This is a genomic window from Nitrospirota bacterium (genome assembly GCA_016180645.1).
Taxonomy (GTDB): domain Bacteria; phylum JACPQY01; class JACPQY01; order JACPQY01; family JACPQY01; genus JACPAV01.
This window is the reverse complement of sequence record JACPAV010000019.1, coordinates 57672-173014: the sequence shown is the minus strand read 5'-3', so window position 1 is coordinate 173014 and position 115343 is coordinate 57672. Positions and strand designations below refer to the sequence as shown.

Genomic DNA, 115343 nt, shown 5'->3' with positions numbered 1-115343 from the left:
CTCGACGAGTTTCGGCGATGGGCCGAGATGAAGGATCTCTCCGTCATCGGTCTCATGCGAATGGAAGAGGGCGGGACGGAGTTGTTCGAACCCCTCCTGGCGGGGGCGAAAGATCCCGAAATCGATCTGTATGCCCCCTTCCTCAAGGCATTCCTCCCGGCCCGATTCGCCGAGGTCCCCGATCCGACGGTGCTTGACACCAGCCCGGATTTGCAGAAGGCGCGGGCCATGGCCATGTGCGGAGAAGCCTTCCGTCTCCTCGTGCGCGACCGTCCCGTGGTCGTGGTGGCGGACGATGTCGACCGGAAGCCCGAACTGGCCGAGTTGCTCGCCTCGGCCGCGGCCGCCGTTCGCGCCGAGGAGCCCGGGGGTGAATCCCATCACGCCGACATGAAGGTGCTCATCCTGCTCGGCGCGTCCGACCTTCCACCCTCGTCGATGACGCCCGATCGGACGTTGGAGCTGCGGAGCTGGTCCAAGGAAGAAGTCTCCCGCGCTGTGGGAAGCCTACTGGGAATCGAAGAGGTGCCTCATGGCTTTCTCCAGAAACTCATGGCCCAAACGGAGGGCATGCCCGGTCTCGTCGTCGAGGTCGTTCGCTTCCTGGTGGATCGCCTCCTCCGCCCCGGAGAAGACATTGCCGCGCAGATGGAGATGTTGGATTGGAGAAGGCTCGACGAGAGGCCGGACCTCTCCTCCTGGTACGCCGAAGACCTTCGAGGCTTGGAGACGGACGAGCGTACCCTGCTCGAGTGGACCTGCCTGTTTCCTCTAGAATTGGATGCTTCGGACCTGGCGGCCCTCGATGTTGCGCCGGCATCCGAAGCGGCTCGGGCGCTGCGCCGGCTGGTGGATCGGGGCTGGCTGGCCGAGGGTGCGGGTGGTTTCCAGTTTGCCAGCCGTCTTCGGCGGGACACGGTGCTCAAGGCCCTCGATTCTGAACGACGAACACAGATGCACCGCGCCCTCGGCGAGGCCTGGGATTCTCTTTCCGCTTCGCGGCGCGAAACCGGATCGGCCCTGCTCCAAGCGGAGCAGTTCTTCCTTGGAGGGGAGGCCGCGCGGGCCTTTGCTCTGGCGAGATCGGAACTCCAGATGATGCTGCGGCTGAATCAACCGGCGCCCGTGGCGGATTTTCTCACGACCCATCGGGATCGCGCGTTGGAGTTGGCCTCCCCTGCCGCCCGCGCCTACGATCTCCTGCTCGCTCAATCCCTCCTCGCGACGGCCGATTTCACCGGCGCCATCGAAGCGTATCGGGTGCTCCTCACCGGCGCATCGGGACCGGATGAGCAGGCGGAACTGGTGGTCCATCTCTCCCGCGCGCTCCGATTCGGCGGGAAGCTGGAGGAGGCGGCTCGAACCATCCGCGAATTCAAGGAGCGCTCGCCCGAAGGCGAAAGGATGCTCCCGCGGCTCGATTCGCTCTACGCCGATGTTGTCCTGGAGCAGGCCCGCTACGGTGAGGCGGCGGCGATCAGCCGCGCCTATTTGGAGGGGAAACGGCTCTGCGACCCTGACGAATTGATGGCGTTCCGACACGTCCTGGCAAAAGTTCACTTCTATCAGAAGGAAACGGACCGGGCGATCGAGCTGTTCAAGCAAAACTGCGCGGAAGGGCGGCGTTCAGGACGCATGGCGCGATACGCTCTCTCCCTGAATGCGCTCGGTGCGGCCTACCTGGCGAAAGACGCCACGCCGGAGGCCATCGAATCGCTCCATTCGTGCGCCACGCTCAGTCAGGAGATCGGAGACCTGCGTGGCACGGCCCTCGCGAACCTCAATCTGGGCGTGTCCTACCAGAAAAGCGGGAACGCCCCGGCCTCCGAAACCCACTACGAAAAAGCATTGGTGGTCTTCCGCCAGATCGGCGCTGAAGCGGATCGCGCGAGGGCCCTGTTCAATCTCGGCCTTCTCCGCATGTCGTCGGGCAATCTGGAGGGCGCGGAGGAAAGCTTTTCGGAAGCCTTGAAGCTGTCGTCCCTCCACGGGATGACGCATCTCCAGGCCCGGGTGCGCCTCGAGAGGGCGGTGTGTTTCCTCACGCGGGGGCGTCTCCAGGAAGCGAAGGATGAGAGCGAGGGCTCGCAGGCGCTCTTCGAAGGATTGGGGATGGAGCCCAACGTGCTTGAAGCCAAACTGGTGAATTTGGAGATCCGTCTGAGGGTCGGTGAAGTCGGAGGGGTGGAAACGGCGCTCGGCGAATACGAGGAGGCCGTGATGCGCCAGGGGAGTCGGGAATTGGAGGTCCGGTTTCACTCGCTCCGGTCGCAGGTCCTCACCCACCGCAAGGAGGGACAAATCCCGGCGCTGCCCCCATTTCAGAAAGGGGGGGATGGGAGGATGGCGGCTGCTTCCAATCAGGATGAGCCCACCCTCGCCGCCTCCGGAGTGGATGCACCCCGAAAGGGCATTTCAGCCGGTCCGGCTCCGACCCTTGGCCCACCGCGGCGCCGTCGCACGGATGCCGAAACGCTCTCGCTCCTCGATCTCCTGCGGAAGATCAACTCCCCCATCGACTTCCAGGAAACGCTGGTGGAGATTGTCGATTCTCTTGTTGCCTTCAACAAGGCGGAGCGTGGCTTCCTCCTTCTTCTGGAGGAGGGACAGCTCAAAGTACGTGTGGCTCGATCGCGGGAACGCCGGGAAATCCGGGATCCGGAGGAAAGTTTCAGCTTGTCGGTGGCTCAAGAAACTCTCGCCCAGGGTCAACCCCTCTTTGTGATCGACGCAACGGCGGACCCCCGCTTCAACCGGTCCGCCAGCGTCACGCAACTGGGCATCCGGTCGGTCCTGGGCATCCCGCTTTTCCTGATGAAGGGGAAGCCCATCGGGGCGTTGTACCTCGATACCCAGCTCGATCAGGGCCATTTCATGGAGGAGGATGGTCCCCTCCTTTCCGGCCTCAGCGAGCTGACTGCGCTTGCGATCTACAAGGCCCAACTCATCGCGCAGAACATTCGAGACCAGCGTGAGCTGAGGAAAACCGTTCGCGAATTGAACGAGTCGAAGGGCCGGATCGAGGAGTTGGCCGCGGATCTCGAGGAGGCCAACGGGAAATTGCGGGAAAAAGTCACCCAGCAGGAAAAGGAGTTGGACGGCGCCCGCGAGCGCCTGAGTGTGCTCATTCAGGATGAGCAGCCGAAGTACCGGTACGATCGAATCGTCGGAACGAGTCCGGCCATCCGCCGTGTCTTGAGTCTCCTCGACCGGGCGGTCGACAGCCGTGTGCCGGTTCTCATCGAGGGCGAGAGCGGCACGGGCAAGGAGCTGCTCGCGCGGGCGATCCACTTCAACTCCGCGCGCAAGGACAAGCCGTTTGTGCCGCTGAACTGCGCGGCTGTGCCGTATGATCTTTTCGAGTCTGAATTGTTCGGTCACGTCAAAGGAGCGTTCACGGGAGCCGATCGCAACAAGCCCGGCCTATTCGAGGTGGCACACGGGGGCACGCTCTTTCTGGATGAAATCGGGGAGATGCCCCTGGGCCTTCAAGTGAAGCTGCTCCGGGCGCTGGAGGAACGGGCCGTCCGGCCCGTGGGAGGGACGGGCGAAATCCAACTGGATGTCCGAATCGTCGCCGCCACGAACAAGGACCTCCGGGAATTGATCGAGCGCGGGCAGTTCCGGGAGGATTTGTACTACCGATTGTGTGTTTTCCATGTGCCGGTCCCGCCGCTCCGGGAACGCGGAGGGGACATCCCGCTTCTGGTCGATGCCTTTCTAAAGGAAATCGCCCGGGAGGAGGGTGGGGCGCCGAAATCGATCGCGGGCGATGCGCTTGCGCTTCTCTCGGCTTACCGCTGGCCGGGAAACGTGCGCGAACTGGAGAATACATTGCGGAATGCCTATGTCGTGTGCGCCACCGCCCGGTTGGAGGTTCAGGATTTCCGTCACAAGCTGGATCTCGTGGGAGGAAGCCCCGTGAAGAAGGGATCGGGCGCCTATAAATTGAAGGACGTTCTGGAGGAGGTGCAGGTGCGGTCGATCCGAGACGCTCTCCTGCGGACGGGAGGGAACATCTCCCTGGCGGCAGTGGACTTGGGCGTGAACCGCTCGCTTCTGTCCGGATGGGTCAAGAAGTGGAGGCTCAAGGGGGGCGGCGCCAGGAGGGCAAAGCCGTCCCGCGAATGGCCGGATGCCACCGAGCGGGGCGGCGCCAGGAAGGCAAAGCCGTCCCGCGAATGGCCGGATGCCACCGAGCGGGGCGGCGCCAGGAAGGCAAAGCCGTCCCGCGAATGGCCGGATGCCACCGAGCGGGGCGTCGGCAAGCACCGGCCCCGGGGCGATCAATCCTCGGAAGCTTGACAAAAGCGGTGATTCCTGTAAAAGGGGGATATAATTTATGTGGAGGAGGAAAGAAGACCCCGGATCATGAAGGAGAAAAAGTTCTACAGCACGTCGGAAATCGCGGATCTCTTTCATGTGTATCCCTCGACGGTGGCCGACTGGATCGATGGCGGCCATCTGATCGCCTTTCGCACCGTCGGTGGGCACCGGCGGGTCCGGCCGGCCGACCTTCGATCGTTTCTCGACGCCCACAAGATGGAAGCACCCGAAGGGTTGGATCTTCATCGACCGACGGTGTTGGTGGTCGATGACGACGAAGAAATGACGAAGAACCTGAGACGCCGATTGACCGCGCGTAAGCTGCTTGTGGAAACCGCATCGAGCGGGTTCGAGGGAGTTTACAAGATTGCGCAACTGAGGCCGGATGTCGTCATTCTGGACATCCTGATGCCGGGGATGGACGGGATCGAAGTCTGTGAACAAATCCGCTCCAGGTCCGAACTCAAGGATACCGTGGTCATCGCCATCACGGGATACGAAGGCAAAGGTCTTCAGGACAAGGTCATGGCGGCCGGGGCCACCACGTTCGTCAAGAAACCCGTGGATGCCGATCATTTGGTGTCCATAATTCTTCAATACACGCACGTGGAGGTTGGAACACGATCGGCCGGCGTGTCATTGCCGGCTCCGCCTTAAGGTCCCGGTAGTCAGCGTACAAAGGGGAGGTATCATGAAAGACAGAGAAGAAGGGGTTCCTGAGGACCGATTGGTGACCGGGGAGGTCCCTCATCACGTCGCCTGGTCGGTCAAGCCCCCCTCACCCGGTCGCGCGGAAACGGATAAGCCCGAAGTCTTGATTAAGGAAGTGCTCCGCGTCGTGCGCGAATTGAGCAAAGGAAACTTCAAAGCGCGGATGAGGGTGCACGGGAACGGCACCGGTGGGGAGCTGGCCTCCCTGCTGAACGGCGTGATCGGATTGAACGCCGGGATGGCCCGCGAGTTCGAACGAATCCGTAGGGTCGTAGGCCGCGAAGGAAAACTGACCCAGCGCGCGGCTCTTCCGGAAGCCAAAGGATCCTGGCAGGACAGCGTCGACTCGCTGAACGCCATCATCGGCGACCTCATTCAGCCCACGGCCGAAGTCATCCGCGTCATCGGCGCCGTGGCGCAGGGCGACCTCTCGCAAACCATGAAAGTCAAAATCGAGGATCGTCCGCTGAAAGGCGAATACCTTCGCGCCGCCACCACGATCAATACGATGGTGCAGCAGCTCAGCGCGTTCGCATCGGAAGTGTCCCGCGTGGCCCGCGAAGTGGGCACGGAAGGAAAACTGGGCGGACAGGCCGACGTGAGAGGCGTGTCCGGCACGTGGAAGGACCTCACGGACAACGTGAACCGCATGGCGGCGAACCTGACGGGACAAGTTCGAAACATCGCCGAAGTGACGACCGCCGTGGCCAAGGGCGACCTCTCCCGCAAGATCACGGTGGACGTGAAGGGGGAAATTCTCGCCCTCAAGAACACCATCAACACGATGGTGGACCAGCTCGGCGCGTTCGCTTCGGAAGTCACGCGTGTGGCCCGCGAGGTGGGCACCGAAGGAAAACTCGGCGGACAAGCGGACGTGAAAGGCGTATCCGGCACGTGGAAGGACTTGACCGACAACGTGAACCGCATGGCGGCGAACCTCACGGGACAAGTCCGAAACATCGCCGAGGTGACGACCGCCGTGGCGAAGGGCGACCTCTCCCGCAAGATCACGGTGGACGTGAAGGGAGAAATTCTCGCCCTCAAGAACACGATCAACGTCATGGTGGACCAGCTCGGCGCGTTCGCTTCCGAAGTTACGCGTGTAGCCCGCGAAGTGGGCACGGAAGGGAAACTCGGCGGGCAGGCGCGTGTGAAGGGCGTGTCCGGCACGTGGAAGGACCTCACGGACAACGTGAACCGCATGGCGGCAAACCTCACGGGACAAGTTCGAAACATCGCCGAAGTGACGACCGCCGTGGCGAAAGGCGACCTCTCCCGGAAGATCACGGTGGACGTAAAGGGCGAAATTCTTGCCCTCAAGAACACGATCAACGTCATGGTGGACCAGCTCAGCGGGTTCGCCTCGGAAGTGACCCGTGTCGCCCGTGAGGTGGGCACGGAAGGGAAGCTCGGCGGACAGGCGCGGGTGAAGGGCGTGTCCGGCACCTGGAAAGATCTCACGGACAACGTGAACCGCATGGCCGCGAACCTCACGGGCCAAGTTCGAAACATCGCCGAAGTCACCGTGGCCGTGGCCAAAGGCGACCTCTCCCGCAAGATCACGGTGGACGTGAAGGGGGAAATTCTCGCCCTCAAGAGCACCATCAATACCATGGTGGACCAGCTCGGCGCGTTCGCTTCGGAAGTGACCCGCGTGGCCCGCGAGGTGGGCACGGAAGGAAAGCTGGGTGGCCAGGCCGACGTGAAAGGCGTGTCCGGCACGTGGAAAGACCTCACGGACAACGTGAACCGTATGGCGGCCAACCTCACCGGCCAGGTGCGAAACATCGCCGAAGTGACCACCGCCGTGGCCAAAGGCGATCTCTCCCGTAAAATCACGGTCGACGTCAAAGGCGAAATCCTCACCCTCAAGAACACGATCAATACGATGGTGGACCAGCTCAGCGCCTTCGCTTCGGAAGTCACACGCGTGGCCCGCGATGTCGGTACGGAAGGAAAACTCGGCGGTCAGGCCGATGTGAAGGGTGTGTCCGGCACGTGGAAAGACCTCACGGACAACGTGAACCAGATGGCGGCGAACCTCACGGACCAGGTGCGCGGCATCGCGAAAGTCGTGACCGCCGTGGCCACGGGCGACCTCAAGAAGAAGGTGGCCTTCGAAGTCAAAGGAGAAATCGCCTCGCTGGCCGACACGATCAACGAAATGATCGACACGCTCGCGATCTTCGCCGACCAGGTGACCACCGTGGCGCGCGAAGTGGGCGTGGAGGGCCGGCTCGGCGGTCAGGCCCGCGTTCCCGGCGCCGCGGGCATCTGGAAAGATCTCACGGAAAACGTGAACCAACTGGCCGCCAACCTGACCACTCAGGTGCGCGCCATCGGCGACGTGGCCACCGCCGTGACGAAGGGCGATCTGACCCGCTCGATCGCCGTCGAAACCCGCGGCGAGGTGGAGGCGCTGAAGAACAACATCAACGAAATGATCCGGAACCTCAAGGAGACGACGGAGAAGAACACGCAGCAGGATTGGCTCAAGACCAACCTCGCGCGGTTCGCCGCCATGATCCAGGGCCAACGCGACCTCGTCACGGTCTCCCGGCTCATCATGTCGGAGTTGGCCGCGCTCCTGAACGCGCAGCAGGGGGTGTTCTACATCCACGCGCGAACGGACAACGGTTCATACCTCAGTCCCCTGGCCAGCTACGCGCACCGTCCGGAGTCCGGCTCGCTGGAACGTTTCCAACTGGGCGAGGGACTCATCGGACAGTGCGCCCTGGAGAAAAAGCGCATTCTGCTGGCCAACGTGCCGGCGGGGTTCGTGCAGATCGCCTCCGCCTTGGGCAAGGCGCAACCCCGCAGCGTCGTGGTTCTCCCCATCCTGTTCGAGGGCGAAACCCGGGCGGTCATTGAACTGGCCTCGTTCGACCCCTTCAGCGAAATCCACCTCACCTTCATCGATCAGCTCGCGGAAAGCATCGGGATCATGATCAACACCATCGCGGCCACCATGCGCACGGAGGAGCTGCTCCAGAAATCCCAGGCGTTGGCGCAGGAGCTTCAGGGACAACAGCTCGAACTCAAGAAGACCAACGAAGAACTGGCCGAAAAGGCCCATCAACTCGCGGAACAGAAGACGGAAGTGGAACGGAAAAACCGCGAGGTGGAGCTGGCCCGAAAAGCCCTCGAAGAAAAGGCGGAACAACTTTCCCTCACTTCCAAGTACAAATCGGAATTCCTGGCCAACATGTCCCATGAACTCCGGACACCCCTCAACAGCCTCCTCATTCTCGCCAAGATGCTTTCGGAGAATTCGGACCGGAACCTCACGGACAAACAGGTGGAGTTCTCCCGCACCATCCACGGTTCGGGCACGGACCTCCTGAACCTCATCAACGACATATTGGACCTCTCCAAGATCGAGGCAGGCAAGATGACGGTGGACGTGGCGGACGTCTACTTCGACGATCTCAAGGACTACGTCGAACGCGGTTTCCGGCAGGTCGCCGTCCAGAAATCCCTGGAGTTTTCCATCGAGCTGGGCGAATCGCTTCCGAAGTTCGTCCAGACGGACGCGAAGCGGCTCCAGCAGGTTCTGAAGAACCTCCTGTCCAACGCGTTCAAATTCACGGCGCGCGGCAAGGTTCTCCTGCGCATCGATGCGGCGCGCGAGGGATGGACGGGTGACCAGTCCTTCCTCACGGGCGCGGAAAGCGTGCTGGCGTTCTCGGTGATCGACACGGGCATCGGTATCCCGCTGGACAAGCAGAAAATCATCTTCGAAGCGTTCCAACAGGCCGAGGGGGGCACGAGCCGGAAATACGGCGGAACGGGTCTGGGCCTCTCGATCAGCCGCGAACTCAGCCGGCTCCTGTGCGGCGAAATCGGGGTGGTCAGCACACCGGGAGCGGGGAGCGTGTTCACGCTCTACCTCCCGGCCCGCTTCCCTAAAACGATTGGCGTGGCAGCCGAAATCCGCGCGGCGGAAGCGGCCGCGTCCGTGCAGGAGCGAGGCGCGGACGTTTCGGAAATCCAAATCGCTTCGTTTGCGAGGCGGGAGCTGGTCGATGACCGGGAGTTGGTGGAGCCTGGCGATCGCCTGGTGCTGATCGTGGACGACGACCCCAGCTTCGGTCACATCCTTTGGGACCTGGCCCATGAAAAAGGCTTCAAGGGCGTGGTGGCGGAGCGAGGGGAGGAAGGGATGGCCCTGGCGAGGCGCTTCAAGCCGGACGCCGTGACCTTGGACATCCGGTTGCCGGACATGGACGGGTGGTCCATTCTGGACCGGCTCAAGCACGATGCGGAAACGCGCCACATCCCGGTGTACATCATCACCGCCACCGAGGATCGGGACCGGGGTTACCGGCTGGGGGCCGCCGGATGCATGGAGAAAGTGCCCAACCGATCGGCCCTGGCAGCGGTCTTCGATCAAATCCGGGGCTCGGTTGAGAAGCGCAAAAAACGCGTCCTGGTCATCGAGGACAATGCGACGGAGCGGCAGAGTCTGACGGAGCTCCTGAGCGATCCGAACGTGGACGTCGTGGCCGTCGCCTCGGCCGAAGAGGCGCTCCCCGCGCTCTCATCGGGGGCCATCGACTGCGCCATTCTGGATCTGCGGCTTCCCGGCCTGAGCGGCATCGAATTCCTTGAGAAAGCGGAAAAGGAGGCCGGCCTCCGGCACATTCCCGTGATCGTCTACACCGGGAAGGACCTGAGCCCGAAGGAAGAGCGGAAACTGCGCCGCTTCGCGCAATCCATCATCGTGAAGGATGCGGAGTCGCCCGAACGGCTCCTGGCCGAAACCGCACTCTACCTGCACCAGCGCATGGCGGATCTTCCGCTGTCCAAGCGCCAGATGATCCGCCAGGTGCAGCAGGTGGACCGGGTTCTCCAGGGAAAGAAGGTGCTCGTGGTGGACGACGACATCCGGAACATCTACGCCGTCACGAGCATCCTTGAGACGCAGAAGATGAACGTGCTCCACGCCGGGGACGGCCGCGAGGGCATCCGGCTGTTGAAGGACACCCCGGATGTGGACGTGGTGCTGATGGACATCATGATGCCCGAAATGGACGGGTACGAAACGATGCGCGAGATCCGGAAGGACAGGCAATTCAAGAGCCTGCCGATCCTCGCGCTGACCGCGAAGGCCATGAAAGGAGACCGTGAGAAATGTATCGAGGCGGGGGCGTCCGACTACATCGCCAAGCCGGTGGACCCGGACCAGCTCCTGTCGCTCCTGCGCGTGTCGCTGGATCGATAACGGGCGCGGGAGCCACGGTGTCGGGCGGCGAAACGGAGTCGGTGGAGATGCAGCTTCTGCTGCAGGGCATCTTCGCCCGCTACGGCTTCGATCTGCGCTCCTACGATCCGGCCTGGTTGGGTCCACGCATCCGGAAACGGGTGCGAGAGGAAAAGGTTCGCAGCATTTCAGGTCTCCAGGAAAAGCTGCTCCGGGAGGGTCCCTGCTTCAACCGGCTCATGCAGGATGTGTCCGGCAACGGACGCCGGCTGTTCGAACCTCCGGAATTCTTCCGAACCGTCCGGAAGTCCATCGCGCCCTATCTGCGCACCTTTCCCTTCATCCGGATCTGGCAGTTGGTGGAGGGCGGGTTCGAAGCGGAGTCCCTGGCCATCGTTCTGAGGGAGGCGGGTCTGGCGGATCGATCCACGATCTATGTCTCCCGCCGAACAGGCGTGGCGGGCGCGCCGGAAGACTCGCGTACCGTCCCCGTCGGGGTGATGAAAGCCTCGGACTCCGCCTATGCGGCCTCCGGAGGTCGAGCGAAACTACCGGACTATTTCAAGATCGTTCGGCAGAGAGCGGTTCTCGACTCGGATCTGAAAGACCGAATCGTGCGCGTATCGCACCATCTCGCCACCGACAGCTCGTTCAACGAATTCGTGCTCATCGTGGCCCGGGGCGTGCTGGAGCCCTTCAGCGAGTCCTACAAGCGGAGAATCTTCGGGGTGTTTCATGCAAGCCTGTGCCTGTCCGGGGTGATCGCGTTGGGGAACGCCGAGGCCCCGCCGCCCGAGTTCGGAAAGTACTCCTACCAGCCGATGGAGGGCGCCCCGCACACATACCGAAGGGTAGCGTGACGAACGATGTTTGAACTTCAACCCGGGCCGCTGGTCAAGCCGAACGGCCCGCAAACCTACATGGAGGCCGGGGAGCGGCGGCCGACCGTTCTCCTGGTGGATGATCGCGCGGAAAACCTCCTCGCCCTGGAAGCCGTGCTGGGTGACATGGACCTGAACATGCTGCGGGCGGCATCCGGTGAGGCGGCGCTCAAGCATCTGTTGGAGAGGGAAATCGCCCTCATCCTCCTGGATGTGAGAATGCCGCGGATGGACGGCTTCGAGACGGCGGCCCTGATCCGGTCCAGGGACAAATGCAGGCACATCCCGATCATCTTCGTCACTGCCGTCAATACGGAGATGGAGCACGTTTCCCGTGGGTATTCGCTGGGGGCGGTCGACTACATCCTGAAGCCCTTTCCGCCGGAAATTCTGCGCTCGAAGGTATCGGTATTTGTCGAACTCTTCAGGAAATCGGAGCAGGTGCGGAGGCAGGCCCGGGAGATCCAGGAGATGCAGTTTCAGGAAATCATCCGGAGGGAGCAGGAGAAGCGACTGGTCGAGGTGCAACGGTACGCCCGTGAACTCGAGATGAATGCGAAGGAATTGGCCCGATCGAATGAAGAGCTCGAGCAGTTCGCCTACGTCGCCTCTCACGATCTCCAGGAGCCGCTCCGGAAAGTGGGCAACTACGCGCAGCTCTTGGAGCGTGCAGGGCGGCGAAAACTCGATCCCAAGGGCCGGAAGTATCTGGAAAAAATCCTCGAAGGCGCGGATCGGATGCACAGCCTGATCCGGGACCTCCTCAACTACTCGCGGGTGTCGACCGGGGAGAGCCCGTTTGAAACCATCGAGATGGAAAGCGTGCTGGAATCCGCGGTGTCGAACCTGGATGCCATGATCAAGAGCACGGGGGCGGTGGTCACGCACGATCCGTTGCCCTCCGTGTGGGCCAATTCGATGCGGATGCAGGAGTTGCTTCAGAATCTCATTCAGAATGGCGTGAAGTTCCAGGAAAAGGCGGCCCCGCAGATCCATGTCTCCGCCGACCGGCGGGACTCGGAGTGGATCTTTTCCGTGCGGGACAACGGGATCGGGATCGATCCGCGCTACTTCGATCGGATCTTCGTCATTTTTCAGAGGCTGCATCCTTCTTCGGACTATCCGGGAAACGGCATGGGCCTGACGATCTGCAAGCGAATCGTCGAAAGACATGGAGGTAAATTATGGGTGGAATCAGAGCCGGGCCGTGGGGCGACCTTCCGGTTCAGCGTTCCGATGAAGGGGGGCATGTGACCGTTCCGGCGCTGGACCTCCTTTACGTGGAAGACAACGAGGACGATGCGTTCCTCTTTCGTGAAGTTCTTGAAAAAACCCGGTACGCGCGACTCCTGGGCGTTGCCCGCGACGGGGAGGAGGCCATCCAATTCCTGCGGCGTGAAGGCCCCCACGCCAAGGCCGGCACTCCGAATCTAATCGTGCTGGACATCCGGATGCCGAAGGCGGATGGATTCGAAGTGCTCCGGCAGCTCAAGGGGGACCCAAGGTACCGCCACATCCCCGTGGCGATCCTGACCACAAGTTCCCGCGAGGAAGACATGGTGCGTTCCTACGAACAGGGAGTCGTGTCGTATCTCGTCAAGCCGACACGGCTGACGGATTTGGAGTGGATGGTCAAGAAATTCCTGGAATACTGGAGCCGGGTAAGCCGCGTACCCGGGAATGGCCATCGTGGCGGAAAAATGGGGCGGAAACTTTCGTCCTGATTCGGAAAAGGGGGAGCAGGAAGTGACCTCAGCAGCCGCGGCAAGCTTGGGAGCCATCGTCCCGTCCCTTCGCGCGCGGAAGCCGCTTCGCGTACTCCTCTTGGAGGATTCCGAGGACGACGCGCACTTCTGCGTCGAGTGGCTCCGGCGGGCGGGCTTCGCTCCGGAGGCGATTCGCGCCGAGACGGAAAAAGATTATCTGGCGAAGTTGTCCCCGGACCTCGATGTGATATTGGCGGACTACCGCCTGCCGGGATTCGACGGCCTCCGGGCACTCGATCTGTTGAAGGAGAAGGGACTGCGCGTGCCGCTGATCCTCGTGTCGGGGGCGGTTGGGGAGGACTTGGCGGCGTCGGCCATCCGGCACGGCGCCTACGACTACGTTTTGAAGGACCGACTGGAGAAACTGGGGCAGTCCGTCCGGATGGCCATCGAGCACCGGCATCTGACGGAGGAGAAGGAACGAGTTACGGATGCCTTGGGGAAAAGCGAGAATCACTACAAGCGCGCTTTTCGGAAGGCCAGCACGGCGGAACGGGCCCTCCGAAGGGTTTCACGGGAACTCATCCACGTGCAGGAGGAGGAGCGGAAAAGAATTAGTCGGGAATTGCACGACGGTCTCGGTCAGGTGCTGACGGGCGTGGACCTGGGGTTGGAGCGGCTGAAGAAAGCGGCGGGGCGCTTGGACGGGAACATGGGGAAAATCGTCGTTCTGCAGAATGCCGTTCGCGAGGGGTTGGAATCGATCCACCGGATCGCCCACGGCCTGCGCCCGGAGCTGCTCGACCACATGTCTCTGGCCCCGGCTTTGAGGGCGGTGGCGCGCCAGGTATCGGCGATGTCGGGAGTGCGTGTGCGGGTCAGATCCTCGGGAGCGGCGCGTCGGCTGAGCCGGGAGACCGAGACGACGCTCCTTCGGGTGGTGCAGGAGGCGCTGACGAACGTAATGAAGCACGCCAAAGCGCATGAGGCCCGATTGACTTTGGACGTCTGGCCTCGGGAGGCGATTTTGACCGTCGCGGACGATGGCCGGAACGGCAGGTATTCAAAGGGGGGCAAACGTGTCCGCTTAGGCGGTGGATTGGGGATTGTGGGAATTGAGGAGCGGGTGACTCTGGCCGGGGGAAAAGCCCTCTGGATACGACGACCCGGCGGGGGACGTTCGCTGAGGGTGACGGTGCCCGTCCGATCGCCCCAACCGGCGGAAACGAAGAGAAGGAGGAAACCATGACTTCAAGAAAGATTACGGTCCTGGTGGCGGATGATCACACCATCGTGAGGGAAGGCCTGAAATCCCTCATCAGCGGCGAGAAAGACATGGAGGTGGTGGCGGATGTCGACACGGGCCGGGCGGCGGTAGGCGCGGCGAGCAAGATCCATCCGGATGTGGCCGTGCTGGACATCGCGATGCCGCTCCTGAACGGGATCGATGCCGTGGCGCAGATCCGGAGGACGTGCCCCGGTACCGCCACGGTCCTGTTGTCCATGCATGCCGAGATGGAATACGTCCACCGCGCCGTGGAAGCGGGCGCTTCGGCGTATCTCATCAAGCACCGGGCGGTATCGGAGCTTCTCACGGCGATCCGGGAAGTGGCGAAGGGAAACGCCTACTTCAGCCCCGCCGTGAACAAGTTCCTCGTGGGGGATTTCCGATCGCAGGCGCGGGGAGGCGGCCCCGGAAACGGGCAGCCGCACGCGCTGACCCAACGGGAGCGGGAGGTGTTGCAGCTCGTGGCCGAGGGATACAGCAACAAAGAAATGGCCACGGAATTGTCGATCAGCGTGAAGACGATTGAGAAGCACCGGCAGAGCGTGATGAACAAGCTGGAGATTCACACCATCGCCGGACTGACACGCTACGCCATGGAGCGCGGCCTGACTGCACGACCGAACTGAAGGGGGGGGTAGTCGCTCCCTCCCCATTTGGGGTGGGATGCCCATTGGCGGGCCCCTGCGCCGAGAGTAGGGTGAGCGAATGGACGCTGCGTCTAAAAACGAAAAGCTGGGAAAATGGCTCGTGCCGGGGTGGGATGAGTTAGAGGCTGAGCCCCGTACCCTCCATGGCACGGGGTTTAGCCTCGGGAAGCCGGAGCAAGAGGATGAAGACTATCTTGGTGAGCATGGCGCTTGTTCTTACCTGGGCAGGCTGCCGGGGATCGTGGGCGTTTGACGTCGATTCCAGGCCCGCAGGACTGGGGATCATGGTGGGGGAGCCCACCGGAATAAGCGCGAAATACTGGATCCACTCCAACCAGGCGATTCAGGGGGGAGCGGCCTACTCACTTCGACGGGAGTTTTTCCAGGTTCAGGCGGACTATCTGTGGACCGTCGCCGATCTCTTGGATCGTCGGAAGCGGCGTGAAGCGGGACCGGGGGCGGAGGCGATGGGGATGTTTCCGGTCTATGCAGGAGCAGGCGGACGGCTCAGTGTTCGAGAGGAGGACATCGAGGCCGGCGTGCGGGTGCCCATCGGGCTTACCTATCTGTTCCACCGGGCGCCGGTGGACGTTTTCCTCGAGATCGTGCCCGGCATGAGGCTTGTCCCCGAGACGTCGTTCGATCTCCAGGGTGGGCTCGGCGCCCGGTACTATTTCTGACGGATGATTCGAGGCCGAAACACGATAGCCGCTATCGAGCTTCGGCCTCAATAGAGCCGGCTCTTACTGCATCAACTGCTTGGCCTTCTGCTCCGTCTCCTCGATGGAACCCACCATGTAGAAGGCCGGCTCGGGCAGTTCGTCGTATCCCCGGCATTTGACTGTGGGATGCGCATAAGCGCCAAGCGGAATTGGGCTTTGATTGTAGACAGGGGCGGTCTATAATGCACGTTGCGATGAAGGCGGAGAAAGCGAGTTGAATGGTGGCCATTGGACCTGGGGAGGTTGTCCGTGGAGCGTCATGTTCCGCACGGTAGCTCCGGCATTCTGAGTCGCACGGCCCGCGTGGCGGCGGCGTTCGGCTTGATGGCCGCGGTGGATCTCGGCCGGAGCGCAGCGGCCGGGAGCGATGAAACACGCATTCGCGCCGGCCTACGGCTCTTTCGGGCGCTTGTGGCGGCGGACGTCGGACTGGAGCACAAGGTTGCGGACGACGGCCGGCTCCTGATCGTCTTCTTCTATCAACGTGAAAAGAGCCGGGCGCGCGAGTTGGCGGATGGCCTGAACGTTGGCGGCCCATCCGGCGGCGAAGCGATCCGAGGGTTGCCGGTCCTGGCGGAAATCCATTCCGATTCCGCGTTCAATGCCTACGAAGGGAGGGCCCCAGTGGGGATCTTCATCGCGGAGGCATTGGATCCCGCAAGGCTGAGGTCCGTCATCCAATATGGGATCCGGAACGGCCTCATCGTCTACTCCCCGTTCGAGGGTGACGTGGAGAGCGGCGTGCTCGGCGGGGTGTCCGTGGAGGCGCAGGTCCGGCCCTACATCAACACGCGGACTCTCGAAGCCTCACGTATCTCGCTCAAGCCGTTTTTCATGAAAGTCACGAAGGCCTATCCATGACTTCTCCCGCCGGACGCGAATGGGCCACGAACGAGCGCGGGGCGTACGTGCTTCTTTCGGGAGCGTTCGTCGTGCTGGCGCTCCTTCTACTCGGGGTCATGCTCATTTCCTGGAAGGGGATCCTGCAACCGAGGCTGAAGCGGGAGGCCGCGATGCAGGCCGAGGTCCTCGCCCGCTCCCAGGCGAACGCGATCGCCTCCTCGCTTCTCAGCGGCGAGGGCGAGGCGCGCGTGCGCAATCTCGTGGGGATGCTGGACGAGCTCCTCCTCCTTCGCGACTCGAAGACCGATACGCCCTTTTTTCTGAGCGTCGAACTCCAGGTGGATTATGAGGTGGTCAAGGCCGTGGAGGGCACCCTGGACCTGCGCCGAGGGGCGCTCGGCGGCTCGGGATTTCGAGTCGAGGTCGCGCTCTACAACCCCGGCAGCAGCGAGCTCCTGGGAGTGGCGTACGTCCAGGTTGACGATCGGCCGTACCGGAGACTTTCCCAGGACGTCCGCCGAAGCATGTGGGGCGTTTCGATAGGCGGCTTGGCGCTGCTCCTCCTGGTCTCGACCCTCTCCCTCCTTTCCTTCCGCCGGCTGGACCGGCAGCGCGCACAGCGGGAACGGGCCGAACGCGAACTGTGGCAGCAGGAGAAGCGGTACAACCGCCTTGTCAACAGCCTGAGCAATACGTTTGTCTACACCAAAGACGAAAAGGGCCGCCTCACGTCCGCGAGCGAGTCGGTCCGCGGTGTCCTTGGATTTTCGCCCGATGACTTCATCGCGCGCCATCGGGAGCTGCTGAGCAAGCCGGTCGCTCCGGCGGACGGCTCCTCCTCACCGGAGCGCACCTTCGAGGTCGACCTTGCCGACGAAGGGGGTCATCCGCATCACATCGAATTCTCCGAAGTGACCCTCCGGAACGAGCTCAAGAGAGTGACGGGATACGACGGCATCGCCCGCGACGTCACCGCGCAGCGCCACGTGCAGGAGGAGCTGCGCCACGCGAAGGATGAGGCGGAATCGGCCAACCGCGCCAAGAGCCTTTTCCTGGCCAACATGAGCCACGAGCTCCGCACGCCGTTGAACGGGGTGGTCGGTTTCACGTCGCTTGCCCTGCGCGCCGGCGAGGCGCAGCCGAAGGTGCGCGGCTACCTGGCCAAGGCCCAGGCGTCGGCCCACCTGCTGATCGAATTGGTCGAAGACATCCTCGACCTGTCCCGGATCGAGGCCTCGCGCCTGGAAATCCAGCGGATCGATTTCGATTTCGACGACCTGCTTTCCGAGTTGGCGGATGTCATCGGATTGAAGGCGGCAGACAAGAATCTCGAGATCTTGTTTTCCACCGCCCCCGACGTCCCGCGCCGCCTCCGGGGCGATTCCGTGCGGCTCAAACAGGTTCTCCTCAATCTGATGGGCAATGCCCTGAAGTTCACCGAGCAGGGGGAGATCGTGGTCAAGGTCGATTGCGGTGAACTGCGCCGTGATCATGCCATCCTGAAATTCTCCGTCCGCGATACGGGACCCGGCATCGCCCCCGAGCTCCTGAAGGCCATGTTCGAGCCGTTCACGCAGGCCGATACGTCCATGACGCGCCGGTTCGGCGGCCTCGGCCTCGGGCTGGCCATCAGTCGCCGCCTCGTCTCCATGATGGGAGGCGAGATGCACGTCGAGAGCGAGCCGGGGAAGGGGAGCACCTTCAGTTTCACGGCGACGTTCGACCTCCCCCGCGGCCCCGTGGGTCCCCGCCGTCTGGCGGATGAGTTCCGGAACCTGCCCGTTCTGGTGGCCGACGACAATGCGAACGCGCGCGCGGTCATGGGCGAAATGCTTCGCTCCCTCTTGTGCCGGGCCACCATCGTGTCGTCGGGTCCCGAGGCTGTGGAAGAGACGAAACGCGCCCTCCAGCAGGGAGCGCCCTTCCGCGTGGCGGTTCTCGATTGGCGAATGCCGGACTTGGACGGAACCGAGACCGCGCGCGAATTGGCCCGATTGACGGCGCCGACCCGGCTGCCCGTGATCCTGGTCACCGCCTACGATCGGGACGAAGCGGAACGCCTCGCGCGGCAGGCGGGCATCGAGGTGGTGCTCCACAAACCGATCAGTCCGTCCTCCATGCACGACGCCATCATGAAAGTTCTCCATCCGACGGACGAGGCCATGCCGGCGGCGCCCGCCCCTTCCACGATTCAGTTCGTACCCGGCCAATCGGTTCTCCTCGTGGAGGACAATGCCATCAATCGTGAAGTCGCTCGGGAGATGCTGGGCGGGCTTGGCCTGGAGGTGGCCGAGGCGCGCAACGGTTTCGAGGCGCTGGACGCTCTCGAAAAAGGACGGTTCGACGCCGTGATGATGGATGTTCAAATGCCGGAGATGGACGGCTTGGAAACCGTGCGTCGGATGCGCCTCCAGCCGCGGCTGGAGGCTCTCCCGGTGATCGCCCTTACGGCCCACGCGATGATGGGCGACCGCGAGCGGTTCCTCAAGGCGGGGATGAGCGACTATCTCCCAAAACCGATCGATGAAAAGAACCTTGTGGGAGTCATGGCCCGCTGGCTGAAAGTGCGCGCGGGCGGGACGTCCACGCCGGCGCCCCTCTCCACGGGGCCGCTCCCACCGGAGCTCCCCGGCCTCAAAATGGAGGACGGCTTGCGAAGGGTGAGCGGTAACGTCTCGCTTTACCGGCGGCTGATTCCGGAATTCGTTCTCGAGAACCGGAAGGCGGTGGATCGACTTCTGGGCCTGCTGGGGTCGGGCGATCGTGCGGGTGCCATGGCCCTCCTGCACACGCTCAAAGGCTCGGCGGCGACGCTCGGAGCCCACCGCGTGGCGGCGGCCGCCGCCGAAGCGGAACGGCACTTGCGAGACCCCGCCTCGGGGGAGGTCTCGTTGGACGGCTTGGAATCGGCCCTGGCCGAGGTCGAATCGTCCGCGGCCGTCATCAAGCGGATTCCCGAGGCGCCGTCCCGCCCGCCCGGTCCCAACGGCTCGAACGGCGGAACCGTCCGGATCCTTCCCCTGATCGACCTCATGAAGGAGCATCTCCGGAGAAACCATCTCGGCGCTTTGGAACAGTTTGCGGAGATTCAGCGGGAGCTCGGAGGGACCACGAGCGAAAGTCTGGTCCGGCTGGGAGCGGCCATCGACAGGCTTGACTTTCAGTCCGCCTCCGCCCATCTGGAAGCGCTCATAAGCGAGCTGGGCCTCACGCCGGAGGGCGCGACGTGAGCCTCGATTGTCTGGCCAGGCGCCGGGTCCTCATCGTGGACGACCAACCCTCCAACATCCAGATTCTGGCCGAGTCCCTCGGGCACGAATACGAACTCTATTTCGCCACGTCGGGCGAAACGGCGATGAGCCTGGCGGCAGCCAATCGCGTGGATCTGATCCTGCTCGATGTGGTGATGCCCGATCTCGGTGGATTCGAGGTGTGCCGCCGGCTCAAATCCGACGATCGGACCCGGCACATCCCGGTCATCTTCGTGACGGCCATCGACGGCGATGAGGATGAAACCCTGGGTTTCGACCTCGGCGGGGTGGACTACATCACCAAACCCATCCGGCCCTCCGTCGTCCGCGCCCGCGTTCGCACCCACCTCGAACTGAAGGGGACGCGGGACCTTCTGGAGCGGATGGCGTCGATCGATCCCCTCACGGGGGTTGCCAATCGCGGGCGTTTCGACGAGGCTCTTCAATCCGAATGGTCGAGGGCCGTTCGCCAGAGTTCCGTCTTTTCCGTGGGCATCCTCGATGTGGACTACTTCAAGAAATACAACGACACGTACGGCCATGCCCGCGGCGATGAGTGCCTGCGATCCGTGGTCAGGGCCGTGGCCGGCTTCGCGCGGCGGCCGGGGGACCTCCTGGCCCGATACGGCGGCGAGGAGTTCGCCCTCGTTCTGCCGGCGGCGGATGCGAGGTCCACGCGAATCCTCCTGGCCCACGTTCTCGATGCCATCGCGGCGCTCGATCTCCGACATGCGGCATCCGAGTGCGCCGACCGCGTGACGGTCAGCGGCGGGGCGGTCACCCTGATGCCCGGGTCGGGAGAATCGGCCCTCGCCGCCCTCGAGGCGGCCGACCGGCTTCTCTACGAGGCGAAGACCGGAGGGCGGAACCGGTTTGTTCATATGGATGGAGTGACGAGGCGGAAGGAAAACATCGTGCAGGGCGTACAGAAGGAGGCCGCATGATCGGAAGATGGGCATGGGGAATCGTTGTGATGCTGTTGGTGGCCGTGGAGCAGGCGCATGCCGCCGGAGAGCCGGCGCGGGACCGGGGTGCCGAGAGGATGGACGGCGGGGAGATGGATTCGGGCCCGGCGGCAAGCCCCGCCTCCGCGGGCGAAGATCAGCCGGAGATGGAGGAGCTGCTGAGCCTCATCGAAGAGGAGACGGAGATTGCCACACGAACCCGCATGAACGCGGACTTCGTGCCGGGCGTGGTGACGGTGCTGGACGCGGGCGAGCTCAAGGGATTGGGTGCGCGCAATGTTTGGGAGGCGTTGTCGCGGGTGCCCGGGGTTCAGCCGGTGCGGGATTCGCTCGCCCGGCCGTCGGTGATCGTGCGCGGGCTCTATTTTCCGTTCAACGCCGGGAACATCAAGATCCTGGTGGATTCCGTGCCGCTCAGCCGCGAGAGCGCGGGGATCAATCCGTTCATTCTGGGCATGCCGATCGAGCAGGTCGATCGCATCGAATTCATTCGAGGGCCGGGCTCGGTGGTCCATGGCGATTTCGCCTTCATGGGCCTGATCAACATTGTCACGAAAAAAGACGACTTCGGACTGTTCACTCGCGGGGAGACCGAGCGGCGGGCCGTGGGCGGGGGGCGGGCGGCGTGGTCCTCCGGCGGTGAGGAGCCGATCAGGATGTTTGCCAATGTGTCGGGCACCGGCGGTCGGTCGGCATCGTTCCTGGACGGCGTCAAGGGGGACGAGCAGGCGGCCACGGGGGTGTTCGGGCTCGGTTGGCGCGGAGGGTCACTCACCGGACAGCTTTTCCGCGAGGCCATCACCCCGGAAGCCCGGGGCGAAGGGCAGTCGCTTCCCGATGAGGTGGCGGAGACGGACGGCTCCATTGAACTGTCCTATGCGCGGGAGGTGTCGTCCGATTTTCACGTCAACGTCCGCGGAGGATTCCTCCGCAACACGATGGCCGGCGGCGGCGACGATTTCGCCGGAAATCTCCTCCGCGCGGGGATCGACGCGCGGTGGGAACCGTCCCACCGACACGCCCTCGTCGCAGGATTCGAACACACCACGGCGCTCATTGGGGAAGCGAACCACCGCCGGCCGCCGCTGCCGGCCGCGGCCGGAGCCGCCGGCGGGGCCACGGCTCAGCCGGCGGGAGGACCGGAGACCGGCCCCGGCGGATCCGGGCCGCCCGCGCCGAGGAGGCAAGGTGGGGGGGCCGAGGGCGGGGCGGGTGGAGAAGCGGGACCGCCGGGGAGCGGCGGCGACCCGGCGGCCAATCAGGTTCCCACGCCCCCGCCGGACGTGCTCGTCAAAGATGAAAGGCGGTTTGTCGAATCGCTCTTCGTTCAGGATTCCATCACTCTCGGTGAACGATGGGCGCTGACCCCCGGCCTCCGCTTCGATCATTTCTCCGATGTGGACTGGCGGCTCACTCCCCGTTTGAGCCTCGTCTGGAGGCTGACTGAACATCATATCCTGAAAAGCCAGTACAGCGAGGGCTATCGGGCGCCGACCTTCTTCGAGTTGGCGGAACAGAACCCCGCCGATCCGCTCGATTTCGAAGTCGTGGGCACGGGGGAGTTGGCGTACGTCTTCCGGCGGCCCAACATGGTGGGCCGCGCCACCGGTTTCTACTCCCGCATCCGGGACATGGTCTACCGAGTGCCGTCGCCCACATCTCCCGGATTCGAAAACAGCGCCTGGGCGCGGTCCCTGGGCGCCGAGGTGGAATGGAGCCAGCAGATCCTGTGGTGGCTCAAAGCGACGGTGAACGGTGCTTGGGCCGGTGTGAAGGACTCCCGGCTCGCAAGCGAGGGCGAGATCGCTCCGCCCTGGATGTACGATGTTGCAGCGTGGCTGACCCCCATCCGGAAGACGACGCTGGGCCTTCGCTTCAATCAGATTGCGAAGCGGGGGCTGGGAGACGGATACAGCACATTCGACGTGAGCCTCGCTCGCGCTTTTCTGGCGGACCGGCTAAGCCTCCGCGTGGGAGCCAAGAATCTCTTCAATGACGGAATTCAGTACATCGCCACGCGTCCGGGGAGAGTGGATACGACCTCACTTCCCGGCCGCCTCATCTGGGCCGGACTCGAATGGTCTGATCGCCCCGGCAAGTAGCCGCGGGGTTGCTCGCGCTGAATTCGCCGGGAACGGGCCGGGGTTGGTGCCCGTGGCGAGCAGGTTCCGGTACCGGGATAAACGTGAATCGTGTCGGGCTACTGCATCAACTGCTTGGCTTTCTGCTCCGCTTCCTCGATGGAGCCCACCATGTAGAAAGCCGGCTCGGGCAGTTCGTCGTACTTGCCGTCCACGATTCCCTTGAAGCCCTTGATCGTGTCTTCGCGCTTCACGTAGGCGCCTTTCTTGCCCGTGAACGCCTCGGCCACGCTGAAAGGCTGTGAGAGGAAACGCTGGATCTTCCGCGCGCGGCCGACGACGACTTTATCGTCTTCGGACAGCTCGTCCATTCCAAGAATGGCGATGATGTCCTGAAGATCCTTGTACCGCTGCAGAATCTTCTGAACCTGACGGGTCACCATGTAGTGCTCTTCACCAATGATGTTGGGATCGAGGATGCGCGACGTGGAATCCAGCGGATCGACGGCGGGATAGATCCCCATCTCGACGATCTGCCGCGAGAGGACCGTCGTCGCGTCGAGGTGCGCGAAGGTTGTGGCCGGCGCGGGGTCCGTGAGGTCGTCCGCCGGCACGTAGATCGCCTGCACGGAAGTGATGGAACCTTTCTTGGTGGACGTGATCCGCTCCTGTAGCTCGCCGATATCCGTTGAAAGCGTGGGCTGGTAGCCGACGGCGGAGGGCATGCGGCCCAGAAGGGCGGAGACCTCGGAGTTGGCCTGGGCGAACCGGAAGATGTTGTCGATGAACAGGAGTGTGTCGAGACCTTCCTCGTCGCGGAAGTATTCGGCCACCGTGAGAGCGGAGAGACCCACGCGGGCGCGGGCGCCGGGGGGCTCGTTCATCTGCCCGTAGATCAGCGCGGTTTTGCCCATAACGCCGGACTCCTTCATTTCGGTCCAGAGATCGTTGCCTTCGCGTGTGCGCTCTCCCACGCCGCCGAAGACGGAGACGCCGCCGTGCTGCATCGCCACGTTGTGGATCAGTTCCATGATGATCACCGTCTTCCCGACGCCGGCGCCTCCGAAGAGGCCGATCTTGCCGCCCTTCATGTACGGTTCGAGAAGATCCACCACCTTGATGCCGGTTTCGAACATCTCGATCTTGGTGGATTGGTCCTGAAACTCGGGCGCCGCGCGGTGGATCGGGTACAGGGTCTTGGCCTTGATCGGGGCGCCTTCATCGACCGGCCGGCCCACCACGTTCAGGATGCGGCCAAGGACTTCCCGGCCCACGGGAACCTTGATGACGTCTCCGGAGTCCTCGACGGCCGTCCCGCGGGTCAGGCCGTCGGTGGAATCCATGGCGATGCAGCGCACCTTGTTCTCCCCGATATGCTGGGCGGCTTCCAAGACGAGATCACCGATCGTGAGGGCATTGAGAATATTCGGCAACTGGCCGGGTGGAAACTCCACGTCGATGACGGGTCCGATGATTTGTACGATGTGTCCTTGAGCCATGGTGGCCTCCTTTAGAGTCGTGAAGTGTGATGAGTGAAGCGTGAAGGGAAAGGCACGGTTCTCATCCCCGGAGCGCCTCGGCGCCGTTGACGATATCCATAAGTTCCTTCGTGATGGCGGCCTGACGGGCTTTGTTCATTTCCAGTGTCAGTTTATCGATCATTTCCCTGGCGCTCTTGGTCGCATTTTCCATCGCGGACATCCGGGCGGAGTGTTCGCCCGCTTCCGACTCGTAAAGGGTCTTGCGGATCTGGCTCTCCAAATACAGGGGAAGCACCTGCTCCGCGAGTGAAAACAGGTCCGGCTCGGAGATCCACGAAAGCGACGGCTCCAGAGAAAATCCTTCCGGCACGGCCACCGGCAGGAGAGGCCGGATCAACGGCTTTTGGGAGGTGAGCGTGATGAGACTGTTGTAGGCGAGGAAGACGGTCGCGCCGTCTCTCGAAAGCGCCGTGAGGGCTTCCGATCGGATTTCCGGGATCCATTCCTCGAAGGCCGGGATTACGCTGCTGAAGGAGCGAGTGACGGAGAATTTCCGGCGGGTGAGATAGTCTCTGGATTTTCGTCCGACGGTCACGAAGGAGGTGGCCGCCGTTCGTGCCCTGGCCCATCGCTCGACCTGGCGCAGGAGATTTGTGTTGAAACTTCCGCACAACCCGCGCTCGCTCGCCACGGTGATGAGAACCGCCGGCTGACTCCCGGGTACGGCTTCCGTCGCCCAAACGGGAAGGGTGGGAGCTTGACCGCTCCGGAGAGAGGCCGCTTCACGGCGCATGCGAATCACCAGACGCAAGAACAAAGACTCGATATCCCCGGCGTAGGGCCGGTACTTGAGGATCCGTTCCTGCGCCCGGCGCAACTTGGCCGCCGCCACCATTTTCATGGCCTTGGTGATCTGCTGGGTTTTCCGGACGCTCGTGATGCGCCGCCGGATGAATTTGGGAGATTTGGGCATGTTCCTCCGCTACGCCAGGAAGGATTTCGTGAATTCGCCGAGCGCGGCGTCGAGTTTCTTGCTCAGGCTTTCGTCCAGATCCCTCTTCTGCTTGATCTCGGGCAGCACATCGGGATGCTTCGTTTCCACGTAGCTGTAGAGCTCTCTTTCGTATCTCGCGACCTGGTCCACGGGAACGTTGTCGGAAAAGCCCTTGGTTCCGGCATAGAGGATCAGGATCTGGCGCTCGACCGAGAGGGGTTCGTATTGGCCTTGCTTCAGGATTTCCACCAGCCGACGCCCCCGATTCAGCGTCGCCATCGTGGCCTTGTCGAGGTCCGAGCCGAATTGAGCGAAGGCTTCGAGCGAGCGGTACTGGGCGAGTTCGAGCCGGAGACCGCCGGCCACTTTTCGCATGGCCTTGTTCTGGGCGCTACCGCCGACGCGGGAGACGGAGATGCCGACGTTTACGGCGGGGCGGACGCCCGCATAGAAGAGGTCCGGCTCCAGATAGATCTGACCGTCGGTGATCGAAATGACGTTTGTGGGAATGTAGGCGGCGACGTCGCCGGCCTGCGTCTCGATGACGGGGAGGGCGGTCAAGGATCCTCCGCCTTTCGCCTGGCTGAGCTTTGCGGCACGCTCGAGGAGCCGTGAATGGAGATAGAACACATCGCCGGGGAAGGCCTCGCGTCCGGGCGGCCGGCGGACGAGAAGCGACAACTGGCGATATGCCACGGCGTGCTTCGACAGGTCGTCGTAGATGCACAGGGCGTGGCGACCGGAATCGCGGTAATACTCTCCCATCGCGCAGCCGGAGTAAGGCGACAGGAACTGGAGCGGCGCCGGATCACTGGCGGTCGCGGAGACAATCGTGGTGTAGGACATGGCGCCGAACTTTTTCAGCTTGTCCACCAGTTGGGCGACGGTGGACCGTTTCTGACCGATGGCCACGTAGATGCACTTTACGTCCTCGTTTTTCTGGTTGACGATCGTGTCGACGAGAAGCGCGGTCTTCCCCGTCTGCCGATCGCCGATGACCAGTTCGCGCTGGCCGCGACCAATGGGGATCATGGCGTCGATGGCTTTGATCCCCGTCTGGAGCGGCTCCTTGACCCCCTGGCGCTGAACAATGCCCGGCGCCTTCAGCTCGATGCGCCGAATTTCCTTAGTGGAGATGGCCGGGCCTCCGTCCAGCGGCTGCCCGAGCGGATCCACCACGCGCCCCAATAATTGATCGCCCACGGGTACGGAGGCGATTTGACCGGTCCGGCGGACGAGATCGTTCTCCTTCAGATGGGTCACTTCACCGAAGACGGCGGCGCTAACGGTGTCTTCTTCCAGGTTGAGCACGAGTCCCATGAGCCCGTGAGGGAACTGGAGGAGTTCGCCCGCCATCGCTTTCTGGAGGCCGTAGATCTTGGCGATGCCGTCACCCACGGTCAGAATCGTGCCCGTTTCGGCCAGATCGATTTCCGGGGCGAACCCTTCGATCTGTTCCTTCAGAATCCGACTGATCTCCGTTGCTTTGATTTCCATGAGAATCCTCCGAGCGGTATTGAGGCGCGGTGCGGGTGGGGCTATCCGGCGGGAAGCCGGCGCGATTCCACCTCCTGCCGCAGACGGGACAGTTGGTACCGCAGACTGCCGTCGATGATCGTGTCTTCTATCTTGAGCCGGATCCCGCCGAGAAGGTCGGGATCCACGCGGGTCTCGCAAACGACGTGTTTCTTGAGAACGCCCTCGAGCGCCGCGGACAGACTTTTCACGGACTCCGGGGTGGGTTCATGGGCGAAGGCCGCATCGACCCTCACGCGGTTGTCGTGTTGGTCGCGCATTTTCCGGAACTTGGAAAGGATGAGCGGCAGCAGCGCGGCGCGCCCGTGGCCGGCCACCACCTTCAAACTTCGAACGGAGGTGGAGTCAAGTCCGAGCTTCTCCCCGAGGAGATCGGTGATCTTCTCCTTGGCCTTGGACTGGATCATGGGAGAGACGAGCAGGAACTGGGTGCGGGAATCCTGGTCCAGATGGGCCTGAAGGCGGTCGAAGTCTTCCGCAACGCGGTCCAGCCGGCCCGCCCGTTCTGCGGCCTGAAAAATCGCGCGCGCGTAGCGGGTGGCGGCTACAAAGTCCATGCCTGTCCCGCCTGTTTGGGAAGTTGCCGGAGGAAGAATCCGTCCAAGCGCGATTGGGCTTCCGGCGTGAGCGCGGGTCCGAGGCGCTTGCGGGTTCCTTCGACGAGCGCATCCGCCACCTCTCGGAAGACTTGGTCGACGGCCTGTTGCGAAAGGTATTCGCCGTGCTGCCGCGCTTCGGCCACGAGGTAGTCGGCGGTGACGCGGCCGGATTCGAGGACTCGGGCGGCTTCGCGCTCAGCGGCCTCCCGGGAGGACTTGTGCAGATCCGCCGTTCGTGCCGGCAGGGCCGAGTGTTCTTTCTGGTGGATCTCAAGTTCCGCGCGGGCCTTGCGGAGCTCCTCCTCGGCCTGGAGCATTTCCGCCTCGGCTTTGGCGATCGCGTCGGCCACCGCGACGCGGCCCTTCTTGAGATAGAAGTAGACAAACAGCCCCACGAGGATGATGAGATTGACCGCGTGAAAGATGAACGGGGCGAACGAGCTGGATTCGTGCTCCATGGGCGCTAGGGATTGAGGAGCCGTTCGATGACGCGACCCACCCAAGAGTCCACCTGGGGCATGAGCGAGGATCGGATGCCGGCCGACTCGCGCTCGGCTCGATCGTGGGCCTCGACGGTGATCGCTTTCACCTGCTCCTTGGCGGTTTCGATGACAGCTTCCGCTTGGGTGCCCGCCTCGATGAGTCGCTTCTCGCGGGCTTGAGAGGCTTCGGCTTTCGCGCGGCTCCATGCGCCCTGCATTTCCTCCTGAAGGCGAAGAGCGGTTTGTCGCGACTCCTCCGCCTGGCGACGAAGGGTGGAAAGGGCGTCGTCCTGCTTGTGCAAGGCGTGGAGCGCGGGGGTGAAGAGCAACCGGCGCAGGAGGAACATGAGCAGCAGAAAGAGAACGGCTGCCGGAAGGGACTGCGTCAGAAAGAGATGGAGGTTGAGATCGAGCACAGTCTGTTGCTACTTCGCTTCGGTGAGCTTCTCCTGGGACTGGCCTTCGATGAGCGTCATGTGTTTTTTGGCCTTGCCTCCGGTCATCTGGCAGTGGCCGTCGAACGTGACGCCTTCTTCGACGACGAAGACCGGCGTCGCCACGTCGCCGCTGAGCCGGGCGGGTCCGCGAAGCTCCACGCGGCTTCGGGCGGTGATATTTCCCTCCACCTGGCCGCTGACGATGGCGGTATCGACGCGGATATCGCCTTTGACCACGGCTTCCTCACCGATGATCAGAAACCCCTCGCTGAAGACCTGGCCGGTGAACTTTCCATCGAGACGGACCGTCCCGGAGAAGGCCAGCTTGCCTTCGAACTCGCTGCCCCGGCCGAGCAGGGCGTTGAACTCATCCGCCGTAGCGGGTTTGGTGGGCTCTTTTTTTGCAAACATGGACGCTACCTCCTTCCCCGGTTCCGCATCCGGTCCCGGGCGCTAAGCGAGTATCTTCTTTACTATATTGTGCAGATTATTCCAACTGTAATATTCGATGACGACGGTACCTTTCTGATTCCGGTCTTCGATGCGCACCTTCGTTCCGAAGTGGTTCCGCAAATCGGTTTCGAGTTGCTTGAGGTTCGGGTCGCCCTCGGCCGCGGCCGGTTTCTTCTTTCGCGCAAGACGTTCCGCCTGGCGAACGGAGGCGCGGCCTTGCAGGATCCGGTCACGAAGCCGCAGCATATCTTCGGCTGAGGAAAGAGAGAGAAGGGCTTTCGCGTGGCCCACCTGCAGGGCGCCGGATCGGAGATCCTGCTGAATCTCGATGGGGAGCCTGAGCAGTCGAAGCATGTTCGCCACCGTCGTGCGATCCTTCCCGACCCGCCCGGCCACGTCTTCCTGCGTGAGGCTGAAATCGTCCATGAGGGTCTGGTAGCCTTGGGCTTCCTCGATGGGGTTGAGGTCGACGCGCTGAAGATTCTCGATGAGGGCGAGTTCGAGCGATTCACGGTCGCTCACATCCTTCACCACCGCGGGGATGTGCGTGAGCCCGGCCTCGACGGAGGCGCGGTACCTTCGCTCGCCCGCGATGAGCTGATAGCCGTCGTCCTTCGCCCGAAGAAGCACAGGCTGGAGGACGCCTTTGTCTTTGATGCTTTGCGTGAGCTCGCCGAGGGCCGTGCGGTCGAAGGTCTCGCGGGGCTGGAGCGGGTTGAGCCGGATTCGCCCGATGGGGCATGCGAAAACGCCGCTCTCCGGGGAAGCAGGGGGCGATGCGGACGGCGAAGGCCGGACTCCAGCCTCGGTGTCGGTCTCGGAGATGAGGGCGCCCAAGCCCCGGCCGAGGCCGCGGGCGGGTCTGGATTTAGATTCGTCCTTCATGCGTATGGGAGCCGACACCGTTCTTGGACAGAACTTCAGCGGCGAGAGCCAGATACGACTTGGCGCCCGTGCTGGCCGCGTCGTACGCCATCACGGGTTTGCCGTGGCTGGGGGCCTCGGCCAGCCGCACGTTGCGCGGGATCACCGTGTTGAACACATATCCCTTGAAATGCTCGCGCACTTCCTGCACCACCTGATCGGCGATGTTCGTGCGCGCATCGTACATGGTGAGGAGAACGCCTTCGATGTCGAGCCGCGGGTTCAGGTGTTCGCGAACGAGTTTGATCGTGCGCAGGAGCTGGGCGAGGCCCTCAAGCGCGTAGTATTCGCACTGGAGGGGGATGATCACCGACCCGGCGGCGGTGAGCGCGTTCACCGTCAGGAGGCCCAGGGAGGGGGGGCAGTCGATCAGGACGTACGCGAAGGGGCCCGCAAGTTGATCGAGGAGTTTTCCCAGGATTTTTTCCCGGGCCAGTTGATTGACCAATTCCACCTCGGCGCCGATGAGGTCCGAGTTGGAGGGAATCAATCCGAGGCCGGGGATTCCCGTTTCGACGATGAGGTTGTTGATGTCCTGTTGTCCGCAGATGGCGTGGTAAAGGTTGTGATCTCGGGCGACCGACTTGTCGATGCCGAGGCCGCTGGTGGTGTTTCCTTGTGGGTCCGTATCGATGATAAGGGTGGGAACGCCTTGCTGGGCGAGGGCGGCGCCCAGGTTGATGGAGGTGGTCGTCTTCCCCACGCCTCCTTTTTGATTGGCTACGGCGAAAATTCGGCGCGAGAGCGTCGTCGTGGGAGCAGGTGCGGCGTTCTCTTGCGCGGCGGGAGTCATTCTTTGGCGGTCATAGCATAGTTTGGTGATGCGCGGTAGTCGCAGGCTTTAGCCTGCGCAAAAGACGCGGGCCATGGTCCATGCCGCGCCTTCCTGGGCCTGGCGACACCAGCCAAGGATGGCGCGGTACCGTGAGCGGAAGCGGCCCACGGATGGGCCGCATGTCGCACGGCATCGCATGGCCCCGTACCATCCGTGGCACGGGGCGTGAAGCCCGCGCCTACCGGAATGGGCAGACACGGTCCTGCGGAGGGTGAAGGGGTCCGACGTGCCGCCACGTTCCGGTCTGAACGGCTCGATTTGACGGACCGTTACAAACCTGATAGCTGGAAAGAAAGGCTGGGAACAGGTTCGTCAACAAGAGGGACGGAGAAACTCACTTCCATGGATCAGTCGCACAAGGCGAAGCACAAGCTCGCCGGTCGGAGCAGGAAACACAGGAACCGCGTCGTTGCGATCACCGGAGTCAACGGCTTCATCGGCTCCAACCTGTTTCAGAGGCTCAACCTTGACCCCTCAATTTCACGCATTGTGGCGATCGATGTGCAACCCGCACCCTCCACGAGTGTGAAGGCGCGCTACCACAAGGTGGACCTGACGGAGCCGCTGGCCGACGCGAAGTTGGCGGAGATCCTCGAGGAAGAGAGGGCCGACACCTTCGTCCATCTGGCGTTCCTGGGAAGCCCCGCGCACAATACGGCCTACGGTCACGAACTGGAGAGCGTGGGCACGATGTATGTCCTTCACGCGTGTTCGGCGGTGAAGGGTGTGGAGAAGCTGATCGTGGGCGGCAGCACCCTCGCGTACGGCGCCCATCCCAAGAATCCCAACTACCTGACGGAAGAACATCCGCTTCAAGCGAATCCGGGGTACAGGTTCGTGTCGGACAAGGTGGACGTCGAGCGCCAGGTGGCGCGCTTCGTCCGGAAAAACCCCTCCAAATGCGTCACGATCCTCCGCAACTGTCCGATCCTTGGGCCGACGATCAAGTATTTCATCACGCAGTACTATCGGCGTCTCGTGATCATGACGCTTCTCGGCTATGACCCGCTTATGCAGTTTGTGCACGAGGAGGATGTGATCGAGGCCTTCAACCGAGTGGTGGATATCGATGCGCCGGGCATCTACAACATTGTGGGTAAGGGTGTGCTGCCCTTGTCGACGGTGATCCGGCTTCTGGGCCGGGTCAACTTTCCGGTGAGCCACTTCGCCGCCTATCCGCTGGTCAATACGCTTTGGATCTCCGGGATGTCCGACATTCCCGCCCAACATCTCGATTATCATCGATACCTCTGTGTGGCGGATGGCGCGAAGGCGGAGGAGAAATTGTCGTTTGTTCCCAAGTACTCCACCAAGGACGCCGCGCTCGCTTTTGCGGGTGTCGAGCGTCTTCGGCGCGTCCACCTGGTCCAGTAGCTCCATCCATGGCGCGAGCGGAAGGGGCGAGGCGTGGGACCGTGCAGGCGGAACCGGCACGTCCGCTGGAGTCGATTCGTGAGTTTCGGCGGAGAGCAGGCCCGTTGCACAAGTCCGACGGGCACGGCCGCAACGCGGCCGCCGGTAGGGCAGGCGTCGCTTCCTTTTCGCTGGAGCCCTTGGTGGAGGGCGAGAAAGTCGTCGAGGTCATCGACCGGAAGCTCGATCAGAAGCTGAAAACGGTCGAGCAGGATGTTCTGAATCGCCTTGGCCGGTTGGAGAGCCAGCTCCGGAAAGCGATGGATGGGCACCGCTGGGAGGAGGAGGTCCAGGAGAAGGAGAAGGAAGTACGGCAGCGGGTGGACCGTCTCGCGGAGGAAGTTCGGGGGACATTGAAACAGGAGCCGGTGAGCGATCGCAAGAAGCGGCTGGGATTCCTGGATGGCATCATCTCCGTGGCGCGCAAGGGGGCGCGATTCAACCTTTTCTCCGCGGCGCGCCAGTTCCTTCGCGAGGCGCGCATGATCGGTCGTTCCGAGGAGGTGGATGAATTCGGCATGGATCCGGTGTTCGAGGATCTGGCGATGCCGGTTCTGGACTTCTTCTACCATCGGTGGTGGCGGATCGATTCCTTCGGAGTGAAGAACATACCGAGCACGGGCCGCGCGCTGCTCGTGTCGAACCACTCGGGCACGCTTCCCTTCGACGGCGCGATGACCAAGCTGGCCGTCCGGAAGGAACATCCGGCCCAGCGCGAGGTGAGGTTCCTCGTCGAGGATTTCGTATTCTATTTTCCATTCGTGAGTTCGGGCATTACGCGGTTTGGAGGCGTGAGGGCTTGTCAAGAAAACGCTCAACGGCTCCTGGAGCACGACCAACTCGTGGCGGTCTATCCGGAGGGCGTAAAGGGCCTCGGCAAACCGTACAAGCACCGGTACCAGCTCGCCCGATTCGGGCGCGGCGGATTCATCAAGTTGTGCATTCGCTCGCGCGCGCCGATCCTCCCCGTTTCGGTCGTGGGCGCGGAGGAAACGGCGCCGATCATCACGAAGTCGACTTTCATGGCCAAGCTGCTGCGGGTGCCGTATTTCCCGATCACGATCACGTTCCCGTGGCTGGGCGTACTGGGCCTGGTGCCGCTTCCCACGAAGTGGACCATCGATTTCGGCGAGGAGGTGGACGTGACAAGCGGGGGAAAGGCCTCAGTGGACGATGACCTGTTTGTGAACCGCCAGAGTGAGCGCGTCCGCGCGGCGATCCAGAACATGATCATCTACCGTCTCCAGCGCCGCAAGTCGATCTTCTTCGGGTAATCAAAGCGAAATTTATTTGACGCTCCGGGGGGGGTGTGGTACACTCTTCTCCCAGAGGGCGCACTAAGGAAGAACACCGTATCATCATGGACGTGATGTCATACTCTCAATCGGTCTGGTTGGGCGCAGTCCAGGGCCTGACCGAATTCCTCCCTGTCTCCAGCAGCGGCCATCTCGTGGTGGTGGAGCGACTGTTTTTCCTCTCACGGGGATCCGGGGGGATCGAGTTTGAGGTCCTTCTCCATCTGGGCACGCTTCTGTCTCTCCTACTCTTTTTCGGAATCTTCAGTTGGAGGCGCTCCAAAGCGTTCATGCAACAGGGATGGACGTTCGGCGCGAAATTGGCCCTGGGGTGTGTGCCGGCGGGAGTTGTGTTCCTCCTGTGGGGGGAACGCGTGGAGGCGGCTTTCAGCTCGCTGGGCGTTGTCCTGGGGGGATTCGTATTCACCGGAGCTGTCCTGTTTTTGGCCGATCGCCGGCAACTTCAAGCCGGACGAATTGAAGTCAGGTGGATGGACAGCATGATCATCGGGACGGCGCAGGCCGTAGCCCTGTTGCCGGGTGTGTCGCGCTCGGGGATGACGCTGGCTTCGGGACTGCTCCTCGGACTGGAAGCGGATTTGGCGGTCAGTTTTTCCTTTCTTCTGGCAATTCCCGCGATTCTGGGGGCCAACGTGTTTCACGCATCCAGCCTCGCCGCGGTTTTCCGATCCGGACAGGGAACGGTATACGCGGCCGGGGCCACGGCCGCGTTTGTGGTTGGAGTGGGGAGCATTGCGATGGTTTACGCGATCGCGCATCGCGCTCGATTGAAGGCGTTCAGCTACTACCTGTGGGCGCTCGTTCCCGCCGTCCTGATTTGGGATTATTCGTTTTCGCCGTCATGAGCGAGGATCGGTCAAAGAAGAAAAGGGCCGCCGAGGGCGGCTTCGACTTGCGGCGCAATATCCTGGGCGTCGGCCTTATACTCACGGGAGCGTTTACTCTGATCGCGTTGGCCTCCTACGACTCTTATGACCCTTCGTTGTTTGCGTTCTCCTCCAGCACACCGGTATTTCTTCGTGAGCAGGCCTTGAACTGGGGGGGGATCGTCGGTGCGACGTGGGCGGACCTTCTGGCGCAGTTTTTCGGACTGTCTTCGTACATCCTCCCGCTCATGCTGGTGACGAGCGGCCTGCGGCTCGTATTGAATTCCAGTTTTCGGGCACAGGCGGGCTCCTTGGGGGGGCTGACGCTTCTGGTTCTTTCGCTGTCACTGGGCCTCTATCTGATGACGCCCCTCTTGAAAACGCCTTTCCTGGGGATGGACCTCCCCGCCGGATTGCTGGGCTATGGACTGGGCCGATTTTTCGAACACTATCTCAACCGGGCAGGGACGATCCTGCTGACCGTTTTTCTCGGTTCCCTGACGCTGATGATGAACTTGCGCGTTTCCCCGGTGGTGATGCTGATCGGCGCGTTGAAGGGGGCGAGGCCCGTGGGGGGGCGTCTGTGGGAAGGTCTGCGGTCCCTGCGAGGGGTGATGAAAAAGACCCAGGGACCGTCCATCAAGCTGCCGACGGAGCTTCTGGCTCAGCCGGAGGGCGCTCTGTCGCCCACCGTAGACGCCGTCCCCGAAGGGGAGCCGGTCGCGCAGGAGTCCGCGATGGAAGGAGAAGAACCCACGGTTGAGGGCGGATCTTCTTTCGATTCGGAAGGCGAGGAGGTTGACGGGGAGGAACCGAAGCCCGCAAAGCAGAGGAAGCATCTGCGCTTGGCCGTCGCCCGGAACTATGCCGCGCCTCCGGTGGAGTTGTTGGAGCCTCCCGGAGGCGATGCCGCGAAGGTGGACACCAAGGTTCTGGAGGCCAGTTCGAAGTTGTTGGAGGACAAACTGAGGGATTTTGGGGTCAAGGGCAGAGTGGTCCACGTCGAGCCGGGGCCCGTTATTTCCATGTACGAATTCGAGCCGGCTCCGGGGGTGAAGATTTCGCAAATTGCCGCGCTGGCGGACGATCTTGCCTTGGCGCTTCGTGGCGGGAACGTGCGCATCGTGGCGCCGATACCGGGGAAAGGCGTCGTCGGCATCGAGGTCCCGAATCATCAGAGGCAGACGGTGTACCTGCGTGAAATGTTGGAGTCGGAGGCGTTCAAGAATGCCTCCTCCCCGATGACGATGGCCCTCGGGAAGGACATTGTGGGCGAGCCTTTTGTTGCGGATCTGGCGAAGATGCCGCATCTCCTCGTGGCCGGAGCCACGGGCGCAGGCAAGAGCGTTTCCCTGAACGTCATGATTCTCAGCATGCTGGCCAAGGCGACGCCGGAGGATTTGCGGCTGCTTCTGATCGATCCGAAAGTGTTGGAATTCTCCTGCTACAACGGAATCCCGCATCTTGTGGCGCCGGTGGTCACGGAGCCCAAGCGGGCGAAATTCGCATTGATGTGGGCCGTGCGCGAAATGGAGCGCCGGTACATCCTGTTGGCAAAGCTGGGCGTTCGGAATCTGGAGGCGTACAACCAGAAGGTCCGGAAAGGCGGCAAGCAGTTGTCGTTGGAGCTGGACGGCGCGGCGCAGCCTGAGCCCCTGCCGTTCATTGTCGTCCTGGTGGACGAACTGGCCGACTTGATGGCTGTCGCGGCGAAGGATGTGGAAGATTGCATCGGAAGGCTGGCCCAGATGTCGAGGGCGGCCGGCATTCATCTCATTGTGGCTACACAACGTCCATCGGTGGACGTCATCACCGGGGTCATCAAAAACAACTTCACGTCTCGCATTGCTTTTCAGGTGACCTCGCGGGTGGATGCGCGGACCATCATGGATTCGGGCGGCGCGGAGCATCTTCTGGGGCATGGCGACATGCTCTATCAGCCGCCCACGGGGGGGAAGGTCCACCGTATCCACGGCGCCCTCGTAACGGACAAGGAAATCAAGGAAGTCACTCATTTTCTCAAGAAGCAGGGCGAGCCGCAGTACATTACCGAATCGTTCGGGCCGGCCGCGGATGAGGAGGAAATGTTTGAGGACGATTTGGACGACAAGGACGTGGAGCTTTACGAGCGGGCGGTGCAGATCGTAAAGGAGGCCGGATACGTTTCGACCTCATTTATTCAGCGGAGACTCCGGATCGGATACAACCGCGCGGCGCGGTTCGTGGAAAAGATGAAGGCGGAAGGGATCATTCCGGAGACGCAGGGGGCGGTTCCGCCGCGTTAGGGCATTATCCCAAGACGCACCCTAAAGGGTGCGCCTACCAAGGATCCTCTCCCCATCCGGTAGCCGCGGCCTTCAGGCTGCGCGAAGCTCGGGAGGCGGTCTACTTCAGCGTAATCTTCGCCTTTTTCCTCAGATCGGACAGCCAGTTTCGGTAGATGGTTTCCCGCTTCTGCTTCCGGAGGCGGGTTGTGATGGATTCGCGAACCTCATCGAGGGGAAGAGTTCGAGGAGGCACTTTATCCACCACCTGGAAGAGATGGAATCCGTACGGGGACTCCACCTCGCGACTGATTCCACCGACGGGGAGATCGAAGCAGGCCCGGGCAATTTCGGGCTGCGTCTCATCCGCGCTGAAGTAGCCGAGGTCGCCGCCCGTTTCCGCGTCCGGGGAGATGGACCTCTCGCGGGCGACGGATGCGAAATCCATTCCGGACTTCAGAGTCTGGAGAATTTCCAGGGCCTCTTCGCGTGTAGAGACGAGGATTTGCCGGGCCCGCACGGTGCCGGGGCGGCGAAATTCATCGAGGTGCTCGGTGTAATTCGCGTAGATCTCACCGTCCGAGACGAGGATCTTCGGATCGACAGCCTGCTCGACGAGGGCGGCGATGAGCCGCCGCCGCATGTTGACCTCGTCCTCCTCTCCCTTGGGGGCTCGTTTTTTTCCCTTCGCCTGGGTTGGCGGGGAATTCCCGTTCGGCCGGGCCGCCTTTGAGGCGTCCGCCTGAGCGGCCAATTGCGGCATGGTGGGTGTGGGGCGAATCGATCGACGCACGGCCTCCTGATAGAGCAACTCCTCGGTGATCAGGTTCGCGATGACTTGGTTGACGTAGGCTTGGTTTCGAAGAATCTTTTCGATTTCGTCGGGGGACCTGAATCCCGCCTGAGCCACCTCGTGGATCAGGCGTTGCTTCAGGATGGGTTGGTCGTTGACCCACGCGAGGGCTTCCTGTGAGCGGTCCTTGCCCGGGCCGTGGGTTGTACAACCGGCGAATAGGATGACGGTTAACGACGAACTAATGAGGAGTTGGCGTAATAAGAGCATATGATACTTGAGATGAAGATTGGCGGAGAAGCTGAGCCATCGTGTGGAGGGTGGCCGGATGGGGATGATAGATGGCCACGGTATCTCCCTTGATCTGGGCAATTCGCATGGCCACCGACCATGCGCGGCGCACGCCGTCGGGGGTGTGATCGGCGTCCAGGAAGATGTCGCGTGCGGCCGCAGGAATGCCCCGGGCGCGGGCCGCCTGGAAGGCGATGGTTCGCGACGAGGTGACACTGTCCAGGAAGTAGAACTGATGGGCATAGATGACATCCATGACGGGGGACAGGGACCGGCGGTTTTCCGTGAAGCGTGACCCCATGTGGTTGGACACACCCTGGATCGGACCGAGATCGGCGATGGACTTCTCCAGAACGGAGGCCAACACATGGTCCTCCATGGAGGTCAGGAGCATGGGCCGCTCGCGGTTTTTCGAACGATCATGGGCCTCCATGGGCATATGGAGGAGAACGGATGCGCCCGCGCGGGTGGCGCGATCGACGGCCGCCGAACGGAACGGGGCATTGGGCAGGACGGCCAGAGTTATCTGATTGGAAGCGCTCAGGAGCACATCAACGGCATCGATGTTGTAACCGACGTCATCGACGACGAGGCGAAGGAGAGGCGGGGAAGCCCATCCGGGCTTCGGTGCGCGGGCGGACCATGTCTCGGCTCTCGCCTGGAACCCCTCGAACAGAAGCTCGGTGCTCTGCGGCCCTTCATCCTGATCGAACAGGTAGGAGAAATCCGAGATGGGATCTTCCCGTTGTTCGAGAAGACGATGGAGGGCCAGTGCCCCAATGGCACCCGCGGCGATCCCGATAATGATGCCCAGCGCGAGAATCGGCTTTCCGCCGGTCATCGGGCCCCTCCGGGGGTTGGGATCCGAGTGCGTCCCAATACTCACCTGCTGTAGGGGAGGACCTTCAGGTCCTCCCTGCTTGGGAGCAGCTAAAGCTGCTCCCCTGCACGCTTCGCGCGGCGTTCCAGGTGGTGGGGTCAACTGTCTTTCTTCAGAGCGGCTGAAAAGATCTCCCAGCTCTTGATGAGCTCCAGAGCCCTGCCCACGACCGGGTCGTGCGCGGGATCGTAAGCGCGGACGACGTCCTGATCCTGCCCCTTGCCATCGGCCCCGGCGGCCTTCGCATACAGCTCCTTTTCGTCCACCTGAATGTCCGGGATCACCCCTTTGTTCTGGAGCGAGTGTTCTTTGGGCGTGTAATACAAGGCGGTGGTGACGCGGATGGCGGAACCGTCTTCCAAGGGGACGATGGTCTGTACCGAGCCTTTCCCGAAGGTCTGAGCCCCCAGAAGCAGGGCACGGTTGTTCTCCCTCAGGGCGGAAGCCACGATCTCCGAGGCGCTGGCGGAGCCCTTGTTGACGAGAACGATCATGAGGAAGGCGGGATGCTTGCCGTCGTTCTTAGCCGTGTACGTCTTCTTGGCGACGCGCCTCCCTTTGATCGTCACGATGTCCCCGGCCTCAAGGAACAGGTCGCTGACGTTCACCGCCTCCTCAAGCAGGCCGCCGGGATTGTTGCGCAAATCGAGAATGACGCCCCTCAGTGGAGTGGGACTCTTCTCGATTTTGGTCAGTGCGGCCTCGATTTCCTTGCTCGTGCCCTCCTGAAAAGAACGAACCCGGAGGTACCCGTATCCGTCGTTGAGGTCGGCCCATTTCACGCTCTGGATTTTGATGATGTCCCGGGTGAGCGTATACGCCTTGGGCTCATCGACGCCCTCTCGGATGATGCTGAGGGAGACTTTTGCCCCTTTTGGCCCTCTCAACTTTCTCAGCGCGTCCATGAGGCTCATTTGGGCCGTCGACTCATTATCGATGAGCAGGATTCGATCGCCGGCCTGGATTCCGGCCCGGAAGGCGGGTGTTTCCTCGATGGGTGAAACGACCGTGAGGATGCCGTCGCGCATGGTGATTTCCATACCGAGTCCCCCGAACTGGCCGGATGTTTCAATCTGCATCTCCTGGTACATGTCCTTGCTCATGAAGGAGCTGTGGGGATCGAGGGAACGGAGCATGCCGTCGATGGCGCCGCCCACGAGTTTGTCGAACTCGACTTCCTCGACGTAGTTCTTCTCCACATAGTCGAGGGCTTCGGAGAAGATCTTGAGTTTCTGGTAGTGGTCGTCTTCCTTCGCGCGGAGGAAGGAGGGACCGATCCACGCGGGAGTGAGCGCCATGGTGAGACCCACGGCAAGGATGAATACCGTGAAGAGGGCGCGACGGGAGGTCAAGGTGCACCCCGCAGCGGGGATTTCAGATTGGAGATTTGAGATTTCATCGGAGTTGCGGGGTCATGGCGCCGTGAGCCAATCGAGCGGATCCATGGCGGAATTCCGGTGGCGGACTTCGAAGTAGACGCCCGTCGTGGACGCGCTACCGCTCTCTCCGGTGATGGCCAGAGGTTCGCCCTGCACGACCAGGTCGCCTTTCTGCTTGAGGAGTTCCGAGGCATGCCCATAGACGGAGTAGTAGTGGTCTCCGTGGGAAAGAATGACGAGTTGTCCGTAGCCGCGGAACCAGTCGGCGAAAATCACCTGGCCGTCGCAGACGGCGCGAACCTGGGTGCCCGCGGCGGCGGCGATCTCGATGCCGTTGGAATGAAGGGTTACACCGGCGGACGAATCGAATCGAGGTCCGAAGCCGGTGACGATGCTGCCGTGAACGGGCCAGGTGAGCCGGCCCTTGGCCTGGGCCAGGTCGCATCCGGTGTCGCGACGAGGCTGCGCGTCGAACACATCGAACATGTGTTGCAGTTCTTGTGCGGCCTTTTCCAACTCACTGAGCAGCTTCTGGTTCAGTTCCTTCTGGGCGGAGAGTTCGGAGCGAATGGCAACCTTCTTCCGCCGATCGGCGTCGAGCTTCTTCTGTTCCTGCTGAAGCTCGCCCAGGCGGACGACAACCACCTGCTTGGCCTCTTCCAGACGGGCTTCCTTGCGTCGGAGAACGGTCAGATCCTTCTGATAGCCCCGGATTCGGCTGGAGTCGTACTCGGCGAGCGAAACCATATATTTGACTTGGCGAGGAATCACCTCCAGATCGGAAGGATTGAGGATCATCTTGATCCAACTCATCCTACCAAACTTGTAGAACGCCCGCAATCGGAGGGTGAGCTCGACTTCCTTTCGCCTGAGCCCTTTGCGAAGGTTCTCCCGGTCCTTCTTCAGCCCGGCCACCTCGCGGGTGCGGCGCCGCAATTCGCCCTGAAGGCGTGTAAGGTCGCGGCGGGTCGTCTGGACGCGCCGATCGATATCCTCCAGTTCCTTGAGGATGCGCGTTTCGTCCCTATTGATTCGGCCGAGGACGTCCTGGACCTCCTTCATTTCGTTCTGGACCCGTTGCAGTTCCGAAAGAGTGCGTGATGGCGGCTCGGCTTGGAGAGGCGTTGAGACGGCGAGGAGAGCCATGAATAGTCCCGCGTTGAATGACGTCTGCAAGAGATTCCTGGAGGACGCGGGCTGAAGCCCCATGCCACGGAGGGTATGGGACCATGATATGTCGCCGCGCCACGGATGGCGCGGCGTTGAACATGGCCCGCGGCTACCCAAGAGGTGGATCCGAGGTAGGCGCAGGCTTAAGCCTGCGAACGACTTGGGCTGAATATCCATTTCGTTACATGTTCCTAGTACTTCAGGGCGCGGGCGAGGGAGAGCGCGCTGCCGAGAAGTCCCAGCCCGGAAGACAGAAGGAGTATGCCCGACAGCCCTGTGGGAGTGAAGAAGCTGAAGGTTTCACCGCCCAGGAGAAGAAAGAGGGAGACATCGATGCGATTACTGGTCGCCACGTAGAAGGCGTAGGCGAAAAGCAGGCCCAAAAGACCGCCGACAAGTCCGAGGAGGGTCCCTTCGAGGTAGAAAGGGATCTTGATGAAGGTCGGTGTGGCGCCGACGAGCTTCATGACCGATATCTCGTCCATTCTTGAAAGGAAGGACAAGCGAATGGTATTGGAGACGATGAAGACGACGGCAATGAAGAGGGCCGCTCCGAGGAGATAACCCCCCACGCGCAGAATGGAGAGGATCGAGGAAAACTTGCGGACCCAGGACTCACCGTACTCGACGTCCTCGATTCCCTCCATGCGCCGGATGCGGTCGACGATCTCTCGAATGCGATCGGGATGCCGGTAGCGGGGCTCGAGGGAGACTTGAAAGGAGGCCGGAAATGGATTCGATTCGATCCCTTCGAGGAAGCTGGCCGAATCGCCGAGGTTTGACCGGACCTCCCGGATGGCCTCATCCTTGGAGATGTAGGCGGCCTCCCGCACGCCCGGGAGGGTGAGGAGGGTGTGGCGTATGGCTTCAGCGTCGTCGGGTTTGAGGCCGTCCTTGAGGTAAGCGTGGATCTGGATCCGGCGGTTCCACACCTGGGTGAGTTCGGACAAGTTGGTGAAGAGCAGGGCGTAGACGGAGAGGATCGTCATGCTGATCGCGAAGGTCAGGAGGCTGAGAAGGTTGAGGGCCGTAGCCGAGCGGAGTTGCCTCCACGTCCGCCCGAGGAAGTATAGGAGTCGCTCCATGATCTTCAGCTCTCGGCCTCGAGGCGGCCCTTGTCCAGGGTCAGCGTCCGGCGGGGATATTCCTGAAGAAGCCAGCGGTTGTGTGTGGCCACGATGACGCTGGAGCCCTTGAAGTTGATTCGCTCGAAGAGCTCCATGATTTCTGCGGCCAGCGCGTCATCCAGATTGCCGGTCGGCTCGTCGGCGAGGACAAGTGAAGGCTCCCCGACGATGGCTCGGGCGATGGCGGTGCGTTGCTGTTCCCCTCCGGAGAGTTTTTCCGCGGGAGCTTCCATACGGTGGGCGAGCCCCACGACCTTCAGGATTCCGGTGACGCGCCTATGGATTTCCCTTTGGGGGAAGCTTCGGATCTCGAGAGGGAGGGCCACGTTGTCGAAGACCGTTCGATGCGGGAGCAACTGGAAATCCTGGAAAACCACACCGATCGTGCGGCGGAGGTAGGGAATTTCACGAGGCGGAATCCGGCCCAGGTTTCGGCCGCCCACGAGGACTTGTCCCGCGGCGGGTCGGACATCGCCGTACAGGATCCGGAGGAGAGTGGTCTTCCCGGCGCCGCTCGGTCCGGTCAGAAAGACAAACTCCCCTTTTTCGAGCTTGAAGGTGAGATCGTGCAGGGCGGGAGAATCTTTTCCGTATCCTGCGAAGACGTGGTGGAGTTGGACCATGTTGGGTGTCGTCCCGAATTTGTTTCAGGATGTTTCCGGATGCTGAAACGAATTCAGCATGACACGCAAACGCGCTTCAGGCGCCCAAAGAGGCGACGAACGCGCGGGTCTGTTCGGCGATCTTTTCCTTCGTGAAGCCGAAGAAGGCCAGAAGCTCCTCGGCCGTGCCGGAGAGGCCGAATCGGTCCTGCACGGCAATGGGATGGAGTCGGGCCGGTTGTCGTGCGGCAAGCACGCGCGATACCGCTTCGGCGAGCCCGCCGATGACGTTGTGCTCCTCCAAGGTGACGATTCCGCGCGTTTCCCGGGCGCAGGTTGCGATCGTGTCCGCATCGATGGGCTTGAGGGTGGACATATTGACCACACGTGCTTGGATACCCTGCGAGTGGAGGATTTCCGCGGCTTCCAGAGCGGGGTACACGAGCTGTCCGCAGGCGATGAGGCTGACGTCGCGGCCCTCCCGGAGGACCGTGGCTTTGCCGATGTGGAAATCGTAGTCGGCGGGAAGGAACACGGGCGATTTGTTGCGGGAGAGGCGGACGTACGCCGGGCCGGGGAGATCGACCACGGCGTGGATGACCTTCCGGGTTTCCACGGCATCGGCTGGAACGATCACGGTCATGTTCGGGAGGGCGCGCATCAAGGCGAGATCCTCCAACATTTGATGGGAGGCGCCGTCTTCTCCGACGGTCACCCCGGCGTGGGTCAGGACGATCCGTACGGGCAGCGAGGAATAGGCGATGGACTGGCGGATCATTTCCCACGCCTTGCCGGCGCCGAAGATGGCGAACGTGCTGGCGAAAGGGATCTTCCCGGATCGGGCCATGCCGGCCGCCGTGGACATGAGATCGGCTTCGGAGACGCCCATGTTGAAGAACCGCTCGGGAAACTTCTTTCCAAAGATGGCGGTTTTGGTGGAGGAGGAGAGATCCGCATCCAGAGCGACGACGTCTTTGTAAAGGGCGCCGACTTCGGCGAGGGCGTCGCCGTAGGCATCGCGTGTGAAGGCCTGTTCCTTAGAGGGAATGGATAACTGCATCGAGCTCCTTCATGGCCTGTTCGTACTGCTCCGGCGTGGGGCTGCCGTGGTGCCACTTGTAGGTGTTCTCCATGTAGGAGACTCCTTTACCGGGGATGTTGTTGGAGATGATCACGGAGGGGCGACCGCGCACCTCCCCGCAGCGGGAGAGGGCATCATAGATTTGTTCGTAGTCGTGCCCATCAATGTCGAACACTTCCCATCCGAAGGCTTTGTACTTGGCGGCGAGGGGCGCGACGTCCTTGATCTGAGGAAGAGGGCCGTCGATCTGAATGCGATTGTAGTCGACGATCCCGCACAGGTTGTCCACTTTGTAGTGGGCGGCGCCCATGGCCGCTTCCCACGTCTGGCCCTCCTGTTGTTCCCCGTCGCTCATGAGGACGTAGACGCGGGAGGGCCGTCCATCGAGCCTTGTGGCCATGGCGATTCCCTTTCCCTGCGAGAGACCCATGCCGAGGGATCCGCCGTCGGTCTCCACGCCGGGCGTGTGCTTGCTGGAGATGTGGCCCTGGACATGACTGCCCATTTTGCGAAAGGTCCAGAGGTCCTCGCGTGGGAAGTATCCGAAGTGCGCGAGAACCGAGTAGATGCCGGGACAGGTGTGGCCGTTCGAGAGGACAAACCGGTCACGGTCGGGCCACTTGGGATTGCGCGGATCGTGACGCATAAACTTGGCGAAGAGGACCCAGAGCACGTCCAGATGCCCCAGCGCTCCGCCGGGATGGCCGGACTTCGCGCGATAGACCATGGTGACGACATCCTTCCGGAGCTCGTATGCGGTTTTCTTCAGCAGGGCCAGATCCTGTGGAGACAGGCGATGAGAGGAGGGCGGCGTGGGGACGGCGGACAGCGAAAGGGATGGCGCGCTCATGATTTCCTCGTTTCCAGGAGCTTGAGGATCTCTCTCATGAAGGCCGGAAGATCTTCGGGCTTTCGGGACGTGACCAGATTGCGGTCCACAACGACTTCTTCATCGGAGTACGTGGCGCCGGCGTTCACCACGTCGTCCTTGATGGCGTGGAAGCACGTCGCGCGGCGTCCCTTGAGGACGTTCGCGGAGCAGAGGACCCAGGGTCCATGACAGATGGAACCGATGGCGGCTTCCCGTTGATCCGCGTCTCGAACAAATCGGAGGACCCCTTCGTAGCGGCGGAGGATGTCGGGTGCGTACCCGCCGGGAATAATGACGCATTGAAAATCGCCGGCCTTGGCGTCATCCACTTTGCCGTCCACCTGAATGGGGTAGCCGTGCTTGCTGGCGTAGGTGGTCTTCGAGCCGGTTCCGAGGACGCTGACTTTGGCGCCGGCCTCTCTGAGCCGGAAGAGCGGATACCAGACTTCCTGGTCCTGGTAGAGATCCTCGACCAGGATGGCGGCGCGGCATGAGCTCGGGTTCATTTGCCCCTCTATGTAGCGGAGGATCGATGTGGGGTCAAGTCCGCGTATGTTCCTTTGGAGAGGAGGACGGATTATAATCCCCTCCCCATGCACAACATCCTGGATCTCGGTATGGAGGAACTGACGGCCGCGCTGGCCTCCCTGGGGCAGCCCGCGTACCGTGCGCGGCAGGTCTGGCAATGGATCTATGCGCGTGGGGCCCGGCGATTCGAAGAGATGAGCAACCTCCCTGCCTCGTTTCGCGAGAGTTTGGACGCCGCGTACCGGATCCAGCGGCTCAAAGTGCGGGAGAAGCGCGTGGCATCCGATGGGACGGTGAAGTGGCTTTTGGAGTTGACCGATGGGGAGGCCATCGAGTCGGTCTGCATTCCCGAGGAGGATCGGAGCCCCGCTTCGCTTCTCCCCGCAGGCGGCGAGAGGAGTCCTGATCGAGAACCGCGCCGGACGTTGTGCCTTTCAAGCCAGGTGGGATGCGCGTTTGGCTGTGTGTTCTGCCGCACGGGGCTGATGGGGCTCAAACGAAGCCTGACGGCCGGAGAAATTGTGGCGCAGGTTTTCACTGCGGTTGAGGACAAGGCGGCGGCGAAGACGGGGTTCGAGGGACTCAACCTGGTGTTCATGGGGATGGGAGAGCCCACGGACAATTGGGATGCGGTGCGGCGCGCCATTCTGAATCTTGTTCATAAGGAGGGAGTCGGCCTTTCGCCCCGGAGGATCACCGTTTCAACCGTTGGAGTGGTTCCCGCGCTGGAGTGGCTGTCGGATGTGAAGGTGAACGTGGCGCTATCCATCAATGCCGTAAGGGATGATCTGAGGAGTCGGCTCATGCCGGTGGACAAGAAATATCCGCTGGCCGAACTCCTCACGGCCGCGAGGAGATTCCGGGAGCAGTCGCGCGCCAGGCTGACGTTCGAATACGTTCTGCTGCGGGGAATCAACGACAGCGATCAGGATGCGAGGGCCCTGGGGGAGATCGCCGGGCAGGTTCGGGCAAGGGTCAATATCATCCCGTTCAATTCGTCGCCGGATCTTCCTTTCGAGAGGCCGACGGACGACGAGTTGGCGCGTTTTTCCTACGGCGTAACTCAGGGAGGTGTGCGCGCGCTGGTGAGGAAGAGCCGGGGCCGGGATATCCTGGCGGCCTGCGGGCAGTTGGCCGTGATGGCGGAATCTGGTCATGGGACGATGGAGTCATCGGGTCAACAGGAAAGTCTCAAGATCGGCGGATGAACTATTGATGCCCGCATTGCCCATGCAACTTCGTCCTTCGACAGGCTCAGGACGAGCGGATTGCTTTCCGCTCGTGGTGAGCCCTTCGATTGACTCAGGGCCTGATGAGGTCCTGAGCTTGCCGAAGGGCTTGTCGAACCATGAGCGGAGGTTTCAACTGGTACAGCATTATCAATGCTGGAGTCAATAATGGACAGGGAAAAGCTCGAGGCCCTCCTGCGGCGTGTTCGTGGCGGGAAGATGTCGGTGGAGAAGGCTGTCCATGAGTTTGGGGCGATGCCGATCCGGGATCTTGGGTTTGCGCAGATCGACACGCACCGGGCGATCCGGAAAGGATTCCCGGAGGTCATTTGGGGGGCGGGGAAGACGGCGGAGCAGATCGTCCGCCTGCTGCGAGCGTACCAGGAGCATCGGCACGACGCACTGGTGACCCGGGTGGATCCGAAGAAGGCGGTCGCCGTTCGACGCCGGGTGGCCGGCGTATCGTACGACAAGGTTGCGCGGGTCCTGACGTTGCGATTGAACCACTGGAGGAGAATGGGGAGAGGCGTCGTTGCCGTGGTAGCGGCGGGCACTTCGGATCTTCCGGTGGCCGAGGAGGCTGCGGTGACGGCTCATTTCATGGGAAACGACGTGGAGCGGCATTTCGACGTCGGCGTGGCGGGGGTGCACCGGCTGCTTCGGCGGGCGCCGGCGATTATGAAGGCGCGGGTCGTGATTGTGGTGGCGGGAATGGAGGGGGCTTTGCCCAGCGTTGTTGGGGGGCTGGTTTCTGCCCCGGTGATCGCGGTGCCGACGAGCGTGGGCTACGGCGCCAGTTTCAGCGGATTGACGGCCCTTCTGGCGATGATGACTTCCTGCGCCCCTGGAATCGGGGTGGTGAACATCGATAACGGATTCGGCGCCGGATACCTGGCGGCGGTGATTAACAGGATGTAGCGGTCAGCTTTCAGCGGTCAGCCATCAGCGCCTCTAATAGAATGCGTAGGGGAGGGTCTTCAGACCCTCCCGACAAGAGGGAGCATCTGAAGATGCTCCCCTACGTGTCGGCATTCTGTTAGAGGCTCCTACGACTTACGAGCTACAGCGCGATCCGGACGACGAAGCGGCGGTCAACTTGGTCGCCTACCGTCGAACCCAATTCCTCTCCATAGGTGGCCGCGCCGATCTGAAGCAGCTTCCAGATATTCAGGTTGAAGCCGGCAGTCCATTGAAGCTGATTGAGGCCGGCTTCGAGGGAGAAAAAGGGAACTTCTTTCACTTTGGTATCGCTGCGGAAAAATTTCTTTCGCTGCTTGAAAAACGGCCCGAATTGGAATTCGGCGCCAAGGTGGGTTCGTTTCAGGAGATCACCGTCATCCGTGGTGTGCAGGGTCACGTCTTCAATGTCGAGTCCGACTTTTGTGCGGATGTAGCGGCTGCCGGTGGAATCTTCGTCCCAGGGAACGAGCCAGGGGGAGATGGAGGCTCCGAGGCCGATGGACCAGGGGATGACCGGTGTTTCTTCGGAAGAAAGGGTGAGGTTGAGGGCATCGGCAAAATTCGAGCCGGGGAGGTCCCAGACAGGAATGTCCCGGGCCACCAGGGCAAACGTCGGTTTCAGTTTGGCCACCTGGTCGCCCATCGACGAGGGAAGGCTGTAGAGCGTTCCGACATCGACATTGGCCGCCACGCCGCCCTGGGCATCGGGGCAGAGGCTTCCAGGGAGTACGTCCTCCGCGAGGAAATCACACGTTTTCTCGCCTTCGCCGGTGAGCGCAATGAGACGGTTGACCCGTCCATTCGCTTGCAAAGCGGCTCGGAGCATACCCTTGGCCACGAGACCCACTCGGAGGGATTCCTCTTCAAGAAAGCTCAGGCCATATCCCAGGGCCATTCCCACCTGGGGTGTGGTGCCGAGGCGGGCCTCCGTGAGAGTAGGGTTGGCAATTTGCACCGCGATGGGAATGTCGACGAGCAGGCCGAATCCGAAACCACCGACAATGATATTGGGGAAGAGTCGGGTGGTGATTCCAATCGAGTCTCCGAAACGATCATCCACGAGGTTCGCCACGTTCTCCAACTGCTCATCCGTGCCGCCGGTTGCGATATCGGCCGCGCCCAATCCGGTTTCCACGGTCGCCATGTTGGTCTCAAGCTCCAACAGGAATGGGAAATCAAAGCTTCGGGTTTGGGCCAGCCCTGCGGGATTCATGAAGAGGGTGGCATCGTCATCGGCGATGGCCGTGTGGGCGCCGCCCATCGAGAGGACGCGGGCGCTCCGATAGGTTCGGGGAATCGGTTTGGCCAGTGCGGACTCAACGGTGTAGCCGATCGTCATGAGGGCGACGGCTGCGGCGAGAATGCGGCGGCTCATTTTGTGCTCCCGGTGGTTGTGCTGCTTGTAGAGGTCGTCGATGTGGTCGAAGTTGTGGCCGTGACCTTGGTGCCCACTCCGGCCGGAAGCTTTCCTCCGCGGGTGACCGGCTTGCCAAACGCTTCATCGAGGGTCTTTTTCACGGTAGCCAGACCTTCCGACACAATGGTATTGAACTTGGACGAAAGATCTTTGAGTTGAGCGTCCACATCGACGAGCCCGGAAGAAGCCAGCAGTGTCTTCACGTCCTGACCGAGGACCGTGGTCGGGTTGATGTCGGTTGAGACCGCCGTCGGGCAGGAGGTGCTGACTTTGTCGCATACGCGGGGCGTGGCGGCGCTCAGAAGGTCCAGATTGCCGTCCCCGTCGTCGTCCACCTTGCAGAGGAATTTGTCGATACCCGTCGGCCCGAAAGCCTCCTTGAGCTCGTCCTTGCAATCTTTCTTGGGGTCTCCCACGGTGATGGGGAGGGTAATCTTGACGGTGACGGCGGTGCTGAGGGGAGCGGGCAGGGTCTGGGAGACGGAGACCGAACAGGAGATATTGCCGGTGTCCTTCGTGCAGGCGACGGTTGCGCCGGCCAAGGCGCCGGAGCTGGTAAGAGTTTTCAGCTGGGTCTCGGCCTGCGTGGCAATACCGTCGATTTGTGTGCAGGCGCTTTCAATCGCGGGATCGATGGCCTTTGATTTGGTATCCGAAATCGACGTCTTGATGCTGTCGAAGGTTGTTTTGATCGAAGAGTCTGATAAAGCGGGATCGCTATTAATGACGTAGGAAAATGCCCCCGTGATGTCCGCCAAAGCATTTTGGAGGGTGTAACGTTTGCTCGTTCCGAAGGGTTCAAACTCTGCGTAAGAGGCTTCATATTGCAAACACAGAGCGGCCTTCTTAATGGCGGCGGAAACGTCTGAGCTGGAGAGCACCGTATCCAGCCCCATGAGCGAGGCCTGCATGATGGTGCGCGTAAGGAGAACGGCGCCGAATAGGAATTCGCCGTCGCCGATCAGATATCGAGTTTGGTCCGTCGTTCCGGTCGGGAACGACCGGCAGAGTTTGGCCCCGGAGCTGCTGGTCGTTGTGGCGGTGGTACCCGTCGTGGCGCCCGTGGTCGTTGTTCCAGTGCCGGTCTGCTTCTTGGCAGTGGTCCCCGTGGTGGCCGCTGTGGAGGTGGTGGTGCTGGTCTTTGTGGTCGAGCTCGTGCCGGAGGTTGCTGTGGCCTTGCCGCAATCGTAATCGGAGAGCTTCGGAAGGCCGGAGTCGTCCACTTCCACGGCGGCGGTTCCCGAACGCCCATCGAAACTCCCCTTGTCATACAGGAGCTCTTCCAGTTGCTTCTGCGCGGCAAACACCTTGATGATTTGGGTATTCAACTGGGGAACCCAGATATCCTCGGATTTTGATGTGTCGACGCCGAAAACCTTCTTCTTAATGATATCGAAGGCATCTTTCGTGGGGTCCTTGGACTTCTGGATGTCCACGGCAGCGTGCAGAAATTTTCTCATGTCGAACCCGGCCTGACCCAGAAAGGCCGTTGCAAGATTCAGTTTGGCGTTGACCCAGGAGGCATACCCCTCGGTGTCCGCAGGAGGGGTGGCGCTTCCGCCCAGCCCGGTCAGGACGTTATTGGATTCGGTGATGACGCAATCCCAGTCGCCTTGGTCCAGGCACAATTGCGCTTTCTCTTCGGCGGAGCCGCCGCACGTCGATAGCGAAATCGCGCAAACAAGGATGGCCGGGGTCGCCAAGCGGAAGATTCTTGTGGATGGTTGAAACCTCATTGGTGGGCGTAGATTAGAGAAATGGGACGAATTGTCAAGTTGAAAATGGCGGAGAGCGGGGTAGAATCGCCCACATTGATGACCTAGCTGTGCCGATACCGGCCTCAGCAACGGGCTTCGTGATTCCTGCGAAAGCAGGTATCCCGTGTCCAGGATGCCACGGGACCATGCAATGTCGCCGCGCCCAGGATGGCGCGGCATGGACCATGGTCCAGTCTGGGTTCCCGTCTTCGCGGGAACGGCGAGAAGGTCGTATGCCGCTGGGAACCATGATATGAGTGCTACTACCAATTGGAGGACACATGGCTGAAGAGATGAAAGCGAGAACCATTCCCGCGCTTTTCCGCGAGCGGGTGAACAAGTCGGGTCCCAGGCCCGCCCAGCATTCGAAGAAGGACGGGAAGTGGGACACGCGTACATGGCAGGAGATCCGCCAAATTGTGGACGACCTGGCGTTGGGTTTGATCGGCCTGGGCGCGCAACCGAAAGACGCCGTGGCCATTTTCAGCGCGAGCCGCGCGGAGTGGGTATGGGCGGACGTGGCCATCATGAGCGCGGGCGGGATCAGTATCCCGATCTACCCTTCGAGCACGCCGGAGCAGGCCGCTTACATCTTCAACGATTCGGAATCCGTTGCCGTGATTGCGGAAAATGCCGCGCAGGTCGAGAAAATCCAGGCCCTGCGGGACCAGCTCAAGACGTTGAAGCACATCATCGTGATGGAAGAGAAGGACAAGAAGGGAAAAGGCGTGCTTTCTCTCCGCGAGGTGTGCGAGGCCGGGCGGAAGGGCGACTTGAGGGAGATGGAGAAGCGGATTTCCGCGATCAAGCCGGACGATCTGGCGACCATCGTCTACACGTCGGGGACGACCGGCGTGCCGAAGGGCGTCATGCAGAGCCACGACAATCACCTCAGCATGGCGCGGATGCTCGGGACCATCGGTGACTTCAGGGAGGGGGATTCCAATCTCCTCTTTCTGCCTCTGGCCCATTCCTTTGCGCGTTCGGAAGAGTACGCCGGGATCCATCTTGGCTATGAGACGTGGTATGCGGAAAACATCGACAAGGTCGGCGAGAATCTGATGGAGTCGCACCCGACCATCTTTGCGAGCGTGCCCCGGGTGTACGAGAAAGTGTACGGGAAAGTTCTTGCGGGCGCGGCGGCCTCTCCGGCGAAAAAGAAGATTTTCGACTGGGCCGTGGCCGTGGGCACGGAGGTGAGCCGGAGGATTCAGAAGAAGGAGCCGATTCCTTTGAGTCTGGGGCTCCAGAAGAAACTGGCACACAAGCTGGTGTTTTCGAAGCTGCATGAGAAACTGGGAGGGAGAATCCGGTTTTGCATTTCGGGTGGTGCTCCGCTTTCGCGTGAAATCGCGGAGTTCTTCCACGCCGCGGGGATTCTGGTGATCGAAGGCTACGGGCTGACGGAGACGTGTCCCGCGGTGACGATCAACCGCGTGGAAGATTTCAAGTTCGGCACCGTGGGGAAGCCGATTCCCGGGGTGGAAATCCGGATCGCGGAGGACGGGGAGATCCTGGGTCGGGGACCGAACATTGCGAAGGGCTATTACAAACTGGCGGAGGAGACGAAACAGGCGTTTCTCGACGACGGTTGGTTCGCCACCGGGGACATCGGGGAGTTCGATGCGGATGGATTCCTTCGAATCACCGATCGGAAGAAGGATCTCATCAAGACCGCGGGTGGAAAATACGTCGCACCGCAGTACGTGGAAAATCTGCTGAAGGCGAAGGATCCGATCATCAGTCAGGCGATGGTTCATGGCGACCGACGTCCATTCTGCACGGCGCTGATTACCTTGAATCCGGATGAAGTCAAGGTATTTGCGAAGTCGAACGGGTTGGGCGAATCGGTACAAATGGGGGACGCCGTCAAGAACGACAAGCTCGTCGCCCGGGTTCAGGAGGCGGTGAACGGGGTGAACTCCAAGCTGGGAAGCTGGGAGCAGGTGAAGAAGTTCAAGCTGGTTCAGGAGGACTTCACGCAGGAGAACAACATGCTGACGCCGACGCTGAAGGTCCGTCGGAAGGAAGTGACGAAGAAGTACCAGTCGGTGTTGGACTCGATGTACACATGAATAAACGGTGACAGTATACTATTATTAGGCCAAATAGAGGATACTGTCACCTATTATACCCAGAGGGCTGAGGAGGGGGGTCAGGGTTCAGGGGTCAGGGAAGAGCAGTCGGCTTCCACGCGTTTCCGGTAGGCAGCGCGCAACGCATCCGCAACGGGATGGCGGGCGTAGGCGCGAGCGCGGCGACGCCGCCGCAGTTTGCAAATCGGCATGACTTCCAGCGTGGTACTGGTGAGGAAGGCTTCATCGGCCTTCATGAGTTGAGAGACGGTGCACACGGATTCGTGCGCGGGGATTTGGAGTTGCCGCGCCAGGCCGAGAACCGTGGATCGAGTGATTCCGGGCAGGATGCCGTCAAGCCGCGGGGTGAAGAGTCGTCCGCGGCGAACGAAGAAGATGTTCGACATGCTCCCCTCGAGAACTCGGTTCCCGGAGATGAAAACGGCTTCGAACGCCTTTTCGCGAGCGGCGCGGAGGCGGGCGAGTAGATTGGCCTGGAAGTTGGTCGATTTGGGTTTCGGCCCGGCGAAAACGAACGGCGCCTCCAGCAGGGTCACGACGACACCGCGCGTGTAGTGGGTGGGGTCATAGCGCGGAACGGGGCGAAGGGATACAAGAACCGTAGGCGAATCGAAACGGGGGTATGGCGGAAATTCCCGCTGGACGCCGCGCGTTATTTGGGCCCGGAGAACCGCGTCCGGGCTGTGGTTCATGACGATGAGTTTCGTGAACACTCGTTGGAGCAGATCGAACTTGGAGAAGGGAATGTCCACGAAGCGAAGGTTCTCCCGGAGGCGCCCGAGATGTTGCTCCAATTTGAAGATCCGGCCGCGGTAGGCGCGCAGGGTGTCGTACACTCCGTCGCCATACAGGAATCCGGAGTCGAACGGAGAGACGCGGGCTTCAGGCTGGGCGAGATAGCGGCCGTTGACCCAGCAGATGGATGTTTTCTTCATCGGGGGCGGCGGGAGATCCGCCGAAAAGGGCTCGGAGGAGGACCTCGGTCTTCGCCGAACATTCCTCATACTCGGCGCGGGGGTCCGAATCGATGACGATGCCGCCGCCGGTTCCGTAAACGGCATCTTCCCCGCGGAGGGTGAGGGTGCGGATGCCCATGGAGAGGTCGTAGTCCTGCGGCCCGCCGATCAGTCCGATCGCGCCGGTGTAGATGCCGCGCGGCGTTTCCTCCAGTTCGTCGATGATTTCGGTGGCGCGAATTTTGGGGGCGCCGGTGACGGAGGCCGCGGGGAAGACGGCTCGAAGGATGTCGGCCATGCGCGTGTCCGTTCGGAGTTGCCCTTCGATCGTCGAAACCATGTGATGCACGGTGGGGTAGGAGATCACTTCGAAGGGGCGGGTAACGGCCACCGTTCCCGGCCGGCAGACGCGTCCCAGGTCATTCCGGACGACGTCGACGATCATGACGTGCTCCGCGCGATCCTTTCGACTGTTTCGAAGTTCCTCGATGAGGGCGTCGTCAAGTTGTTTATGGCCCGCGGAGGCGCGGGTTCCCTTCATGGGCTTGCTCTCGATTTTCTCACCTCGGACGGCCACAAAATCCTCGAGGGTGGCGGAAAGGATCGTCAGCGAGTCATCGCGGATCCACGTGGCGCGGAGGGCGTCGGATTCGGCGAGGAGTCGCGCGAAGAGTGGCCCCGCGGCGCCCCGATACTTGAACGTGAAGCGCTCCGTATGGTTCACCTCGTAGGAATCGCCCTCGCGGAGGTAGTGCTGTATGCGGCGGATTTTTTCGCTGTAGGCAGGGAAGGCGGTGAAACGGACGTCGGTCGGTGAGGAGGGAATGGCCGAGCGGGGATTTTCGGTTGCGAGGAGGAGAGCGGCGATCTCATCGCGTTTGGATTCGGACGGGATGCGGAGATACATGACCTGTTTTTCGGTATCGAGAAAGAGGCCTTCGGTGAAATGGAGAAAGGTTATCTCGGGGTAAAGGGGCGCGTAGCCGCGGCGACGGCTGAAATCCGCGAGGAAGTTCTTGGTGTCGTAGCTGATGTATCCGACCGAAAGTTGGGGTCCCGAGTCCTGCACCGAGTGGGAGTTGACCCAGGCTTCGAGGCGGTCGAATGGGTGGGTGGTGTCTGCGGTGGAGGTGTGTGTGAATCGGTCCGCTGCTTGGAAGCCGATGAAGACCGTTCCCGATCGACGAATGAACGCAATGGGCTTCGCGGGAAGGAGTCGGAGGAAGAGGACGTCAAGAGGTCCCTTCCAACGGAGCGCCAGATTGTCGGGTGTGCTCATCGCCGTTCAAGGGGACCACGGACGAGCCATGAAATCAAGGGGCAAGGAGTGGGCCGGGTGCAGAGCGGATCGGGAATTCTGGATGGGCGACCGCGGAAGGTCGCCTAGGTGGCCGGCGCGATCTACGCACGCACCCCGCCTCCCTTCGCCTCCCGTCGTGGTCGGCCTTCAGGGCGGGGTACCGCACCGTCCATGGCTGGAGGCGCGGATCGGAATTGAACCGATGTATAGCAGTTTTGCAGACTGCCGCCTTACCACTTGGCTACCGCGCCAGGTTTCGGGAATCCTATCACAAAAAAAGTCGGCGTACCGAGAGTTGGAATTTCAGGGTGAGGGACTTGGGGCGGAGTCTGATGAGGGGGGTGGAGGGTCGTTCGTGCTGGTCTGGGCCGGCTCCCCGAATCGGTAGGTCAGGGAGAGGAGGGAGAATAGTCCGGGGCCGCCCGATTGGGACGTTTCGCCGCCGATGAAGGCGGGGCCGTTGGTGAGAAGGGCTGACCGAACGGAGGCGTCGAGGTCGAAGGCCTTGTGGTGCCCGGAAAGGCCCACGGCCCAATTGAAGCGGGTCTCCGTTTCGCTCAGCGTCCGACGAGGCGATTCGGGTTGAGTCCCCGGTAGTCGTGAACGAGTCCACTCGAAGCCGTTGACCACCGCTCCCCGTACGGAAATGTGCTTGGAGATCCGGGCCTCGGCCGCACCGTGGACCGCCGGAAAGATGTATGTGGTGACGCGCCGGCTGGGTCCGGGATTCGGCGCCACGGCCAGTTGGTCGAATCCCGCTTCACCCAGGAGTGTAAGCGTGACGTTTTCGACGGGCTGCCAACGCGGTCCGGTCTGGACGGAGAATTGGTATTGATCGGCCTCGGTGCTTGTCTCATTGATGGGGCTAACCGAGTCATAGTCCCTCCTGTCCAGCGAGGTGTAGAAGACCCAGTCGGTTGCAGCCGGATTTCGATTGGTTTGCCAACGGAACGCGCCGCCCACCGAAGGAGGACCGGCCTGATTGAGCGCGGTGCCCTCTGACTTTCCGAGGGGAATGACATTGACATCCGGGGGGATTTCCTGCGCGAGTCTGTTCTCGATCCTGAACAGCGAGAGCGTGGCGTTCAGAGAGACTTCCATGCGGTCGGAGTCCGTGATTCGCGTGTAGCCCGGCATGATTGCGAAGAGTGTGGAGCGGGCCTTTTGGGATCGGGTAACGGTGATCGGAAGGCCGGTATCGTCGGTCAGGGTGGCGGCCGCCGCGCCGCGGTCATCGGATTTGTGGCTCATCGAGAGACCAAGGCCCATCCACCGGCCCGGCCCCCGAAGCGGCTTGGCGAGCATCAGGTCGAGAACTTTGTCCGGCGACGGAGGGAGGTCCGATTGTGTGGTCGTCCGAATCGAGGGCGTCTGGGTGGATTCCGAGAGGGACAGTTGGGTCTGGGTAAGATCGTCGGTCGAACCCAGGGAGGTACGCCCCACGTTGTGGCGATTGACAAACAGTCCCGCGCCCCGGTGCCGATGGAAGAGGACACCCCCCGCGCCGTTGAACGAATTCACCCCCAAGTCCGCGTAGACGGCGTTGTCGAACAGGAAAATGGATGCCGGGAAGATGAAGAGGTCGGTGTCATCCGCCATCCCGCGGTTTTGAAGAAGGGATTGGGAGCGGGCAGGGGTGGCCGTGGCCGATTCGGGCGAAGCGTGCGCCACGGCAAGGCCAAGGATGGTCGCCAGGACAATCCGTGTGTGGTCATCAAGACGCATGGGAATCTCCTTTCTACTCGGGAGGGGCCAAGAGGATCCACGAATGGCTCGGGGAAATTTTCAGGCGTTCTCCGCTGTTCTGACAGGGGAAATCCAGCCGAATCTCCTGGCTCCTGGATTTCATCCCGGCTGCAACCTCAACTATCAGCACGGTCGGCTTAACGATCAAGACCGTGCGACCCAACGGAGTCACCTGGATTTCGACGGGAGGGCTGGCGCCGTCCTGATCCGCGGAGGTGGAGTATTGGGAATAACCTCCCCATGCGGAGATGCGATAGCGGGATTCGCTACAGGCAACCAGTCGAAGGGGCGCTACGAAGGTTCCATCGGGCAACGGAAGCGCCGGGATCGTGCCCGGGTCGGTGGACCATCTCGGGCCACCCAGGTTGATCGGTTCGATCCAGATGCTCTGAGGTGCATATCCGCTCAGGGGTCGGAGTCTCAGGAGGATCTCCTCCCCGGATTGCACACTTGCGGGTGCGGCGTCCAACCATTCGAGGCGCACGGGGGCGACCACGAGGTATTCACTTTGCGAGTCATGTCGGCCCGATTCATCGGCGGTGACCGTCACCGTGCTCGCGTAGCTTCCGGGCATGAGAAGTTTGGTGGTCCACAGTTCCATGCGGTTCCGCCCCGAATCCCCTTCACGGATGTTGCCGGCAGACGGAGCAATCTCAAGCCAGCGTTCGCTTGAGGATGCTCTCCAGGCCATCGGGAGGCCGCAGATAGACGACACGTAGAGTTGGCCTATCCGCTGGCGTGATACGGTGGGAGTCGTTCGAAATAGGTTGCTGGAGTCGAAATCGAGTGCCGGTGTGGGCGCCGTCGGACGGAGGAGGTTGATGGTGATTGAGGTTTGGGAGAGGCGCCACGTTCCTCCTTCGAACCACTCGAAGAAAACATACACCGGACCCGATGAACATGAGGTGAACGTAATGGTTGCCTTGGCTTTCGTTTGGTCGGCAGGGTCGATCGATGTGTCCGAACTATGGGAAACGTATCCGGATCCGTCTGGATCGGAGGAGACACGAAACGAACTGTACAGGAGATCTCCTTCCGCGGACCGCGGGCGGGTGTATTCGACGGCGTACTCGACTCCGGGCTCGACTTCGGTGGGAGGAGGAACGACCCACGACGGTTCCTCGGTTTTCCCCGAGCCATCCTTGCGGACGGAGTCGGAGGAAACGGAATCCGTTCCCGTCGCTGTATCCATGTTGGGTGGTTCTTCCGCTGAGGGCGAGCGGACTCGTGCATGGAGGCGAACGGAGACCGGATTGGAATCCGACGATGGTTCCGTGATGGTGATTGAACCGAAGTAGTCCCCCGGCGAGAGATGGGTGGCGTCGACTTGCACGGGCAAGGTCGAGTCCGCCAGCAGGAGGTCGAGCGACGCGGGTTCCGACCGGGAGAGGAGGATCGGGCCGACGGGCGCCGGAGTTCGGAAAGCATCGCATCCGGCAACTGCCCATGCCGTGAAGACCGCGAGAGCCCTTTCGATGCTCCCCCTCCGTAGGTACATGGGAGCGGATTGTAGGGTGGAATCCAGTCACAATCAACGCAGTTCTGAATTATAATGCCCGCGATCATGCTCGATGCTCGGTTCATTTTCGAAAACCTGGAGGCCGTGAAGGCGCGGATGGCGCGTCGGGGGGGGGAGTGCGATTGGGGGAGGTTTCAGGAGCTTTATCAGAAACGGCGCGAACTGGTGCCGAAGGCCGATGCGATGCGCAACCGGCGGAAGACCATGTCGGAGCAAATTGGGAAAGCGCGCGGGAAGGGCGAGGGAATCGAGGAAAAGAAGGCCGAAGTGCGGAAGCTGGGGGAGGAGATCGCGGCGATCGAGAAGGAGGTGGTGCTGGCTGAGGCCGCGCTTCGCGATTGGCTGCTGCTGATTCCCAATCTTCCCAGTGACGGCGTGCCCGATGGGAAGACGGCTCAGGACAACCGGCTGGTGCGTGAATCGGGAGCAAAACCCTCGTTCAACTTCAAGCCGCGCGCGCATTGGGACATCGGCGAAACGCTGGGCATTCTTGATTTCGAGCGCGCCGCGAAACTTTCCGGCAGCCGGTTCGTGGTCTACCGAGGCGCCGCGGCCCGGATGGAACGTGCGTTGATCAATTTCATGCTCGATACTCAAACGAGGGAAAACGGCTACGAGGAAATTCTGCCGCCCTCGCTCGTGGGACGCGAGATCATGGTCGGCACCGGACAACTCCCGAAATTCGCGGAGGACATGTTCAAGGTGGAGGGGTGGGATCACTACCTGGTCCCCACGGCGGAGGTGCCTCTGACGAATCTCCACCGCGACGAGATTCTGGAGGAGGAGCGACTCCCGCTGAAGTATGCGGCGTACACGCCCTGCTTCCGAAAAGAGGCCGGCTCTCATGGGAAAGACGTGAAGGGGATCATCCGCCAGCACCAGTTCAACAAGATCGAGATCGTCAAATTTGCGACACCCGAGCAGTCGTATTCGGAGCTTGAGAGTCTGACGACCGATGCGGAAAGCATACTTCAGAAACTGGGGTTGCCCTATCGAGTCATGGAACTGTGCGCGGGCGATCTGGGGTTTTCAGCGGCAAGGACCTATGATTTGGAGGTGTGGCTGCCCGGCGAGGGGGGATATAAGGAAATTTCGTCGTGCAGCAATTGCGAGGCGTTCCAGGCGAGGCGGGCGAACATCCGATACCGCCGCTCCAAGGACAAGAAACTGGATTTTGTGCATACGCTGAACGGCTCCGGCCTGGCCGTGGGGCGAACTCTTGTGGCCGTGTTGGAAAACCATCAGCAATCGGACGGAACGGTCGTCGTGCCGGAGGCGCTCCGTCCGTACATGGGAGGCATGAATCACATCTCATGATGGGATGATGCGAATGGGCCGGGTTGGCCGGGCGACCCTGATCCGCGCAATTCCAATGAGGTCGGACTCCCCTCCTGCGTGCGGATCCCGCTCCCCGCGCGGCGGGTAGCGGGGGGTGGATTTGAACCACCGACCTCGAGGTTATGAGCCTCGCGAGCTACCGAGCTGCTCCACCCCGCGATCAGGTTCCTTCACCATAGCCTATCAGCGGTTGTTGTCAAGGTAGCCCAATTTTGCTACCACCGTTGAATGGATTCCCGTAGGTTTGTTCAGTCGCTTTCCGAAGAAAATGAGAAATCCCTCGCCCAATTGAAATCGCCTCTGCCGATTCCCCTCCAAGACCCTGCGTTCCAAATCGTTCCGATGCTCAGAATGGCGCTCAAAAACGAAATCGAGGCTGCGGAGATTGCGGCGCTCTGGATGTCGACCACCCCGGAAATCGACGCGAAGATGGGCTTCGGCCGGCAGGTGGGCGATGAGAGCCGGCATTATCGATTGATCGAGAAACGCCTAATCGAGCTTGGAGATGCGCTCGATGGGTTCAATCCCTTGGAGAAGGGCTACAGCCCGCTGTTCACGTTTCTCGCGGGACTCAAGACGACGGTGGAACGTGTCGCCGCCGGGCAGTTCACGCGCGAAGCCATCGCGATCATCAAGAACGGACAGTTCATCGAACTCTGCCGGAGTCAGGGGGATGCGGAGACCGCGAAGCTGTACGAAGAGATCATTCAGCCTGACGAAACTTACCATCAGCAGTTGGGCCGTTCGATGCTGGAGCGATACGCTGAGGCTGAGGAAGCTCAGAGTGCGGCCCGGGCGGCAGCCGAGCGGACGCTTGCCCTGGCGGAGGAGCTTCAGGAGGTGGTGAGGAGAAAGAGCGGTATTCATCACGCGCCGGGATGCTAGGCTGGGCGTGAGGCGGGAGGAAAAGTGAAGATTTACACGCGGAAAGGGGATGAAGGCGAAACGTCGCTCATGGGCGGGAAGCGGGTGAAGAAATACTCGCTGCGCGTGGAAGCTTACGGGGAGGTGGACGAATTGAATTCTGTACTCGGCTGGATGCTGACGCAGCTCGCCGACGCTGAGTTGAGGGCGGATCTTAGCGATGTGCAGAACGACCTCTTCGCGATCCAGGCACAGCTCGCCGACCCCGCGTACGGGAAGCATCGAGTGAAAGAGAAGACGGCGATCCCGCCGGACCGGATCGGACGGTTTGAAGGATCGATTGATCGCTGCATGGCGGAAGTTGGACCTCTCAAGAGCTTCGTGCTGCCGGGGGGTACGCCGGAATCGGCCGCACTGCACGTGGCCAGAACGGTGTGCCGACGCGCGGAGCGACGCGTGGTGGAGTTGTCCCGCAAAGAACCTGTGCCGGCTCTGGCCATCCGGTATCTGAATCGGCTCTCGGATCTCCTCTTCGCCATGGCGCTCGCCGCCCAGAAGCGAGGGGGAACCGAGCCGAAGAAGTGGTAGATACGCGCCAGCGCGCGGCGCCCGTCGGGCAGGCAGGCCCCGGCGAGGTAGCGGGGTTCATGACCCGCGAGCGCTTTATCTGGGGCCTGCGCTACGGTGAAGTGACGGCCGTAGGCATTGGGGTTCTGTATCCCCTGATGCGGCTCTTGGGATTCTTCAGCATCCGAACCGGCCTCGCGTTTCTTGTTTTGGGCGCCGTTCTGCTCCCCGCGAATCTGGTCGGTAGACGCCTCTATCGGAGGTCCACCCATGTCGGCGGGATCGTTCTACTTGGCATTGTGCTGAACGTGTTCCTCCTTATCGTGGCGATTCACTGGACGAGTGGGGTGCAGAGCCCGTTCCTGCCGCTTTTCGCCATCCTGGCCGTGGGATCGAGCGTTCACGTGGACTTCAAGACAAGTGTGTTGATGAGCGTTCTGGCGGGCTTGCTCCTGCTGGCCATGGGACTTCTGGAATATGAGGGTGCGCTCCCGCACGTGCCGCTTTTCTCCCACCGGGAGGATCCGGGCCTTTACCTCCAGTTGCCTTACGTAGTGTTTATCCCTGTGTCCCTCCTGGCGTTCATGCTGCTCGTCTCCTACGGGAGCGGCTCCCTGGCGGGGAAAATCCGGGAAAGAGAAATAGAACTGCGGATGCAGGAGAAGGAGCGCTGGGCGGCACTGGGGCATTTCTCCGCGGTTGTGGCTCATGAGATCAAGAACCCGCTCGGCGCTATTCGGGGAGCGGCGGGTCTCTTGGGGCGCGATGACCTGTCCGCTCCGGATCGGACCCGCATGAGCGATACCATCCGAGGCGAGGTGGACCGATTGGATCGCCTGGTCGTCGACTACCTTCGCTTCGCGAGGCCGCGGGAGCCGAATCTGAGAGAGGTTGACTTGGGGGAGATCGTCCGCCGTGTCGAGAATCAGGTGCGGATGGAGTTCGCTCCCAGTGGCGTGAAGCTTGATTGTGAAACCGGCGGCCGTCCCCACCGCGTGAGAGCCGATGCCGATCAATTATTCGAGGCGCTGCTGAATCTCGTCCAGAACGCGAGGCAAGCCGTCGCCGTGGGCGGCCGGGTGTGGATCAAGGTAATGCCCGTCGGGCCATCCGCTGTTGCGCTGGAGGTGAATGACAATGGTCCGGGCGTGTCGATTGAACTTCGCCGAAAGATCCTCGAGCCGTTCTTCACGACGAAAGCCAAGGGATCGGGGTTGGGCCTCTCGGTGGTGAAGCAGATTGTGGACGTTCACGGAGGAACATTGGACGTGGGGGAGAGGGAGGGCGGCGGGGCCGCGTTCAAGATCGTACTACCGGAGGAGGCATGAGCCGGGGGACGGTGCTCGTGGTTGAGGATGAAACCGGGCTGAGGGACGTGCTTTGCGTGCTGCTGCGGAGCCGGAAGTATGAGGCGATTCCTACGGGTTCTGTTTCCGAGGCGCTCGGCAAGTTGGAGGCAGCCGATGTGATCCTGACCGATTTGAAACTGGGAGATGGGGATGGATTGGGGGTGCTCAAGGCGGTGCGAGAGAAGGGTGGGGGCGTGCCGGTGATCGTGCTGACGGCGTTCGGTACGGTGGAGTCGGCCGTTGAGGCCGTTCGTGAGGGGGCGTATGACTACTGAGCGTGTTTCCCGTTCATCTCCCGCCATTGCGCGAGCGGAAAGGCGACGTCGGCCTTCTGGCGGATTTGTTCCTGAAGCACCATGCCGGAGTGGTGGGAAGAAAGATTCGCGGCCTGACGGATGGTGCGCGGCGCCGATTGGAGGCCTACTCCTGGCCGGGGAATGTTCGCGAACTGGAGAACGTCATCGAGCGCGCGGTGATCCTCTGTTCCGGCGAGTACCTCACGGAGGCGGAACTGCGACTTGGGGACGCATCCGGTGAAAAGGCGGGTGGAGCGATGGACGTCGGCGATTGGATTTCACGGGGCGTGCCGATTGACACGGTCGAAAAGCAGATGATCGAGCGCGCCTTGGAAATGAGCGGCGGCAATCAGAGCGAGGCCGCGAAGCTCCTCGGCCTCACGCGGTCCAAGTTGAGATCCAGGCTCGCGAAGTTCAACCTGGGGTGATGCCATCGGCCCAGCTTGGTGGCATCCAGCCAGTCGCAGGCAGAGTGGCTCAGGTCCCGAGGCTAAACCTCGATAGCCGCTATCGAGGTTTAGCCTCAATGAGACGGTCGCAGACCGAATGCTCACGCCCCGTTGGGCACGAGGGAGAATCAGTAAACTCGAGGACGATCATGCTTGACATGTGCATCCAGGCGCGATACGTGTGCGGAAGTGATCGGAGGGTGCGGTAAGGACCCCAAAATGAGGATGTGGCGTATGCGTTCCAGAGGGGGTGTGCGGTGAAAAGACTCGTTGCGATACTTTGTGTTTCTCATGCGCGGGGGGGGGGGGGGAATCCGGCTCAAGATCCAGTTGAGTCTCGTGGCATCGTTTCGGAAAGCTCCCTGTCGACTCGCGGAGCGGCCGGGCGAGATCACGAAGGTGACCGTCACAAGGGCGACGGGAAGCTGAAGATCCTTTCCGTGCAGGCCGAACCCAATCCGTTTTCTCCCAACCGGGATGGCGTGAAAGATGAAGCCGGCATCCTGGCCCTCGTGCAGGTTTCCCAAGAAGCGATCCAAGTCGACAAGCGAGGGGGAGACGACGATGACGACGATCCCGGCGAGAGCGGCGGAAAGACCTCCACGCGTTTTGTGGTTGTGGGAGTCGCGCAGATCGGAGATCCGTTCGGTTTGCCCGTCCGGTTGATCGATGATTCAAGCGAGGTCCAAGCCAGGGTCCATCGCGGACGCCGGAACGATCGGGGACAGCTTTCCGTTTCCCTCGCCATGCTTTGGAACGGACTCAATGAATCCGGTCAGGCCGTGCCGGATGCGGTCTATTCGTATAAACCTTTCGCCGCGCTTTCCCGTGAGAAGCAGGGAGGGGTCGCCCTCTCACCCGTCCAAAGAACCGCACTTGATCATCTTCGCGATGCCTTGATTGTGTCCCCCGGAACCCCCCATTCGAAGCTGAAGATCAAAGTGAGAGGCGGTCCCAGGCCCGAGGTTCGGATTGGAGGGGCTGCACACCTGTCCGCCGAGCAGCAGTCCTTGGTGGAGACTCTCAAGCGCACTCTGGCCGGTTCTTCGAAGGACCTTCGCGTGGAGGTCAAGCTCATTGATGTGGTATCGACGGAGCCAGGGAGCGTCACCCTGGACGTGACCCCACCGCGGATGGTTGCCGCTCCGGCGCCGGGTTCGATCCAGACGGACAGCGCGCTATCCGTAGAGCTTGATTTCGAGGAGCCCGTGTCCGGCGTCGATCCGGAAACTCTATCGGTCGATCTCAACGGCGAGGATATTTCCGATCGCTTCGTGGCCACGCGAGGTGGGGCCACGTCGTCGCTCGTTCCTCTGACCTCCGGCCGAAACGTTCTTCAAGCCTCGGTGCAGGATCTCGGGGGCAACCTCGTCGAGACGGAATCGGTGTTCGACGGGCCGCCGGGCCTTCCACCTCCGCCCGCCCAGTGCACGGGCCTGCCGGACCTTCAAATCCTTCGATTCGACCAGCGCCCGCTCAATCCCCGGCCCGGCCAGCGCGTGGAGGTTTTTGCCCAGATCCGGAACAAGGGGTTCGCACCGGCTTGTGATTTCCGTGTGAAGTTTGAAGTGGCCGCCGAGGGCTTCTTCAAGGATTACGTCGAACTGGGGACCAAGATGTACACCGGCTGCCTCGCGCCCGGGCAATCGGCCCTCGTATCCCGCCAAAGCATCCCGACGCTCCCCACTCTGATTCACTATCGCGTCACCGTGGATTCCCTCGATCAAGTGGCGGAGTGCGATGAGACGAACAATGTGAAGGCCGACTGCTTCAGCATGCTCACGCGCATCTTCGTCCCCACCCCTCGCAAGAGAATTCATCCCATCCCCGTCAGGAATCGCAGGCCGGGAACGCGAACCGTCGTGAGGGTCGGCACTCGCACCACTCCGCAGTTCGGGGCGGAAGCGGAACCGGGCGATCTGATTTTCGAGCCAGGTGGACCTTCCGAGGGAGGCGTGGTCATCGGAATCCAGCCGGGATCCGGGTTTGTTCCTCCGTTCCCTGGCAGGCCCGTGCCCCCCGTGATCGGAACGACCCCCATTGAAATCCGGACAGCAGCGCCCCGGCAGCCCTTGGAGCGAATCGTCGTCCAGCCCGTGCCGATTGAGATCGTTCCGAGTCCCCCTCCCGACGTTTTCACCTACTCGCCGCCCATTCCCCCGGAACTGCTGCCACCCATCGAAGAGATCGTTACCATCATCCAGCGTGGGGGCAATCCCAGGCCCCGGATCGAGGCCCTGAATCCGTATCTTCCCCAGCCTCCGTTCCAACCGGTTCCACCGGGCGGGGGAGGCGGCGTAGTGACCGCTCCGGCGGGCTCCCCGCCACCGTCGCCTCCACCGCCGTTTGTCCATCCGCGGACAGTGATCGGTGACATCGAGAGCCAGCCCTTGCCGCTCCCGGCCGACTATCAGCGCATCATTACCGACCGGCTCCCCGTTCTTGTCCGCGAGATAGGCAAGCGGTACCACGGTCAAGTCCCTCCACCGATCGATCGGATCGTGGAGGACATCATCAACTGCATCAATCTTGTGAACGACGCGATTCTCGCCAATTCGGAGGGCGATCTGGCGGCGGGGTTGGCTTTCCTGGACGAATCGGTGTCGCTCCTGCGCGGATTGGTCGATTTCATCGGGGAGTCTCTCAGCGCGGGCCTTATTGATCAGGAAACATCCGACCGTTGGACAAACACCATCCAAGGGATAGTCCAACTTGTTTTGGATCTCGAGGAGATGAAGAAAGAGCAGGATCAGGCCGGCATGGATTTTCTGGAGGAGGGGGTGGACGAGTTGATCACCCTCGTGGACGGAGCGCCCGATGCCGCGTTCGCGCCCGGCGGGCGGACGGGTCTTCGGGGGAAGATCACGGTTCTTCGCAGGAGAATCGAGGCCGGTAATCTTCCCGGCTTTCAACGGGAAATTATTCGGGACCTGCTGCCCGCCTTGGATAGACTCGTGACCGATCCGGGGCTGCGGAATCAGTTGGAGGCCCAATTGAACGGCTTGCTGGCCGATTCGGGCGAGGGCGGTCTCGTCTCGATCGAAGTTCAGCTTGTCGATCCCTTGTCCAGCGTTGTCCTGCGTCCGGGAGAGGACATCCGATTTGCGGCGTTCTGCAATTTTGCGTTTGGCGACTCGACGGATTGCACGAGCCGCGTGCAGTGGCAATCGGAGAACACCACCGTTGCCGCTTCCCTCGGCGGTGGGGTGTTTCATGCATCGAGCTTTGGAACGGTTTCCATCCATGCTTCTTTGAGTGACGTCATCAGCAACTCCTTTGAATTCTACGTGGTCGCCTCGACCCCGTTTATCACTGGCGTTCACATTTCGGGCGCCGACCCGGCCGTCACTCTGACGGTAGGGGGGTCTCTCAGCCTGGAAGCGGGGTGCAGCCTCTCCGATGCGAGTTCAGCCGACTGCACGGGTCGGGTCGACTGGGTGACGACCGATCCCGCCGTGGCCCAAGTGGCGGTTGCAAACGGGACGGCCACGCTTCAAGCCCTCACCCCTGGGGTGGCGTTGGTTTCCGGTTCCGTAGAGGGTGCCACGAGCGATTTCGTGCAAGTGACGGTCACAAGCTCGCCGATCTCCGGGGTCGCCGGATTCACGTTTCCGGGATTTCTCGATTTCGATGTCGCTACTGGCGGATATGTATCTTCCTTGACACCGCTATCCTTGTCTGGCGTCCCCTATGTCCTCGGGCCTCCCATAGTACCGGGACCGGCAACAGTGTTCCTCATTCCATCACTAGGCGGTGAGCCCGGATTTGTGTTCGCCGACAATACCCCCGTCCCAGGTGTGGATGGCGTGACGAATTTCAGCGCAGCACTCCTCTCGATCCCTTTCGGAGATACCATTGCAAATGGCACCCTTTATGTGCCCCTCGATCTCAACGGATTTCAGCGCTTCGTGTACTTCAATCTGCCCGCCGGAACCGTCGTCGATGCCTTCATCGAGAACATCCTCTCGGCCGACGAACGCGGTTTTGGCTTTGACTACTTCTGGAACTTGGGTAGCGCCAACGTCATCATCGCCCCGCCGCCGCCTCCGCCGCCCACGATTGTGGCCGTGCAGATTTTCGCGCCGCCGACCGGGTTCAGCCTCCAAGTGGGCCAGCAGATCCAGCTCGGAGTCGCCTGCACCAACAGCCTCGGCCAGACCTTCCCATGCGCGGATCAGGTCACGTTTTCCTCTACCAACCCCTCTGTCGCCACGGTCCAGCAGGGTACGGCTGTCCTCACCGCGTTGTCACCGGGAACCACGTTCGTCACCGCATCGGCCGATTCGGTGACCAGCTTGCCTGTTCCAGTCAGCGTGGTCAGCCCGGACACGGCCCCTCCGGAGACAACCATCTCAGCATGCCCGCCTTTCCTCACAAACCAGACGAGTGCAAGCTTTGCCTTTTCTTCCACGGAGATTGGCTCCTCATTTCGATGCGCACTGGATTCCGGAGGATTTGTTGCCTGTTTTTCCCCACAGAACTTTTTCGGTCTCTCCGATGGCTCGCACGTGTTCCGAGTCCGTGCGGTTGACAGCGCAGGCAACATCGACCCGACGCCAGCTACGTGCACGTGGACGGTCGATACCGTTCCCCCGGAGACAAGCATCGCGGCATGTCCTGCAAGTGTGACGAACCAGACGAGCGCCACTTTTGACTTTGCTTCCACGGAACCCGATTCCGGTTTCGGATGCGAATGGGATGGGCTCGGGTATTCGGGGTGTACGACCCCACAGACATTTTCTTCTTTGTCGGACGGAAGTCATGCCTTTAGGGTTCAAGCGGTTGATGCGGCTGGCAATGTAGATACGACGCCCGCGACGTGTACGTGGACGGTCGATACCGTTCCCCCGGAGACGAGCATTCTTGATTGTCCAACAAGCTCGACGGACCAACCCTCACAGAGTTTCAACTTTCTGTCGACGGAACTGGGGTCGAGCTTCGAGTGTGAACTGGACGGCTCGGGGTTCTATCTGTGTTTTTCCCCTCAAACGTTCATCTCCCTTTCAATCGGAACCCACTTGTTCAGCGTGCGAGCCATGGACCCTGGGGGCAATACCGACCACACGCCTGCCACTTGTGCTTGGTCGGTCAATGGATGCACGGGAAGAACGAGGCTCACGTTTGATCCCGCGTCAGATGGTTCAGCATCCATTTCAAATGACGGGGCCAAGATAGCATTCGTGTCAACACGGCAGGGATCACAGGACATTTTTCTCATGGATTTCGACGGATCAAACCAGGTTGCCTTGGCAGCTACACCATTGTCTGAGTTTGCTCCCGCTATCTCTGGAGATGGGAGACGAGTGGCCTTTCTTGGACAGGTGGGAACTGAGGTCCATGTGTTTGCAATCGATTCAAACGGGGCCAACCTCGTACAGATTACGCCGAATGGAAGCGGCTCGCACTGGGATCCACCATCTATCGCGGGAGACGGGTCTAGGATCGTTTACTCTTCCTCGCGGATGGGGATGTGGCAGGTGTTCCTCTTCCGAGAGGGTGCCGGCGAGACTCAACTGACTTCACAGTTGGCTGATGCGCGCAGACCGGTCATTTCCGATGACGGAAGGTTTGTTGCCTTTGATTCGGGAGGGGACGTGTATGTCGTTTCGTCCAGTGGAGGTAGCCCGACTCAACTCACGGACAGAGGAGGGTTGGGTTTCCCTGAGGTGGATCTGGTGTCTGACATCTCGGGTGACGGTTTGCTGATTGCCTTCACACGGAACGGTGCGAATGTTGGGGGCGGATACGTTGTCAAAGCTGATGGCACAGGACTGACTCACATTTCCGGAAATGATACTGGTTTCCACATAAGATTGAGTCTTGACGGGAGCAACGCGATCTTCGCCTGCGGGGCCGGCGACCGCTTGTGTGTCGCGCGTACGGATGGCAGCTTGCTCTTGGTGTCAACAGAATTCCATGACGCGGATCCTGACATCTCCGGCGATGCCCTCGGCGTCGTGTTTACCCACTGGGATGACCCCCCTGCCGGCCCTTCGGACAGTGATATTTACCGCCTGACATGCCTGTTCAAGTAACGTCTTGCGCGGTCTTGGGGGGCGTTGGACATAAGAAATCGCCCTGTGTGTGCAAATGAGTGGAGTGGCTTGCTGGCATGAAGATTGATGGGAGCGCGATCCCCATACGCGCCTAGTCGTTCGGGTCGCAAATCCATCGACAGAGTGAACTGCGTGTCTCACTTCCGCTCGCAGAGAATATTGCTGCCTCTGGTTGTATTCTGCTTGGCCCTTTCGTTTCGTGTTTGGGCCTCGATTGCGCTTGCTTCGATAGATCTCGCCGGCATGCCTGATGCAGCCGCCTATTTCGCAATAGCCAAGCGCATCTCGGCGGGAGACGTCCTTCTCAAAGATACCGCGATATACTTCACGCCTGGATACCCCTACCTGCTAAGCGTCTTGTACGCTTTTGGCGACGACTTCCTAGGATCTCTGAGGCATGTCCAGATAGTTCTTGGGGCCAGTGGAGCGGCCGTGATCGCATCCTTGGTGGCGTCCCTTGGCGGTAACCGGGCGGGGCTGATAACAGGGATCATACTCTCGGTTTCTCCCCTACTCATGAGCCACGAGAACTTCTACTTGGGTGAAGCACTTGCATCACCCCTCTCCGCTGCCATCTTGTTCACAATAGTCATGCTTCACAGGAAAGCGAGCAGATTGTGGTACTTCTTGCACGGGGCCTCAATTTCTCTTGCCTGTCTGTTTCGGCCCCACTGGCTCTTGGTCGGAACCATTCTTGTTGTCTTTCACCTCGTAACCGTAAGGAGATCTCGGTGGGGGAGGGCACTGTCGTTTGCGGCGGGGCTCTGGCTGTTTATTCTCCCTTTCACTGTCCGGAATTTTGCCGTGCATGGGGAATTGATTCCATTATCGTCACACTCTGGGCTGAATCTATATTTTGGCAACAATCCGGAGGCAACGGGGCTGTTCACATTGCCGCAACACTTTTTCGGGGGACCGCTGGACCTTGCAAGAACTTCACAGGTCATCGTGGAAAGAGAATCGGGGTCTCCCGTAAGTCCGGGTGTGCAATCCGCTTTCTGGACAGGGAAAGTTGTCGAATTCATGCGCAAAATGCCGCTCCGCTTCCTCACATTACAAGTGAGAAAGGTCCGGTTTCTTGTTGCCAATGAGGAAGCCTCGGAACATATCGACTGGGAAAGGGTTCGTGCGCTTGGCCCGCAGAAGGCTGGCGATCAATTGATCCCATTCGCGCTCCTATGTGCCTTGGCTCTGGTTGGCGTCTTGTCCAGCACAGTTCCTGGGCTGGCTAAAATGTGCGCCGGATCATTGGCCTTGAGCATACTAGTCTTCTTCGTCAGCACCCGATTTCGAGTCTGGCTTGTGCCATGGCTAGGTGTCCTCGCGGGAGTGGGGACCGATGCCCTAATCGCGTGGGCATCGGCAGCCATTCGCGCTCCCGCGACCGCATTCATTGGGCGCTGCTTGGGACGGTTTCTCGGTCTTGCAGCCTCCGTCGGCGTGCTATTGATCGGGTTCTTGTTACCTCCGCAGATACCCAAGAACGATGACGTTAGAAATCCGGCACTTCTAAACAAGGCGATCGGCCTTTTCAGGCAGAGTAAGTGTGCGGACATGCTAGATCTCCTCCAAGAGATTGGAGATCGGGTCAATCTGGAGGTGTCCTTCCTCAGAGCGCTCTGCTGGAGTCAGCTCGGCAGGCTCGATCAAGCTCGGGACCTTTTTGAGACGCTCCTTGCGAGTTCGCCGCTCGATCCTAGGGTTCCGTACGAACTGGGGGTAATTGCGCGCAAGGCGCGAGAATTGGAAGAGTCGGCAAGGTACTTCAAGATGGCCATTGATCGCGATCCTCACTACAGTGATGCTTACGTGGGGCTCGGGAACACATTCTCCGAGGAGGGTCTGCACGCGGAGGCCCGTGAAATGTATTTCAAGGCGATCGACATCGATCCTCGGAATGCATCCGCACACCTCAACCTAGCCATCAATGCGTTCGAGAGGCAGGATCTGGCTACCGCAAATAAACATATTCGAAAAGCGAAGGATATCGACAGTAGCAGTCCGCAAGCGTGGAAGGTGTATGGTGCGATTTCACAAGTTGAAGGCAATATCGGCGAGGCCATTTCGGCGTATCGTAGAGCAATCGATTTGGGACATGATCCCGATGCGTTGGACGCTTTCCGCAGACTTTGCCAAGAATATCGTTTCACGGATCTTGCCCGACACTGTCATTGACATGCGGTGCTGGGCGACAGGCTGATCGTATCACCTTCGTCGTCGCAGGGATTCGGAAGACTCAACCGTTCGTCCCGCGCGCAGGTTGGATAAACGGTGACAGTATACTATTATTCCAATAGAGTATACTGTCACCGTTTATCCTGCTCAGCCCAATTCTTCCAGAAGTATTTTCCCGAGGTCTTTTTGTTGACCGTCGGATAACTCTTTCATGGCCTTGGCGAGTCCTTTCGCCTTGAGGTGTTCGATTTCGGCCTGAAGCTCGCCGATCTGCTGGAGGGGGTCCTCGATGTCGGCGTCCGCCAGGCCGTCCACTTCGATGGCGGCACGAATTTGCGCGGACAGGGTCTTGATCTTGGCTTCTATCTTGTTGACGTCTTTCTCCACCGAAACGCGGAGGTCGAGGAGGTCTTCCACCGTTCCTTCATCCAGTGACAATTCACCCTTGTGGATGAGCACGTAATTCACGCCTTGGTCAAGCGGGGAAAGATACTTCTGCATGGGCATGCGATTCCGGTCGAGGTGCTCCAGGGCGGCGGTGCATAGTTCCTGGATCTGGCCCTGAAGGGCTTCGTGTGATGCCGGAAGTCTGCGGGAGCCTCGGGAACACGCGGGGGTTGCGAGGAGCAGGGCGACAAGGATGTTGCGAACAAGATGTTTCATGGGGCCTCCTATGAAATTGTCCATGGATTACGAGAGCGAGTCGATGTAGGCGGGCAATTCAGTGAGCGCAGCCAGAGTGGATGCACGGTCCGATTCCGGGGGCATGCCGTGGTCGCCGCTCTTGCCGAGCCATACCGCCTGCATTCCGGCCTTCCGGGCGCCGACGACGTCGTATCGGTAGTGATCGCCGACAAAAAGCACTTCCGACGGCTCGACACCGAGCCGATCGGTGAAAGTTTGGAATATCCTGGCGTGGGGCTTGCGCCAGCCGACTTCCGCCGAGATGACGACGGCCGCAAAGAGGTCGGCGATCCCGTCCCGCCGAAGCACCGTTTCCACTACTGAGGTTGAGTCGAAGTTCGAGATGACCCCAAGGGCGAATCTTTCCCGGAGCTGTTTCAGCATGGCCACGTGCTCCCGGGGGAGGACCAGTGCTGTGGCGAGATGGGTTCTATGGAGCCGGCCGACCTCCAAGGCAAGATCCTCGGCCGTTCCCGCCGGGAGGACGGAGCGCACGATCTTTCTGTAGATGTCGTCGGATAAAATCTCCCTGGAGGTCGCCTCGCGTTCCACTTCGGCATCCCGGTACGCCTCGAACACGGCCTGGCAGTAACGATCCAGGGTGAGATCGCGGGCCTGAGCCCTCACCAACTCGAACGTCAGGGGTATGGTGCTCCTGAAGGGACGTCCGCCGAATTCGACTTCAGGCAGATTTTGAGTGTCCACGGAATAGAGAGTCTCGACGAAATCCAAGCCGATGGTGGTGGGTCTCATCGATCCGATGTCATGGCGCAGGGCGCAAGGCGAGAGGCGGGATCAGATGTAGAGGCTGACTTGTATGCCGGCCGAAGGGGGCTGGACGGTCATGAACTCCTGCGTGGAGCGCCATAGGGTGGCCTTGGCGGCGTCGTCGAATTCGGGGAAGTCGAACGGGGCGGCGGTTTGCAGCCGGCTGTGCACGGTGGCATTCGCGCCTTCGCGGGTGAGATAGGACGACTCCGGTGCGGACTGGGCATCCTCTTCATCCTCATAGGGGGATGGAAGTCCTTGGATGCTCTCCTCCTGGTCTTCCGGTGGGCGGTTCACCAACCGGTGGGCACGGCGAATCATGTTGGCCGCGGAGGCGAGGTTGCCGTTCCGGAACTGGGCGTTCGCGATGTTGATAAGATCGTGGAGTTCGTCCTGAGCCAGCATGTCAAAAATGGACCTGAGCCCCACGCGTACGGGGCGCCGGGGCTTGTCGGCGGCTTCACCTGTCTCCAGCCGTGGCGCGGAAGACTGTGGGGAGGAGTTCTTTACGCCCGCAACGGCCCGGATGGGCATCTCGACGGCCTGGCTGACGGGGGCGGCCATTCGGGGAAGAACCAAGCGCAGGTCATTCACGTCGGCGAGATGGAATGCCATGGGTATATGGTACGCCGTTTTGGGGGGCTTGAAAAGGGCGGGGCCGGCGGCGGAGGACTAGAGCTTGGCGACGATTACCTTCGCCTGGGCGATCGACTCTGTGAGCTGAGAAGGCTGTGACATTTCAGCGTATATTCGTAGGGTTGGCTCGGTACCGCTAAAGCGAAACAAGAGCCAATCGCCGTTGTCGAAAAAGACCTTCAGGCCGTCCATGTCGTCCATGCGCTCGATCTTTCGGCCTGCAATCTGGGTGCCCAGCTTCTTCTTGAGCGAGGCGTAGAGCCGTTCGCGGGGGACGGTGAGCTTCTGCCAATGGACGTCTTCCCGGGTGAAGTGATGCGGCCCGAAGCGGTTATGGAGGTCGTCCACCAGCTGACTCAGTTTCCGCCCCGAGATGGCGCTGTACTCCAGGAGGAGGAGAGCGCAGAAGAAGCCGTCGCGTTCCATCATGTGGTGCTTCATGCCCACGCCGCCGCTTTCCTCGCCGCCGATGAAGACGTCGTCCTTGAGCATCTGTTCGCAGATGTGTTTGAACCCGATCGGGGTCTCCTTGACGGTTGCCCCCAGTTTTTTCGCAATCTTGTCCACCATGGACGTGGAAGAAAAGGTTTTGCCGACCTTCCCACGGATTTTCTTGTGGTTCCAGAGGTATTCGAGGAGCAGGGCGAAGATGCGATGGGAATCGACGTATCGCCCGAGATCGTCCACCGCGGCAATCCGGTCGGCATCGCCATCGAACGCGAACCCCGCGTCGAGCCGGTGCTCCACAACGGTCTTCTTGAGGGTCTCCAATTTGTGTTCCAGGGGTTCCGGCGCCACTCCATTGAACCCCGGGTTGCAATCGGCCCTAAGTTCGATCACCTCGGAAACATGCCCCTGAACGAAGCGCGAGAAATACCGCTGGCCGGCACCGTACATATAGTCCACGGCTAGGCGCAGGCTGAGCTTCTTGATGGGTTCCCACTGGATGACTTCGTTTAGGTAATCGGCATAAACATTAGTAAGATCGATCAATTTGATCGGGGCAACCCCGGGCTTTGTGGGGGGGCGCTTGGGCATCCGAGCGTAGTTCAGTTCGATTTTCTGGATCATGTTGCCGATGGCAGGCCCGCCGTAGGAGGCTTTCACTTTGAGGCCGTTGTAGATCGGTGGGTTGTGGCTGGCGGTGACCACGATACCGCCAGCCGCGCCGAGGCGCTTGACGGCGAGGGAGACCATGGGGGTGGTGACAAAACGGTCGGCCAGGAGAACTTTCGCGCCCGTGGCGGCGGCGGCTTGAGCTGCGCATTCCGCGAAGCGATCGGACTGGAAGCGCGTGTCGTATCCAATGACCACGGCGCCAGGGTGGCTCGGTCGTGCCGCAGCCGGCTTGCTGCCGCCAACCGGGGCGGGGCGGCTCTTTTTTTCCTGGAGCAGAAAACGCGTGATCGCGCGGGCGACGCGGTCGACGCGCTCGAACGTGAAATTGTCCGCGATGATGCCGCGCCAGCCGTCGGTTCCGAATTGGACGTCCGCCCCACCCACTAAACGAACTCCTTCCATCCCTTGTCGTTCAACGCGTGCACCACCGGTTTGATGTTCTGGTCGAGATCCCTCCGGCAGATGAGGATGGCGTCGTCCGTTTCCACCACGTGGAGGTTCTCCACGCCGACGAGGGCGACAAGACGCGTGGTGTTGAATACGAAACAGTCCTTGCTCTGGATTTGGACGACGCGCCCTTTGGCCGCGATGCCGCTGGCATCCTTTTCGAAGAATCTTTCCAGGGCGCTCCAGCTTCCCACGTCGCTCCACACGAAATTCCCCGGATAGACGGCGATGTTTTTCGATTTCTCCATCACGGCGTAGTCGATGGAATCGGACGGACACTTTTCATAAAGCGCGCGGATCTGGTCGGCGGACGGCGGATGGGGAAGGGGCGAGAGGAGCTTGTAGAGTTTGGGCAGGTGTTTCTTGAAGGCGGCCAGCATGGTGGGGGTTCTGAAGATGAACATGCCGGCGTTCCAGACGTACTGTTTCGATCGGACGAAGGCCTCGGCGCGCTTGCGGTCCGGTTTCTCGACGAAACGTTCCCCCCGGAAGAGCGGAATTGAGTTCACCGTGGCCAATTTCCTGCCCTTGCGGATGTATCCGAAACCGGTTTCAAAGCCGCGGGGTTTGACGCCGATCGTTACGATGAGATCTTCGGTTTCCAGGGCTTTCAGGCATGTTTCGACCGCAAGATTGAACTGCTCGCGGCCGGTGATGATGTGGTCGCAGGGGAACACCGCGGCCGTGGTGGGTCCGATTTTTTTCTCCACCAAGTGGGCCGCCAGGGCGATGGACGGCGCCGTGTTACGTCCGAAGGGTTCAAGGAGGATCTGGTCGGGCGGCACCTCCGGGAGCTGAACCGGAATCGCATTCTTGTAGCGTTCGAGTGTGACGAGCCAGATATTTTCCGGGCCGAAAATAAACTTGAGCCGTTCGTAGGTCGAGCGGAGGAGGGTAACGCCTCCGAAAATGTTGAGAAGTTGTTTGGGGCGGTCCACACGCGAGAGGGGCCAGAAACGCTGTCCCTGTCCGCCCGCCAGGATGATGGCCTGGGGCCGTCCGCCCCGCCAGGGAGTCATGCTGACTCACCCCGCCCTTTCCGACCTCCAGGAAGGAGGAAGTGCCGCGTGAGGGCAGGAGCCCGGAGCGGCCGCTGGGCTTCAAGGACGGCGATAGGAAGAGTCATGCCGATCCGCCCCGGCCGTAGTCGTCTTGGAGCCGCACCACGTCCCACAGCTCAGGGGTCGACACCTCGAACAGGGAACACGTCTCAAGGGCGCGGAATCGGTGAATGAGTCGCGGTGTCACGTGAAAGGTCTGTCCGGGTTTGAGAACGCGCGTGGCCAGGCGCTTCGGATTCCGGCCGTACGTCAAGTGGAGCTTGCCATCCACGACGAGGATCGACTCATCCTTCTTCTTGTGGAACTGGAGAGAAAGACGGCGCCCCTTGCGAATGTGCAGAACCTTGCCCACGTAGCGGCGCGTGCGCGCGAAAATCAGTTCGTGGCCCCATGGCTTGGGCACCCGCACGGGTTTGACGGATGAATTGGGCTTGCTCACGGTTTCGATTGTAGTCCTATGGCGCGTTGCGTCAATTCTTTTCTGAAGGCATCGAGCTTGTCGGCTGTTTCCACCATGCTGAGACAGACGAGTCCCTGGCACACGTACGCGGCCGGCCGGGTGGGGATTTCATAGCCGAGGCGTTCGATCTGCGCGCGGTGGCGGGACGGATCCAGGGCCTGAACGAGCGTGAAGGGACGAGGCCAGGTGAGACTTCTCTGGAGAAGTGAGCGGCTTTCCGCATGGGCGGCCGGCGACAGGATGGAGATGTGGAAGGGTTCCTGTTGTTGGCGGAGAATGGCGAGGGCGACGAGGGGAAGCCCCAGTTCGGTGCCGACCGCGCCCTCCCTCGTGAGGAGCCGGCCCGATTCCGCGATGAGCGAGCGGAGGAGCCGATCGGCGCGGTCGCGATACTCGAACTCCCCTGTGAGGGCCGCGAGAGATTGGAGCAGGAGAAATATCCGGGCGTTTTCCGCCAAGGGGAAACGGGCGTCGGAGACGAGGCCTTTTCGGTCGGCGCGGGGGAGATCCGCGAAGAGATCGCCCTCGACGAACTGGGCCATGTCCTGCTCAACAAATGCCTCGATCTCTTTGAGTGTGCCGGGATCCGCCGTGAGCTGGTACAAATCCAGAAGGCTCGATGCCCATTCCACCTGATCCTCCAGGTATCGGATGCCTGTTCCCTTGCCGGCCCGAATTTCCCTCACGATTCCTTGGCCGGGTGTGTGGGCGGCGGCCCGAATGCGTTGAATGACGTCCCGGGCCTGATCCCAGTAGCCGGCCTGGGGCTTGAAGACGTGAGCGTACATCAGCGCGCGAGCGGCCCGCAGGTTGGAGCCGGTGAGGAGCATCGGGAGGAGGGGTCCGGCGGGGCCTGTGGAGGTTAGGCGGGTAACCGACTCGGTCTTTCCGGCTCGCCCAAAAGAGAATAACTTTTGCTTGGGGGACCAAAGATCGTTCCGCATGTAACCGATGGTCTTCAATCCGGCGTCGAGGAACGCGCTCCGGTCGGTCACCTGGTAGGCGAAAAAAAGAAGCCATCCCATTCTGGCTTGGTCGTCCAGGAGCACTTCCGCGGAGGCGGTGCTCCAATCGGCATCCTTGGACGACCGGCGGAACCGGCCCTGTGCCGGGTCGTACACCGTTCCGCCCAGGATGCCGTTCAACGTTTTGAGGGCCATGTCTTCAAAAACGGCCGTGCGGGTGGTGCCGGCTTCGTGGAGCGACCATTCGAGGGCATCGATCGGGAGGTTCTTTCCACCGCGACCGAATCCACCGTGGGCCCGATCGAATTCCTTTTTCAACCACTCTTCGAGGGTGGCTTTGACCTGCTTGGAGGTGAGGGGAGTAGTCGAGGGCGAGGATGTCTTCGCGCCGGGCGGGGGCATCGGCCCCGCATAGTTGCGATAGACATCGGTGAGCGAATCCAGCAGGCGCACCATGTGATCCTTGTCGATCGTCTGGGCGGAGGCGATAACGCGTCCGGTCTCCGTCAGGAACGCGGTGATCGGATACCCACGGTTGAGATAGCGGCTGGCTACATCCGGGCGGAGATCGGGATCGAGCTTCAGCGGGATGCTTCGTTCGGTTGCGGCCCGGACGACCTTGGCATCCGTGAAGGTTTCCGTTTCCATCCGCCGGCTCCAATACGACCATGGCGGCGACATGCTGAGCAGAATGGGTTTGTGTTCCAAACGCGCGCGCTTGAGGGCGGCGTCGGGATCGGTGGACCATGGGATCGGCCGGTCGGCGTGGCTCGGGAGCGGAGGCGCGGCAAGAAGGAGCGTCACCAGAAGCAGAATGAATCTCATCGTGGGATTGTATCCGCGAAAGTGAGAGCTTGACAAACCGGAGGGGGTTGTCTAAATTGGATTTTGCTCACCGCAAGGAACAAGAACAGCTAGCACTTGCACAGAGGACTCTGAATTCATGCCATGTGCCTTTCCCAAACACGGGGTAACAAATGTTGCGTGATGTCCTGAAAACCTCGCGGAGCCTGAAGGCTCCGCTACGGAGGGGCAGTGTTGTAGCCGGGCTTTGGGCTCGGCTACGTTATCCCTCGCATGACATGCGCGGGAACGTAGGGGGAGAGTATGCATCTCAACGAACTGAAAGTTAAGAAAGTCAGCGAGCTCGTCAACCTCGCGAAGAAACTGAACATCGACGGCGCGGCCAACATGCGCCGCCAGGAGCTCATTTTCTCGATCCTGAACGCGCAATCGCGGGCCGGCGAGGACGGGAACATCATGGGTGAGGGAGTGCTGGACGTCCTGCCGGAGAGTTTCGGGTTCCTCCGGGCGCCCGATTACAGTTACCTTCCCGGCCCGGACGACATTTACGTTTCTCCCTCTCAGATCAAGAAGTTTGCGTTGCGCACGGGCGACACCGTGTCCGGCGTCATTCGCCCCCCGAAGGACAGCGAAAAGTATTTTGCGCTGGTCAAGATCGAGAAAGTCAACAACGACGAACCGGAGCGGCTCAAGGAAAAGGTCATGTTTGACAACCTCACGCCGCTTCATCCCTTCGAGAAACTGAAGCTGGAAACCACCCAGGAGCACGTGGCGATGCGGATCCTCGATCTGCTCGTGCCGATCGGGAAGGGGCAGCGCGCGCTGATCGTGGCCGCCCCGCGGACGGGAAAAACGATTCTCCTCCAGCAGATCGCCAACAGCATCACGAAGAACCATCCCGAGGTGTATCTGATCGTGCTGCTCATCGACGAGCGCCCCGAAGAGGTGACGGACATGATTCGGAACGTCAAGGGTGAGGTGGTCAGTTCCACCTTCGATGAGCCGCCCTCCCGGCACGTGCAGGTGATCGAGATGGTGCTCGAGAAATCGAAGCGGTTGGTGGAGCACGGACGGCACGTGGTCATTCTATTGGACAGCCTCACGCGGACGGCGCGGGCCTATAACAGCGTCACGCCGTCCAGCGGACGCGTGATGTCCGGGGGTATCGAGGCCACGGCGCTGGAGAAGCCGAAGCGCTTTTTCGGCGCGGCGCGCGCGATCGAGGAAGGCGGGAGTCTCACGATCATCGCCACGGCGCTGATCGACACCGGGAGCCGGATGGACGAGGTGATCTTCGAGGAGTTCAAGGGCACGGGCAACATGGAGCTTCATCTGGACCGGCGCCTGGCGGATCGGCGCGTGTATCCTGCGCTGGAGATCGGGCGCTCCGGGACCCGCAAGGAGGATCTCCTCATCCCGAAGGAGTGGCTCCCAAAAATCTACATCCTCCGCAAGGTCGTGCAGAACATGGGCAACGTGGAAGCGGTGGAATTCCTCGTGGAGAACATGCGCAAGACCAAGAGCAACGAGGAGTTTCTGAAGAAGATGAACGCGTGACCCCGAAGGGGTCCGATCCCGTTGAATTTCGCTGCAAAATACGATAGAGAACACACCGATGAAATCAGGCATCCATCCGAAGTACGAAGTGTGTACCGTGCAGTGCGCGTGCGGGAACACGTTCGAGACGCGATCGACGATGAAGTCGATCAAGGTGGACGTCTGCTCGGCCTGTCATCCCTTCTTCGCCGGGAAGCAGAAACTGGTCGATGCCGAGGGCCGAGTCGAAAGATTCAGGAAGAAATACAAGCGCTCCTAGGGCCAGGGCGCATGGAACTGGTCAGCCGGCTCGGCGGTGTGGAAGAGCGGTACGAAGAATTGGCCCGGCAGCTCTCGAACCAGCAATCGGTCGTCAATCCCAGGGAATACAAACAGCTCACCCAGCGGTACGCGCGCCTGGGGAAGCTGGTCGACATCTTCCGAAAGCTCAAGAAGACCCACGAACAGTTGCGGGGCGTGGAGCAGCTCCTGGCGGAGAACGACACCGAGCTGGCCGTACTCGCCCGCCAGGAGAGGGAAGACCTCACGCGCGAAAAGAGCAGCCTCGAATCCCGGCTCATCACCATGCTCAACGAGGGGGGATCGGGCCACGACAAGGGCGTGATCCTGGAAATTCGCGCGGGAGCGGGAGGGGAGGAGGCGGCCCTATTTGCGGCGGATCTTCTTCGAATGTATCAGCGCTTTTCCGCGCTTCGGGATTGGGAATTCGAAGTGCTCAGTGCCAGCGACACGGGCAAGGGAGGGTACAAGGAAGTCATCGCCGCGGTGGAGGGGGCAAGCGCCTATGCCCATTTGAAATACGAAAGCGGCGTGCATCGCGTGCAACGTGTGCCCGTCACCGAGTCGCAGGGACGGATTCACACCTCGACCGTTACCGTGGCCGTACTCCCGGAAGTGGATGAAGTGGAAGTGAAGATCGATCCGGGCGAATTGCGGCTGGATACGTTCCGGGCGTCGGGACCCGGCGGCCAGCACGTGAACAAGACCGATTCGGCCGTCCGACTGACCCACGTGCCGACGGGGATCGTGGTCACCTGCCAGGACGAGAAATCTCAGCATAAAAACAAGGGCCGTGCTATGAAGATTCTGATGGCCCGCCTGTACGATCTGAAGCAGCAGGAGCAGAAGAGCGAGATCAGCCGGATGCGGCGGTCGCAGGTCGGGACCGGGGAGCGGAGCGAGAAGATCCGGACGTATCATTTCCCGGAGAGCCGGGTGACCGACCACCGCATCAAGCTGACCCTGTACGATCTCAAGACTTTCCTGGATGGTGAGATGGCAAAGATCATCGTGCCGCTCATGGAAGTCGACCAGAATCGCGTTGTTGAAGAACAAATCCAGGAGCTGTCGCGCGCCTGAGACGAGGAGGACCACCGATGGGAAAAGCCGATCTTGCCGAAATTGAATTCCTGAGGAAAGTCTCGATCTTCAAAGATCTCTCTCCGGAGGAGTTTCAGAAAATTGCGGGGATCACGGAGAAGCACGGGTACAAGGAATCCGAGAAGATCGTCGAAGAGGGCAGCCAGGGGCAGGCCATGTTCATTGTGCGCACCGGCTACGTGAAGGTGGTGAAGAAAGGCGAACAGGGCAACGAGGTGTTTCTGACGGTGCTCGCGCCCGGCGAACACTTCGGCGAGCTCAGCCTGGTGGACGCCCATCCCCGGTCCGCTTCCGTCCTGGCGCAGAGGGACTGCGAGATCTATCAAATCCCCGGCGATAAATTCCACGGACTGCTGGCGGAAGATTCGGATATGGCGGTGAAGGTGTACAAAGGCTTCGTACGGGAGCTTTGCGGACGACTCCGTGAGGCGGACGAAGTCCTGACCTTCGGCAATATCCAGTATTAATCGGAGAGCAGGCAGGCCGAGCGTACGTTCGCTTCTCCTGGAGGGGAAGCGGAGCCTCGGCCGGTCCCACATTTCCTCCGCCGGCTTGGAATCCACACTGCTCCTGGCCTCCGCATTGGGCGTTTCAAAGGAGTGGCTCATCATGAATTGCGAGGCGCCCGTTCCGAGCCGGGATGCCGCTCGGTACCGTCGATGGATTCGTCGCCGACGGTCACACTATCCCATCCAATATCTGCTCGGCGAGTGGGGCTTCTGGCAGGATTCGTTCCTAGTGGGTCCGGGCGTTTTGGTGCCGCGACCCGAGACGGAACTGCTGGTGGAAACAGCGGTGGAGAAGCTGGCTACCCGAAACGGAGAGAGGCTAAACATCCTGGAGTTGGGAGTGGGATCGGGGGCGCTCATCCTCAGCCTGCTGAGGGAGTTTTCCAACTCGCGGGGTTTCGGGATGGACCGGGAGCGGCAGGCGATCGATTGGGCCGCTCGGAATGCGGTTCGACTGGAGATGAAAGAACGAGTGTCTCTATGGCGAGGCGACCTGGCCGAAGGCGTGGCGCTGCGGCGCGCCTTCGATCTCGTGGTGTTTAATCCACCCTATCTCACATCGGATGAACTGCGGAAGGTTCAACGCGAGGTGCGGTTCGAACCCCGTGAAGCATTGGATGGAGGCCCGGATGGGATGCGGTTCTATCTGGCATCCGTGGCCGATCTCCAGTACGTTACGCGTCCGGATGGCTGGTTGATGATGGAAGTTTCACCCCTTCGAGCGGACAAGGTGTGCCGGGTGTTCACGCGTTCCGGCTGGCAGGACGTGGAGGTGCGCCGCGACCTCGCGGGCCGGAAACGTATTGTCTGTGGGAGGAAGGGTTCCATGGAGGCTCCGCGTGGATAAGATCAAAGTGATGGGCGGGAGTCCGCTCAAGGGAACGGTCCGGATCAGCGGCGCGAAAAACTCCGCCCTCCCGTGCATGGCGGCGGCGCTCCTGGCGGAGGGGCCGCAGCGCTTCAGCCACGTACCGAACTTGGCGGATGTCAGGACCATGCAGAAACTGGTGGCCAGCATGGGAGCGGCGTGTGAGTACGATACCGACGCCGGGGTGATGACCGTGGACGGTACGGGAACCCATAAGCCCGAGGCGCTCTACGATCTCGTCCGTACGATGCGGGCGTCGGTCTTGGTTCTCGGCCCGCTGATGGCGAGATTCGGGCGGGCCAGGGTCTCGCTGCCGGGTGGCTGCTCCATCGGAAGCCGGCCGGTGGACTTCCACATCGAAGGGCTGAAAAAGTTGGGGGCCGAGATAGATTTGGTCGAGGGGTACATCCACGCGAAAGCGGCGAAACTGCGAGGGGCAAGAATCGTATTTCCGGTGTCGACCGTGACGGGTGCGGAGAACATCCTGATGGCTGCCGTTCTTGCGGAGGGCGAGAGCGTCTTGGAAAACGCCGCCCGGGAGCCGGAAGTTGTGGAATTGGCCCGCCTGCTTCGAGCGATGGGAGCCAGGATCGAAGGGGAGGGAACCCCGACGATTCGTGTTCAGGGTGTGCAGGCGCTGAAGCCGGTGGATTGGGACGTTATTCCGGATCGGATCGAGAGCGGAACGTTCGCCCTGGCCGCGGCGATGACCGGCGGCGACCTGGTTCTTGAGAATTGTCGGCCGTCTCACCTCTCCGCGCTGCTGGAGAAAATCGCGGCGGCCGGCGGGCAAATCGAGGAGGGTGAAAAGCGACTCCGTGTGATCGGGATCGACCGGCCGGATAGCGTCGACATCACGACGGATCCATACCCGGCGTTTGCCACGGATATGCAGGCGCAATTCATGTCCTGGATGGCCGTGGGGAAGAGTTCGAGCACTATTGCCGAGCGCGTGTTCCCGCAGCGTTTCATCCACGTCAGCGAGCTGCGACGAATGGGGGCGCACATCACCGTGACGGGCGCCCAGGCGGTGGTGAAAGGCGTGCCCTCGCTGGTCGGGGCCGAGGTCATGGCCACGGACCTTCGGGCGAGCGCGTGTCTCATCCTGGCGGGATTGATCGCGAAGGGAACGACCACGGTGCATCGCGTGTACCATTTGGATCGGGGATATGAGAGAATCGAAAACAAATTGAAGGCCGTGGGTGCCACCATTGACCGTGTGTCATAGTTCGAAAGGCGACCATGCGGAAGCACACTCCATTCCTGAAGGTAGCTTTGCCCAAGGGGAAGGTGCAGGACCCGATCCTGGATCTCCTCGTCCGGGCCGGATTCCGCGCGGCCGGTAGGCCGGCGGCGGCGGGCGCCCTTCGTTTTTCCGATCCCACCTCCCGCACGGAATTCTACATCGTTCGCGACCGGGATATCCCCACCTTCGTGGAATACGGCGTCTGTGATGTCGGCATGGTGGGGAAGGACGTTCTGATGGAGCAGGAGAAGGACGTGTACGAGCCGCTGGACCTGGGGCTGGGTCGATGCCGGCTGGTCTGGTGCGGGCCGTCCGCAAGGGGGGGTGCGGATCGAACGGGGAGGATGGGGCGAAACGGAGGCGCGCGCGCTTCATCCGTATTGGGCTCTCGCGTGGCAACGAAGTACCCGCGGCTCACTGCCCGATTCTTCGAGTCCCACGGGAGGACGGTCGAGGTGGTGGAGCTTTACGGCTCCATCGAACTGGCCCCATCCCTCGGGCTGGCGGATTCGGTGGTGGATCTCGTGCAGACGGGCAGCACACTTCGGAGCGTCGGGCTGGCCGAAATCGAAACGATCCAGGACATCTCAACCTGGGTGATCCTCAACCGAGCGGCCTCGAAGCTGCGATATGAAGAAATCCACCGTTGGCTATCCCGCGTTGAGAAGGCGGTCGGTCGATGAAGGTCATTGAACTCGGTCGCCGGCCCGTAGAGTGGGCCGCCCAGCAACTCGAATCCGACTCCGTGGTTTCGCGTGCCGACGCTGCGCGTGTGCAATCGATTCTGGACGCCGTGCAAAAGAGCGGCGACAAGGCGATAGGTGAGTGGTCGAAAAAGCTGGACGGCATCCGTCTGCGGCCGGCGGAGATTGAGGTTCCCCGCGCGAAGTGGGGAAGAGCGGCGGCCAAATTGGAATCGAAGACGCGCCGCGCATTGAATGTGGCGGCCGAGCGCATCCGGGAATTCCATCTCAAGGGGGTTCCGGTAAACGCTATATGGAAAGACGGCGACTCCCACTTCGGCAAGATGTTTGTTCCTCTGCGGCGCGTGGGGATTTATGTGCCGGGCGGAAAGAACGGCTATCCGTCCACCGTGCTGATGACCGCCGTGCCCGCGAAGGTGGCGGGGGTGCCGGAGATCGTGGTGGTCACGCCTCCGCGAAAGGGTGGACCTTCGCCGGCCGTCCTGGCCGCCTGCGAGGTGGCCGGGGTGGACCGCCTGTTCCAGGTGGGTGGACCCATGGCGATCGCCGCCTTGACGTACGGAACGGAAACGATCCCGCGCGTGGACAAGATCGTCGGTCCCGGCAATGCATTCGTCACGCTCGCGAAGCGGCTGGTGTATGGGAGTGTTGGGATCGACATGCCGGCGGGACCGACGGAGCTGGTGGTCATTGCCGACGACTCGGTGAACGCCGAGTGGATCGCTGCCGATCTGGCGGCCCAGGCGGAGCATGGGCCGGGGTCGAGGGCCGTCTTGGTCACGGCGTCCAGGTCCCTGGCGGACGGGGTGGCCCGGGCGCTCGGTAAAGAGCGGAAGTTGAAAACGATGGATACCCAGGCCAGGGAGCGATGTGCGGCGGTGATGGTGTCCCACGGGCAGGCGGCGGCGGATCTGACGAATCGACTGGCGCCGGAGCACGTCCACATCCAATTACGGGAGGCCGGGGCGATGGTCCAGAGCATCCACACCGCAGGAGCCGTATTCGTCGGTCCTCTGTCGCCTGTGGCTCTGGGAGATTACGTGGCGGGGCCGAGTCATGTCCTGCCCACGGGCGGGAGCGCGAGGTTTTCATCGCCGCTCGGAGTCGAAGACTTTCTCCGACGAATGAATCTGATCTCGGTGCAAGAAGCGGATTTCGATCGGCTGGCGAGGAGCGCGGCGGAACTGGCCGACGCGGAAGGTTTCGTTTATCATGCCTACTCGGTGGTGAAACGTGTCAAAGATCGCAAGAAAAGTAGAATCAGCCAAACGGGAAGCTGAGATCCGACGCAAGACGAAGGAGACGGACGTGGCCGTCGACCTGCGGATCGACGGGTCCGCGCAGTATTCCATTTCGACGACCGTGGCGTTCCTGGACCACATGCTGGAGCTGCTCGCGTTGCACGGGCGATTCGATCTGACGGTGAAAGCGACGGGAGACACTGCGGTGGATTATCACCACGTGGTGGACGACGTGGGCATCTGCCTGGGCGAGGCGTTCAAGAAAGCCCTGGGCGACAAGAAGGGAATCAATCGCTACGGCCACGGCCGCGTTCCGATGGATGAGGCCTTGGCGGACGTGACGCTGGATTTCTCCGGACGGCCCTTCCTGCGGTATGACGTGAGAGTGGCCAAAGGGCGGGTCGGATCGTTCGACGTAGAGCTGGCCGAGAGTTTTTTCTCATCGTTCTGCACCCACGCGGATATGACGCTGCACATTCAGGCGCCGTACGGCAAGAATCGCCACCACATCCTGGAGGCCATCTTCAAGGCGGCCGCGCATGCCCTGCGCAGCGCGGTGGCCGCGGATACCCGTCTGCCCGGCGTGCCCTCGACGAAGGGCGTTCTGTAGCCACCCTCTCCGCGCTGATGATCGTCGTAATCGATTACGGCATGGGAAACCTCCGAAGCGTTTCGAAGGCGCTGGAATTTCTCGGGGCCACGGTTCGAGTAAGCGGGAAGGCACGGGACGTCGATCGAGCCGCCGCCGTGGTGTTGCCGGGCGTGGGCCACTTCGGCGCCGCGGAGCGCAACCTGGCGGCCTCGGGGCTGCGCGAGGCCGTCGTGCGCGCGATCCAATCCGGAAAGCCGTTTCTGGGGATCTGCCTGGGGCTCCAACTCCTCTTCGATGGGAGCGACGAAGCTCCCCGCTCGAAAGGCCTGGGGATTCTCCGTGGTCGTGTGGGGGAGTTGGACAGGGGTGGCAGGCGCCTCAAGCTTCCACACATGGGATGGAATCGCGCGCAGTTTCGGAACGGGTCGGGGGAGTTCTTTTACTTTGTGCACTCGTACGCTCCCGTGCCGGTGGACCGCGACGTGATCGCGGCGGAGACCGAGTACGGAGCCCGTTTCGTGTCCGCGATCGAGTGGGAAAACGTTCTGGCCTGCCAGTTCCACCCTGAGAAGAGTCAGGCGGCGGGACTTCGGTTTCTTCGGGAGCGGTTCCTGCGTCCGAACGGATTGCTGTGAGGGTGCTTCCGATGATGCTAGACTGTACAGATGGGCGTTTTTGAGCCGGCCACCGCAAGGGATGAGGGGTCGGATACCACCCGTGGTCTCGACCAAAAATACGGCGACCTGAAGGCCGGCATCCAGGCGTTCGAGCGTGTCCTGGTGGCCTTCTCGGGGGGGGTGGACAGCGCGTTTGTCCTCAAGACGGCGCGCGACCTACTGGGGGCGGAGCGGGTGATCGCCCTCACGGCCCTGTCGGATACCGTCCCGGAGCATGATCGACGCGATGCCGCCCGAATCACGGGCGAACTGGGCGTGGAGCATCTTGTGATCGCCACTCGTCACATGGAGATCGAGGATTTCGTGCGGAACGATGCCGATCGTTGCTACTTCTGCAAGACGGAGGTGTACACCACGTGTGGACGGATCGCCGAGGAGCGCGGCATCCCGGTTGTCGCAGATGGAACGAACGCCGATGACCTGGGGGATATCCGACCGGGCTTGAAAGCCGCTCGCGAAATCGGCGTACGAAGTCCGCTCGCGGAGGCCGGACTATCGAAAAGTGAGATCCGCGAACTAGGCCGTCGAGTGGGATTGGACGTGTGGGATCGACCGGCCTCGCCGTGCCTGTCGTCGCGATTTCCGCAGGGCACACGGATCACCGTGGAGAACCTGACGCGCGTGGGTCGAAGCGAATCACTGCTCAGGAAGCTGGGATTTCGTGAATTCCGGGTTCGCCTGCACGAGGACATTGCGCGGATCGAGGTTTCCCCGGAAGAGTTTGATCGCTTGAATCGAGAGCCTATCCGCAGGCAGGTGGTGGCGGGTTTGAAGGAAGAGGGATTCAAGTACGTTTGCCTGGACCTGGAAGAGTTCAAGAGCGGTCGTTTGAGCCGCGCGTAGAACGCCTACGCTCGCGGCAATCGAGAAATCCGGAGAAGTTCCCCCACCATGAAGACCAACCCAAGGGAGAGGATGGCTGCGAGTGCAAACACAAGGACCGTCCACTCCTCCGCCCCTCCGGCCCGTTCTGTGGGGAATCCTCTCATGGCCACGAAAGCCAGCGCGACGGAGATCGAAAGCAGGGCGAAGCCTGCGTTGAGTGGGGGTGATTTGACGCGGAGGAAGAAGACGACTGAGGCGGCCATCGTGGCCACAGCGACGATGGGGATCGTCCCAACGGAACCGCCGAGGCGTTGGAGTCTCCATAGAACCAGCGAATCGATGGCGATCTGGAGGAGCAAGAGCGCCGTCACCACACGCCGTGGGACGGGGTCGACGAACGCCGGTCGGGTCTGGTCCTGGCCGAAGGTCTGTATCGTGAGGCAGCGGCTGCACGCGAAGGTATCGAGCGGTTCGAGAATGGAAACATCGATCTCGTGCTTGCAGGCCGTGCAGAAGGCTTGAAATACGGGGGAGCCGGGTTCGACCATGACGGGCGTATGGTGTCATTGCGAGCGGAGCGAAGCAATCGCATGAGAACACCTCCACCGCGGACTCTGAGCGTCGATGACTCGAACATCGCGCGAGTGGCGTCGGCCACCGCGAAGGAGGCGGGCGCATTGCTGCGGGGATCCTACGGTCGAGCGCTGAACGTTCGCTTCAAAGGTCGGCGGAATCTCGTCACCGATCTCGATCACCGAGCACAGGCCTTGATTCTCCGGAGGGTCGGCGCCGCCTTTCCCGATCACGTGGTCGTGGCGGAGGAGGAGGAGAACCCGATGGCGGGGAGCCGGGAGGCCGAGTGTCAGTGGTTTGTGGATCCGCTCGACGGAACGACCAACTATGCGCACAGCTATCCCCGCTTTTGCGTCTCGATCGCGTTCGCGTACCGCGGGAAGATTCAGGTTGGAGTGGTTTTCGATCCGATGGCCGGAGAAATGTTTTCGGCCGTGAAAGGGAAGGGGGCCTTCCTCAACGGTCGGCGGATCCACGTATCGACGGCGTCGAAACTGGAGCGATCGCTTGTGTGTACGGGCTTTTCGTACAACCGGCGGTGGGCGTTGCGCAATTTGGAATGCTGGAAACGCTTTCTTCTCAAGGCCCAGGCCATTCGGCGGGACGGCTCGGCGGCGTTGGATTTGTGCTACACGGCGTGTGGCCGGTTCGACGGCTTCTGGGAACTGCGCCTAAGCCCGTGGGACGTGGCGGCCGGCGCATTGATCGTGACGGAAGCGGGCGGTCGCGTGACCGGCCTCCGCGGTGAGCCGTTCGATCCCTATGCGAAGAACATTCTTTCCTCCAACGGCCGGATACACACGGCGATGCAACGGCTGCTCCGGCCGAGATAGTCCTCGGTCCGCCAGGAACTGAAGGACATCGAGCGCCGGCTCGACCCCCTCGAATAAAAAGCGGCATAGGTCGCCTTTCAGCCATGATCTGAAGACGCAGGCTGAAGCCCCATGCCACGGAGGGAATGGGACCATGATATGTCGCCGCACCACGGATGGTGCGGCATGAACATGGCCTGCGGCTACCGAGACGAGGGTGTGTATGCTTGGTAGGCGCGGGCTTTAGCCCGCGTTCTCCGGAAATCAGACGGCGCCGGCGGAGCGGAGACGAGCGAGGTCCGCGGGGCGAACTCCCACGGAAGCGAGAACGGATTCCGTGTGCTCGCCCAATGTGGGAGCGGGCAGGTAGGGTGGATTCACGGAACGACCGTCGAAGAGAAAGGGTGCGCGGACCAAGGTGACGTCCTCGCCATTGTGTTTCTCCCGGAGGAAGACGCCCCGCTCGGCATGCTGGGGGTGCCGCACGACCTCCGAGAAATCCAGGATCGGTTCACAGCAGCAATCTACATTCGAAAGGAGCGCGACCCATTCGGCCTGCGTCTTGGTCTTGAAGAGTTCCTCGACGCGTTCAAGCACGGCCTGACGCTGATCGGAAGTCGGGAAGGCGTCGCCGATCCATTCCGGCTTGCCCGCCACGTTGCAAAACGCCTCCCAGAACTTGGGTTCGAGCGCACCGAGGCTCATGTAGCGGCCGTCCTTCGTCCGATAGATGTTGTAACAGGGATTCAGACCGTTCAGGGGCATGGAGCGGGGCGCGTGATTGATGCCATCGACGCCGAATTGAGTGAAATACTGCGTCAGCAGGGCGAGGGATCCCTCGGTCATCGACATGTCGATGTACGCCCCCTTGCCCGTGCGGTGCCTCGCCTCCAATGCCCCGAGAAACGCGATCGTTCCAAAGAGGGCGCCGCCGGGGACGTCGGCGAGTTGAGCCCCGGGGATAATCGGCCGGCCCGCTTGGTCACCGGTGATGCTGAGAACTCCGGAAAGGCTGTTGTAGTTCATGTCGTGCCCGGCCTTCAGCCGATAAGGACCGGTCTGGCCGTAGCCACTGATGGCCAGGTAGATGAGTGACGGGTGATGAGTGAGGAGTGAGGAGTAGGAGAGGCCGAGCTTTTCCATGACGCCGGGACGGAAACTCTCGACCACGCCGTCTGCGGTTTTGAGGAGTTTGAGGAAGATCGCCTTGGCGTCCGGTTGCTTGAGATTGAGCGTGATGCTTTTTTTGTTTCGATTCAGCGCGCAGAAAATCGAGCTCGTATCTCCGATCAACGGCGGCAGGTAGCGCACGTAGTCGCCCCCCCCCGGATCTTCAATCTTGATGACCTCGGCTCCCATGAGCGCGAGGACCATCGTGCAGTACGGACCCGGCAGCAGCCTCGATAGGTCGAGTACGCGGATTCCCGCAAGGGGAAGGGGCGGAGTTCCGGGTTCCTCGTTCCTGGTTCCTGGTGACTTCTTCGCCTTGCGCCCTTCGCCCCTCGCCCTGCGCCTCACTCCTCCCGCCTCTCTCCTTACGTTCTACAGCCCGATCATTTTCCCGATGATCTCCTTCATGATCTCGGTCGTACCACCCCCGATGGTGATCAGCCGGGAATCACGCCATGCGCGGGCGACGTGGTACTCCTCGATGTAGCCATAGCCGCCGTGAACCTGCATGCAGCGGTCCGTGACCCTCGTCTGGAGCTCGCCGGCCAGAATCTTGGCCATCGACACTTCTTTCACGCAGGGAACGTTGCGGTTGAACAGATCGCACACGTAGTAGACAAAAGCCTGATTGCATTCGATCTCCGAGATCAGCTCCACCAAGCGGTGGCGCTGAACCTGGAATTTTCCGATCGGCCTCCCGAAGGCTTTCCTTTCGAGGGCGTATTTGTACGTCTGGTCCCACGTCAGCCGGGCGCCCGACAGCGCCGTGATCGCCGCGATCAGGCGTTCGCCTTGGAATCCTTCCATGATGTAGTAGAAACCGTGTCCTTCCTCTCCCAGGAGGTATCGCGCCGGGACCTTGCAGTTGTCGAAAAACAGCTCCGCCGTATCGGAGGAGTGCATCCCGACTTTCTTGAGGCGCTTGGTCACCTGAAAGCCCTTCGTGTCGGTGGGGAACAGGATCATGGAGATGCCGCCAAAGCCGGTGTCCCCTGTGCGGACCGCCAGGTTGATGAAGTTCGCGCGCGCGCCGCTGGTGATGAAGGTCTTGGAGCCGTTGATGATGTAGTCGCCGCCGACTTTCTTCGCCGTCGTTTTCAGGTTGGCCACGTCCGATCCCACAAACGGTTCGGAGACGCCGAGGGCGGCAATCTTCTCACCTTTGATCGCGGGAATCAGGAATTCCTTTTTCTGCTCGGGCGTGCCGTGCAGGTGGATCGAGTAGGTGGCCATATCCGACTGGACCATGAGGGCCATGGGGACCCCGCCGCATTGGGCACGGGGAAGTTCTTCCGCATAGGCGACGGTGTACCAGTAGTCGCCGCCGAGGCCGCCCACGTCCTCGGGATAACGGAGACCGAGGAATCCCTGTTCGCCCGCGCGCTTGAAGACCCAGTTGGGGAAATCCTCGGCTTCCTCCCACTTGTCCGCATTCGGGGCCAGCTCGGCCTCGATCCACTTGCGGATCGTTTGACGGAAGATATTGTGCTCTTCCTTGAAGTATTGGCTCCAGTCACAGTGCAGGCTGCTGTCCATTAGTGGCTACCTCCGTAGAATGTATTCATGGAATCATGGGGTCATGTTTTGATGGATTCACGTTATCATCGGGTCATGGGGTCATGGATTCATGGAAACATGGGGTCATGGATTCATCGAATCATGTTCATGTGGCCATCGGATCATCGAAGTTTAGTACGGTTGGCCTTCGCCGTCCGCTGCGACGCGGCGAATATCGCCAACAGTTCACCTGCCTCCTTCATCAGATCCTCAATTTGTTCCGGTGGAAGGATGCCACTCTCTGCAATCAGTTCAAGCCAAAAAAGCGATTCGTCGGTCTCTTCCACGACAAGCCCGATCTTGGATATGAATTCCGCCCGTGAACGGGAGCGCCTCGCGGCGCGGTAGTTCGCCGCAACGGAAGTTGATGATCTAAGCAGTTGTCTGCCGATGACCTGGGCATCTGCCGTTTTCGGCAGTGTTCGGAACAGGCGGATGACGGTTAGGGCGAAAGTTTTCGTACGCTGTTTCAATCCCTCCGATTGAGATGGATTTCCAGATGATTCCATGACTCCATCACCCCATGCTTACTTTTTCTTGGGCCTCAACGGCAAGACGACCGGGCCGGTCTTGGAACGGTCCGGAGACGGAGCGTTTGCCGAATGGGGGGATTTGAGGCGGAAGAAGACACGATCAGGCCGATCGAGCTGGATGTCTTCATCCGCTCTCAGGTGGAGTTCCAGGTTGGCGCGACGCGTGGCATGGGCGAGGGCGGTCTCCAGGGTGATCAGTCCGGCCTTGGTCAGTCGTTCGAGGTCCTGATCGAACGACTGCATTCCTTCCAGGGCGCCTTCTTCGAGGGCCTCTTCCAAGTAACGGCCCGGCCGGTCGCCAAGTCGGACGTACTCCTGTGTGCGGAGCGTCGCCTGGAGGATTTCGACGGCCGGAATACGGCCGGGGCCATCCTTGCGGGGAAGGAGTTTCTGGCTGACGACGGTCTTGAATGCCCGTGAGAAGCGCGTGCGGACGTAGTCGATGTCCCGCTCCGAAAATAGCCCGATGAACCGTTCCACGGTTCGGAGGGTATCCGGTGTGTGCAGGGTGCTTAGGACGAGGTGGCCGGTTTCCGCCGCTTCAAAGGCGATCTCGGCAGTCTCGGCGTCCCGGATTTCCCCCACGAGAAGAACCTGGGGGGCCTGCCGAAGGGCGGCCCGGAGCGCCATGGAAAAAGTAGGGACATCCTGTCCAAGTTGACGTTGAGTAATGGTTGCTTTGATGGGGGTGTGGACGAACTCCACGGGATCCTCGACGGTGATGATGTGGACGGGCTGTTCGCTGTTGATCAGGTGGATCATGGCGGCGAGGGTGGAGCTCTTGCCGGAGCCGGTCGCCCCCGTCACGAGCACGAGGCCGGCCTTCTGGCGGGCGATATCGTGGAGTGGCTTGGGAAGATGGAGATCCTCCAGGGTCGGCACCCCCTTGGGGATGACGCGGAGCACGAGGGTGATGCCCTGGCGCGCCTGGAAAAGACTTGCACGGAAGTAGCAGAGATCGCGAAAGGCGAACGACAGATCGCAATTGCCCTGGGAATCGAACTGGGCACGGAGATACGATTGGTCCTTCATGAAATCCTCCGCGATGACGCGCATGTCCTCCGGGGATAGGGGGGGGAGGCCGGGGGGAGAATCGGCCAGGGCGCCGTCGGCTTGAGCCTGCGGCGCGCGGCCCGGCACGAAGATCAGGTCCGATGCGCGGGGGGAGTTCTCGAGCAAGGCCCGGATGGATGTTTCAAGAATAAGGTTCATGGCCAACGGGAGTATACGCGCTGGCTGTGACGCGTGCACATTGATAAGACGGCGAATGCTGGTAGAATGAGCCTGTCGGAAGGTTTGCACTCATCAAAGACTTGAAAGGGTAGGTGCCCCGGTGAAAGAACTAACGGACATGTTGCAGCAGTTGCAGGCGGACCACGCCAGGCTCCGGGGCCATCTTTGACCTCTCCAAACTCAAGCGCGACATCGAACAGATCGACCGGGAACTTGAAAGGGGTGACGCGTGGGCGAACGCCAACGCTCGCCGGACCCAGTCCCTCCTGAAACAAAGAACCCGTCTTCTTGAATCCATCACCTTCTGGGGAAAGGTGGACCGCCAGGTCGAAGAAGCTCAAGTCATGGCGGACCTCGTGGGTGAGAATCCCACCGCGGAGTCCTTCCGGGAGGCCGCGGCGTTTCTCGGCGAAGTTCGGGGCGCACTCGACGGCGCCCGGCTTCGACTCCTTCTGTCCGGCGAGGAGGATGAGAAGAACGCCATTCTCACCGTTCATGCCGGAGCCGGCGGAACCGAAGCCCAAGATTGGGCCTCGATGCTTCTGCGCATGTATCTTCGTTGGTGCGCGGTGAAGGGGTTCAAGACCGAGGTGGTGAGCCAACTGGAAGGGGAAGAGGCGGGGATCAAGAGCGCAACGGTCCTGGTCGAAGGCGATCGCGCGTGCGGATTTCTCCGTCCCGAGTCGGGCGTTCACCGTCTCATCCGAATATCGCCCTTCGACGCCAATCATCGACGCCACACGTCCTTCGCGTCCGTTTCCGTCATCTCGCAAGTGCAGGACGACATTCAGATCGAGATCAAGCCGGAGGACCTGAAGATCGACACCTACCGCGCCGGCGGGCACGGGGGCCAGAACGTGAACAAGGTGGAGACCGCGGTCCGGATCACCCACCTGCCCAGCGGCATCATTGTGCAGTGTCAGAATGAGCGCTATCAGCACAAGAACCGGGACATAGCGATGAAAATTCTCAAGGCGCGTCTCTTCGATCTGGAGAAGCAGAAACGGGACCAGAAGAGCAAGGAGCTTCACGATCAGAAAGGGGATATTTCCTTCGGGTCCCAAATCCGGTCGTACACGCTCCAGCCCTACCGGCTGGTCAAAGACCATCGGACGAGCATGGAGCGAGGCGACGTGGAGCGCGTGCTGGACGGCGATCTGGATCCCTTCATTGAGGCCGCCCTTTATGAAGAGCTGAAACGGCGGGGCTCCGGCACGGCCCTGGCGCAATAGGCATGGAAGAACACCTGCAAAGGCTTCAGAAACAACTGGACCTGAAGGAAAAGGGGGTGCCTTCGTATCCCAACGATTTCCGTCCGACGCATACGGCCGGCGACTTGATCGCGCAGTTCGGCGCCACGAAAACGGAGGATTTGGAACACGTGGAGACGATCTTTCACGTGGCGGGGCGGCTGATCGCCCTTCGCTCATTCGGAAAGGCCCGGTTCGGCCACATCCTGAATCGCCTGGAGAAAATTCAGATCTACATGAAAAAGGATGCCATGGGCGACGAGGCTTTCGAAATTGCCCATTTTCTGGACGTGGGCGACTGGGTGGGCGTTGAAGGGCGTATCTTCCGCACCCGCACGGGCGAGTTGACGATCGCGGCAAGCCGCCTCCGGATCCTGTCCAAATGCGTGCGGCCGCTGCCGGAGAAATGGCACGGCCTGACGGACGTCGAAACGCGATTTCGCCAGCGGTACGTCGATCTGATCGTCAATCCCGACGCGCGGCGGATCGTACTGGCGCGGCAACAGATTGTGAATGGCGTGCGGGCCTTTCTGACCTCGCGGGGATTCGTGGAAGTGGACACGCCCATGATGCAACCGATGGCGGGCGGGGCGGCGGCGCGCCCCTTTGTGACCCATCACAACGCGCTGGACATGAAGCTCTTCATGCGGATCGCTCCGGAACTGTATCTCAAGCGCCTGCTGGTCGGGGGGATCGAGCGCGTGTTTGAGATCGGGCGAAACTTCCGGAATGAGGGGCTCTCCACCCAGCACAACCCTGAGTTTACTATGCTCGAGTTCTACCAGAGCTTCGCGACGTACGAAGACCTGATCGACCTCACGCAGGAGATGATGTCCACAATCGCCCGGGAGATCTGCGGGTCATTCCTCGTGCCTTACGGGGAGCACCAGATCGACCTGACGCCTCCTTGGAAGCGTTACACCATGGAGGAATCGCTGGTCGCGGTGGCAGGCCTCGAACGGTCGATCGTTCGTGATGCGTCCGCCTTGCGACGCCTTGCCGAAGCAGGCGGGATCAAACCTGAAGAGGGCGACCTGAAGAGCCTTGGGCTGGGCGGCCTCCAAATGGTGCTCTTTGAGGAGAGGGTGGAGCCGAAGCTTATCCAGCCGACGTTCATCACCCAGTACCCCGTGGAGGTCTCGCCGCTGGCGAGAAGGAACGCGAATCAACCGGAGCTGGTCGATCGATTCGAGCTGTTCATAGCCGGACGTGAAATGGCCAATGCCTTCTCGGAGCTCAACGATCCTGCCGACCAGAGAAAGCGATTCGAAGAACAACTGGCCCACAAGAAGGGGGAGGAACAGGAATGTATGGCTGTGGACGAAGACTACGTCCAGGCCCTCGAATTCGGGATGCCTCCCGCGGCCGGCGAAGGGATCGGCATCGATAGGCTGGTCATGCTTCTAACTAATTCATCGTCGATACGGGAGGTTATATTATTTCCTCTCATGCGTAGCATAAAGGGTATTCAGGAATGAATGTACCGCTCTACATCGCGCGGCGGTATCTCATGGCCAAGCGCAAACAGGTTTTCATCTCCGTGATCAGCGGTTTCTCGGTCCTGGGTGTGGCGCTGGGGGTGACCGCGCTCGTGGTGGTCATCTCGGTCATGGCGGGATTTGAGGAGGACCTGAGGACGAAAATCCTCGGGACCAACTCCCACATCGTGGTTCTCAAGCGGGGAGGATCGGGAGCGGAGCGGTCGAAGGAGGTGGAGCAGGCCATGCGGAACGTTCCGGGCGTCTCCGGCCTGGCGCCTTTCGTGTTTTCGCAGGCCATGGCGAGGTCGGTGGGCAACCTGATGGGAGTGGTGGTGAAGGGCATCGATCCCACCTCTTTTTCGGAGGTGACCGATGTAGGGAAGAGGATTGTGGAGGGATCGCTGGGGAGTTTGGCGACGGTTCCGAAGGACGGACCTCCTCCGATGGTGGTGGGGAAGGAACTGTCGAGAAACCTGGCCGTTTTTGTGGGGGAGAATCTCGATGTGATCTCGCCGCTGGGGGAAGTGACGCCGATGGGGATGATCCCCCGGTTCCGCACCTACCAAGTTCAGGGCGTTTTCCAAACCGGGATGTACGAATACGATTCCAGCTTCGTGTACATCCCGTTGAAGGAAGCGCAGGAATTCTTCAACATGGGGGACAAAATCACGGGATACGAGGTGAAAGTGGACGACATCTACCGGGCGCGCGAGATCGCCCTCTTGATTGAGTCCTCGCTGGGTCCGGAGTTCTACACCCGTCACTGGATGGAAATGAACCAGAATCTGTTCTCCGCGTTGAAACTCGAAAAGACGGTCATGTTTCTTATCCTCCTCATGATCATCATCGTGGCCAGCTTCGGGATCATTGCCACGCTCATCATGATGGTCATGGAGAAGGGGAAGGACATCGCCATCCTGAAAGCCATGGGCGCGCCCTCGGGGATGGTGCGGAGGATCTTCATCTGGCAAGGGCTGCTGATCGGAGTTTCCGGAACGCTCTTGGGGCTGGGTGGAGGTTATGGCCTGTGTCTCCTCCTCAAGCGGTACGAATTCATCCATCTCCCGGCGGACGTGTATTACATTTCGACCCTGCCGGTGAAGATCCAGCCCGCCGTCTTCGCCCTCGTCAGCGTAGCGGCCCTCCTCACGTGTCTTCTGGCCACACTCTATCCCTCTCGGAGCGCGGCGCGCTTGGACCCCATCGAGGCCCTCCGCTATGAATAGATCCTCGGAAGGATAGGCACCGCATGGATCGAAGGTATCTTGTCGCGGGTTTCTTTTTCGGCGTGCTCCTATTCCTCCTGTACATTTTTCTCCAGATCCTGCGTCCCTTTTACTTCGTAATCTTCTGGGCGGCGACTCTCGCGATTGTCTTCTATCCCGTCCAGGAGCGATTCGAGCGGTGGTTCCAGGGGCGGAAAGCCCCGGCCGCCGGAGTGGTTACCTTCCTGATTCTCCTTGCCCTGCTGATCCCGCTCACCCTGGTGGCAACGACGCTCGGCGCGGAGCTGGTGGACGCCTTCGGACAGGTCAAGGGTTACCTCTCGAAGGAAAACATCAACCGGGCCATGAACAGCGTGCTGTCGATGTTTCCCCATGCGTGGTTCGAGTTTGCCGAAGAGAAGCTGGGGATTCATGCCCTCTCCGATCCGGAAACGATGGAGGGGATTTTCGAAAGGATCGCCTCGGGGGTCGTGTCGCTCATTCCCATCGGAGCCAAGGGGTTCCTGGTGGGTATCCTCTACCTGGCGATACTGGTTTTCACGCTATTTTTCTTTCTCCGGGACGGGCCCGGACTCGTTCGCAATCTCAAATCCTTCCTCCCCATGTCCCAGGACCAGAAGGATCGAATTTTCAAAACGTTTTACGAGATTCTTCACTCGGTCATTGCAGGCGTACTCATCACGGCCGCCGTCCAGGCCGGCATGGTGGCGCTTCTCCTCATAGCCTTGGGCCTTCCCTATCCCATTCTGGGTGCAGTCATCACATTCATCGGGGGAACGTTGCCGATCGGCGGGGCGTCGCTGGTCTGGCTTCCGGGGTCGATCATCTTGTTTTTGACGGGGCACGTTTGGAAGGGCGCCATTCTTCTTGCGGTCGGGGCGCTCGTGGTCAGTTCCATCGACAACATCGTCAAGCCGATGATTATCGGGGGGCGGGCGAGGATACCGACCCTTCTGCTCTTTTTCAGCATCCTTGGAGGGCTCAAGCTGTTCGGGTTTACGGGGATTCTGCTTGGACCTTCGATCCTGGCGGTCTTCCTCAGCCTCCTCGATATCTACAGGCGCGAGTATCAGGCTCCGGGGGATTCGGCGAAAAGCCCACCCCCCGCGTAGTTTCTGCGCCCTGCTGGGTAGGTGTGCGCCGCAGCGTGTATTCCTGAATCGCGGGCTAGAGCCCGCGGCTACCGCTTTCGCGAATTGCTTTGCTGAGGCCTACCGTCGTTCCGGCGTGAGCTTGGACCAGGTTTCGTCCGCCGGCGGCTCGAAATAGAGATCATCCTCTTCGGATTTCGAGAGCTGGCGGGCGAGAAAGGCGTCCCGGGTTTCAGTCGAGATTTTCTCCTGCTGGTCCAGGATGGCCTCGGCCTGTTCCTTGGGGAAGGGGAGCGGCGGCTTGGCCGCCGGTGGTTTCTTCGCGGCGCCGGATTGGCGCGATGCGGCGGGCTGTCCCGTCGCCACAGAGTTCTTCTCGGCCATCCCCGCGAGGGATCTGACCTTTTCACATCCTGATCCCAGGACGACAAGCGACAGCAGCAGGGCGAGGGCACGGGGTTTCAAATGGACTCCACCCCTTTCAGAATTTCCAGCGCCGAATCGAAACGGCGCGCGGGGTCTTTCTCCAGACATCGAAGGATGACGGCGGACCATTCCGACGGAAGCTCGGTCGCGAAGAGCGTCGGATCCGGGGGGGGGGAGTGGCGGTGGTGGTAGGGGACATCCCCGTCGGTGAAGGGGGGGCGTCCCGCCAGGATTTCGAAAAGCGTAGCCCCGAGGGAGTAGATATCGCTTCGGTGGTCGGTTTCCGCGCCCTCCACCTGTTCGGGCGACATGTAATACGGCGTTCCCATGACGGTGCTCTTAGTGTGGCTTTGTCCCAGTTTCTTGGCAAGGCCGAAATCCATGATCTTCACGGTCTTATCGGCGGTAATCATGACATTTCCCGGCTTGATATCGCGATGCACGATCTGGCGGCCATGGGCGTAGGCGAGTCCCTGGCAGAGCTGGCGCAGGATGGGAAGACACTCCTGGACGTTCAGCGGCCCGGTGCGTTTGATGAGGCTCTTCAAGAGCGTCCCTTCCACGTATTCCATCACGATGAAGTATTGCTCATTCTCGCGCCCTGCATCATAGATCGTCACAACGTTGGGATGGTTTAGGGCGGCGGCGGCGCGAGCCTCGCGCATGAGCTGCTCGATGGCCTCCGGATCCTTTTTGAGGTCGTCGGCCAGAACCTTCAAGGCCACCGTCCGGTTGAGAATCTTGTCGAGTGCCCGGTATACTACTCCCATCCCGCCACGCCCAAGAATCTCGTTCTTTTGATATCTTGAGACGACAGGTTTAGGCTTTGGTTGAGGTATAGCCGCAGCGGCCGGTCCCGCCGCCGGAGGGGGGATGCGTCCCGCTTTGAGGTCGCACTGCCGGGCCTTCTCGGTCTGGCCGGCTTCGCGGTAGAGGTCCGCCGCCCAGGAGTAGTTGGTTTCCTTCTCGGCGCACTGTGCGGCTTCCATGAGTTGGCCCATGCGCCAGTACAGGTTGCCCGCTTCGGTATAGTGTCCGGCGGCGTAGTACATTTTGGCGGCCTGGTCGATCTCGCCCTTGTTCTCGTAGTAGCGGGCCTTGATCAATTGCGCATCGGATTTCTTGCCGAGCCTCTCGTAGATGTCCGCGGCGCGCGCGAAATCCCCGACGTCCTCGTAGATCTTGGCGGCCTTGTCCAGGTGGCCGATTTTGGCGTAGATGGCCGCCGCCTTGTCCAGCATTCCCACTCGTTGAAGGATTTCCGCCGCCTCGGGGAATTGCCCCATCTGGTACTTCAGGGAGGCGCACTTGGTGGCGAGTGGAACGAGGCGTTCCTTGGGGTAGCCCGGCTCGATCTGGTGGCGATGAAGCTCCGTCTGGAAGATTCTGAGGAACATGCCCGTGGCCTTGGGAAAGTCCCCCGCTTTTTCGTAGCACTGCGCGGCTTCTGAAATCATGTCTCCCTTGGAAAACAGATCGGCTGCTTGGAGGAACTGCCCCGTCGATTCATAGATCTCAGCGGCGCTGATGTATCGTCCGGCCTCGATGAACAGGCGGGCGGCGAATTCGCGTTGCCCGTGCTTCTGGAGGAGCCTGGCCCCTTCCTCTTTGTTGCGGGCCGTTCGCAGGAGGGAGAAGGCCTTCTCGCCGTTTCCGTTGCGGAGATAGATGTCGGCTGCGGTCTTGGCGTCACCCGATTTGGCATAGAGGCGCGCCGCGTCGTCCTGTCGACCGAGTTTCATGAAGGCCTGGGCCGCGAGCTGCCATTGACCGTCCTGCTCGAGCTTCGCGGCCTTCTTGAGTTCGTTTTCTTCCTTGGAGCCGAAGAGGGGCATCAGAAGCCGCGTCCGGCCGACTTCCTGGGCTGTTCGCCGCTCGCTCCCGGGCGGCGGCCGGCGACCGGGAGGGCGGGTGGACAAGCTCCGTGTTCACAAGCGGAAACAAACATTCTTGCGCCTGTCGGGATTCTAGCCCCAATTGTTTACAAAGTCTTCACCCCGGCCCGCGCGCGGGGGCGGAAGCCCCGTGCGGGGATCCAAGGGAGTTCATCAGGATCCGATGAACTCAGGTGAACTGGGTGTCCGACAGGGAGTATAATTCGCGCGAGTCGGCGCCACGGGCCGGTCCGGGCGGGAGCGGATCGGGCAGGACGGACCGGCCGCGGAGCGCGGGAAGGTGTGAAGCAGGTCTATGATGTCGTCGCTTGAAGGCCGGAGGATTCTTGTCCTCAACGTCTCGGGCATTGGAGACTTTGTGGACTCCACCCCAGCCGTACGCATCCTGAGGAACCGGGCGCCGAGGTCCAGACTGACCCTGCTGGTATCGGAGAAAGCCCTGCCGTTGGCGGAGCGGTGTACCGATGCCGACGAGGTTTTGGCGCTTCCCACGAGCCGCGCGCGGAGCGCGCCTTCCTTGGGGGACTGGCCGCGCTGGCTCCGGAGGGTTGCTTCTTTGCGCGGTCGGTTTGACGTCGTCATCAGTCTGCATCACGTGAGCTCGGGGCTCGGAGGCTGGTGGTTGCGACTTTTCCTGGGCTGGCTGGGCGCCCCCGAAACCGTGGGGAGAAATACGGCGAATCGCGCCCCATTTTTTACAAATCGTTTGGACGAAGACGATCGGCCGGCGGACCAGATGGAACGAATGGCGGCGCTGGTCCGAACCGTCGGATCGGCGGGAGAGGGAGGGGAACCCTCTTTACGGCCGCATTTGCGGTTGAGGTCTGAGGAGATTGAAGAAGCAAGGGCCTTCATCCATCACCACGACTGGAGGGGACTCTCGGGCCCTCTCGTGGCGGTGGCGTTGGGGGGCGAACGACCGACGCGGCGCCTGCCGGCCGACCGGGTGGAGACGTTGGTCCGCTTGCTCCAGGACAAGTTCGCCATTCGCCCCGTGGTTTGGGGGAAGGGCGCAGACCCGGGAATTCCGCCCTCATCGGGGATTTGTCACCTCGACGCCCGGGGCCGGTTTGATCTTGTCCGCTCGGCGGCGGTGCTGGCGGTTTCCGACCTCATACTCACCACCTACAGCGCGCCCCAGCATTTGGCCGGGATTTGGGACAAACCGACGCTGGTCCTGGTCGGGCCGGGGGATGGAATCACCCATCGACCCCATGTCAGCCCCGGTCGGTCCGTTATGCTCGCTCATTCCGTTCCCTGCGCCCCGTGCTACCATTGGGCGTGTCCAAACCCGGTCGCGGAAAACCAATCTTGCCTGCGCGGGATTGCAGAAGAGGAAGTCCTGCGGGCCTTCGAGCGGCTGAGTCACGAAATCTTTGACGATGATCGAAGATTGAGCTAATATAAGAGTCTCACGTGGCCGAAATTAGGAAGCCCGAAACCAGGGCCGATCTCTCGGACATCCTCCGCATTCTCAGGCGGCGAAAGTTCATCATCTTCATCACCGTAGGCGTCGGTTTCTTCGTGGGATGGTTTGTCGTCCAATCCAAGGAGCCGCTCTACGAATCGAAGGCCAGCGTGGAAATCAAGGAGGAGGTTACTTTCCAACAACTGTTTACGCGGTATTCGACCGCGCGGGGAAAAATTGCCACGGAGAGCACGATCATGACCAGTTTTCCCGTCCTGGCCCAGGTGGCCAAGAGGCTTGGGGATGTCCCGAAGGACAAGACCGAGGAGGAGATCGTGCTCGATCCGAGTTTCCAGTCCCAGGTTCGGCGCCTCCAGGACAGCGTGCGCGCCAGCCCTCAGGAGAATACCAACATCATCGAGATTCTTGCGGTGGCGGGCACCGCGCTCCGGGCGCGCGATCTGGCCCAGGCGGTGGCGGAGGAGTATCGGGCCTACAGCCGGATGACGGCGGAGACCCGGAACAGCGAGGCGGACTGGTTCGTGAAGGAGCAGCGGGGAGTGCTCGTCGATTCCCTGAACAAGGTTGAGAAGGAGCTCATCGAGTTCAAAGAGAAGCACAACATCCTGGATCTGCCGTCCGAGACCCAACTCTACGTGACCAATTTTACGAATCTCATGGAAGAGCGCAATCACCTCGAGGCGGCGCTGGGGGACATGGAACGCTTCATCGAGCGCCTCAATTCACCGGAGGGCGCGTCCGGAGAATACTCGCCTTTCTCGGGGGAGGATGTCGGTCAGTCCTTCGTGGCGATGTACCAAACGTACAGCGGTCTCCTGGCGGAGGAGAAATCGCTGGCGGTGGGGCTGACGGAGGAGCACCCGACGATGGCGGATCTTCGGCTGCGGCGCAAGAGTTATGAGCGGGACCTGCTGAAACAGGCCGAGGAAGTGCGGAAACGATGGGACAAACAACTGAACGAGGTCTACAAGAAAATCGTCGAATTGGACCAGAAGCACCGAACGGCCCTGCACCAGCAGATCGAGCTTGGGCGGATGGACCGGGAGCTGGAGATCGTTCAAAAGATTCTGGCGAGCCTCGAGGAGAAGTACCAGGAAGTCAAGCTTCAGAATTCGATCCGCGCGGACAATGTGCGGATCGTTCAGCCGGCGATGGTCCCGGCGGTCCCGTTGGTGCGGAAGTCGTGGGGAGCGCTTTTTGCGGTTGTCATCCTCGGGCTGGTCCTCGGCATCGGCCTCGCTTTTGTGCAGGAGAGTCTCGATTTCTCGCTGGTGACGATCGAGGAGGTGGAGAAGTACCTGGGCCTGCCCGTGCTCGGGGTGATTCCTCACTACGAGCCCATGGAGACGGAGCGGGACATGTCCCCCGCGGTGCGCGAGGCGGCGCAGGGGTTGGGGCACGAGGTCCATCGTTTGGTGACGCATCTCCAGCCCAAGTCGGTGGTGGCCGAGAGTTACCGCGCCCTCAAGATGCATCTCTGGAAGACGGGCGAGGGGGGAAGGGTCTTCACGGCCACGAGCGCGATGCCTCAGGAGGGCAAATCCACCACCATGATGAACCTGGCCATCTGCTTCGCCCAGAGCGGACTCAAGACGCTGCTGATCGAAGGCAACACGCGTCGCCCGGTGTACAAGAACGTCCTCAAGTTTGCTCCGAAACCGGGGCTGGTGGAGCTGGTCCACGGGACCTCCCAACTGCAGGACGTTCTCCGTGACGTGACGGATCTGATGCTCTCGGAGTTGAGCCTTGATTTCCTGAAGCTGACGCCGGGCCTGGAGAACCTTTCCGTCATCCCCGCCGGCGAGACGCCGCTCAATCCTCCGGATGTTCTGGGCTCCTTTGTTCGCGGTCATCTCATCGAGCAGTTCCGGAAGACCTTTGACATCGTCTTGGTGGATTGTCCGCCCGTGCTGCCGGTCTCGGATGCGACGATCGTTGCGCCGGCGACCGACGGGGTGATCCTGGTGTATCGCTGGGGCAAGACGGGCCGGCAGCTTGTGCGCAGAGCGGTCGAGGCGATCGAGAAAGTCGGCGGGAAGGTGCTGGGTGTGGTGCTCAACGACGTCGATTTCAAGATCGGAGGCATGTATCCGGCCTACCGCTACCGGATGGGACGCGGGACGTACACCTACGGCTATCCTCAGAAACACGAGCGGGTGGGGCCGAGTCTTGCGGCCCAGTTCAAGAAGCTCAAGGGTCGAATCCAGGCCGCGCGCGAACGGCTGAACCTGCGTTCGTAACCCGCTTTCCGATCAGCACGGCTCCGCAATCATCGGCGGCTGGACCACGGATGGGGCGAAGTAGAATCAGGAAAGTCCCTCCTGCCGCGGTTCGGATCCGTTTCCGGGACATCCTGATCGCGAGTTTTTCCGCGCGCAGGGGCTCGGTTGAATCCTTTCGCGAAACGCTGCGCCGTCATTTTGGGAGGGATCCCTCCCTGGCGGGATCGGGCAGCGCCGCCTTTTCGCTCATCCTCCGCGCGCTGAAGGAGCGGTCCGATCGCCGGGAAGTGGTTCTCCCGGCCTACACGGTTCCGGGCTTGCACCTCGTGGTGGGGAAGGCCGGGCTCGCGACCCGGTTGTGCGACGTGGATCCGGACACCTTGGGCTATGACCTGCCGGCCCTGGAGCAGGTGGTAGGCCGTGAGACACTGGCCGTGGTCGTTGTCCATCTGTTCGGGTTTCCGTTGGAGGTGGATGCGATCCTCCGGATGGCGGAGACGAGGGGCGCCGCCGTGGTGGAGGATGCGGCCCAGGCTCTCGGGTCCAGGCTTCGGGGGGATTGGGCGGGGCGACACGGCGCGGCCTCCTTTTTCAGCTTCGAGAGGGGGAAGAACCTTTCGGCTTACGGGGGGGGGAGCGCCGTGGCTCGGGAGGCCGACCTGGGAGATCGGATGAGGTCGCTGGAGGCGGAACTGCCGGCGCGTCCGTTCGTGTCAAGAGCCGCCTTGCCGTTTCTTCTCGTCGGACTGGGGATGGCCTCAAGGCCCCGGCTCTATGGATGGGGCTATCCGTTTTGGCGGCTCTTCAAGTCCAGCCGCCGCCATGAGACGCTGTCCTACTTTTCGATGGATCGGGCGAGGGCAAGCCTGCTGGAGCGAAGCTGGCCGCGGCTCGAAGGGGAGAGCTACAGGCGGATGATGAACGGCCGCTACCTGCATGCGTGGCTGGGAAAGATGAAGGGCGTTCACGTGCCGCGGATCGGAGCGGGCGGATTTCCCGCTTTCACCCGCCTGCCGGTCATCATCGAGTCTCTTGAAAAGGTGCGCGCGGTGCGGGAGGATCTCTGGAGAGAGGGAATGGATGCTTCGGTGATGTTTCCACGCACGGTGAGCCAAAGCTATCCGGAAGGGTTCCCGCCCGGCCGGGAGGAGTTCCCGCATGCGGAGCAACTGGCGCCGCGACTGCTCACCCTGCCTGTCCACCCGTGGGTTCGACCGATGGACTTGGAGCGCATGGTGAGCGTCTTCGAGCGCCGGTTCGGGAGATAGCACCATGTTGCCCAAGTACTTGATCAGTTCGAACATCGGCTCGGCGTGGCAACATGGTACATACGCCCCGCCTCTATTCGAGAATCGCTTGCTGAGAGCGGGGCTACCGCACCGCCACCACGCTGGGAGCGCTTCCATGAATTATTCAAGGCGGTACTAGCCGATGCGGGGAGTTCTGCGTCATCGCGATCGGCTGGCGAGGAAGGCGATATCGCAACCCGGTTACGCCGCGCGGGCGGCTTGGTCGAGGGTCCAGGGCTTCTGGGCGCGCCGATGGCTGAGAGGGCGGGCGTTGCATCCCGAGACGATCACGCTGGTTCTCACGTCCCATTGCAATCTTCGCTGCCGCATGTGCGGCCAGTGGGGTGAGAACGGGTCTTTCCTGAGCTACACCCGCGATCAGTTGCGTGAATCGCTTCCCCTCGATGTCTTGATGCGACTGGTGGATGGCGTCGCGGATTTCCGTCCGACTCTCACGTTGTTCGGAGGCGAGCCGCTGTTGTATCGAGATCTCGTGCCGCTCGTCCGGTACGCCGCCTCGCGGGGTCTCCGCACGAACATGATCACGAACGCCTCCGGCTTGGCGGGCAAGGCCGACGACCTGGTGGAGGCGGGTCTGCGGGAGATTATCGTGTCGGTGGACGGACCGGAGAAGGTTCACGATGAGATCCGCGGGCAGGATGGCTCTTTCAGGCGCGCGATGGAGGGGGTGGACGCCGTGCGCGCGGCGCGGGCCCGGAGGATGGGGCGGTATCCGGTGATCCACCTCAACAGCACATTGAATCCGGAGAATGTGGATTGTCTGGAGGACACGATCCGAGTGGCGGAGCGGTCGGAAGTGGAATCGATTACGTTTCATCATCCGGTCTATCTCGGTCCCGGAGTATACGAGGTCCACCGTGAGGTCTTCGGATCGAGCTTCGGCGAGGTCAGCCCGGATTGGGGGGGGTTCGTCAGGGAGGCCCCGCCGCGCATCGACGCCGCGAAGCTGTTGGAGCAGATGCGCGCCATCCGCAAGCGCCGGTACCGGGTGCCGGTGTTCTTTTACCCGAACTACGAGGAGAGTGAAATCGGTCGGTACTATGCGGAGCCGTGGTTCAATCCCTTGAGCTATTCGCACTCCTGCGCGAGCCCCTGGCTTCAATGCTACATCTTCCCGGACGGAACCGTGCGGGCGTGCGAGTCCATGAATCTTTCCTTCGGGAACATCCGGCTGGAGGCTTTTGAGGCCATCTGGAACAACGAGGCCTACGTTCGATTTCGGCGGGACCTGAAAGAGCGCGGCGAATACCCCGCCTGCAACAAGTGCACGGAGTACTACCGGTTTTGAATCGACAAGGGCGCACTTGAAGATTCTCCATGTCATCACGCGCCTCGATCCGGGGGGATCGGCGGAGAGCACGGTTCACAGCGCCGCCCATTTCGCCCGGAGGGGCCACGAGGTTCACTTGGTGACCGGCCCGAGCGAGCGGTGGGAGGGACTTCGGGGCATGTTGCAGGAGGCGGGAGTTCGGGTGGAGGTGGAGGAGTTCCTGCGGCGGGGAATCGCATGGAGGACGGACCTCCGGGCGGTGGCCCGGATCCGGGGATACATGCAGAAGCACGATTTCGATTTGGTTCATACGCACTCTTCGAAGGGCGGCGTGGTGGGGCGCTGGGCGGCGTGGTCGGTGCGGCGGAAGGGCAGGCCGGTCATCGTGCATACCCCACACGGGCACGTGTTCTACGGCTACTTCGGCCCGGTGAAAAGCAGACTCTACCGGGAGATCGAGCGTGTCACGGCGCGAATCACGGACGCGTTGATCGCGTTGACGGAGAGCGGAGCGGTGGAATATCGGCGTTGGGGGATTCGACCCCGTCGGCGACTGGCATCCATCCCCAGCGGGGTCGATTTCGGAGACCTCAGAATTCCCGCGAAGGAAGAGATCGAGACGATTCGATCGAGGCATGGAGGGGGTCCGGGCCGACGGGTCGTCGGCACCGTGGCCCGGCTGGTGCCGGTAAAAGGAGTGGAACTCCTTGTTCGAGCGGCGGCCCTTTTGCGGGACCCGTCCGTGGTCGTTTGGATCATTGGGGACGGACCTCTGCGGGCAAAGTTGGAATCTCTGAGCTCTGAATTGGGCATGGGCGACGCCATCAAGTTTCTGGGGTGGCAGACACCGGCGGAGCCTTACATGGCTGCGATGGACGTTTTCGTCCAGCCGTCGCTCAACGAGGGGATGGGCCGCACCCTCGTGATGGCGGAATACATGGAGAGAATCTGCGTTGCCCCCGCGGTGGGAGGCATTCCTTCGCTCATCCGGGATGGGGAGACCGGATATCTCGTCGCCACACCCACGCCGGAGGCTCTTTCGGAGGGGATTCGGGCGGGCTTGAACGCGGCAGCCGGCAGCTCCGCCATGGGGCGAAGGGCGAAAGAGTGGGTGGCGATCCGGTTTTCACAGAACGAGATGTGCCGGCAGATGGAAAGTCTCTACGCGTCGGTGCTGGAGGCGGGCGTGTAGTCATGGACACGGGGGTTCTGAACGTTGGGATTGACTGGCGAGAGTTCGCGAAGGGCCGGCATACGGGAATCCAGTCCTATCTTGGCGCGTTTCTCTCGCATGCCCTGGTCGAGCGCCCCCGCTGGACGTTCCACCTCTATGGCGATCGGGATACCGTGTTTCCGGGCGCGGAGGATCGGAGCCGCATCCGGACTACGACGATGGGCCGGTGGCCGGGGGTGTGGTGGGACCAGGCCTACCTCTCCTGGTCCTGCCGGCACGAGCGCCTGGATGTGTTTCTTACACCGTACGTCAAAGTGCCGGCGCTTGCGCCCGTTGTGATCGCATGGATCAACGACCTGTCTCCCCTGTTTCTTCCCGACGCGGCCGGCCGCCTGGAAAAGCTCTACTATCGGGCCATGTGCAGGTTGACTCTCGCGAAGGCCAGAAAGGTGATCACGATCTCGGAATCGACCAAGCGGGATATTCTGCGCGTGTTCGGGTCTTCGGCGGACAGGATCGAGACGGTGTATCTCGGTCTTCGGCCCTCGTTGGTGAAGCTCATGGAGCGGAAGCGCAACTCCCGTCCTCCCTCCGGGGTGCGCGGAGAGTACATCCTGCATGTGAGCAATCTGCGGTCTCACAAAGACGTGGGTACGCTGCTGCGGGCTTATCGCCTGCTGCCGGAGGGGGTGAGGAAACGCTTCGAGGTCGTTGTGGTCGGAAGAAAGGAGAATCTTCCCGAGGACGTTTTACAATGGATGCGAGGGAGCGGGCTGGGATCCCGCGTTCGGTTTCTCGGCGAGGTTGAGGACGCGGACTTGGCCGCTCTGTACGCTCACGCGACCGTTTTCGTTTTTCCATCCCGATACGAGGGGTTTGGGCTGCCGGTGTTGGAGGCCATGCACGCCGGAATCCCCGCGCTGGTTTCCAACGTGTCCAGCCTTCCCGAGTTGGTGGGTGATGCCGGCCTCTTGTTCAACGTGGGAGACGAGGCAGACTTGGCGTTGAAGCTGGAATCCCTGCTTGCGGATGCCGGTCTTCAGGCGCGACTCGGCGCCCGATGCCGTCGGCGCGCGGCGACCTTCAACTCGCTCGCGATGACCCGGCGGGTGCTGGGCTGTATCGAAGAGAGCATGGCCTGATCGGGCGGGGCATGGAAGGATGACGGCCGGCGGAGGACTGACGTGCGCCTTCTGCGAGAAGGGGCGACTGCGGCATGCCTTCACGCGGAATGGGTGTGACTATTTGTCATGCCCTGTCTGCAGGTGTTATCGAATGGCCCGCCTTCCGAGCGAACAGGATTTGTCCGAGGGGGGGGATCGCTACTACACGCGGGAAGGTCATCCCTCCGGAAGGGGAAGATTGGCCCGGAAGGTGGCGGCCCTGCTCCCGGCGCCGCGGCCGGGCGCGCGGCTGATGGATGTGGGGCCCGGCTACGGAGACCTGTTGGCGGCCGCCCGAGACCAGGGGTGGGGGGTCGCCGGCATCGAGCCGGTTCCCGCCTGCGCGGCCTACGTTCGCGAGAAGCACGGCCTGGACCTCATCCCGGGCCGCATCGAGGATGTTCCTTTGGGCGAGGGCAGCGTGGATGCGATCGTTTTCCAGGACGTGCTCCCGACGATCCTCGATCCGGTGGGCGTGTTGAGGAAGGCCGCCGCCGCCCTGAGCGAGGGGGGCTGGCTCTTGATTCGCGTGAAGAATGCCGCCCTGCACGGACCGGCCATGCGGCTGGTTCTCCGGTTGGGTCTCGGGTCGGGGGTGAAAGCGTGGCTTCCGATACTCTATGTGTACTCCTTTCATGCCGACACACTCCGAGCCGTGCTGGCCAGGCTCGGATTCACCGTGGTGGCCGCCGGAAACGGTCCCATGGTGCTGGAGGACGCCTACGGAGGCCGTTGGGCCGTCGCCCTTCTCAAAGGGGTGTTGTTTGGCCTGGCGGAAGCGGTCCGGGTGATTTCGGGGGGCCGATGTCTGTTGGGGCCTTCCATCTACGTCCTCGGCAGAAAGCAGGCGCGATCCCGGCCGGCGGCGGATCAGCGGAAGTGATCTGAACGGGGCGCGAGCGCGTTCGTGCCCCTGTCGTGGTCCATTTCCGCCGAGGGTGGAGGTTCCGGCTCCGCGCCAACCTCCGCCGGCACTTGGCGGAGATGCGAAACGGCGAAGGTGAGCGCCGTCACGAGCCAGAACGGCTCCATGATTCGGACGATGAGGAACGTATCGGCGCCAACGGCGTGTGTCATTACCGCGAGAAACCCCAACAACTGTCCCGCGATGAGGCCTTGGACCACGGGGTCCGGTCGTTCTCTCTGCGCGTGGGCGGCGGCACGGTTGCCTTGGAGAACTTTTACCAGGAGCCACAGGAAGGCCACCAAGCCGAGGGCGCCCGTTTCCACGAGAAGGCGGGGGAACCAGGCATCCGTAATACCCCAACCCGTCAGACCGCGGCCGAGCAATGGGTGTGCCCCGGCAAGACGGATCGCCTCGCCGTATTTTTGGACGCGTTGCGAGGTCGAAGCGTCGAGCGGGGTTCCGAAAAGTTCCTGGGTGGATGCCTCGCCGGCATTAATAACAAACGTCTCGTCTATTCTCCCTCGAATCCGACCCACCAGGCTTTCCGGAGCGATCATGAGGACGAGCGCCACGAACGCGACGGGGCCGAGAAACACGAGAAAGGCCCGTTTCCGGTAGTTCAGGACCAGGAAACCGAGGAAGACGGGAATCACGGCCACCCAGGAGGCTCGCGAGAGAGTGTAGGCCAGGGGGAAGATCAGGCCGAGGCACATGGCCGTCCATCCCACTTGCTGCCAGTAGCTGCGACTGTGGGAAAGGAACCCCAGGGTGACCCCCAAGGTGAGAACCAGGTAGCCTCCCAGAGTGTTCGGCTCGCCCGAATCCTGGCCCTCGAAGGGGGCGGTGACCCGACCGCCCCCGGGGACTTGCGCCATGGCAATGACGCAGGTAATGACGGCGGTGAGGAAGAACGTGAAGAGAAGTCTGCGGACTTGTTTCTCGTCATCGACCGTCATGATGACCATGTAGTAGATGAAGTAGTACTCGAAGTATTTCAGCAGGTAGAGACCGCCGACCAGCGGCTGCACGGCTCCCGCGACGATTCCGAACAGCGTCGAGATCATGCAGCATCCCAGGAAGGCCGCAACCGGAGCGTTGATCGGGCTGTGGGAGACCTGTCGGATCTCCTTGTATACGGCCACGCGGGCCATCCAGGCGATTCCGAGGAACATCAGCAGAAAATCCTCCGCGCGGAGGGTCAGCTCATTGTGACCGCCGGTGTCGGAAACTCGAGTCAACGCGATCTCCGGGCTGAGCAGCATGGAGAGAATGACGAGGTGCAGAATCCATTCGGGGTTGACGAAGGTGAGCAGGAAAACGAGAGTGAAGAGGGCGATCATGGCCAAACCCACCGGGCCCAGCGTTTGGGCGGTGACGAGGGCCGCCACCAGCCCGAACAGTCCCATGACGATGGCGAGCATTCCGAATCGAGGCATCGAGTCGCTGCGCATTCGTCGTATCTTAGCGGTATTCGGACCTCCGGGCCAGTCCCACGGGGATGGGAGAGGCGAAAGTCCGGTTCTCCCTTCCCCCTTGGGCGGGGGAAGGTTAGGATGGAGGGCATGCGGAACAAGGCCGGGCTTCTTCGGACTCGCGCGGCGGCCACACGGAGGCCCTCGTGCAGCGTCGTCCTCGTCAACTGCAACGGCGGGCACTGGATCGTCCGTTGCGTGGAGTCCCTTCTGGCCTTCGATCAGGGGGGGTGCGCGGACGTGATCATTGTGGACAACGCGTCTACGGACGGTTCGCGGGAAGCGCTTCTGGAGCGATTCCAAGAGCCGCGGGTGCGCGTGCTGACCCTTCCTCACAACCTCGGTTTTGGGGCAGCCAACAATCGGGGCGCGGCGCTCAGCGGAGCGGAGTACCTGCTGTTCCTGAACAGCGATTGTGAGCTGATTGAGGACCCCTTTCCGCGACTGGTGGGACACATGCAGTCCCACTCGGAGACGGGAGCGGTGTTTTGCCGGATCCTGAACGGGGATCGCACGTTGCAGCCGTCCGTCAACAGGAGGTTTCCGTCGCCCGCGGGTTTCCTTCTCGAATGGCTCGGTTGGTCCACGCTGCGCTTTGCGGTCTATCGATCCGCGTTCTTCAAACAGATCGTGTTCGGGCGCACGGTTCGTTGGCATGCATCCGAACATCCCGTGGCGTGGGGCGGCGGGAACTGTGTCTTCATGAGACGGGGCGATTTTTCGACGATCGGGGGATTCGACGAGCGGTTTTTCATGTATTTTGAAGACGTCGATCTCTGCCTCCGGCTGGCCCGGCGGGGAAGGGTTGCGTACTACATCCCGGCCCCCAGCATCATCCATCACTGGGCCAAGTCCCGGCCTTCCGGCGACGTCCTCCCCCTCGTGGAAAATTATCGGAGCCGCCTTCGGTATGTGCAGAAGCATCATCCGGCCTGGTTCGGGATGGTGAAACGCACCACCCGGTTGGAACTGCCCCTCCGTCGAGCCGGGATCCGCTGCATCGCCTGGGTGAGGGGGGACGAGCGACTGCGATCGTCCCTGAGAAACTACGAAAGGGCCTCGGAGGAGCTGGAGAGTTCCGAGTTCAGCGGCGCGGGATAGAATCGACCGGCGAGGCGCCGATCTCCCCGCGAGCGGACTGGGCCTGCTTCAACCACTGGAGGGTCTCCCGGATGCCGGCTTCCACGTTCCCGTGGTAGGCGAATCCGGTCGAGGCGAAGCGCTCGCCGGCGACGGTGTAGGAGAGTTGATTCATGATCGGCGCATCCACGTATTCGATCCGGACGCCGGGGATGAACCTGGACAGGGTGTGAATGACCTCCTCCACGGTGAGGTTGGAGGTGACGACGTTGTAGATCCGTCCGTCGAACAGACCCTTGTCGATGACGTGCCGGATGGCCGAGACGGCGTCCCCGAGGTCCAGGTACGGTCGGCGCTGGTGGAGGGCCGTACGCCAGACGGAGAGGGGCTGCCCGTGTACGGCCTGCCAGCAGAACTTGTTGATGGCGGTATGGAAGCGCATTCCGGGGGACGTTCCGAAGATCGTTCCGAATCGCAGGATGACGCTGTGGAGCCCTTCCTGCGCGGACATTCGGGTCAGGAGACGCTCGGCCTCCAGCTTGGACTCGGCGTAGGGGCTTTGGGGTTTCAGATCCGGTTCCGGACAATCTTCATCGACGGTGGCGGCCTGGGAGCCGTACACGCTCGTGGTGGACGGGAAGATCATGCGGCATCTTTGTTGAAGGCAGGCGCGGGCCACTTTCTCCGTTCCGACGAGATTCACTTCGCGGACACGATCCGCGTGGTGGAAGCTGGTGGCGGCGTCGGTCACGGCGGCGAGGTGGACGACCACCTCCGCCCCGGCAAGCAACGAATCCAGGTCGAAGGTGAGCACGTCCCCCTCGATGAAGCGGTAGCTCCCCGCGGGGAGGTGGAAGAGGGAGGCGTGACGCTGAGTGGACAGGTCGTCCAGCATGACCATGTCGGCCCCCGGGACCGCCGCGGGGAGTTCGCGGATCAGGCGCGATCCGATATGGCCGAGGGCGCCCGTGACAACGATTCTCATTTCCCGGCCGGGGACGGCTGGATTTCGGCGAGAGTGCGTTCGAGACCCTGGGCCAAGGTGTAACGAGGTTTCCACCCGGTGAGGGCGCGAATTTTGCCGGACGAGAACTTGGCGCTGTCGATTTCGATGCGCTTGCGCTCATCGGGCCAGGCGATGTGGACGACCTTCCCCTTGCGGAACACCCGGACAATGGTCCTTGCGATGTCGGCGACGGACAGATGCTCGTCGCCGGTGGCGAAGAAGAGGTGGCCGAAGACGCGAGGTTGCTGCCAGGCCGTCCAGAGGAGGTCGGTGGCGTCTTCCACGTACATGACGTTTCGAACCTGGTTGCCCGCGCCGTAGAGGGTGATCTCTTTTCCGGTCCGGGCAAGGTGGATGAAGTAGTTGATGAACCCGAACTCGGGATATCCCTTGCCGAAGGGGCCATAGAGGTTCGCGAAGCGGGGGACGACGGTTTTCAGATCGTGAAGGGTGTTGTAGATCCGGTAGTACTTCTCGGCGGCGCTCTTGTTGGCGGAATAGATTTCCAGCGGCCTCTCCGGATGGTCCTCGTCGATCATGGCGCGGCGACTTTTTCCGACGACCGTGCTGCTCGATGTGTACACCACGACCGCCTTTCGGTTCAGGTGGCGGACGGTTTCGAGGAGCTTCAGATTCCCCAGGCAGTTGATGTCGGCATCGAGCAGGGGGTACTGGATCGACAGGGGATGGGAGGTCTGGGCGGCGCAGTTGAAGATGACGTCCTGGCCTTGCACCAATTCCGCGAGCAGGCTTTCGTCCCGCAGATCGCCGCGGACGAACCTGATCCGGCTCCATACGCTTTGGAGGTTGTTCGTGGTCGCGTGGAGGTGAGGGTCGAGGGAGTCCATGACGGTGACGCGGCTTCCGGGTTCCGCGAGGCATCGGCGAACCATGTTCGCGCCCACGAAGCCCGCCCCTCCGATGACGAGGACGTTGACGGAGGCCGACGGGCGGGTGCTTGCCACGCGTCGTGTCGGCGCGCGCTTCCGCGCCGGGCCATGGCCGGTACGCCGGCGTGGGCGAGGGCGGGATTTCACAAGGCGGCCTCGATGGTGTGATCGATGCCGTTCGGCAGCGAGGTGACGGGCGCCCAGCCGGTGGCATCGGAGAAACGTTTGGGGTTGCCTACGAAGTTGCGCGCTTCAATCGGGGATTGAAGATGGGGCGGGGGGACGTGGCGGACGGGGACGGTTCTGCCGGTCTTGGCCGCCACGCGGGCAGCCACGCAGTCGGCGGCTTGCGTCAGGGTGTGGCCGGTCCCGCTGCTGACAATGAAATGGCGGCCGGCGAGTGTATCCGCATTCTGCGCGGCCCGGAGGAGGGCCTGAGCCACGTCGTCCACGAAGACATAGTCGCGCAGGAGGTTGCCCTCGCCGTAAACGGTCAGCGCTTCGCCTTGCAGCGCGCGTCGGACCATCGAGTTGAGGATGCCCCGATCGGGCTTGCTGCTGCGGGGACCGGGGCCGTAGACGTTCGAGAGCCGCAGGATCACGCCTCGGG

Annotated in this window: 94 protein-coding genes and 2 tRNA genes (2 of these 96 cut by a window edge); 52 read left to right on the top strand and 44 right to left on the bottom strand. The window is 61.6% G+C overall.

Annotated elements, in window-relative coordinates:
- The 13 genes from HYT87_12565 to HYT87_12505 all read left to right on the top strand — a co-directional run.
- Positions 1-4305: the 3' portion of a sigma 54-interacting transcriptional regulator gene (locus tag HYT87_12565; protein ID MBI2060594.1), read on the top strand. It extends 1068 nt beyond the left edge of the window; only the last 4305 of its 5373 coding nucleotides appear in the window; the start codon falls outside the window, past its left edge; it ends in the stop codon at positions 4303-4305.
- Positions 4306-4371: 66 nt separating this feature from the next.
- Positions 4372-4983: a response regulator gene (locus tag HYT87_12560; protein MBI2060593.1), complete on the top strand. Its 612-nt coding sequence runs from the start codon at positions 4372-4374 to the stop codon at positions 4981-4983.
- A 34-nt stretch (positions 4984-5017) separates the two neighbouring features.
- On the top strand, positions 5018-10261 hold the full coding sequence (locus tag HYT87_12555) for a response regulator (protein MBI2060592.1): 5244 nt from the start codon (positions 5018-5020) through the stop codon (positions 10259-10261).
- 17 nt (positions 10262-10278) lie between these two features.
- On the top strand, positions 10279-11100 hold the full coding sequence (locus HYT87_12550; GenBank protein ID MBI2060591.1) for a hypothetical protein: 822 nt from the start codon (positions 10279-10281) through the stop codon (positions 11098-11100).
- 6 nt (positions 11101-11106) lie between these two features.
- Positions 11107-12375, top strand: a complete 1269-nt coding sequence (locus tag HYT87_12545; protein ID MBI2060590.1) for a response regulator — start codon at positions 11107-11109, stop codon at positions 12373-12375.
- Positions 12372-12845: a response regulator gene (locus HYT87_12540; GenBank protein MBI2060589.1), complete on the top strand. Its 474-nt coding sequence runs from the start codon at positions 12372-12374 to the stop codon at positions 12843-12845. Before HYT87_12545 ends, HYT87_12540 begins: the two co-directional genes overlap by 4 nt.
- Before the next feature lie 22 nt (positions 12846-12867).
- Positions 12868-14076, top strand: coding sequence for a response regulator (locus HYT87_12535; GenBank protein MBI2060588.1), 1209 nt, complete (start codon positions 12868-12870; stop codon positions 14074-14076).
- Positions 14073-14741 (top strand): response regulator transcription factor, encoded by a 669-nt coding sequence (locus HYT87_12530; protein ID MBI2060587.1) that lies wholly within the window; start codon positions 14073-14075, stop codon positions 14739-14741. Before HYT87_12535 ends, HYT87_12530 begins: the two co-directional genes overlap by 4 nt.
- 203 nt (positions 14742-14944) lie before the next feature.
- The gene (locus tag HYT87_12525) at positions 14945-15442 is read left to right on the top strand and encodes a hypothetical protein (protein ID MBI2060586.1); all 498 of its coding nucleotides are present in this window, start codon (positions 14945-14947) and stop codon (positions 15440-15442) included.
- 291 nt (positions 15443-15733) lie between these two features.
- A complete protein-coding gene (locus HYT87_12520) occupies positions 15734-16345 on the top strand; it encodes a hypothetical protein (protein ID MBI2060585.1) in 612 nt (203 codons plus the stop codon).
- Positions 16342-19557: a response regulator gene (locus HYT87_12515; protein ID MBI2060584.1), complete on the top strand. Its 3216-nt coding sequence runs from the start codon at positions 16342-16344 to the stop codon at positions 19555-19557. The genes HYT87_12520 and HYT87_12515 overlap by 4 nt, the downstream gene beginning before the upstream one ends.
- Positions 19554-20522: a diguanylate cyclase gene (locus HYT87_12510; protein MBI2060583.1), complete on the top strand. Its 969-nt coding sequence runs from the start codon at positions 19554-19556 to the stop codon at positions 20520-20522. The genes HYT87_12515 and HYT87_12510 overlap by 4 nt, the downstream gene beginning before the upstream one ends.
- Positions 20519-22645 (top strand): TonB-dependent receptor, encoded by a 2127-nt coding sequence (locus HYT87_12505; GenBank protein ID MBI2060582.1) that lies wholly within the window; start codon positions 20519-20521, stop codon positions 22643-22645. Before HYT87_12510 ends, HYT87_12505 begins: the two co-directional genes overlap by 4 nt.
- Before the next feature lie 98 nt (positions 22646-22743).
- Here the strand turns inward: HYT87_12505 and atpD are convergent, their stop codons facing one another.
- From atpD to HYT87_12460, 9 genes are all read right to left on the bottom strand, one after another.
- Positions 22744-24123 carry a F0F1 ATP synthase subunit beta gene (gene atpD / locus HYT87_12500; GenBank protein MBI2060581.1) on the bottom strand — a complete coding sequence of 460 codons (1380 nt, stop codon included), beginning with the start codon at positions 24121-24123 and terminating at the stop codon, positions 22744-22746.
- A gap of 61 nt (positions 24124-24184) precedes the next feature.
- Positions 24185-25078: an ATP synthase F1 subunit gamma gene (gene atpG, locus HYT87_12495; GenBank protein ID MBI2060580.1), complete on the bottom strand. Its 894-nt coding sequence runs from the start codon at positions 25076-25078 to the stop codon at positions 24185-24187.
- Between the two features lie 9 nt (positions 25079-25087).
- Positions 25088-26596 (bottom strand): F0F1 ATP synthase subunit alpha, encoded by a 1509-nt coding sequence (locus tag HYT87_12490; protein MBI2060579.1) that lies wholly within the window; start codon positions 26594-26596, stop codon positions 25088-25090.
- A gap of 41 nt (positions 26597-26637) precedes the next feature.
- Positions 26638-27192 carry an ATP synthase F1 subunit delta gene (atpH, locus tag HYT87_12485; GenBank protein ID MBI2060578.1) on the bottom strand — a complete coding sequence of 185 codons (555 nt, stop codon included), beginning with the start codon at positions 27190-27192 and terminating at the stop codon, positions 26638-26640.
- Positions 27180-27692, bottom strand: a complete 513-nt coding sequence (locus HYT87_12480) for a hypothetical protein (GenBank protein ID MBI2060577.1) — start codon at positions 27690-27692, stop codon at positions 27180-27182. The genes atpH and HYT87_12480 overlap by 13 nt, the downstream gene beginning before the upstream one ends.
- A gap of 5 nt (positions 27693-27697) precedes the next feature.
- Positions 27698-28132, bottom strand: coding sequence for a hypothetical protein (locus HYT87_12475; protein ID MBI2060576.1), 435 nt, complete (start codon positions 28130-28132; stop codon positions 27698-27700).
- Positions 28133-28141: 9 nt separating this feature from the next.
- Positions 28142-28564, bottom strand: coding sequence for a polymer-forming cytoskeletal protein (locus HYT87_12470; GenBank protein ID MBI2060575.1), 423 nt, complete (start codon positions 28562-28564; stop codon positions 28142-28144).
- Between the two features lie 42 nt (positions 28565-28606).
- Positions 28607-29491, bottom strand: a complete 885-nt coding sequence (locus HYT87_12465; protein MBI2060574.1) for a ParB/RepB/Spo0J family partition protein — start codon at positions 29489-29491, stop codon at positions 28607-28609.
- Positions 29475-30323 carry a ParA family protein gene (locus tag HYT87_12460; GenBank protein ID MBI2060573.1) on the bottom strand — a complete coding sequence of 283 codons (849 nt, stop codon included), beginning with the start codon at positions 30321-30323 and terminating at the stop codon, positions 29475-29477. Before HYT87_12460 ends, HYT87_12465 begins: the two co-directional genes overlap by 17 nt.
- 384 nt (positions 30324-30707) lie before the next feature.
- Between HYT87_12460 and HYT87_12455 the strand changes: the two genes are divergently transcribed.
- The 4 genes from HYT87_12455 to HYT87_12440 all read left to right on the top strand — a co-directional run bounded on the left by HYT87_12455 (position 30708) and on the right by HYT87_12440 (position 36245).
- Positions 30708-31739: an NAD-dependent epimerase/dehydratase family protein gene (locus HYT87_12455; GenBank protein MBI2060572.1), complete on the top strand. Its 1032-nt coding sequence runs from the start codon at positions 30708-30710 to the stop codon at positions 31737-31739.
- An 8-nt stretch (positions 31740-31747) separates the two neighbouring features.
- On the top strand, positions 31748-33052 hold the full coding sequence (locus HYT87_12450; protein MBI2060571.1) for an acyltransferase family protein: 1305 nt from the start codon (positions 31748-31750) through the stop codon (positions 33050-33052).
- Between the two features lie 86 nt (positions 33053-33138).
- Positions 33139-33939: an undecaprenyl-diphosphate phosphatase gene (locus tag HYT87_12445; GenBank protein ID MBI2060570.1), complete on the top strand. Its 801-nt coding sequence runs from the start codon at positions 33139-33141 to the stop codon at positions 33937-33939.
- The gene (locus HYT87_12440; GenBank protein ID MBI2060569.1) at positions 33936-36245 is read left to right on the top strand and encodes a DNA translocase FtsK 4TM domain-containing protein; all 2310 of its coding nucleotides are present in this window, start codon (positions 33936-33938) and stop codon (positions 36243-36245) included. Before HYT87_12445 ends, HYT87_12440 begins: the two co-directional genes overlap by 4 nt.
- Positions 36246-36345: 100 nt before the next feature.
- Here HYT87_12440 and HYT87_12435 read toward each other — a convergent pair whose 3' ends face one another.
- The 9 genes from HYT87_12435 to HYT87_12395 form a co-directional block, all read right to left on the bottom strand.
- Positions 36346-37287 carry a peptidyl-prolyl cis-trans isomerase gene (locus tag HYT87_12435; GenBank protein ID MBI2060568.1) on the bottom strand — a complete coding sequence of 314 codons (942 nt, stop codon included), beginning with the start codon at positions 37285-37287 and terminating at the stop codon, positions 36346-36348.
- Entirely contained in the window at positions 37259-38149 is an 891-nt protein-coding gene (locus tag HYT87_12430) for a divergent polysaccharide deacetylase family protein (GenBank protein MBI2060567.1), read from the bottom strand. The genes HYT87_12435 and HYT87_12430 overlap by 29 nt, the downstream gene beginning before the upstream one ends.
- A gap of 137 nt (positions 38150-38286) precedes the next feature.
- The gene (locus HYT87_12425; protein MBI2060566.1) at positions 38287-39540 is read right to left on the bottom strand and encodes a S41 family peptidase; all 1254 of its coding nucleotides are present in this window, start codon (positions 39538-39540) and stop codon (positions 38287-38289) included.
- Positions 39541-39600: 60 nt separating this feature from the next.
- Positions 39601-40776, bottom strand: a complete 1176-nt coding sequence (locus HYT87_12420) for a peptidoglycan DD-metalloendopeptidase family protein (protein ID MBI2060565.1) — start codon at positions 40774-40776, stop codon at positions 39601-39603.
- Positions 40777-40928: 152 nt separating this feature from the next.
- The gene (locus tag HYT87_12415) at positions 40929-41822 is read right to left on the bottom strand and encodes an ABC transporter permease (protein MBI2060564.1); all 894 of its coding nucleotides are present in this window, start codon (positions 41820-41822) and stop codon (positions 40929-40931) included.
- Between the two features lie 5 nt (positions 41823-41827).
- Positions 41828-42487, bottom strand: a complete 660-nt coding sequence (gene ftsE / locus HYT87_12410) for a cell division ATP-binding protein FtsE (GenBank protein ID MBI2060563.1) — start codon at positions 42485-42487, stop codon at positions 41828-41830.
- A gap of 76 nt (positions 42488-42563) precedes the next feature.
- Positions 42564-43526, bottom strand: coding sequence for a transketolase family protein (locus tag HYT87_12405; GenBank protein MBI2060562.1), 963 nt, complete (start codon positions 43524-43526; stop codon positions 42564-42566).
- Positions 43504-44397 (bottom strand): transketolase, encoded by an 894-nt coding sequence (locus HYT87_12400; GenBank protein MBI2060561.1) that lies wholly within the window; start codon positions 44395-44397, stop codon positions 43504-43506. The genes HYT87_12405 and HYT87_12400 overlap by 23 nt, the downstream gene beginning before the upstream one ends.
- Entirely contained in the window at positions 44394-44924 is a 531-nt protein-coding gene (locus HYT87_12395; protein MBI2060560.1) for a type 1 glutamine amidotransferase, read from the bottom strand. The genes HYT87_12400 and HYT87_12395 overlap by 4 nt, the downstream gene beginning before the upstream one ends.
- 87 nt (positions 44925-45011) lie before the next feature.
- Between HYT87_12395 and rlmN the strand changes: the two genes are divergently transcribed.
- Both rlmN and larB read left to right on the top strand, forming a co-directional pair.
- Positions 45012-46154: a 23S rRNA (adenine(2503)-C(2))-methyltransferase RlmN gene (gene rlmN / locus HYT87_12390; GenBank protein MBI2060559.1), complete on the top strand. Its 1143-nt coding sequence runs from the start codon at positions 45012-45014 to the stop codon at positions 46152-46154.
- 189 nt (positions 46155-46343) lie between these two features.
- Positions 46344-47093: a nickel pincer cofactor biosynthesis protein LarB gene (larB, locus tag HYT87_12385; protein ID MBI2060558.1), complete on the top strand. Its 750-nt coding sequence runs from the start codon at positions 46344-46346 to the stop codon at positions 47091-47093.
- 142 nt (positions 47094-47235) lie between these two features.
- On the opposite strand, the gene HYT87_12380 is transcribed toward larB, so the two are convergent.
- Both HYT87_12380 and HYT87_12375 read right to left on the bottom strand, forming a co-directional pair.
- Positions 47236-48510 carry a hypothetical protein gene (locus HYT87_12380; protein MBI2060557.1) on the bottom strand — a complete coding sequence of 425 codons (1275 nt, stop codon included), beginning with the start codon at positions 48508-48510 and terminating at the stop codon, positions 47236-47238.
- Positions 48507-50255, bottom strand: a complete 1749-nt coding sequence (locus HYT87_12375; GenBank protein ID MBI2060556.1) for a hypothetical protein — start codon at positions 50253-50255, stop codon at positions 48507-48509. Before HYT87_12375 ends, HYT87_12380 begins: the two co-directional genes overlap by 4 nt.
- A gap of 335 nt (positions 50256-50590) precedes the next feature.
- Between HYT87_12375 and HYT87_12370 the strand changes: the two genes are divergently transcribed.
- The gene (locus HYT87_12370; protein ID MBI2060555.1) at positions 50591-52384 is read left to right on the top strand and encodes a long-chain fatty acid--CoA ligase; all 1794 of its coding nucleotides are present in this window, start codon (positions 50591-50593) and stop codon (positions 52382-52384) included.
- An 80-nt stretch (positions 52385-52464) separates the two neighbouring features.
- Here HYT87_12370 and HYT87_12365 read toward each other — a convergent pair whose 3' ends face one another.
- The 5 genes from HYT87_12365 to HYT87_12345 form a co-directional block, all read right to left on the bottom strand.
- Positions 52465-53340, bottom strand: coding sequence for an aminotransferase class IV (locus HYT87_12365; protein ID MBI2060554.1), 876 nt, complete (start codon positions 53338-53340; stop codon positions 52465-52467).
- Positions 53288-54640 carry an aminodeoxychorismate synthase component I gene (gene pabB / locus HYT87_12360; GenBank protein ID MBI2060553.1) on the bottom strand — a complete coding sequence of 451 codons (1353 nt, stop codon included), beginning with the start codon at positions 54638-54640 and terminating at the stop codon, positions 53288-53290. Before pabB ends, HYT87_12365 begins: the two co-directional genes overlap by 53 nt.
- A 197-nt stretch (positions 54641-54837) precedes the next feature.
- Positions 54838-54912: transfer RNA gene (locus HYT87_12355), tRNA-Cys, on the bottom strand.
- Between the two features lie 52 nt (positions 54913-54964).
- On the bottom strand, positions 54965-56386 hold the full coding sequence (locus HYT87_12350; protein ID MBI2060552.1) for a hypothetical protein: 1422 nt from the start codon (positions 56384-56386) through the stop codon (positions 54965-54967).
- Positions 56387-56399: 13 nt separating this feature from the next.
- Entirely contained in the window at positions 56400-57905 is a 1506-nt protein-coding gene (locus HYT87_12345; protein MBI2060551.1) for a hypothetical protein, read from the bottom strand.
- A gap of 66 nt (positions 57906-57971) precedes the next feature.
- Between HYT87_12345 and serS the strand changes: the two genes are divergently transcribed.
- Complete coding sequence (gene serS / locus HYT87_12340) at positions 57972-59243, top strand: serine--tRNA ligase (protein ID MBI2060550.1); 1272 nt, start codon at positions 57972-57974, stop codon at positions 59241-59243.
- A 106-nt stretch (positions 59244-59349) separates the two neighbouring features.
- Here serS and HYT87_12335 read toward each other — a convergent pair.
- A tRNA-Met gene (locus HYT87_12335) sits at positions 59350-59423 on the bottom strand.
- A gap of 69 nt (positions 59424-59492) precedes the next feature.
- Here HYT87_12335 and HYT87_12330 point away from each other — a divergent pair.
- From HYT87_12330 to HYT87_12300, 7 genes are all read left to right on the top strand, one after another.
- Positions 59493-60149 carry a ferritin-like domain-containing protein gene (locus tag HYT87_12330; protein ID MBI2060549.1) on the top strand — a complete coding sequence of 219 codons (657 nt, stop codon included), beginning with the start codon at positions 59493-59495 and terminating at the stop codon, positions 60147-60149.
- A 24-nt stretch (positions 60150-60173) separates the two neighbouring features.
- On the top strand, positions 60174-60716 hold the full coding sequence (locus HYT87_12325) for a cob(I)yrinic acid a,c-diamide adenosyltransferase (protein ID MBI2060548.1): 543 nt from the start codon (positions 60174-60176) through the stop codon (positions 60714-60716).
- Positions 60710-62023, top strand: coding sequence for a hypothetical protein (locus HYT87_12320; GenBank protein MBI2060547.1), 1314 nt, complete (start codon positions 60710-60712; stop codon positions 62021-62023). The genes HYT87_12325 and HYT87_12320 overlap by 7 nt, the downstream gene beginning before the upstream one ends.
- Positions 62020-62319, top strand: a complete 300-nt coding sequence (locus HYT87_12315; protein MBI2060546.1) for a response regulator — start codon at positions 62020-62022, stop codon at positions 62317-62319. Before HYT87_12320 ends, HYT87_12315 begins: the two co-directional genes overlap by 4 nt.
- A gap of 2 nt (positions 62320-62321) precedes the next feature.
- On the top strand, positions 62322-62768 hold the full coding sequence (locus HYT87_12310; GenBank protein MBI2060545.1) for a hypothetical protein: 447 nt from the start codon (positions 62322-62324) through the stop codon (positions 62766-62768).
- Between the two features lie 461 nt (positions 62769-63229).
- On the top strand, positions 63230-68824 hold the full coding sequence (locus tag HYT87_12305) for a PD40 domain-containing protein (protein MBI2060544.1): 5595 nt from the start codon (positions 63230-63232) through the stop codon (positions 68822-68824).
- A gap of 264 nt (positions 68825-69088) precedes the next feature.
- The gene (locus HYT87_12300) at positions 69089-71020 is read left to right on the top strand and encodes a tetratricopeptide repeat protein (protein ID MBI2060543.1); all 1932 of its coding nucleotides are present in this window, start codon (positions 69089-69091) and stop codon (positions 71018-71020) included.
- A 147-nt stretch (positions 71021-71167) separates the two neighbouring features.
- On the opposite strand, the gene HYT87_12295 is transcribed toward HYT87_12300, so the two are convergent.
- The 7 genes from HYT87_12295 to HYT87_12265 form a co-directional block, all read right to left on the bottom strand.
- Entirely contained in the window at positions 71168-71683 is a 516-nt protein-coding gene (locus HYT87_12295) for a hypothetical protein (GenBank protein MBI2060542.1), read from the bottom strand.
- A gap of 27 nt (positions 71684-71710) precedes the next feature.
- Positions 71711-72457 (bottom strand): HAD family hydrolase, encoded by a 747-nt coding sequence (locus HYT87_12290; protein ID MBI2060541.1) that lies wholly within the window; start codon positions 72455-72457, stop codon positions 71711-71713.
- Positions 72458-72499: 42 nt separating this feature from the next.
- Entirely contained in the window at positions 72500-73087 is a 588-nt protein-coding gene (locus HYT87_12285; GenBank protein ID MBI2060540.1) for a hypothetical protein, read from the bottom strand.
- A 57-nt stretch (positions 73088-73144) separates the two neighbouring features.
- Positions 73145-74611 (bottom strand): phosphoglucomutase/phosphomannomutase family protein, encoded by a 1467-nt coding sequence (locus tag HYT87_12280; GenBank protein MBI2060539.1) that lies wholly within the window; start codon positions 74609-74611, stop codon positions 73145-73147.
- Positions 74611-75693 (bottom strand): mannose-1-phosphate guanylyltransferase, encoded by a 1083-nt coding sequence (locus HYT87_12275; GenBank protein ID MBI2060538.1) that lies wholly within the window; start codon positions 75691-75693, stop codon positions 74611-74613. Before HYT87_12275 ends, HYT87_12280 begins: the two co-directional genes overlap by 1 nt.
- 103 nt (positions 75694-75796) lie before the next feature.
- The gene (locus tag HYT87_12270) at positions 75797-76174 is read right to left on the bottom strand and encodes a cupin domain-containing protein (protein MBI2060537.1); all 378 of its coding nucleotides are present in this window, start codon (positions 76172-76174) and stop codon (positions 75797-75799) included.
- On the bottom strand, positions 76171-77985 hold the full coding sequence (locus HYT87_12265; protein ID MBI2060536.1) for a thioredoxin domain-containing protein: 1815 nt from the start codon (positions 77983-77985) through the stop codon (positions 76171-76173). The genes HYT87_12270 and HYT87_12265 overlap by 4 nt, the downstream gene beginning before the upstream one ends.
- A 282-nt stretch (positions 77986-78267) precedes the next feature.
- On the opposite strand from HYT87_12265, the gene rho reads away from it, so the two are divergent.
- The 11 genes from rho (at position 78268) to larE (ending at position 87581) form a co-directional block, all read left to right on the top strand.
- On the top strand, positions 78268-79521 hold the full coding sequence (gene rho, locus HYT87_12260; GenBank protein MBI2060535.1) for a transcription termination factor Rho: 1254 nt from the start codon (positions 78268-78270) through the stop codon (positions 79519-79521).
- A 58-nt stretch (positions 79522-79579) separates the two neighbouring features.
- Entirely contained in the window at positions 79580-79780 is a 201-nt protein-coding gene (rpmE, locus tag HYT87_12255) for a 50S ribosomal protein L31 (GenBank protein MBI2060534.1), read from the top strand.
- 11 nt (positions 79781-79791) lie between these two features.
- The gene (prfA, locus tag HYT87_12250; protein MBI2060533.1) at positions 79792-80880 is read left to right on the top strand and encodes a peptide chain release factor 1; all 1089 of its coding nucleotides are present in this window, start codon (positions 79792-79794) and stop codon (positions 80878-80880) included.
- Positions 80881-80897: 17 nt separating this feature from the next.
- Complete coding sequence (locus tag HYT87_12245; GenBank protein MBI2060532.1) at positions 80898-81368, top strand: cyclic nucleotide-binding domain-containing protein; 471 nt, start codon at positions 80898-80900, stop codon at positions 81366-81368.
- An 85-nt stretch (positions 81369-81453) separates the two neighbouring features.
- A complete protein-coding gene (gene prmC, locus HYT87_12240; protein ID MBI2060531.1) occupies positions 81454-82257 on the top strand; it encodes a peptide chain release factor N(5)-glutamine methyltransferase in 804 nt (267 codons plus the stop codon).
- Positions 82250-83506, top strand: a complete 1257-nt coding sequence (murA, locus tag HYT87_12235; GenBank protein ID MBI2060530.1) for a UDP-N-acetylglucosamine 1-carboxyvinyltransferase — start codon at positions 82250-82252, stop codon at positions 83504-83506. The genes prmC and murA overlap by 8 nt, the downstream gene beginning before the upstream one ends.
- 14 nt (positions 83507-83520) lie before the next feature.
- A complete protein-coding gene (locus HYT87_12230) occupies positions 83521-84207 on the top strand; it encodes an ATP phosphoribosyltransferase (protein MBI2060529.1) in 687 nt (228 codons plus the stop codon).
- A complete protein-coding gene (gene hisD, locus HYT87_12225) occupies positions 84204-85508 on the top strand; it encodes a histidinol dehydrogenase (protein ID MBI2060528.1) in 1305 nt (434 codons plus the stop codon). Before HYT87_12230 ends, hisD begins: the two co-directional genes overlap by 4 nt.
- The gene (gene hisB, locus HYT87_12220; GenBank protein ID MBI2060527.1) at positions 85471-86079 is read left to right on the top strand and encodes an imidazoleglycerol-phosphate dehydratase HisB; all 609 of its coding nucleotides are present in this window, start codon (positions 85471-85473) and stop codon (positions 86077-86079) included. Before hisD ends, hisB begins: the two co-directional genes overlap by 38 nt.
- A gap of 17 nt (positions 86080-86096) precedes the next feature.
- The gene (gene hisH, locus HYT87_12215) at positions 86097-86696 is read left to right on the top strand and encodes an imidazole glycerol phosphate synthase subunit HisH (protein ID MBI2060526.1); all 600 of its coding nucleotides are present in this window, start codon (positions 86097-86099) and stop codon (positions 86694-86696) included.
- 30 nt (positions 86697-86726) lie between these two features.
- Positions 86727-87581 carry an ATP-dependent sacrificial sulfur transferase LarE gene (larE, locus tag HYT87_12210; protein MBI2060525.1) on the top strand — a complete coding sequence of 285 codons (855 nt, stop codon included), beginning with the start codon at positions 86727-86729 and terminating at the stop codon, positions 87579-87581.
- 5 nt (positions 87582-87586) lie between these two features.
- On the opposite strand, the gene HYT87_12205 is transcribed toward larE, so the two are convergent.
- The gene (locus HYT87_12205; GenBank protein MBI2060524.1) at positions 87587-88111 is read right to left on the bottom strand and encodes a hypothetical protein; all 525 of its coding nucleotides are present in this window, start codon (positions 88109-88111) and stop codon (positions 87587-87589) included.
- Between the two features lie 42 nt (positions 88112-88153).
- Between HYT87_12205 and HYT87_12200 the strand changes: the two genes are divergently transcribed.
- Positions 88154-88969 carry an inositol monophosphatase gene (locus HYT87_12200; protein ID MBI2060523.1) on the top strand — a complete coding sequence of 272 codons (816 nt, stop codon included), beginning with the start codon at positions 88154-88156 and terminating at the stop codon, positions 88967-88969.
- A 243-nt stretch (positions 88970-89212) separates the two neighbouring features.
- Here the strand turns inward: HYT87_12200 and HYT87_12195 are convergent, their stop codons facing one another.
- From HYT87_12195 to HYT87_12180, 4 genes are all read right to left on the bottom strand, one after another.
- On the bottom strand, positions 89213-90466 hold the full coding sequence (locus HYT87_12195; GenBank protein ID MBI2060522.1) for a CoA transferase: 1254 nt from the start codon (positions 90464-90466) through the stop codon (positions 89213-89215).
- 24 nt (positions 90467-90490) lie between these two features.
- Entirely contained in the window at positions 90491-91654 is a 1164-nt protein-coding gene (locus HYT87_12190) for an acyl-CoA dehydrogenase family protein (GenBank protein ID MBI2060521.1), read from the bottom strand.
- Positions 91655-91797: 143 nt separating this feature from the next.
- Complete coding sequence (locus HYT87_12185; GenBank protein MBI2060520.1) at positions 91798-92184, bottom strand: four helix bundle protein; 387 nt, start codon at positions 92182-92184, stop codon at positions 91798-91800.
- Between the two features lie 18 nt (positions 92185-92202).
- A complete protein-coding gene (locus HYT87_12180; protein MBI2060519.1) occupies positions 92203-93420 on the bottom strand; it encodes a PilT/PilU family type 4a pilus ATPase in 1218 nt (405 codons plus the stop codon).
- 182 nt (positions 93421-93602) lie between these two features.
- On the opposite strand from HYT87_12180, the gene prfB reads away from it, so the two are divergent.
- Genes prfB through HYT87_12160 form a run of 4 tightly spaced genes read left to right on the top strand, consistent with a single transcriptional unit; the run spans position 93603 to position 98510 of the window.
- Complete coding sequence (gene prfB / locus HYT87_12175; GenBank protein MBI2060518.1) at positions 93603-94673, top strand: peptide chain release factor 2; 1071 nt, start codon at positions 93603-93605, stop codon at positions 94671-94673.
- Between the two features lie 2 nt (positions 94674-94675).
- Complete coding sequence (gene lysS / locus HYT87_12170) at positions 94676-96169, top strand: lysine--tRNA ligase (GenBank protein MBI2060517.1); 1494 nt, start codon at positions 94676-94678, stop codon at positions 96167-96169.
- Positions 96166-97398 carry a lipoprotein-releasing ABC transporter permease subunit gene (locus HYT87_12165; protein ID MBI2060516.1) on the top strand — a complete coding sequence of 411 codons (1233 nt, stop codon included), beginning with the start codon at positions 96166-96168 and terminating at the stop codon, positions 97396-97398. Before lysS ends, HYT87_12165 begins: the two co-directional genes overlap by 4 nt.
- 23 nt (positions 97399-97421) lie before the next feature.
- Entirely contained in the window at positions 97422-98510 is a 1089-nt protein-coding gene (locus HYT87_12160) for an AI-2E family transporter (protein MBI2060515.1), read from the top strand.
- A gap of 99 nt (positions 98511-98609) precedes the next feature.
- Here the strand turns inward: HYT87_12160 and HYT87_12155 are convergent, their stop codons facing one another.
- Positions 98610-98954: a hypothetical protein gene (locus tag HYT87_12155; protein MBI2060514.1), complete on the bottom strand. Its 345-nt coding sequence runs from the start codon at positions 98952-98954 to the stop codon at positions 98610-98612.
- The gene (locus HYT87_12150; protein MBI2060513.1) at positions 98951-100750 is read right to left on the bottom strand and encodes a protein kinase; all 1800 of its coding nucleotides are present in this window, start codon (positions 100748-100750) and stop codon (positions 98951-98953) included. The genes HYT87_12155 and HYT87_12150 overlap by 4 nt, the downstream gene beginning before the upstream one ends.
- A 358-nt stretch (positions 100751-101108) precedes the next feature.
- On the opposite strand from HYT87_12150, the gene HYT87_12145 reads away from it, so the two are divergent.
- From HYT87_12145 to HYT87_12115, 7 genes are all read left to right on the top strand, one after another.
- The gene (locus HYT87_12145) at positions 101109-102212 is read left to right on the top strand and encodes a glycosyltransferase family 9 protein (GenBank protein MBI2060512.1); all 1104 of its coding nucleotides are present in this window, start codon (positions 101109-101111) and stop codon (positions 102210-102212) included.
- A 14-nt stretch (positions 102213-102226) separates the two neighbouring features.
- Positions 102227-104479 carry a polysaccharide biosynthesis tyrosine autokinase gene (locus HYT87_12140; GenBank protein MBI2060511.1) on the top strand — a complete coding sequence of 751 codons (2253 nt, stop codon included), beginning with the start codon at positions 102227-102229 and terminating at the stop codon, positions 104477-104479.
- 50 nt (positions 104480-104529) lie between these two features.
- Complete coding sequence (locus tag HYT87_12135; protein MBI2060510.1) at positions 104530-105729, top strand: DegT/DnrJ/EryC1/StrS family aminotransferase; 1200 nt, start codon at positions 104530-104532, stop codon at positions 105727-105729.
- Positions 105730-105892: 163 nt separating this feature from the next.
- Positions 105893-107059 carry a radical SAM protein gene (locus HYT87_12130; protein ID MBI2060509.1) on the top strand — a complete coding sequence of 389 codons (1167 nt, stop codon included), beginning with the start codon at positions 105893-105895 and terminating at the stop codon, positions 107057-107059.
- Positions 107060-107075: 16 nt separating this feature from the next.
- On the top strand, positions 107076-108233 hold the full coding sequence (locus HYT87_12125; GenBank protein MBI2060508.1) for a glycosyltransferase: 1158 nt from the start codon (positions 107076-107078) through the stop codon (positions 108231-108233).
- 2 nt (positions 108234-108235) lie between these two features.
- The gene (locus tag HYT87_12120) at positions 108236-109357 is read left to right on the top strand and encodes a glycosyltransferase family 4 protein (protein ID MBI2060507.1); all 1122 of its coding nucleotides are present in this window, start codon (positions 108236-108238) and stop codon (positions 109355-109357) included.
- Between the two features lie 133 nt (positions 109358-109490).
- Positions 109491-110261, top strand: a complete 771-nt coding sequence (locus HYT87_12115) for a class I SAM-dependent methyltransferase (GenBank protein MBI2060506.1) — start codon at positions 109491-109493, stop codon at positions 110259-110261.
- On the opposite strand, the gene HYT87_12110 is transcribed toward HYT87_12115, so the two are convergent.
- A complete protein-coding gene (locus HYT87_12110; protein ID MBI2060505.1) occupies positions 110249-111736 on the bottom strand; it encodes an O-antigen ligase family protein in 1488 nt (495 codons plus the stop codon). The genes HYT87_12115 and HYT87_12110 overlap by 13 nt on opposite strands.
- Positions 111737-111847: 111 nt before the next feature.
- Here HYT87_12110 and HYT87_12105 point away from each other — a divergent pair, with 111 nt between their 5' ends.
- A complete protein-coding gene (locus HYT87_12105; protein ID MBI2060504.1) occupies positions 111848-112858 on the top strand; it encodes a glycosyltransferase family 2 protein in 1011 nt (336 codons plus the stop codon).
- On the opposite strand, the gene HYT87_12100 is transcribed toward HYT87_12105, so the two are convergent.
- The 3 genes from HYT87_12100 to HYT87_12090 form a co-directional block, all read right to left on the bottom strand.
- Entirely contained in the window at positions 112842-113822 is a 981-nt protein-coding gene (locus tag HYT87_12100; protein ID MBI2060503.1) for an SDR family oxidoreductase, read from the bottom strand. The genes HYT87_12105 and HYT87_12100 overlap by 17 nt on opposite strands.
- Positions 113819-114808 (bottom strand): NAD-dependent epimerase/dehydratase family protein, encoded by a 990-nt coding sequence (locus tag HYT87_12095; protein ID MBI2060502.1) that lies wholly within the window; start codon positions 114806-114808, stop codon positions 113819-113821. The genes HYT87_12100 and HYT87_12095 overlap by 4 nt, the downstream gene beginning before the upstream one ends.
- Positions 114809-114876: 68 nt before the next feature.
- A protein-coding gene (locus tag HYT87_12090) for an NAD-dependent epimerase/dehydratase family protein (protein MBI2060501.1) crosses the window boundary here: on the bottom strand, positions 114877-115343 show its 3' end. It continues 544 nt past the right edge of the window; only the last 467 of its 1011 coding nucleotides appear in the window; the start codon falls outside the window, past its right edge; it ends in the stop codon at positions 114877-114879.

Coding starts and splice junctions, on each gene's coding strand:
- HYT87_12525 (MBI2060586.1), top strand. CDS start 14,945: ATGAAGACTATCTTGGTGAGCATGGCGCTTGTTCTTACCTGGGCAGGC.
- larB (MBI2060558.1), top strand. CDS start 46,344: ATGGACAGGGAAAAGCTCGAGGCCCTCCTGCGGCGTGTTCGTGGCGGG.
- HYT87_12160 (MBI2060515.1), top strand. CDS start 97,422: ATGGATCGAAGGTATCTTGTCGCGGGTTTCTTTTTCGGCGTGCTCCTA.
- HYT87_12300 (MBI2060543.1), top strand. CDS start 69,089: ATGCCTGATGCAGCCGCCTATTTCGCAATAGCCAAGCGCATCTCGGCG.
- serS (MBI2060550.1), top strand. CDS start 57,972: ATGCTCGATGCTCGGTTCATTTTCGAAAACCTGGAGGCCGTGAAGGCG.
- HYT87_12440 (MBI2060569.1), top strand. CDS start 33,936: ATGAGCGAGGATCGGTCAAAGAAGAAAAGGGCCGCCGAGGGCGGCTTC.
- HYT87_12530 (MBI2060587.1), top strand. CDS start 14,073: ATGACTTCAAGAAAGATTACGGTCCTGGTGGCGGATGATCACACCATC.
- HYT87_12110 (MBI2060505.1), bottom strand. CDS start 111,736: ATGCGCAGCGACTCGATGCCTCGATTCGGAATGCTCGCCATCGTCATG.
- HYT87_12545 (MBI2060590.1), top strand. CDS start 11,107: ATGTTTGAACTTCAACCCGGGCCGCTGGTCAAGCCGAACGGCCCGCAA.
- HYT87_12180 (MBI2060519.1), bottom strand. CDS start 93,420: ATGAACCTTATTCTTGAAACATCCATCCGGGCCTTGCTCGAGAACTCC.
- HYT87_12285 (MBI2060540.1), bottom strand. CDS start 73,087: ATGGCATTCCATCTCGCCGACGTGAATGACCTGCGCTTGGTTCTTCCC.
- HYT87_12555 (MBI2060592.1), top strand. CDS start 5,018: ATGAAAGACAGAGAAGAAGGGGTTCCTGAGGACCGATTGGTGACCGGG.
- HYT87_12315 (MBI2060546.1), top strand. CDS start 62,020: ATGAGCCGGGGGACGGTGCTCGTGGTTGAGGATGAAACCGGGCTGAGG.
- lysS (MBI2060517.1), top strand. CDS start 94,676: ATGGAAGAACACCTGCAAAGGCTTCAGAAACAACTGGACCTGAAGGAA.
- HYT87_12200 (MBI2060523.1), top strand. CDS start 88,154: ATGAGAACACCTCCACCGCGGACTCTGAGCGTCGATGACTCGAACATC.
- ftsE (MBI2060563.1), bottom strand. CDS start 42,487: ATGGTCCAACTCCACCACGTCTTCGCAGGATACGGAAAAGATTCTCCC.
- HYT87_12560 (MBI2060593.1), top strand. CDS start 4,372: ATGAAGGAGAAAAAGTTCTACAGCACGTCGGAAATCGCGGATCTCTTT.
- HYT87_12470 (MBI2060575.1), bottom strand. CDS start 28,564: ATGTTTGCAAAAAAAGAGCCCACCAAACCCGCTACGGCGGATGAGTTC.
- HYT87_12455 (MBI2060572.1), top strand. CDS start 30,708: ATGGATCAGTCGCACAAGGCGAAGCACAAGCTCGCCGGTCGGAGCAGG.
- HYT87_12295 (MBI2060542.1), bottom strand. CDS start 71,683: ATGAAACATCTTGTTCGCAACATCCTTGTCGCCCTGCTCCTCGCAACC.
- HYT87_12135 (MBI2060510.1), top strand. CDS start 104,530: ATGGGGCGAAGTAGAATCAGGAAAGTCCCTCCTGCCGCGGTTCGGATC.
- HYT87_12290 (MBI2060541.1), bottom strand. CDS start 72,457: ATGAGACCCACCACCATCGGCTTGGATTTCGTCGAGACTCTCTATTCC.
- HYT87_12450 (MBI2060571.1), top strand. CDS start 31,748: ATGGCGCGAGCGGAAGGGGCGAGGCGTGGGACCGTGCAGGCGGAACCG.
- HYT87_12370 (MBI2060555.1), top strand. CDS start 50,591: ATGGCTGAAGAGATGAAAGCGAGAACCATTCCCGCGCTTTTCCGCGAG.
- rlmN (MBI2060559.1), top strand. CDS start 45,012: ATGCACAACATCCTGGATCTCGGTATGGAGGAACTGACGGCCGCGCTG.
- HYT87_12350 (MBI2060552.1), bottom strand. CDS start 56,386: ATGCGTCTTGATGACCACACACGGATTGTCCTGGCGACCATCCTTGGC.
- HYT87_12165 (MBI2060516.1), top strand. CDS start 96,166: ATGAATGTACCGCTCTACATCGCGCGGCGGTATCTCATGGCCAAGCGC.
- HYT87_12145 (MBI2060512.1), top strand. CDS start 101,109: ATGTCGTCGCTTGAAGGCCGGAGGATTCTTGTCCTCAACGTCTCGGGC.
- HYT87_12130 (MBI2060509.1), top strand. CDS start 105,893: ATGCGGGGAGTTCTGCGTCATCGCGATCGGCTGGCGAGGAAGGCGATA.
- HYT87_12120 (MBI2060507.1), top strand. CDS start 108,236: ATGGACACGGGGGTTCTGAACGTTGGGATTGACTGGCGAGAGTTCGCG.
- prfA (MBI2060533.1), top strand. CDS start 79,792: ATGGAACTGGTCAGCCGGCTCGGCGGTGTGGAAGAGCGGTACGAAGAA.
- HYT87_12420 (MBI2060565.1), bottom strand. CDS start 40,776: ATGGGGCTTCAGCCCGCGTCCTCCAGGAATCTCTTGCAGACGTCATTC.
- HYT87_12395 (MBI2060560.1), bottom strand. CDS start 44,924: ATGAACCCGAGCTCATGCCGCGCCGCCATCCTGGTCGAGGATCTCTAC.
- HYT87_12205 (MBI2060524.1), bottom strand. CDS start 88,111: ATGGTCGAACCCGGCTCCCCCGTATTTCAAGCCTTCTGCACGGCCTGC.
- HYT87_12365 (MBI2060554.1), bottom strand. CDS start 53,340: ATGAAGAAAACATCCATCTGCTGGGTCAACGGCCGCTATCTCGCCCAG.
- HYT87_12380 (MBI2060557.1), bottom strand. CDS start 48,510: ATGAGCCGCCGCATTCTCGCCGCAGCCGTCGCCCTCATGACGATCGGC.
- HYT87_12460 (MBI2060573.1), bottom strand. CDS start 30,323: ATGACTCCCGCCGCGCAAGAGAACGCCGCACCTGCTCCCACGACGACG.
- HYT87_12185 (MBI2060520.1), bottom strand. CDS start 92,184: ATGGAATCATCTGGAAATCCATCTCAATCGGAGGGATTGAAACAGCGT.
- HYT87_12345 (MBI2060551.1), bottom strand. CDS start 57,905: ATGTACCTACGGAGGGGGAGCATCGAAAGGGCTCTCGCGGTCTTCACG.
- hisH (MBI2060526.1), top strand. CDS start 86,097: ATGATCGTCGTAATCGATTACGGCATGGGAAACCTCCGAAGCGTTTCG.
- HYT87_12115 (MBI2060506.1), top strand. CDS start 109,491: ATGGCCCGCCTTCCGAGCGAACAGGATTTGTCCGAGGGGGGGGATCGC.
- HYT87_12435 (MBI2060568.1), bottom strand. CDS start 37,287: ATGCTCTTATTACGCCAACTCCTCATTAGTTCGTCGTTAACCGTCATC.
- HYT87_12230 (MBI2060529.1), top strand. CDS start 83,521: ATGCGGAAGCACACTCCATTCCTGAAGGTAGCTTTGCCCAAGGGGAAG.
- HYT87_12275 (MBI2060538.1), bottom strand. CDS start 75,693: ATGACTCCCTGGCGGGGCGGACGGCCCCAGGCCATCATCCTGGCGGGC.
- HYT87_12480 (MBI2060577.1), bottom strand. CDS start 27,692: ATGGAGCACGAATCCAGCTCGTTCGCCCCGTTCATCTTTCACGCGGTC.
- HYT87_12465 (MBI2060574.1), bottom strand. CDS start 29,491: ATGAAGGACGAATCTAAATCCAGACCCGCCCGCGGCCTCGGCCGGGGC.
- larE (MBI2060525.1), top strand. CDS start 86,727: ATGGGCGTTTTTGAGCCGGCCACCGCAAGGGATGAGGGGTCGGATACC.
- HYT87_12150 (MBI2060513.1), bottom strand. CDS start 100,750: ATGCCCCTCTTCGGCTCCAAGGAAGAAAACGAACTCAAGAAGGCCGCG.
- rpmE (MBI2060534.1), top strand. CDS start 79,580: ATGAAATCAGGCATCCATCCGAAGTACGAAGTGTGTACCGTGCAGTGC.
- hisD (MBI2060528.1), top strand. CDS start 84,204: ATGAAGGTCATTGAACTCGGTCGCCGGCCCGTAGAGTGGGCCGCCCAG.
- HYT87_12330 (MBI2060549.1), top strand. CDS start 59,493: ATGGATTCCCGTAGGTTTGTTCAGTCGCTTTCCGAAGAAAATGAGAAA.
- HYT87_12415 (MBI2060564.1), bottom strand. CDS start 41,822: ATGGAGCGACTCCTATACTTCCTCGGGCGGACGTGGAGGCAACTCCGC.
- atpH (MBI2060578.1), bottom strand. CDS start 27,192: ATGGACTTTGTAGCCGCCACCCGCTACGCGCGCGCGATTTTTCAGGCC.
- HYT87_12245 (MBI2060532.1), top strand. CDS start 80,898: ATGGGAAAAGCCGATCTTGCCGAAATTGAATTCCTGAGGAAAGTCTCG.
- HYT87_12430 (MBI2060567.1), bottom strand. CDS start 38,149: ATGACCGGCGGAAAGCCGATTCTCGCGCTGGGCATCATTATCGGGATC.
- pabB (MBI2060553.1), bottom strand. CDS start 54,640: ATGAGCACACCCGACAATCTGGCGCTCCGTTGGAAGGGACCTCTTGAC.
- HYT87_12490 (MBI2060579.1), bottom strand. CDS start 26,596: ATGGAAATCAAAGCAACGGAGATCAGTCGGATTCTGAAGGAACAGATC.
- HYT87_12190 (MBI2060521.1), bottom strand. CDS start 91,654: ATGGACAGCAGCCTGCACTGTGACTGGAGCCAATACTTCAAGGAAGAG.
- HYT87_12445 (MBI2060570.1), top strand. CDS start 33,139: ATGGACGTGATGTCATACTCTCAATCGGTCTGGTTGGGCGCAGTCCAG.
- HYT87_12400 (MBI2060561.1), bottom strand. CDS start 44,397: ATGAGCGCGCCATCCCTTTCGCTGTCCGCCGTCCCCACGCCGCCCTCC.
- HYT87_12505 (MBI2060582.1), top strand. CDS start 20,519: ATGATCGGAAGATGGGCATGGGGAATCGTTGTGATGCTGTTGGTGGCC.
- HYT87_12405 (MBI2060562.1), bottom strand. CDS start 43,526: ATGCAGTTATCCATTCCCTCTAAGGAACAGGCCTTCACACGCGATGCC.
- atpG (MBI2060580.1), bottom strand. CDS start 25,078: ATGCCCAAATCTCCCAAATTCATCCGGCGGCGCATCACGAGCGTCCGG.
- HYT87_12105 (MBI2060504.1), top strand. CDS start 111,848: ATGCGGAACAAGGCCGGGCTTCTTCGGACTCGCGCGGCGGCCACACGG.
- rho (MBI2060535.1), top strand. CDS start 78,268: ATGCATCTCAACGAACTGAAAGTTAAGAAAGTCAGCGAGCTCGTCAAC.
- atpD (MBI2060581.1), bottom strand. CDS start 24,123: ATGGCTCAAGGACACATCGTACAAATCATCGGACCCGTCATCGACGTG.
- HYT87_12100 (MBI2060503.1), bottom strand. CDS start 113,822: ATGAGAATCGTTGTCACGGGCGCCCTCGGCCATATCGGATCGCGCCTG.
- HYT87_12265 (MBI2060536.1), bottom strand. CDS start 77,985: ATGAGATTCATTCTGCTTCTGGTGACGCTCCTTCTTGCCGCGCCTCCG.
- HYT87_12515 (MBI2060584.1), top strand. CDS start 16,342: ATGACTTCTCCCGCCGGACGCGAATGGGCCACGAACGAGCGCGGGGCG.